Genomic DNA, 115,343 nt, shown 5'->3' with positions numbered 1-115,343 from the left:
GTTTGTCGGTCGATGCCGATTCGACGCTGGGGGCTGCCCGGCTTTCGTCCGATTCAACGGGTTTCCATTGCCGCGACAGTCTGACCCGCGTGGATGTGTCGGCCCTCCCAGCTGCCGTAACGGCGTATATCACCTCGAAGTACACCAGCGCTACCATCAACTACGCAGCCAAAGACGATACGGGAAACTTCCTGGTGGCCATCACCCAGGCCGACGGACGCAAAGCCCTGCTGTTCAACGCCGACGGCACATTTAATAAAGAGCTGGCCCTGCGGGGTGGCGGTCCGGGCAAAGGTGGTCCAGGTGGTCCCGGACGCGGTCACGGTGGCAAAGGCGGCAATCGCGACAGCCTGAACAGAATAGCAGTAGCTTCGCTGCCGGCCGCTATCACCAGCTATATCACCACCAACTTTGCCAGCGCAACCATCAACGCAGCCGTCAACGATCCGGATCGGGGCTACATCGTCATGATTACCCAGGCCGACGGTCGTAAGGCGCTGTTGTTCAATACCAGTGGAGCCTTTGTCCAGGAAATTGTTCGCGGGTTCAAAGACTATACCATTATCAAAACCAGCGAGTTACCCGCTTCCGTAACCAGCTATATTAGCACCAACTACGCAGGCTCAACGATTAAGGTAGCCGGTAAGAGCAGCACAGGCCAGTTTAAAGTACTGATCCAGACGGCCAGTAACGGCCCCGCCGAGCTGCTGTTTGCCGCCGACGGTACGTTTGTTCAGATAAATCGCCGGAAGCGGTAAGCAAGCCCGTTGTCGGTTGCCGTCAAAAAGACCTGGTCAGTTGGCCGGGTCTTTTTTTTACGGACTCCCAGCGGGGCATTAGCAGGGGGAAAACCGGGATTCGCTCAGGGATTTTCGGCATTCGGAAAAATTACGTGTAGCAGCACCTAATTTCTAGGCATATTTACCGTTGTAAGTTCGTATCACCCTACACAAATCTATAGCCAATGAAACGTCTTTTCCTTACCCCAGCTATTGCCCTGTTTGCCTTCGCAGCACAAGCCCAGACCTGGGCCGTCGACAAATCGCACTCGAAAGTCGGCTTCACCGTTACGCACCTGATGCTATCAGAAGTGGACGGTAACTTCAAAACGTTCGATGCCAAAGTAACGGCCGCCAAACCGGATCTCTCGGATGCCGTATTCGACCTGACGGCCGATGTGAACAGCATCAACACCGACAACGAACGGCGCGATGGCCACCTCAAGAGCCCCGACTTCTTCGATGCCGCCAAATACCCGACGCTTACTTTCAAAAGCAAGTCATTTACCAAAGTAGAAGGCAAAAAATACAAAGCGGCCGGCGACCTCACCATGCATGGCATTACGAAGCCCATTACCCTCGATGTGGTGATGACAGGCCCCGTCACCAACGAAAGCCCCCGCGGCAAGCAGGAAAAAGTGGGCTTCAAAGTAACCGGCCAGATCAAACGGTCAGACTTCAGCCTCGGCACCATTCCGGTAACCGTTGTCAGCGACGAAGTTGAGCTGAAAGCGGCCGGTGAGTTCACCAAACAGGATGGGTCGGTAGCCGAAAAGAAATAATTCACAGCGCCTTACAGGCAGCCGCAGTCTCTGTATGCCTTCAGTGGGCTACAAAGGCCGCGGCTGTTTTTTTTGCGGATGGTTTCTGTACGTCGCACCAACTCCGGCCTGGTCGGCACATTAGCCGCCTTGCTCTACACAAGCCGGGAGTCAGGCAACGAAGCCGGGCCTGTAGACGTACTAGGTACAGAAGACGACACAAATCCGTCTATAACCAGCTCTCTATGATCCCCAGCGAACCTATCTCCCGGTTGAGTTTTCTCCGCAAAGCCATTGTCAGCACGGTACTGACGCCAGCCATGCTGCAGTCCTGCTCCAGCCAGACGGAAATTACCCCCAACGGTACAACGAACGGCTCCTCAACGGGCGGTTCTACCACCGGCAGCTGCGTTGTGACCGATACCGAAACCGACGGCCCCTACCCGCTCTACAACAGCCGGGGTTCGGCCCTGCAGCGCGTCGACATCCGCGAGGGTAAAACCGGCCTTCAGCTCGACATGACCATCACCGTTAAGAACGTAAATAACAGTTGCGCCGTGCTGGCCAATGCCCGTGTCGACATCTGGTATTGCGACAAAGACGGGTATTATTCGGGCTACAGCAACTCGGGCTACCTCGGTACCCAGAACAATACCGGCAAGACCTTTCTGCGGGGCCTTCAGTACACCGATACCAGCGGACAGGTGAAGTTTACAGGTATCTATCCCGGCTGGTACCAGGGTCGCGCTACGCATATCCACGTGCAGGTTTACGTAGATAATACCTTAAAGCTAACCTCACAGATTGCCTTTCCGGAGGACATCAACACGGCTGTCTACAATACCGATCTCTACAAAGCCCACGGACAAAACTCGCTCAAAAATTCGGCCGATAACATCCTCAGCGACTCCCTGGACAATGAACTCGCCATCGTTACCGCCAACAGCGCCACCGGTGGGTACAACCTGACTCATACCATTTACGTAAAAGCCTGATGATCGACTGGCCCGCGTTCAGCCCGTTTCCCAGCCAGTTTATTGGCGTGTCGACCTTCGATGCCGCTGACACCGACCGGGTGCGCACCTACCTGAACTGGAGTGAGTTGTTGCGGCAGTGGGAGATTCCAGTTTCATTTCCGGAAGCCCTCGATAGCCCGGACTGGAACACAACGGCCCGCAGCTTACTGGCCGACGCCAACGCCCTGCTCGATGGCTGGATTGCCGGTGGGTTGTTGCGGGCTGAGGTTACCTTCGGCGTTTGGCAGGCTCGGGCCGAAGGCGATCAGGTGGTGGTTCAACCCGCTACCGGAGCTGCCGTTCGGCTGACGTTCCCCCGCCTGCCCCTGGCCGATGGCTCGTCATACTGCCTGGCCGACCTGATCAAGCCAGCGGCTCTCCTGACCACTGCCGAGTCGGACTACATCGGTGGCTACGCGGTCCGACTCGATCAGCGTATCGGTATAGCCATTCAGCCCTGGGTCGCTGCCGAAGACGACTACCGGGTGTTTCTGGCCAACGACCTCTGCGCGCTCTACCGATCGGCGGTGGCTGATTACCTGCATTATCGGCTCCGACGGTTCATCTGGGCCTATTGCGACGACGATGACCTGAGCAATACCGAAATTATGGAAGGTTTACACCAGGGAATTCGGGTTCCTGTCGGTAACTACGCATGCCCTGGCCCGGTTGAGCGTTCCGGTCTGCCGGAGTTGCTTGGCCTGGCAAACCCGCTTTCGGCCGGCTGTGGTTTTTTCTTTGCCCACCCCAGGGCCCGGCCTTTTCAGCCCCAACCCGTTTATAATTCGCCCGTAGTCAACGCATGAGCAAAGCCCGTATCCAGCTGGCCTTCCGTCACCTCATCGACGCCGGGAGCGCCCGCTCTGAATTCGAAAAGGTTGTTTTTGCCGACTCGTACCAGGAGTTTCGCCTGCAGGTACAGGCCTACAATTCCAACAACCACTACACCACCTATCAGCAGGTTCGGGCTGCCGTTCCGCAGGCTGACCCGGGTCTGTCGGTTCGGGTCAGCTTCGCCATAGGCCTGTACGTAAACGAACTGAACGGACACATTCCCGGTCTGGTCGACACGCTCGGCCAGCCGGTTTCGTTCGTCGACCATCGGTTTGCCCTGCTCGATTCGCACATCACCGACCGGAGCCAGCACCGGATCGCACTCACCTACCTGACCGATTCACTGACCTGGCTCGACACGGTGGGTAATTACCTGCTGCTGAGCACCATCGACCCAGCCTACAGTGCCGAGCCGGTCGATACGTTCCTGCTTCTGATGCAGCCCAATCTGAGCATTTGTTCGTACCAGCCGGGCCTGCATCCGCGTCCGGCTTAACAATCAGACAACACGGGTTTCGGGAAGGTTGCCCTGCTTTTTGTGTTTATTGCAGGAAACAACCTCTTCCACCATGAACACGATTCTGTTGCCTACCGACCTGAGCGAAGCCACCAATCAAGCCCTGAACTGGGCGCGCCTGCTGGCCAGCCACTACAAAGCCCGGCTTATACTCCTTCACGTGCAGCCCATGCCCATGCCCGATACATCAATGCCGGTAATTGGCGATCTGGGCGTGGGCACGACCGTAATGATGGATACCGAACCTGTTTATCAGGAGCAGCTTACGAAGCTGGCCGACCAGCTGGAAGCCGACGGGCTCACCTGCCAGACCGACCTGCGCCGGGGCGCCGTTAAAGAAGCCATTCTGGAAGCCGCCCGCGAACACCAGGCCGACCTGATCGTGACCGGGCGCAGCAACCTGTCTTCGTTCTTCGACCGGCTCATCGGCAGCGAAGCCACCGGCATTGCCCGCGATGCCCACTGTCCGGTACTGGTCGTTCCTGCCGATCAGGCAGACGACGCCCCCCGGCCCGTGTCGCTGCAACAACTGGTCTTTACGACACCCCTCGAGTTTGATCAGGACGATACGTTTGCGCAGGCTGTGGCGCTGGCCCGGAGCTTCGGGGCATCGCTGCGGGTGCTGCACGTACGCGCCAGCAACCAACCCAATCTCAACGACGATGCCGAGATGACGGCCCAGTTGCAGGCGGTCTACGGTACCGAACCGCTCCCCGTCGATACCGTTGAGGCCAACACCGTAACGGGTGGTCTGGAAACCTACCTGAGCGAACATACCGTCGATCTGCTGGTGATGACGACCCGCGAGCGCGATTTCCTGTCGGGCCTGCTCAACCCCAGCCTGACCAGCCGGATGGTAAAGCTATCAGACGTACCGCTGCTGATCTATCAGGACAAAGGCGACTTATAAGCGGTCGGGCGGCTGACGCCGGGCGGCCATTTCGTCGGCAATACGCCGGGCGTCGGGGTCGCTCAGCTGCCGGAGCTGGGCTACAATAGCCGCGTAGTTCCGGTCGTCGCGATTCTGGCTCAGTTTGGCGGCCCCCTCCAGGGTGTCGATGGTCATCTCGAACGCTACCACACCGCGCATCTCCCGGCGTACGTACGCTTCGGTCAGGCTGTCGACAGATACCGGATGCTCGGAAGTGGCCTCGTAGCGGTCTAACTGTATCCGCAGCAGGGCCAGCGTTTCGTCGTCGGACAGGATGCGGGTTCGGCCGCTGGCCTGCACGGACAGGTAGTTCCAGGTCGGCACGTTGGGGTGATCGTACCAGGACGACGAGATATAGGCGTGGGGGCCCGAAAACACCACCAGCGCGGGCGTTTCCTGCGCCAGCGTTTTCCACTGCGGGTTCGCTTTGGCCAGATGACCAACCAATTTATGCGGCCCATCGGCGCTGATCACCAGTTCAATGGGCAGATGTGTAGCCATCGGTACTCCGTTCTCCCCGGTTGTGATGAACAGGGCAAAGCTATGCGCCTGCATAAACGCAAGCAGCCTCTCAGGATCGGTCTCCCGGTTGTGTTTATTGATGTACATAGGCGGTCGTGGGGTACGTTATAGGCCCCGAAGCGCGTCCGGCTTCACGGTCATGTAGTAGAGATCGAGTCCCGGCACCCAGTAGTCGGGTTGGGTGTACTGGAGCTGAAAACCGAAGCGCTCGAAAAAGGCATACGCAACCTGCGAGGTACGACAAACCAGTTCCGTTACATTTGAATGCCGCTTGATCGCCAGCAGGTTATACTGCATCAGCGCGGTACCTATACCGAGTCCTTTCTGATCCGGATCGGCAAAAATCCAGATAATGTGCGCCTTCTGTTCGTGGGGCCGGATCGAATGCCCGCAGGCGCCGACCACCCGGCCTTCGTGTTCGGCCACGACATAGGGCTCCTGGCAGGTAGTCAGAAAGTCGGCATACTCGGCCACTTCGCTCTCGCCGAAAGCGGCCGGTACGTTTTTTCGAAACACAGCCAGCAACGGCTCCGTATCGGCAACCTGCCAGGGTCTGATCTGTATCATTGCAGATAGTCAGGTAAGGGACTGCCGGAATCCTGGGGCACTGGCGCCAGCCGAACGGTTTGCATCGGCACGACCCCCGACCAGGTTGGCAGGTCCATGTCTTCCGGATCATCGGAGGGGCCACCCGTGCGTACTTTGGCCGATGCTTCGTGCAGCGAAAAAGCCAGCACTGTGGTTTTACGCATCTCACTATCGGTAGTCGGACGCAGGTCGGCCCAGCGCCCCGGCACCAGGTGGTCCGTTATCAATGCCAGCGCTTCCATCCGCTCGGCTTCGTCGGTTACTTTCTCGGCCGTAGCGAAGATTACCACCGACCGGTAGTTTACCGAGTGATGAAAAGCCGACTTGGCCAGCACCAGCCCATCGGTCAGCATAACCGAGATACAGACCGGCGCACCAGCCTCAATGGTCCGGATAAAGTGGCTCCCCACCGATCCGTGGATGTAGAGTTTGTCTCCGTTACGGGCGTAGGCCGTTGGGATGGCCATGGGCTGCCCGTCAACGGCGTAGCTGACGGTACAGAATAGGGCTTCGTCCAGAATGGGGTGGATCGTTTCGGCGTCGTAGTAAGCGCGTTTGGCCAGTCGGCTGGGGATAAGGCGGGATGTTATCATGGCGGTATCAATCGTTTCTCTGGCAAAAGTCGTACTTTACCGGCCCGTACAAATCGTCCGGTTTATACAAAACAGCTAGTCCGGTTATGCTTCCTTTCAAGTCGCTGCTCACCGTCGATAAGACAGCCGCCACGCCTGTCTTCGTCCAGCTGGCCGACCAGCTTCAGCAACTGATCCGGTCCGGCACCCTGACGGCCGGGCAGCGCCTGCCCGGCACCCGCCAGCTTGCCCAGCTGCTGGGTCTGCACCGGCAAACCCTGGTGGCCGCCTATGACGAGCTGCTGGCGCAGGGCTGGCTCGAAAGCCGGTCTGGCAGCGGCACTTTTATTACGAGTCACGCCCTGGACACCCGCCCTCAGCCCCTGGCCGACAGTCTCGCCCTGCCGTCGGTCCGGCACCAGCCCGGCTATTCGTTCGAACCCCGCTCGTTTCTGGCCCGGCCGGTACTCACCAACCCGGGTGGCCTGCGGCTGGACGACGGCTTCCCCGACATCCGGCTGGCCCCCATGGACGAGCTGAGCCGTGCCTATCGATCTTATTTTCGGTGGGGCAATCCACAACAGCACTTCGGTTACGGCGATACCAAGGGCCACCCGCTCCTGCGCGAACAACTGGCGCGGCACCTCAACGAAACCCGGGGTCTGCATACTACCCCAGACAATGTACTCATTACCCGGGGCAGCATCATGGGCCTGCACCTGGCGAGTCAGCTGCTGCTCCGCCCCGCCGATGTGGTAGCCACGGGGCTGACCAGCTGGGCGGGTGCCACCATGAATTTTCTCAACACCGGCGCCACGGTCCTGCCCGTTTCGCTCGATCAGCACGGGCTCAACACAGACCAGCTGGCTGACCTCTGCGACCGGCAGCAACGCCTGGGCCGCCCCATCCGGATGGTGTACGTGACGCCCCACCACCACTATCCGACAACGGTTACCCTCCGGGCCGACCGACGGGTGCGGCTGCTGCAACTGGCCGGACAGTACGGGTTCGTAATTCTGGAAGACGACTACGACTATGATTTTCACTACCTGAGCCGCCCCATTCTGCCACTGGCCAGCGCCGATCAGCGCGGGATGGTCGTATACGTGGGTTCGCTCACTAAGTCGGTAGCGCCTGCTTTTCGGGTTGGGTACGTCGTAGCGCCCACCGCCGTCATTACCGAACTGGCCCAGCTTCGGCGCATCATCGACCGACAGGGTGACCAGATGCTCGAGTTCGCCATTGGCCAGCTCATCAAAACGGGGGTGCTGAAGCGCCATTTCAGGAAGGCGCTGCGTACGTACGAAGGCCGACGCGATTATTTCTGCCAGCTGCTCAGTACCGCCCTGCCCGAGGCCATACAGTTCACCCGGCCCGATGGCGGTCTGGCCGTCTGGGCTACGTTCGACCCGGCCATCGATATGGCCAGTCTCGCCGAGCGGGCCCGACAAACCGGGCTGTCTATAGCCAACGGGCTGTTTCATAATCCGCCGGGGCAACGGCTCAACGGCACCCGGCTGGGATTTGCTTCGAGTACAGAGGCCGAGCTGGAGCAGGCGGTGGCGCTACTGAAACAAGCCGTGGACAACCGGTAACCAGTTTCCTACCCATGAGTATAATCATTGATCCGGGTACTGGCCGGCAGCAATCAGCGCCGTGACCGCGTCGGCTTCTTCGTGCTGAACCCAGTGGGTAGCGTTCTCGAAGAAAATCAGTTGGCCGCTGTCGCACAGGTCAATACTCGGCTGCGCCATCTCCCGCTTCAGAAACCGATCCCGGGCGCCCCAGATCAGGAGGGTCGGTACCCGTATTCGGAGCTGGGTGTTTTGCTTTGGCGGTCGTTGCAGCACGGCCCGGTACCAGTTGATCATGGTCCGCAGAGCGCCCCCGCCCTGCCCCCAGGCAGCCCGGTACTGATCCAGATCGGCATCACTGAACGTACCCGGCCGGCTACTGCTGCGCATGGTCCGGGCCAGCATAGCCCAGTTGTTTAGCCGGGAAACGGCTTCGGGTAGCCACGGTATCTGAAAAAAGCCGATATACCAACTCCGCAGCATCTGCCCCGGATTGCGACTCGCCATTTGTTTCATTACCCCCGGATGCGGCACGTTCAGCACGACCAGCCGCTCAACCCGCTCCGGGTAGGTAGCCGCTACCCACCAGGCAACGGCCGCGCCCCAGTCGTGTCCGACAACGGTAGCTTTCTGCCGACCGGCCGCGTCGATGAGCGCGACCACGTCAGCCGCCAGGGTATCGATGGTATAGGCATCAATACCGGCCGGTTTGTCGCTGAGGTTATAGCCCCGCTGATCGGGCACCCAAACGCGGTAGCCGGCCTGCGCCAGCGGCTCGATCTGCCGTTTCCAGCCGAACCAGCATTCGGGGAAGCCATGTAGCAGCACGAGCAGGGGACCATCGGCCGGGCCCGCCTGCACCACGTGAAGCCGAACCGGTGGGCGTGCCCCCGGCTTCGTAACGGGTATCGTATGATGTTCCAGATTGTAAGCAGCCATATCCGTCTAACCAGCAAGGATCGGACCGTGTTTGATTGAAGTAAGGCTGGGCCCGGTCAGCAACCGGTGGGAAGCCCTAGCCAGAAACAGGTTATGATCCGGGCGGCCCTGGTTTTAGTCGGCGTCGGAAGCGGTCCGGGCGGCTTCCCGGCCGACCATGGCCTGCTTGCGGTCGGTGCCCCAGCGGTATCCGCCAAACAGACCGGTTTTTTTGATGACCCGATGGCACGGAATCAGGTACCCGACCGGATTACTCCCGATAGCTGTCCCGACCGCCCGCGAGGCCGTGGGCTGCCCGATGGATGCGGCAATCTGGTCGTAGCTGACCAGGCGCCCTTCCGGAATCCGCAGCAGCGCTTCCCATACTTTCAGCTGAAAGGCCGACCCCCGCAGTAGGACAGACAGCGGTTTTCGCAGCTCACCAGTTGCCGGCGTGGCTCTGAAAATCTGATCGGCCAGGGGCTGGAGGGCGGTCGGGTCGTGGTACAGGCTCGCGTCGGGCCAGGCAACCCTAAGCAGCGACTCCACCGACGCCCCCGGTCCATCCAGGAAGTGCAGCAGTGCTATTTTCCCGTTAATCGCCCCGAGCACATAATCACCAAACGGACTAACAAACCGGCCGTACTGCAGCCGAAGCCCAGCCCCGGCCTGCCTGAACTGCCCCGGGGTGACTCCTTCCAGGGTAACAAATAGATCATGCAGCCGACCAGTACCTGACAAGCCAGCCTCGTAAGCTGTTTCGGCGAGTGGACTACCTAACCGCAGTTGCTGTTTGGCGTGTTCGAGTGTGAGGTACTGGCTGAACTTTTTAGGACTCACCCCAGCCCATTCGGTGAAGAGTCGCTGAAAATGGAACTCGCTCACGTTGGCGCGGCTGGCCAGTTCTGCCAGCGTAGGCCGGTCGCGGTAGGTAGCCGCCAGCAGCTCAATTGCCTGTGCCATCTGCTGATAGGTGTAGGTACTGTTCGTGTTCATGGGTTTGTTGTTCAGTTGACCCTAACAAAGGTCGGTATAACCCCGCCCCAGGCCAACCCGATTCTTGCGGACTTGCTTCCCGAAACCGGTACCCATTTATCACAAACGGGTCGATTTTTACGTTCTTAATTTAGTATCTTTGGATACGTTAACGCTAACTTCTACATGAAAAAACAACTGATTGCCTTCGTTGCCTTCGTGGCAGTGCCGGCCCTCGCGTTGGCACAAACGGCCGACGAAGTGATTGATAAACACCTGGCTGCGCTGGGTGGGGCCGACAAGGTGGCTGCGATCAAGACCCTCGACGTAGAGCAGTCTATGTCGGTCATGGGTAACGAACTGACGGCTAAAAGTACGTACGTCGTTGGTCAGTCGATGCGGAGTGACGTGTCGGTTATGGGTTCGCAGATAACGACCGTATTCGATGGCGACAAAGGCTGGATGATCAACCCCATGCAGGGCGGCACAACCCCGCAGGATATGCCCGCCGAGGCCATGAAAGCCGCCAAAAGCGGTACCGAACCGCAGATGATGCCGCTGGCTTACGTCAAGAGTGGCAAATATCCTTATGAACTGGTGGGCAAAGAAAAATACAAGGATAAAGACGTGTTCAACCTGAAGGTGAACCGGCCCGAAGGTGTTTTCAACTACTTTGTCGATGCTACCAATTACCAGCTTGTCGGCATGAAAGGCACAACACCCCAGGGCGACATTACCGCTTCGTTCTCCGACTACAAAACGACCGACGGGCTCACCATCCCGTACGGGAGTGAAATAACTTCACCGATGGTGCCCGCCCCGATCACCGGCAAAATCACCAAGATCACCTTCAACGCCCCGGTCGACGCGACGATCTTCGCCAAACCCAAATAAGATCAGCTAGTTATAGATTTCAGCCGCCGAAGCCACCTCCTGATGGGGTGGCTTCGGCGTTTTCACGGGTTGCGTATTTTCCGGCTTTTGTTTTCTGCCTATCTTATGCCTGAATCTTAACCAAACGACCTGACTGTATGAAACAAATCGCTTTACTTGTCCTTACGCTCACCACCGGCCTGTCGGCCAGCGCCCAAACCCTGAGTGGGTTCGTACCGGCCCGGCAGGAAGCCCAGCAGAAGCTCGAAACCGAATTCAAGACCAAGCAGTCGCCGGCTGCCTTCAAGGCGCATCTCGAAAAGCTGAGCAGCGTACCCCACATTACAGGCTCGCCCGAAAACGAACGCGTCCGCGACTACATTGCCGAAACCATGCGCAAAGCGGGCTGGCAGGTCGACATCTACCCGCACGATGTGATGCTTCCCAAAGGCCCCGGCGAGATTGCGGTCGAGCTGGTAGAACCCGTTCGGCAACCGCTCAACATTCGCGAGTTCATTTATCGGGAAGACAAGTACGCCAGCGACCCGCGGCTCACCCCCGGCTATAACGCCTGGTCGGGCTCGGGCGACGTGACGGCCGAAGTCGTTTACGCCAACTACGGCCGGAAAGAAGATTTCGAGCAGCTCAAAGCCATGGGCGTTTCGGTGGCTGGCAAGATCGTGCTGGCGCGGTATGGCGGCAACTTCCGCGGGTACAAAGCCCAGTTTGCGCAGGCTGCCGGGGCTGCGGGCGTGCTGATTTTCACCGACCCGGCCGATAGCGGCTACATGCGGGGCCTGACCTTTCCCGAAGGGCCGTTCTATTCGGAAAGCACCATTCAGCGCGGCTCGCTCCTGACGGTTCCCTATACCGGCGATCCGCTCACCCCCGGTGAAGCGGCCCTACCCATGGATGCCAAAAACACCCCCAAACGGCTGGCCGAGAAAGATGTCGCCTTCCATAAAATTCCGGTAACGCCCCTCCCCTACGGATCGGCCGTTGAGATTCTGAAGCGCATGACCGGCACCCGCCCCGTACCCGGCGGCTGGCAGGGTGGCCTCCCGTTCACCTACCGACTGGAAGGCGGCAACGCCCTGCGGGTGCGGCTCATGGTGAAGCAGGAACGGTCCATCCAGCGCATCTACCAGGTTGTCGGCACGCTGACGGGCAGCGAATTTCCCGACGAGTGGATCATTGCGGGTTGCCACTACGACGCCTGGAGCTTCGGTGCTACCGACCCCAACTCAGGTACGGCGATGCTGCTGAGCATGTGTGAATCGTTCGGAAAACTGGTCAAGGCAGGACAGCGCCCCCGGCGTACGATCAAGGTCTGTCACTGGGATGCCGAAGAGCCGGGCGTCATTGGTTCGGCCGAATGGAGCGAACAGTTCCGCGACGAGCTGACCCAGAAAGCGGTGGCCTACATGAACTATGACGCAGCCGTATCGGGCCGCACCTTCGGAGCCTCGGCCTCGCCCAGCCTGAAAAAGCTAATCATCGAAGCCACTCAGTCAGTGCAGTACCCCGACTCGAACAAGACCGTTTACCAGCACTGGATGGGTCACAAAGCGGCCGGTAATCCAACCCGCGTTACGGGGTCGAGCGCTCCTGCTGTGCAGGACGGCGAACCAACCATTGGTAACCTGGGCGGTGGGTCTGACCACATTGGTCCGTATATGCACGTAGGCATACCCGCCCTGAGCGCCGGAATGGAAGGCCCAACGCTGTACCACTCGCAATATGACGATCTGTATTTCTACGACAAGTTTGCCGACCCGACCTACAAAATGGGTCCAATGATGGAGCAGGTAGTGGGTACGATGACCTTACGACTGGCCAACGCCGATCTTGTTCCCTACGATGTAGCTCGCTACCCGAACGATCTAAACGTTCACCTCAAAGCCGCCGAACGGGCCATCAAAGCCTACGCGCCGACCTACACCATTCAACCCCTGCTCGACGCAGTTACCGACCTGAAGAAGAGCGCCGATGCCTGTGAAGTAGCCCGCCAGAACTACCTTAAAACCGGCCGTACCGACAAACTGGTTGAGCTGAACCGCGAGCTTCGGCTGCTGGAGCGGGCCTTCATCGACCCCAAAGGCAATGCGTTCGGTTCGTGGTACCGGTCGCTCTATGCATCGTCGGACCCTAACAGCGGCTACGCGTCCTGGATGCTGCCGGGTTTACTCTACGAAGCTTCGCTGAAATCGACGGCCAACCTGCCCGAGCTCGAAACGCGCTACAAGAAAGCGATCAATACGCTCAGTGAGAAATTACTGGCCCTGTCGCAGGGTATGGGTAGCCCGGCCAGCGTAGGCGGAGGAAAATGATCTCATTTTTCTAGCCGGGGCTCCTGCTTCGCAACCCTGCAGTCAAAACCGGCTTTTCAGGTAAACGTGCGCCAACAGTAGGTACATGTTTACCTGAAAAGCCGGTTAAGCAACTCAGAATCGGGAAATTGGCGTAAACAGAGTTTACGCTTTGGCAGGCTTAGCGTGTTCAGGTTTGAGCACGACTACATCGCGAACGACCCCGCCCGCGTTGATTTTATCGACCATCTTGTCCAGCAGGGGCGTGGCCCAGCTGGGTATGTATTTATCGGTTGTTTCGATGAATACCTTCGGGAAGTCGTAGAGCGCACGGCCCAGCCCGAACTGTACGGCGCACCGCTTCATGGCATCGCTGATACCGCCCTTGATGGGTTCGATGCCTGTGCGACTGGCGCCATCGGTCTTGCGAACAATCTCGCCACCGGGCAATACGGCCGTGATGGTACACAAAAAGCCCCCTTCTATTTCTCGGATTTCGTTCTGCCAGCCCGCCCAGCCGAACTGATCGTCGAAGCGTTGCATCACGCAGCGGTTGGTAATGTAGGGCACGACAATAATCTTCTGTCCATCCTTGGTCTGGCTCTGCACCCGCCATTCGATTTCGTGCGTCGTGAGCGGAGCCGTGAGTACGTTCAAGTCCATTGGTTGTTGTTTACTTAGTCATAAATATTGCGACGATGCCCAACGCCAATTACGTTAACCGTTAACACATCGTCGTGAATGTCGTAAATGATGCGATAGTCACCTTTTCGTAGTCGATATCCGGCGCGCCCTTTCAGCTTTTTACAACCGTCCGGACGAGGGTCAGCGGCTAACAGTTCGATCGCATCAAGCAGTGTTTCAGCCACTGAATCGGGCAACTTGTCCAGTTGCTTCTGGGCAGTCCGTGTTAATACAATTGCATACTCAGCCATTCGACTGCTGTCGTTTTTTACGATAATCGGCCAGCGAACGAGTCGGCTCCTGTCGCGCCTTCACTTCGTCATAAAGCCGAATGTCATCGAGTTCTTCCAGGTCATCCAGCACCTGTTGCCATTGCTGAATCGGCAAAACAACCGAGACTCGCTTACCCTGCTCGTCGGTAATATACTGGGGGTGCAGTGTCTTGTTCATCTGGTTAGGTTTGATTTGATGTAAGCTTATGCTTTTCAAGGAAATTAGTTATCAAAGCGCTGGGTCCCTTCCAATTGTACACTCTCTTACCAGTCCAGAATTGTGACGTACTGACATTTATACCGGTCAGTAACCACTCCAATATTTGGTCATGCGAAAATAAATAACAGCCTGTCCAGTTAGCCGTAGGAAGACACACCCACATCTCTTTGCTACCTCATTCGGCCAGTTTCAGCAGTTCGTTGAGTTTCAGCAGCGCTTCAATGGGGGTCAGGCGGTTGACGTCGATGGCGCGGAGTTTTTCGCGGATGGCTTCGGAACGCGGGTCGCCGGCTTCGATGATGCGGAGGGCCAGCTCGCGTTCCTGTGGTACGGCCTCGCGGATTTTCTCCTTGTTGGTTTCCCGAACGTGCGAAGCCTCCAGCTGCTTCAGGATCTCGCCCGCCCGGTTTACCACCTGCGCGGGCATACCGGCCATCTGCGCCACGTGAATACCGAAGCTGTGCTCAGACCCGCCTTCTTTCAGCTTGCGCAAAAAAATCACCTTATTGCCCATCTCCTTCACCGACACGTTGTAGTTGCGGATGCGCGGGTTATCGACAGCCAGGTCATTCAGTTCGTGATAGTGAGTCGCGAAGAGGGTTTTGGGCCGACAGTCGGTCTTGTTGTGGAGGTATTCGGTAATGGCCCACGCAATAGACACCCCGTCGTAGGTGCTGGTGCCGCGCCCGATCTCGTCCATAAGGACCAGGCTCCGCTCGCTGAGGTTATTCAGGATGCTGGCCGTTTCGGTCATCTCGACCATGAACGTGCTCTCGCCCCTCGACAAATTATCCGACGCACCCACGCGGGTGAAAATCTTGTCGACCAGCCCAATCTCGGCCAGGGAAGCTGGCACAAAACTGCCCGACTGGGCCATGAGCACGATTAGCGCCGTTTGTCGCAGCAGGGCCGATTTCCCCGCCATGTTAGGGCCGGTAATGATGATGATCTGCTGGGTTTCGTCGTCAAGATAAATATCGTTCGGAATGTAGGGCTCGCCGGGAGGCAGCTGCTGCTCGATAACGGGGTGCCGCCCGTCTTTGATGTTCAGCACCTTACTTTCGTTCATCTGCGGCCGGACGTACTTGTTCCGAACGGCTACCCGCGCAAACGAGGAGAGCACATCGAGCACCGACAAAACACGGGCATTCTGCTGAATAGCTCCTACGTACTCACCAGCGGCCATGATCAGATCGGCAAACATGCGCGATTCGATCTGGAAAATCTGCTCCTCGGCGTTCAGAATCTTTTCTTCGTATTCTTTCAGCTCGGGCGTAATGTAGCGTTCGGCGTTAACCAGCGTCTGTTTCCGAATCCAGTCGTCGGGCACCCGGTTTTTGTGGGCGTGGGTCACCTCCAGGTAGTAGCCAAACACCTTGTTATACGCCACTTTGAGCGAACTGATGCCGGTGCGCTCTACTTCCCGCTCCTGAAGCTGAAGCAGATAATCTTTTCCCGAGTAGGCAATGGCGGTTAACTCATCCAGCTCGGCGTTGATACCTGGCTTGATCATACCGCCCTGGTTAGATAGGGTGGGCGGGTCTTCGCGCAGTTCGGCTTCAATCCGATCGATCAGGAAGGCGACCGGGTTGAGCTGATCGGCGTATTTCTTCAGCGACGCCGGATGAAGCCCCGGCGTATCGGACTGGCTCAGCGCCGTGATCAGCATCTCCTTAATCGGCAATACGTGTTGCAGCGACCGTTTCAGCTGCAGCAGCTCGCGCGGGTTTATCCGCCGAACGGCTACTTTGGAGACGAGCCGTTCCAGATCACCGATTTGCCGGAGGTGGCTGACCATGGTATCGGCCAGTTCGATATCCTCGACAAGAAGTTCGACCATGTTGAGCCGCTCATCGATCAGCGCTTTTTCCTTGAGGGGCAGGCTCAGCCACTTCCGAAGCAGCCGCGCCCCCATGGGGGTTACGGTCTGGTCGAGGATCTGGATCAGCGGAACGCCCCCCTCCTGCTGCGCGGCTGTCAGCTCAAGGTTGCGGATCGTGAACCGGTCGAGCCAGACGTAGCGGTCTTCTTCGAGTCGGGTAACGCGGGTAATGTGCTGCAGGTCCTTGTGCTCGGTCTCGTTGAGGTAGTGCAGAATCACCCCGGCGGCAATAATCCCGTCGGGCATGCCTTCGATACCGAATCCTTTCAGCGAGCTGGTCTGGAAGTGCTGCTTCAGGAAGTTGTAGCCGAAATCGTAGGTAAAGGCCCAGTCTTCCAGCGTATAGGTATGAAATTTATCACCGAAGAGCGCGCCGAACTCCTGCCGGTTGCGCTTACAATACAGCACCTCCGACGGGTTGAAGCTTTGCAGCAGTTTATCGATATAGGGTCCGTTGCCCTGCGAGGCCAGAAACTCGCCGGTCGAAATATCCAGAAAAGCCACGCCAAACACGTCGTCGGCCTGCCCATTGCCGGCCTTGCCGAAGTGAACGGCTGCCAGGTAGTTGTTCCGGCGGGTATCGAGTACGTTATCGTTGAAAGAAACGCCCGGCGTAACGAGTTCAGTAACGCCCCGCCTGACAATGCCTTTGGCCAGGGCCGGGTCTTCGAGCTGGTCACAAATCGCTACCCGTTCGCCCGCCCTAACCAGTTTGGGCAGGTGGGTATCGAGGGAGTGGTGCGGAAAACCAGCCAGCTCTTCGTTCGCTCCGCCGTTGTTGCGCTTGGTCAGGGTAATGCCCAGAATCTTACTGGCTTTCACGGCATCTTCGCCGAAGGTCTCGTAGAAATCTCCGACGCGGAAGAGCAGCAACGCACCGGGATATTTGGCCTTAATCTGGTTGTATTGGCGGTTGAGAGGGGTTTCTGTTTTCCTGGATTGTGGCTTTGCGGCAGTGGCTGTCTTCACTAGTTTCGGGCTGATGTCGTAAACAAAAATAGTGATTTTTCGGGGGAAAACCGAATTGTTTACGCGATCCGCTCGCGGCTCAGCTCGGGCATAGGCACGCCCAGATTCAGCTCGTTCATGCAGCGAAAATGTCCCTGTGGACAACGCGCCGAACCGATTTTCGAGCAGGGGCGGCAAGGCAGATTCGGTACCTGCAGGGATAGGTGCGGGGTCTGATAGGGATACATGCCCAGCTCGGGAGTGGTGTTGCCCCAGAGGGTGTAGACCTTCTTTCTGAACGCTGCCGCCACGTGCATCAGCCCCGTATCGTGACTGAACACCACCCGGGCCTGCTGCACCAGCGACGCCGACTGGCTGAACGGGTACAGGCCGCAGGCATTATAGACCCGATCGGGACCAAGCGCCTGCAGAACAGCGGCTCCAGCCTCCCGGTCTTCGGCCCCGCCCAGCAGCACCACCGGGTAGTCGATGTGCTGCACCAGCTCAATCATACGCGACACCGGCAGTCGCTTGGTGGCGTGTTGCCCGCCCATGGCGTAGGCTACGTAGCCGTACCGGTGGGTTACCGGCAACTGATCCATGGTTACCTGGTCGGCTTCAGGAATGAAATAATCGAGTCCCCCGCCGTCATTGCTGACGCCCAGCGGGATTACGGTGTCCAGATAGCGGTCAACGATGTGCCGGTCGGGCATATAGTTGACTTTCCAGCGGACGTATAGCCACTTCCGCCAGTTGAGTTTGTCGACCGTGTAGCCCGGTTTCCCCAACGCCAGCTTCACGGCCCGGGTGCGCAGGTTGTTGTGCAGATCGATGACCAGATCATACTGCTCGGCCCGAAGCTGACGAATTAATGCGGCCAGGCTATCGTCCAGATAATAGCCTTTGTCGATATAGGGATTGGGCTCGATCAGTGCCGAATAGGCCCGTTTGGTCGCGTAATGAACCAGCAGGCCGGGCAGTTGCTGCTTCAGGCAGCGCACAACCGGACTCGTCAGCACGATATCGCCGATGGATGAAAACCGCAGAATCAGGATTTTTGTGGGGCGTGCCATAGTCAGATGGGCCGTTTACTTGCAGTACATGGGCGCGTTGATATCCAGTTTCCACTCGGGCTTATCGACCAGGTAATTGTTCTGCCGCAGGGGCCAGGTAGCTCCACCGTCGGTGCTGGCCCGAAAATCGTACCGTTGCCCGATCTTCAGTTTGTACGAAGCTACCTTGCGTTGCGTGCGGGTGGCCGTAATCAGCTCCCGCCAGTTTTCCTTACCGGTTTCGCTGTACTGGGTCCGGATCTGGGCCGGCAGGGCCGACTCGTCGAGGGTGGTTCCTTTAGGGCATTCGAAATCGAACGACAGATTCATGACCGGCGGTACCGGCAGCGACGCCAGACTGACCGCAATGGGTGACGGATCGCAGGTTTCGCCTACCGCCGACTCGGCCATCAGCCCCCCTTTGGCACCTTTGCCCCAGGCGTCGGTTTCGTCGTAGATCCGCAGTTTTAACTGCCGCCCGCCTGGCTGCCCCGACACCCGGATAGAGGCCCCGTTGTTCACGTTCGCGTAGAAGTTGCTGATACGCTGGCCGGTAGTAGCGTCAATCAGTTCGCAGCGGTAGTTGACATCCACATTGGCCAGCTTACTGCTTATGGTAAAAACGGGTCCCAGGTCGCAAACCGACTCCGTCCAGGTGGCCACGTAGGCGGCTGTGCGGCTGGCCGTGGCGCGGTACTCCAGCCGGTTGTTCTGGCTGTTTCGTACGATAACTCCCGGGGTTTCCTGCTGCCAGCGGTTGGCGAAGGCATCGTAGCTGTAGAGCGGAATCGAGTCGCCGGGTTGCACGCGCCGGCCGTTGCTGCCGTTGATGGTGGCCGGATTGATATCCATGGTCAGACGGGCCGGTTGCGACAGGCCGTGGGCCAGCAGATACGCTTCGTTGTAGATCTCCAGGGTCAGCGAACCCGCCAGCGAGGTTACCCGCAGGCTACCCGGTGCCGGTCCGCCGTTTTGTCCGTGTACGTTGGAGAGTATACCGCCCCCCGGCACCTGGCTGGTCACATCACCGGCCCGGGTGTGGGTTTGTAACACCTGCATGGTCAGCTTCCCCCCCACGGCCTGCCCATCCCGATCGGTCAGGCGGGTACCGGCCGACAGGGTGACCGACGCCCGGTCGACGTCTGCAGTCAGGCCGGTGGTGGTGAGGCTGAAGGGGGCCATCAGGGTACCGTCAGCCCCCGCCTGACCGGTCAGGCGGGCAGGCGTCAGGGTGCGGGGTGGCTTACTGAGGCTGATTTGCCGAACCACCCGCGTTACCCGCCCCGGCCCGGTTTGTACGATGGGCTGCACGATCGTCATATACCCTTCCGCTTCAACGACGGTAGTAAACCGGAACGGCGCCTGCGCCGACAGGGTCACCAAAGGCGACGGAGCCAGCAGCAATATCCCGTCAGGATTGATCCGGTAGCGGGTTGTGTTGAGGGTAGTAACGACCTGAGTCGCGTTTGGGCCAGCCAGGGTAATACGATTATCGGTTGGCCGCGGGTTACCCGCCGGATCGTAGAGTCGAACCTCGACGACACCGATCTGGATAGGATCTTTGACCCGCAGCTGAACCCCGTCTAACGGGTTCTGGCAGGTAAGCAGGCCAGTAGCCAGACCAGCACATAAGAGAGAGGATAGCCGACGTATAGTCATGAGTTGAGTTGGATTGCAGTCGTGTCAGCAGCTAGTAGTGTATCAACGGCTCAGCCGGTAGCCGACGCGCAGATTCAGCGTGGGCAGGTAGCGATAGTTGCGCAGGTTACGCTCAACCACCGGGATCTGCTCCGACAGGTTGGTCGTTTCCAGAAACCCTTCATACTTCAGATCGATGCGGGGCTTACCCAGGTAGAAGACGCCCATTTCGAATCCGACACCAACGCGTTTACGGGGAATAACCCGCCCGAACCCCCAGCCTACATAGCCTACGACCGGACTCCAGCGGATAGCCAGGTCGATCGTGCCCACATCTTCGGGGGTTAGCTCCAGCCCACCCAGGTTCAGTTTTGTATCGGCCGTTGCGATAACGCCCAGATGCGGATGCCAGGAGTACCCAACTCCGCCCGCCAGGAAAAACGCCCCCCGCCGAAACGGATGCCAGTTAAGCCCGGCCTGGGCTATACCGATCATGAAATCAGGATCTACGGTCAGGAATGAGTTGGGAGCCGTTTCGATCTGGATGGGCTTCCGATAGGCGATATACTGACCGCGGACCACCAGCGCCAGGCGATGCGGCTGGCTTAGCGTGCGGGCGTAGAAAACGCCGGGCCCGGTGGTGGTGAGTTGTATACCCAGCGACTGGTTGTTGAGGCCTCTCGCCAGTGAATCTGAAGACGACTGACAGTAGCCTGCCCCTACAGATAGGCTAAGACCAATGCTCAGGAGATACTTGTGCAGGGTATACATAAGATCTAATAGGCTTAGATCAAATTTATGTAAGCATAATTACAGTAACAAGTACTATAGTATTTAATCGGGTTTATTCTACTTAAAATACAATTTCTGTATTCTCATTATCTCAAATGAATATATGTATATTTGAAATATAGACTTTACAGTCAAATTTCAATAACTGGACAAAACTAATATATTTAAATTTTAAATACCTATAAATCAACTAGTTATAAAACTGACCTTTTTGTCACTAAAGCGACTTATTTGACAGCTAACCGTACTGACCCTCAGCACAATCGGGAGTAAATCGCTGACATACAAGCTATATTACTTTTCCAGACAGTTGTATAATTTATTAACTGAACTCTTGTTTCGTAAATATAGTATTTACTATTTTTGCTAAGCCTGTTCAAACTAATAGTCAATAATACGCACAATCCTACTAAAGATACTAGTTTATGAAAATAGCTCTCCCGCACAGACTCAATCATTACGGACACTATGTTATACTAGGTTTACTGATTTGTAGTCAGTACATAGCCGGCTGTGCTTCTACAAAAGAACTCGCTTACTTTCAGGACGACCTAGCCCAGGCTACTGCTACGACTGCCGCTGCTGAACGGTATGTTCCAAAAATTCAGACCGGCGATGTCCTCTCGGTTCAGGTGAGCAGCTTAAATCCAGAAGCCTCATCCTTTTTCAACCCGTATTCTCCTATTGCCGCTGGCGGATCAGTTCAGACCGCCCCAGCCTCACCAACCACCCCTCTGCAAGCAATTAACGGCTATCTGGTCGATGCAACCGGTGCCATTGAGTTACCGATGGTGGGAAAAGTGAACGTGGCGGGCCAGACAGTAGCGCAGATCAAGGAGAAAATACGCGGTATGCTGACTGAGTACCTGAAAGAACCTACTGTCAACGTACGTAACCAGACGTTCCGGGTATCGGTCATGGGCGAAGTGAGCCGCCCCTCTCTGTTTGCCATTCCAAACGAGCAGATCACCCTGCTCGAAGCCCTGAGCCTGTCGGGCGATGTTACCATCTATGGCCGGCGCGATAACGTTCTCATCATTCGGGAAGAAAACGGCCAGCGTACGTTCGGCCGGGTCGACCTGACCAAACGCGATGTTTTCAACTCGCCCTACTACTACCTGCATCCGAACGATGTGGTTTATGTAGAACCGGGCCGCGCACGGGCTGCCACGGCCGACCGTACCAATCAGATTTTGCCCATTGTTCTCAGCGCGCTCTCGTTCGTAGCGATTATCGTATCCCGTTTCTAAGTCACTCCACCGCACGCGATGCTATTCAACTGTTAATGACTTCTCAATTGTAAACTGACACGATTATGTCAAATCAGAGTACGTATGCTTACGCGCCTTACCAGGTGTACGACGGCGAAAAAGAGCCAAACCTACGGGTCGTATTGATGCGCTACCTAAAGCATTGGCCCTGGTTTCTGCTATCAATACTCGTAGCACTGGGGGCAGCTTATGCCTACTCCCTGTACCAAATACCTATCTATCAGGTAAAGACAAGTCTTTTGATCAAAGACGATAAGAAGGGGCTGAGCGAAGAAAACATCCTGAAGGAGATGGACATCTTCGCTCCTAAAAAAGTAATCGAAAACGAGATGGAAATCCTCAAATCGTTTTCGCTCATGAGCAAAGTGGTTGGTGAACTGGGCCTGGAAGTGCAGTATTTCCGCCCAACCGCTACCATTAAGCAGGAGATCTACGACCAGTCGCCGATCAAGCTGATTGTTGAAAAAGCCAAGCCGCATCTGTACGATGAAGAGCTAACCCTTACGGTGGTTAGCCCTCGGGTCGTTCGCATTAATAACCTGGCTTATCCGGTTAACCAGAGCGTTCACACGCCATACGGTCGGTTACGATTCTTTACCCGCCAGCCCCTCAACGTAGCTGATGAGCCCCTAATTGTACGGGTTAGCCCACGGGCCGCTACCGTTGAGCGCTACCTAAAAAATCTGACGGCCGAGCCCAGCAGCAAAGCCTCTACCGTATTGCAGCTGACGCTCGAAGACGCCGTTCCGCGCAAAGGAGAAGCCGTACTCACCAAGCTCATCGAAGCCTACAATCAGGACGCTATCACCGATAAGAACATCGTTGCCTCCAACACCCTCAACTTTATCGAAGACCGGCTTCGGCTGATTGCGGGCGAGCTGACCACCGTTGAGAAGGGCGTAGAGTCGTACAAGTCGTCGCAGGGCATCACGGACCTGAGTTCGCAGGCGCAGGTATTTCTCGAAACAGTCAAAGAAAACGATGCCCAGCTGAACCAGGCCAGCATCCAGCTGAACGCCATTCAGGATATTGAGCGCTACGTCAACAGCCAGAACAACGAGCGCGGGGTGGCCCCGTCTACCCTGACCGTTGGCGATCCGGTGCTGATCAGTCTGGTTGGTAAAATGAACGAGCTGGAACTGCAGCGCGATCAGCTGAGCCGCACTACCGCGCCCAACAACCCCATGCTGCAGTCGCTCGACAGCCAGATCAAGATCGTTCGGAGCAGCCTCTCGGAAAACGTTCAGAACATGAAACGGACCCTGCAGAGCACGGAGCGCAACCTCAGAAACACCAATCGCCAGCTGGAAAGCCAGATCCGCAGCATTCCCAGCAAGGAGCGGACCCTGGTCAACATTACCCGCCAGCAGGCTATCAAAAACAACCTGTATACCTACCTGCTCGAGAAACGCGAAGAAACGGCCCTCTCCTACGCATCGACCGTAGCCGACAGCCGCACCATCGACGCGCCCCGCAGCGGCAGCAACCCGGTGAAGCCCGTGAAGAGTACCATCTTCCTGCTGTTCGGCATGCTCGGCCTATTACTGCCGGTAGGCGTACTGGCTGGCCGCGATGCGCTGAACGACCGGATCAGTCACCGTTCCGACGTAGAAGATGCCTCGCAGGTACCGATCCTGGGCGAAGTGGTAGCCAGCCGGAACAACGATCCGCTGGTGATGCTCTCCGGCAAACGCTCGGTCATTGCCGAACAGATCCGGACGCTGCGCACCAACCTCCAGTTCCTGCGCAGCAACCCCACCGACAGTCAGGTTGTCCTGTTCACCTCGAGCATCAGTGGCGAAGGTAAATCCTTCCTGTCGCTGAACCTGGGCGCCAGCCTGGCCCTGGTCGATCGGCCAACGGTTATTCTGGAAATGGACCTGCGCAAACCCAAGCTCCACTCGGTACTGAACATTCCGAACCGGGCGGGTCTGAGCAACTACCTGATTCAGGAGGCCACGCTGGACGATATTCTGCAGCCGGTACCGGGTTTCCCCAATTACCAGATCATAACGAGCGGACCACTGCCTCCGAACCCGTCGGAGCTGCTGAGCAGCCCACAACTTGAGCAGCTCTTCCGCGAACTGCGCCAGCGCTTCGACTACGTGATTGTTGACTCGCCCCCGATCGGCCTCGTTACGGACGCCCAGCTCATTGCTCCGTTTGCCGACACGACCATGTTCATGATCCGCAATGATCACACGCCGAAAACGTGTCTGAAGATGATCGATACGCTCTACAAAGAGCACCGCTTCCAGCGACTGAATGTCGTCCTGAACGCCGTTGGCGAAGGCCAGTCGTACTACTACAGCTACGGCTATTACGAGAAAGAAACCGGTAACTCCCGCAAAGCGCTCTCCTAACCAGTATTTGAGGTAAATGATGTCAATATGAGTAAGCCGTAGTCCCCGACTACGGCTTACTAAAGACTCTTTTTGCCCTTTGGTAAGCCCTGTTTATGCGTACTACTACAATCTGAACAATAGAATCGTTAACCTACCATCCACATGCTCAGCCTTTCTACCTCTTTTGTTGAGCCGGTCCAGACGGAAGCGGACACCGTATCCGTACCGATCTGGATTGCTCTGAGCAAGCGTCTGCTCGACCTGGTTGTATCGGGACTAGTTGTATTGCTCGTGCTTTCGTGGCTTATTCCCATACTTGGACTGGCTATTCGTCTTACATCACCCGGTCCGATGCTCTTCATACAGGTTCGTACCGGGCGCAACGGGCGTTTATTCCGGTGTCTCAAGTTCAGAACCATGACTTACGATCCGAACGCACAGTTCAGGCAGGCTACTAAAAACGATCATCGGGTTACCCGCATTGGTGCTTTTTTACGAAAGACAAACATCGACGAGCTTCCGCAGGTGCTGAACGTTCTCTGGGGCGACATGAGTCTGGTAGGCCCACGCCCTCACGCCATCCAGCACGACGCTCAGTTCTGGAACGCCATACCCGGCTACGGATACCGCTACGCGATTAAGCCCGGCATTACCGGACTCGCCCAGGTGAGAGGATGCCGTGGCGAAACATCGCACATATCCCAAATGGCGCACCGGGTCCGACTGGATAAATTTTATATTCAGAAACAGTCTGTGCTCCTCGACATCAAGATTTGCTGGTGGACGGTTAAAAGTATGCTTCGGGGTAACACCGGCGCCTGGTAGTATATGTCCCTATCTGAAAACCAACTCAGACTGGGACCCGAAACAGGCGGTTAGCCTTACGAGATACTCAATCACTAATACATAACTCTCAAATATTTAAATAGAATGCAGGCTGCTAATCGCGTAATAAAAAATACGGGTATTCTTTACGCGAGAATGGCAATAACCGTTTTCATTTCTTTATATGCGACTCGTTTACTATTAGCCGCATTAGGAACTGAAAATTTCGGAATATTCAATGTAGTGGGCGGCATGATTGCCATGCTTACATTCCTGAATACGGCTATGACTTCGGCTACTCAACGATTCATGTCGTATACTGAAGGAAGTGGTGATTTACAACGTTTAAAAAAGATATTTAACGTTAGTCTGATTTTACATCTATCGATAGCCATCCTACTGTTTATTGCGATAGAAGCTGTTGGCCATTTCCTGTTTGACGGTATACTGACGATTCCGGAGACACGGCTAGCTGCGGCCAAATGGGTCTTTCATTTTTCGGTTGTGAGCACTTTGTTCACCATACTGGCAGTCCCATATGACGCAACAGTCAATGCGCATGAAAATATGATTTTCTACGCCATTGTTGGCGTAATCGAAACCGTAGCTAAACTGGGCATTGCGATATTCATAACTTACACGTCTGACGATAAATTAATAATTTATGGATTACTGACATGCCTGTTATCCGTAGCTTTATTAGCTTTCAGAGTTATCTACTGTCATAAGAAGTTTTCAGAATGTGAAATAAACCCCCGTAAGTATTTTGATAAGGAAGTTTACCGAGAAATGACCGGCTTTGCTGGCTGGTCATTTCTCGGCTCGTCAAGCAGTATAGTTGCCAATTATGGGCAAAGCGTACTAATTAATATTTTCTTCGGCCCTACCGTCAACGCAGCGCAGACCATATCAGGGCAGGTCAGTGGACAACTAGGTGTGTTTGCAACGGTTATGTTAAAAGCCATCAATCCATTAATTACTAAAAGTGAGGGTAGTGGCGATAGGAGCATGATGCTTAAAGCCTCCTTCATGGGTAGCAAGATGTCTTTTTTTCTGTTGATGCTATTATACGTCCCTGTCCTGATTGAAATGCCTTATATTTTCAGTTTATGGCTTAAAGAAGTACCAGATTATACTGTCATATTTTGCCGTATTCTATTAATTAGAAACCTGATTGAGCAGCTATTTCTGACCCTAACGTCTTCTATTGCTGCAGTAGGAAAGATCAGAAAGTACCAGATATACAGCTCTATATCAAATATACTACCTTTAGTAGCTACATATGCTTTGTTTTCTCTTGGATTCCCCCCTTATATCCTGTATATCAGTTTCACATCGTTCACTATTATATCGTCTGGAATTATATTACTCTTTTCAAGAAAATATTTCAACTTATCAATTACTGATTATCTAAATTCTGTAGTGTTTAAATGTTTCATTTGTTTGGCAATTGTTTTTATTCCATGTTATGTTATTTCGCTCCTAACAGTGGAGGGGGTGATGCGGTTAATAGCAATTACCCTAACTAGCAGCCTTTTGTTTACTGTAGTAATTTGGAGCATTGGTCTATCAGCATCAGAACGAAGTTATGCGAAAGACACAATAGAAAAGGGCATAACGTCAATTAAACTAATAATGAACAAATCTTTACTGAATGCAAAGTAATGGCAGCCAAATTACCAACATACGGTCAAATTAAGGATGTAGCCTGGCAAAAGGTCGTAAGAAATACGTACGGAAAATCTATATATAAAAGTTTATACAAATCGTACTGGAGAACCAAGTTTATCAAGCCAAGTTCTGGAATAGCTCAACGAAATTATTTTACGGCTAGGCCTCACCCCGGTGCTGGTATTGGCCATCAAATGGCAAACTGGATTGCTGGTTACTGGTTTGCAAAGCAGTTTGGTTTGCAGTACGCTCACTATCCATTCAGTAGTCCTGCATGGGAAAATCTATTAGGATTCAGTCATAATGAAACTGACGTAGATACATTAGTCAGGCTTGAAGGTCGAAAAAAAATATATTTGCCCAAATTTGATGAGTACAACCAAGCTGATATAGAATTTATACATCGCATCATAGAATCCTATAGTAACGAGAAAGTAGTTTTCGTTGCGGAACAAGATCAATTTTATCATGACCAATATGGGGTCATCGACGAATTGAAAGAGAAGTTCTACATAAATGAATTATACCATAGAAGTAAATTGACCTATACAAATGACACTTTCAATATTGCTATCCATATTCGCCGGGGAGATATAACATCCGGTAGAGATCAAAATAGTAATCTGTCAATGCGCTGGCAGGATGATGACTACTTTGAAAACGTTTTGTCGAATGTATTAGACAATTTATCATTGAATAAACCTATTTCAGTTTACTTATTCTCTCAGGGCGAAAAAAGCAACTTTGCGTCTTTCGACAGGTTCAAAAACGTGAATTACTGTCTGCACATGGGTGCACAGGAATCTTTTCTGCACATGGTATATGCCGACCTGCTTATCACAAGCAAAAGTTCTTTTTCATATAAACCCGCTCTGTTAAATAAAGGTGTTAAGGTTTGCCCACGCAATTTCTGGCATGGATACCCGCAGACCAGTGACTGGATACTTGCCGAAGAAAACGGAGCATTTGACGTAAACTTATTAGCAACCAAGTCATGAATGAATTCTCAGCAAACATTCTGAAAGGCTTACGTAAGCTGTATACCTCCATTAAGCCAGGCAAGATGGTTACTGGCCGAAACTGGAAAATGTTTTCCAACAAAGAATATGCGAATGAACTGATCTATGATGCCTTGAGTGATAGCAAACCCTGCATGATTGCCCGGTTCGGCTCAACTGAAATGCTCTGCTTGACAAACTATGTAGGAGTTAAACAGCACAATACTAACTGGCTGGATTTCATAAAAGGCAAATCACTGCCCTGGTGGTGGCAACCAGCAACACTCAACCAGATGCAACAGTGGAGTGGCTTCTACCCTCCCCGGCCCGACATGGTTGAACGATTCTGCCGACTGATGCTAACTGATATTAAGCAGATCGATATCCTTGGCTCCTGGCTACAGGAAGAAACTCTGTTCAGGAACGAATTGAATTCCGCAAAGCAGGTGGTGCTGGAAGATCTGGAGCCTTTTTTCAGCACCAATCCCTGGACCAGGGCTTTAGCGGGTAAAAAAGTACTGGTTGTACACCCCTTTGCCGAAACTATTGAGCAGCAGTACCAGAAGCGTCAGTTACTCTTCGATAACAACCTATTACCAGCTTTTGAACTGAAAACAATAAAGGCGGTACAAAGCGTAGCTGGCGAACAAACAGCATTTGACGATTGGTTCGAGGCTTTGGACTGGATGAAAGGTGAAATCGATACTACAGATTACGACATCTGTATCATAGGCTGTGGAGCCTACGGCTTACCACTGGCTGCTCATGTAAAGCGGATGGGCAAAAAGGCAGTCCATTTGGCTGGTGCAACCCAGTTACTGTTTGGTATTAAAGGGAAGCGCTGGGAACAGTTCATCGTCTGGCCATACAATAACTTGTTTAATGAGAATTGGGTAAGGCCAGGGCAAAAAGAAAAACCAAAAAATGCTTCTGTTGTTGAGGAAGCCTGTTATTGGTGATACTATGAAAAATCTACTGAAACGCATACTATGGATGCCCATTGGTTTGGTAAAGGGTTTACTAGATCTAGCCAATACTAAATCACGCGATATTCAAAATAAACGAAAATTTGATCGTGTGGTTATTGATAGAGACTGTTGTCTTTCAAATGATACAACCATCAGCCCAAATTGTCATATTTTAACCGGGTGCACGATAAATCACACGCATATTGGTTCCTACACATATGTAAATAAAAATACTTTCATTCAGCATGCTGAGATAGGTAGTTACTGCTCTATTTCACATGATGTCACAATAGGGCTCGGTGCTCATCCTTTACACATGTTTTCGACATCAACAGTGTTTTACAAACAAAAAAATACTCTTGGTATTAAGCTAGTCAATAAAGAACCAGAATTCAGCGAATACTCACCTATTTTAATTGGGAGCGATGTATGGATTGGAAGTAAAGCTATGATTATGGACGGGGTAACCATTGGGCATGGAGCAGTTGTAGCTGCGGGAGCAATTGTTACAAAAGATATTCCCCCATACGCTATAGTTGCTGGAGTACCAGCTAAAATAATTAAGTATAGATTCTCTGAAGAAACTCGCCTTTCATTATTAAATACTAAATGGTGGGAATATAGTCCCGAAGATGTCTATTCTATGCAAAATACGCTGCAACAATTGTGTAATGAAGAAGTAACATTCAGTAAATAGTCTTGGTCATGATTCAATATATCTTTTCAAGAGTATATAAAGCCACTCGAAACATGTTAGCCGTTTTGAATAAATTTCTAAGCAAAGCGACATGCAATATAATATTCTACGGACAGAACGTAGAACACAAGGATTATTCTACTATAGGCATACCATTTGTATCTGTTACTATAGGAGGAGAGTTTAAAATTGGCAGAAATCTAAAGATGAATAATACTTTAGCTGGAAATCCAATTGGTCGTTCTCAACGTTGTATATTTTTCGTCAATAAAAATGCTCAGTTAATTATAGGAAATAATGTAGGTATAAGCCAAACAGCTATAGTTTGTCATAAACAAATCATTATTGGAGATTATGTAAAAATTGGGGGCGGGACATGCATTTATGACACTGACTTTCATTCCATTGATCCAAACATTCGAAAAAATCCTAAAATGGATCGGGCCCAGAAAGCTAACTCGGCAGTAGTTATAAAAGATAATGCTTTCATTGGGGCTAACTCTACAATACTAAAAGGCGTTACTATTGGAGAAAATTCTGTCATAGGTGCCTGTTCTTTGGTCACAAAAAGCGTACCCGACAACGAAATATGGGCTGGAAATCCAGCTAAGTTCGTTAAGGCTGTTCATGTGAACAATAATATACAACTCTCAATTTATTAAGATATGAGCAACAAACTGAGAAAATATTTACCCGTACTTGTTTTATTCATCACGGTTTCATCAATAAATCAGTGGTCTGACTTGCCTATTGGAAATACTTATATATGGTGGGCAATATATTCATGTATCTTGTTCGGATTGTACAGATCGAAAAAAATTTATTTTGATCCAGATAATAAACCTATCATAAAAGTGATTTATTGGTTTTTATTCTGGAATATTATTTGCATAATACGGGGTATTTTTGTGGCGGATAATTATTGGGAATGGAAAAATTTAGTAGCAACAGGAATGGTCTTATTGCTGCCACTTACTATTAATATATCAACACACCCTTACATGATACAGCGAATAACATCAACATGGCTAAAATACGCCTTACCAGCATTCTTTGTATTTTTGCCATTTCTACAAGGGGATGGTATTGGCAGGTATTTAGTTCCTGTAAGTTTTCTACTATTATTTTTCCCATTCATCAACTTTAAGTGGAAGACAATTCTTCTACTATTCTCTTTGTTTGTTTTACTAGGAGATTTGAGCGCACGAAGTAATATTATTAAGTTTACAATTCCTTTAATGCTAAGTCTTCTATTATACTCCAAATTTCTGACAAAAGCAAAAACACTTGAAATTATCAGAATAGCATTGATTACCAGCCCCTTGTTTTTTTTCTCTTTAGCAGTAACTGGAAAATTCAATATTTTCCGAATGGATGAATACATTTCTGGAGATTTTACAACAATTGTAAACACAAAAGAGGAGTCTAAAGAAGAAAATTTAATCGCAGATACACGCAGTGCAATTTATATTGAAGTCATAAATTCTGCTTTAAAGCACGGATATGCTGTAATGGGAAGGACTCCAGCACGTGGTAATGAATCCGAGTTGTTTGGCTATTATGCTTTTGAGGAACTTAAGACAGGAAAAAAAGAGCGCTTCAGTAATGAAGTCTCAATTCTAAACATATTCACTTGGACAGGGGCTATCGGTGTAGTATTATATTTTCTTATTTTTTATCGAGCTTCATATTTAGCTATAAATAAGTCAAATAACAATCTCATACGAATTATTGGGTTATATGTTGCTTTTCGATGGGTGTATGCGTGGGTAGAAGATTTTAGTCAATTTGACTTATCTTATTTTTTTCTTTGGATAATGATTGGTATGTGCTTTTCCAAATCATTCAGGGAGATGAATGACGCCGAGTTTCGCTACTGGTTAGGCGGATTATTCGACAGTCGCAAGAGAAAGATAGTGTTCAAACCCCAACTACAAGCATCAAATTAATAAACTGATGAAGAAAATAGCCGTTCTAATAACATCTCATAATCGAAGAGAAAAAACAATAGCGTGCTTGCACGCTTTGTTCAATTGTAGCATACCAACGGAACATCAAATTAATATCTTTTTGGTAGATGACGGTAGTACAGACGGAACAGCAGAAAAAGTTATGTCTACCTTTCCCTCTGTTAGAATCATTAAAGGTAATGGTGATCTCTATTGGAATAGAGGCATGCATCTTGCCTGGAGCACAGCCTTGAAAGCCGATACATACGAATATTTCTTATGGTTGAATGACGATGTAACACTTTTCAATACAGCATTAGAGCAATTAATAATTACTTCAAATGCGTTACCTGATTCAATTATATGTGGATCTATGTGTTCATCAAACAACAAAGTGACCTATGGAGGATTACAAAAAAACTCTAGGTTACTTACGCCAAACGGTTATCCACAACAATGTAATGAATTCAATGGCAACTGTGTCTTAATCCCTATATACGTTTATAAATTAGTTGGAACTATAGATCCTATTTTTCCGCATGCGATAGGAGATTTTGACTATGCATTACGAGCAAAAAAGAAGGGTGTAGAAAGCTACATTGCCCCAGAATTTATAGGCTTTTGCGAGAAAAATCAGTCTTTACCTAAATGGTGCTTACCACAAACACCATTCATTACACGGTTTAAACATCTTTACAGCCCACTTGGATATGCACATCCATATTATCAGTTTATATTCGAGAATCGTCACTATGGAGTTCTTAATGCTCTAAAACATTTTTTATCAATTCACCTAAGAGCGTTTAGACCACAATTATGGAAACAATAGATCAGGCCGCCTTTGTTTTTCAGACAGACTCTGAAATTGTGAAAACAGTTTTTGAGCAGCAAGACAATATATTGATTGAATATAATAACCAAAATAACTTAGATATAAAACAATGCGTTATATACTTCTCTAGCAATAATATATATTACCCTAACACAGAAGAGGTCTTTAAAAAACGAATTGTTGATAAAAATAGATACGAGTGGTACGAGACCAGAATTAACAATTCTGCAAAACATATCTTTATTAGAGACATCAAAAAACAGTGGTACTTGGGAGGCATTAATTCTACTTTAAATTCCATAGATAAACTTGCAAATTTTCTAAAGAAGGAAACTCAAGGGTATTCAGTCATAACAGTTGGTAGCTCCGCAGGTGGCTATGCAGCCGTACTGTTTGGATCGTTGCTAAAAGCAGAAAAAATTTATTCATTTAATGGCCAATTTGAGTTGCATAGTCTACTTTCATCGTCTTCCGAAGCAATAGATCCAATAATATTTAGAGAAAGAAAAAACCCTGATATAACTAAATATTATTCTATTAAACCTTACATAAGGAAACCAGAAAATATTTTTTATTTCTGCTCTACAAAAAGTAGTTGGGACTCGAATCAATTGCTTCACATAAAATCTATTCCCCTGAATAAAATAAAATTCAGAACAGGTCATCATGGTATTCCATTCCTTAAAACCAGCCTACCACTAGTCTTAAATATGACTGTAGACAAATTAACAAAGTTATCCATAAGCACTCACATCCCATTCATTTTTTCACTTAATATTGAAGGATTATCTGCGTTTAATAATTTATTAAAAATTATTTGGGCTAAGAAATTTAGTAAGCGATAATTTAATAATATCTTTACGACCCTTTCTTTTCGTAGATATAATTGAAAAGCCTGAATGACTCAAATGTGTCATTCAGGCTTTTCAATTATATCTACGAAAATGTTAATTTTTAAGCCCACTTAGCATTCCAAAATAACTTTGTTTTTTCTCAAGTTTGCTGGTAAACAAAAGCGGCATTTCGATAGGACCATTATCTTTAACTTGATCACTTTCTGTATCAGTTAGGCCCCACACAGTTATTCCATGCTGCTGGCTAGTTGGTACATACTGTTTATATGCATTGGCAACAGTTTGAAATTTGAGGGCTTGACTTTTCAAGAGCTTATCTGAAATAACAAGCTGATTACTGCGATTAGGATTAATAGCAATATCGAGTTCCGATACGTGAACGAGCAAGCCAGTAGAAGCTAATACCTGTAATGATTTACGAATGCTTTCGTCAGTAGTATTCACGTTGATATGCATTTGACTACCTAAACCGTGGATTGGAACACCGCTTTTTCTGAATTCATTCACCATTTTTAGAACGGCTGGTAACATCGGCTCAAACTGTCCATAAGCATTGTCATTATAAAATAGCTTTGCGCTTGGATCTGCTTCATGCGCCCAGATAAAACATTTTTTTACAAATTCCATGTAAGCTTCATCACTGTTGTAAAGCTTACGAAACGATGTTTGCTTCATCTTTCCATTTTGACGTTCAAATATCTCATTGATTACGTCCCAGCTGTGGACACGCCCCTTGTAGCGGCCTACTATAGTTTGTACGTGAATTTTAACCTCTTTCTCAAACTCTTCAGTACTTCCTTTGAACTGCGTCAGCCATTCTGGAGCAGCCTCGTGATAAACTAGGCAGTGGCCATGCAGCCGTGCACCGTACTTTTCAGCTCCTAATACTCGGCTATCCATCACGTTGTATAAGAATTTACCTTTTTGCCATTGAACATTCATAAACATTCCTACCGTCAGGGAATTGAATTCATTCGCAATAATCTTTTGCACTTTCTCATCACCTTTTAACATAGCAGAGCTATGAAGACTTCCAATTGGGAACGAAGCGGCTGATTTAAGAGTAGCCAAGCTATCTGATACAGCAGCGTTCAAACGAGCAGACGCAATCATTTCCTCATTCACACTTGCAGGAGCTACCGTATCAACCTGCTGGCTGCATGCGGTCATCAAACCGGTGATAATCAGAGAGATCAAGAATGTGTAGAGCTTGGTGGCGGAGGTAGAAACTTGTGTCATTTGGTACGTCTTTTTTGTCCGTTTTCGTTGAGACAAAATTGATGTACCGACATAAAATCAACCTTAAAGCCTGATTAACATACACTTAAGGTCAAGTTATAAACTTGTTAATACCGGATTAAGCTGGAATTAAGACATATCAGCGAATTAAAGTGAACTTAAAATTTGATGATTAAAATCATAAGCTTACAGAGTACCATGACTTCCATATTATAACTCACTATTTACCAAAAACAGTATTTTATTAACTCTATTACGCAATAGGCATAACTAAGGACTAATTTCTACACTAGTGTAGATTAAAATCCACACCGCTCGCCATTAATCAAGGCCGTTATCCTGCTTAAATGATGATTAAAATGGTTAATGCTGACTTTTATAACCGTTAAAAATTTTGTGACCTGTGCGCTTTTACTTTTTGTTACTCAGTCATGAATTCAGTCGCAAATCCTGTCGTGCCTAAGTACCTTATTCATTTATGCTCCTATCTCTACAGATGATCATCAGGCCTTTTCAAGTCTCTACTCGGCATAAACGCAAACGAGCCCCGACGCAGTGGGCGTCGGGGCTCAGCAGACGGTGTTATCTCCGTAGGTATTGCTATATTACGTACTCGTTCGCCATTTTGGCAGGGCTTACATTTTTGTAGATAAAAAGCTGCTTATGCGCTATTTCTGCTGATGTATACTGCGTTTCATATTGCCCGCGTATGGCCTGAGCTGTATTATCAGACAACTTGCCTGATGAAACCTCATGAATGACCTGCCTCAAACTAGCAGCATCGCCAGGCAAGAAGCGGGTTCCGTAGTCTCCCACAATTGAACGGAGATTTGCCTGATCAGCATAAATAATAGGAGTGCCTGTCGCAAACGCTTCCAGAATTACCGTAGGTAGCCCTTCATACCATATAGAGGGCACAACCAATGCCCTGCACTTCTTTAGTTGCTCGACAACGGCGGCCCGTGGCTGATGGCCAAGGAACTGGATAGTTTGATGCTGTTGAACGGCTTTCTCCACGTCGGCTTTTAAAGGACCGTCGCCCAGTATTTTCAACCGTTGTGAAGTCGCTCCGAAAGCTGCCAACAAGGTGTGAATACCTTTTTCGGGTGAGAGCCGGCCGATGTACAGAAAGTAATCTTCGCGCTGGGCGGGATCGGCGTACCCCAGATCAGGTACCGCATTTGGCTTTACAACGACCTGATCCGGTCTGAGCCCCAGCGAAGACTGCAACATTTTGGCACGGGCAAACTCGGTCAGCACAATGAACCGATCTACCATACGCCAGACTCCCGTTAGTTTATGCAGGCTGGTAATAGCCGTTAGTTGCGTAGACTGAAGGCGCGAGTCGCGGAAACAGCCAAACCGAATACCGTCAAGAGGAATTGTCTTGGTCAGGCAACGCTCACAGGGTACTTCACCTTCGCGCATCAACATACCGCTGGCGCATACCAGCCGGTAGTTATGAAGTGTCATCACGACAGGAATATTCCGACGTTTAACGGCCTGAATGACAGAAGGCGTTGCCGTGTAGAATAAATTATGAATATGAACGACATCAGGTTTGAACCGGTCTATGGCCTGCTCGACCCGCCTGGCCGACTGACTGCTATATAACGACAGAGCCGCCCCTGTAACCGTCCCCAGTAGCGAACCATCGAAACCATCGTTCGTAAATTCAACCGTTTCGACGATCGAACCGGCTTCCCGTAGCATGGCCACCTCCTGCTCGAATATGATATCCTCTCCCCCTCGCTGCTGATAGTAATTATGAATAAACAGAATACGCATAAGCTATACGACTATGAATCATGTACGGGTATACCTACGGAACGATTAATTGCGTAAACCGGCATAGGTTTTCAGTCGGTTAAACAGCCGGACTCGTAAACTGAACTGATGCTGAATCTGGCGGGTATAGTAGGGCGTGGGCTCGATGTTATCCGGCAGCATGAACGTTCGCTGAGCGCCCGTATCGAGCCGGGTCCGGTAACGGTTAAATACGTTGGTGTTGGTCGACTCAGTAGAGAAGCCGATGTTCTGAATCTTCGACTCGGTCGGGTAAATGGTAAATCCGCCCGCTTTGAACTGGCTGTAACACCACCGGATTGCCCAGGAGTTGATCTCGCCTTCCTGCTGCCGCCGAAGCATGCGCACCCGGTCGCTTCCTCCTTGGTTGAACTGTTGTTGCCGAACCGGATCGGCCCGGAAGGCTGCGTAATCAGACACCGCCCAATCGGCCTGTTGCCAGCGGTCAGACCAGGTTGCCCAGCCCCACGAACCCGTACGCGGAAAAGCGTAAGCGTCGGCCAGGTAGCTGATTGGCCGGTCGATGGGGAATGAGTAACCCGTAATTGAAAATACCCGTTGGTTACCCTTGTACCGTTGCAGGCACTGATTCATATAGTCGAGGAAATTAGGACTGGTCAGCAGGTCGTCTTCCAGCACGATAACACTCCGGTACTTTCCCAGCAGAGCCGTTACGTTGGTGATGATCGACTTAGCCAATCCGTTGTTAGTCTCGGCATACTGACGATGAACGGCCCGAAATCCCGTTGCGGTATCCAGCACAGCCCGTACGGCTTCTACCTTGTCGGCATCGGCCGGGCTACGGGGCCCATCGGAGAATATATACAGTTCACTGTCCGCAGCCAGATGGTTGGCCTGCAAAGCTTCCAGTACCTGACGTACTTCATCGGGGCGCTTGTAGGCGAACAGCGCAATGGGAGCCAGTCCGGCTCCGTTAGTTCCGAACTTTGTCATACGATAGCTGCTGGTTAAGAAACTGACGGACGAAATAGTAGATGTACAGGGAGTTGGTAACCGTATAGCGTTTGAACAACCGGCGGGGCTCCTGCATCAGGCGGAATAACCACTCGGTACCGATTTTCTGCATCCAGCGGGGGGCGCGTGTCTGCTGGCCGGCCAGCACCGGCAATGCTCCGCCAATACCGAGTAATACGGCCGGGATACGCCCCCGCATCCGGGCCATCCAGAGTTCCTGCTTGGGGCATCCGAGCGCAACGAAAACCAGCCCGGCACCCGACGCGGTGATCTGATCGACAACGCCGGTTTCTTCGGCGGGGGTCATGGGCCGGAACGGCGGTGATACCATACCGGCTATCTGCAGCTTCGGGAACTCCCGGGCACAGATCCGGCGAATTTCGTCCAGCACGTCGGGCGTAGAGCCGTAGAAAAAAACCGAAATACCGGCCTCGGCTGCTTTCTGCAATAAGCTGCTGATGGCATCCATGCCCGCAATACGCTCCTGTCGAAGGCCGTACAAACCACGCATGGCCCACAGTAAAGGCACTCCGTCGGGCGCTACCCAGTCGGCGCTGTTTACGGCCTGGGCAATAGCAGCGTTACGACGGGCCTCTACAACCATGTGTACATTGGCAAAACAGACGGACTTCGATGCCCGCTGGCGGGCGGCTTCTATAACCCAGTCCTGCAAGTGGGCATAATCGCCCAAAGAAACATTCAGGCTGATCACCCGCGTACGCCTAACGGGCAGAGAGGGTGTTGACGGTTCAGATGTTTGTAATGGCATAGGTTGTATCTATATAAGCGGTATCGTCAGGACTGAGTATGTATGTAAAGTGCTTCGATCGGATTAGTAGCAATAAAGCGGGTCAGGATAGTGGTAACTACGGATGAGGGTCAGGGTCGGTTGGTTGTCCAGGTCTTGCGTAGGCTGATCCAGCCGCCCAGCGAATTGGTGTATAGCTCGCCCTGGTCGAGAGCAACGGCCGTCCGGAGTTCAGACCCGCCCAGCCAGTTGAGTGGCCAGTTAACCGAAGCCAAACCGGAAAACTGCGGTACGGCCCGACTGAATACCCGCCGGGGGGCGCCGTAATGCTGGCTGGCCGATAGTTTCAGCTGCCAGCGGGTTCGTTCGCCGGCCGATCCGGCCAGTCCCAGATGGATCAGCTCGACCCGATTGCTGGCAATAGCCAGTACATTGTTTTTAACGGCAAACGGCACATCGGTCCGGACGTCACGGAGCTGCGCGAAAAACGGGGTCCCGATTACGTTCCGATCCTGTACCCAGCCGTCGCGGTACTGGTAGTTGTTGAAGTAATCGTCTTTCCCGTCGTAGCGTACGGTGCCGGTAATCGATCCGCTCTGGCTGAGGGTGGTCAGGTACTCGATCAGCAGGTTGTCGACCCCGAAGCCGGTGCCCGGTTGCCGTTTCAGCCGCAGGCCGTACAGACCGTCGGGCATGTTGACGAACACCACCCCCGATTTATCCTCGAAGGGATGTTGATAATAGCCCATGAGCTGCCAGCGCGCTACGGTTGTCTCCAGCGCAAAATCAATGGAGCCCAAATGGTTACCCACCCGGTTCAGGCGATCGAAATCGGTCAGATTGGGCGAATCGGACTCCCCTCCTTCCCGGGCGGTCAGGACATAGAGGTAATCCTGAAACGAGCTGGGGAGCTGCCCGTTGATAGCGAGTGTTTTGGGCAGGGTTGCCGAGCGGCCTCCCCACTGGGCATTATGCAGCACACCACCGGTGAAACGAAACCGGTTGTTGGGGCGGCCGATCCGGACATATACCGCCTTCTGGTGCAGAAACGAGCCCTGGATGGAGTCGGTATTGGCAAACCACCCGTGTGCAAAAAAGGCGTTGACGGATACCAGCCCCCGGGTAAAGCCCAGCGGAGCGAATCCGCGGGTGCCAATCTGTACTTTAGTGATGGGCAGTGCGTTTCCTGACCAGGCGTAAAAACCAGATGTCAGGGTTGAGTCGCCCAGGCCGATGATTTCTTTTTTGCGACCGCCCCACAAACTGAAACGGCCCATATCGAGCGATACATACGCCTGAGGAATCAGCACCCGCGACTGAGGAGCCGCGTTTCCTACGACTTCAACCCCGTACGAAAGCTGCCGATTCGGATGGGCAGTGCTCAGGCCGTAGCGGCCCGTTGTCTGGAGAATGGCCAGGCCGGCCGGGCTACTGACGGGAACAATGCCAAACTGATTAGCGCGCAGCCAGAACGGTGTTCGAGTGGCCGATGCTGCCAGCCCCGCTACCTCGACCCCGTACGTAGCCGAGTGTCTTGATGCTACCGCCAGCGAGTCGGTCGTTTGCGCCCATACTTGACTTACTGCAGCTACACTAATTAACAGTTTGAGAACTCGTAGCCCTGTTATCATACGAGGAATATATATATTTCCCCTAATAGTAATAGAAAATAGATTTTTATAAGTTTCTATTACCCAAAGGTTTCTCAAATATAATTATCAGTAACTATATATATCTGTATCAACTAAAATTTTGTCAAATTTCACCCCTGTTAAGCCTGATTGGCAGTGTTTTGTCAACTCTTAAAAAAGCCGCCCGGTGTAGCTACCAGCAGCGAAAGGCCGTAGACGATGAATCCTATAAGCATGGCCTGCTCGGCGGGTATGCCTACATAGCTGGCCCCCGCCGAAAAAACGATTTCCCGAATGCCGATACCACCAACCGTAATGGGGAGAGCCGTACCCAGTGACGAAGCCAGAAACAGAAACAGGTAAGAGCCCAGATCGTCGGTGTACCCCAGCGACCAGACGATATAGACCGTCATCAGGCACTGCGTCAGCTGAACCCCGACCGAATAGAGATGTAGCAGCAGCTGCTGGCGGACTGTCCAGCCCATGAACCAGCGCAACCCACCGATAAAAACGGCGTACATGGCCAGTACCAGCAATAGGCAGAGCCCCCCCGAGATACCGAGCTGAGGGAGTCGGGCCCAGGCCGCGATCAGCAGCAGCGCCACCAGCGGAACCAGGCCAATGATCCGGTCAAGCAGCGTCAGTGTGGTCAGTTTTCGGAGGCTACCGCCACCATGCCGGTGCAGTTGCCAGACCTTAAAGCCGTCGCCCCCCACGCTACCCGGCAGAAACTGGTTGTAGAACATGCCCTGCCAGTAGAGCCGGATCAGATCCGCCGATGCCATACGAACCCCGGCCTCTCTGACCAGCAGCCGGTAGCGCTCCGCCGAGAACCATTTAGATACCGCCATCAGCCCTCCCGCAGCCAGCAGCCGCACCAGTTCGACGTCGAGCGCACTGTAGAACCGGCGGTTGTGTGCCAGCTGATATACCACAACGGTCAGCGCGCACATCGACACCAGCCCTTTCAGACTGACCAGCGGCCGGATTCTGGGCCGCGTTGATAACGTATTGGGCCTGCTCAGCATACGGATCGGGGCTTGCCGGTGATCAGCATCAGTTGAATTGTACGATGAAGGCCGGATGCCGGTCAAACAGGGTTAGTTCTCCCAAGGTCCGGTAACGCTCGTTGACCAGACTGGCCGAGTCGGCGATATAGAGTGCCTTGCTGTATTTCTTACTGGTTCTGCGCAGGATACTGCCCCGGGCCGCGGTTATGTGGAATGTGCTGACATCCGTGGCATTATCGGCACCGACCGTTGCTTTGTACCCGTATAGCGGGCGCCCCAGCGTCAGCTGAGCGGCCTGGGTGGCGGAGTCTCTGTAAAACTGCCGCTTCTCAACCCGCCCCGGCAATACCAGCCAGTTGAAACCCAGCCGGACCACCACCACTACCGCCACCATGAGCCCCAGTCGGTTTATGGAAGGCTGATAAAGCTGCCAGGCCAGCACCAGGAGCAAGCCCGAAACAAGGGCGGTTTTCCAGACAACCCCCGGAATGGTTTTCGTGGTTGGGTAGAACAGGGTGACCCAGCAGCCCACGGCTACAAGCAGTGCCGTAGCCAGCCAGATCCGCTCTACCCACCACCGCCGGGGCTCTGTCGGTACCGAGTGCTCATAATAGAGGTAGGCCAGTACCGTAAACAGCAGCGGCACCAGCCCGATCAGGTACCGACCGTATACCTGCGGAGATAACCAGTAGATGAGTACAGTGAGCGAGAAGGTCAGCCCATTAAAGGCAATGAATGAATTGGCCTTGAGTAACGTCAGTATATGCCGCCGAAACAACAGCACCACCAGTAAGGTATACGGAACGAAATGGTAAATCAGCTCGAACGGAAAGGAAACAAGGTGCAGCAGAGTAGCGCCCAGGCCAAACGTCAGACCGGTTCGTTTGGCACTTTCGCTCAGGATGACGCTGGCAACATCGCTGAACGGAATGGCATTTCGGCTGAAATAGGCCAGGTAATAGCTACCCGTGATCAGCACAAAGATGAACAAACCGGCTGCATGAGCCGGATGGAACAGCAGGCGCCAGCGCCGGGTATACAGAAACCAGCCAGCCAGGGTGAGCCCCTGGAAAGCAATGGGAGGCAGTCCTTTCAGCAGGAACCCAACGGCCGTAAGCGCATAGGTAGTAGCATAGAGCCACCAGTAGTTTCTTTTCCGGTCAAAGTGGTACACCAGCATCATGGCTGCGTAGGTCACCCAGGCAAATGTAATCTCGATCAGCCCCAGCATGGAGTCGTAGAGCAGTACCCGACCGTTGGTCAGCGTCATCAGGGCCGCAGCCAGCGCTATGGTGCTGCTGGTATACCGGCGCACGATAACGAATAACGTTACCCCCAGCAGCAACAGCGATACCAGCATCGGAAAACGAAGCGCGTAGGTTGAGTACGAACCAAACAATTGATAGGAGCCAATGATAATCCAGTTGTACAGCGGTGGTTTGTTGAAATACCGCTCGCCGTGCAGGGTTGGGGTTATGTAGTCGCCAGACAGTATCATCTCGAGCGATACCAATGCCCGTCGGGCTTCGTCGCCCGTGTCGAGTGGCATGTACCCCAGATGGCTGCTTAACACGAGACACAGGCCAGACAGGAGCAGCAGGGTCCAGCCCGGCCGAAAACGGGAAGCTACCGATGCCGCTACGACAGATGTATTTTCAACTACAGACATACGTTTCCTACATCAACTTTTGCCCCGAGCCCCAAAAGATGCATACTGCAACCCGTATATTCCCTTACACGACTGCTAAAGAATAGCTCAGAATGGTGCAGACCAGGCTGCAGAGCAGAAATCAGATCGTGACAGCGAATACCAGGTGACGATAGCAGGGCATAAAACAATGCCTGTCAGCCCGTCGTATCAATGAATAGAGGGTTGGAAATTTAGCAGTATTGTTAACAAAAAAGCAAAGTCCCTGATAATTTATTTGCAATATCCTATTTATGTAAACTTACAATACCATTGTTAATCCAGCAATGACAGATTTAGTAAAGATTGTTTCCGGAGTTGTTCATATTCATTCATGGGAAAGAACATGGCAAGACTTTTCAGATCGGCAGGCCGGTGCAAATCGCTACTGATAAAATCAACCCATTCATTTTTCAGCAAGAGCCGGGCCTGGGCCTGCGCGCGTTCCCGGTAGCGCCCGGTAAAAGAACCCCAGTTTAGCTGAAACAAACACCCGATTTGTCGAAGTCTGGCCAGGCTGGGCAGATCGTCATTGTAGTACGTATATCGTTCAGGGTGAGCCAGTACAGGCGTATACCCACGCGTCTGCATTCGAAAAATAAGGTCTTCCAACTGACGGGGGGGCGCTGCCCAGCCCAGTTCCACCAGCAGATAGCGGGCGGTCCCAAACGCAAGCAGGTCGTCGGCCTCCAGCATATCGCCAAAGAATTCATCGAGCATGTATTCAGCCGCCACGGCTACTTGTATAGGTAGGCTATGCTCGTCGATCAGGGACTGTAAGACCGCCTGACCGGCTCTGATATCGGCAGAACTGTTTGGGTACCAGTCTCTACTGACGTGCGGAGTTGTAATGACGGTTTGTATGCCCCAGTCGGCCAGTTGTTTCAGGCAGGTCAGGGCCTCTTCGGGTGATTTCACCCCATCGTCAATGCCGGGGATTAGGTGTGAGTGCATGTCAACCCGCCAGAAACAAGGCTCTTCCGTCGATGCTCCCTGAGAAGATCGGGTTGTCATTGCCTGGCGAATTATTTGCCAAAGACTCATAAGTTACTTCCAATAATCGCTAAAGCCCACGCTAAGGGTACTCAAATCTACTCTACAATATCTAGTAATGCTATCAATAAAATAGGAAACTTATTTAAAGTATCATACACTGATAATGTTCAATTTTTAATTATTAGTAACAAATATACTTGTTTATATGGGTTACCACTTTTAAACAATTTACCTCAATACTAACTTATAGTTACACAAATAGCAAAAAAATTATAACTTATTATAAGGAAATGAGTTTTGTGAAAAAAGTTTTCGGAGTAATAGTTTAATGTTTTTAAATCGATAGAATTACTTAATTTCACCGCGGTATCACCACTGCAACTTATATCATATGAAGTTAACTATACTCACTAAATTACTACTTGAAGAGGGCTGGCAAACAAGCAATTCGCAGCATGCACACACCTTGTTTATGTACGGCCACAAATCGGGTTCTTCTTCTTTAATGGTTCCATTCGGGAACTCAGAACAGGTACCAGTCGGTACTTTCAACGCCATACTGCGCAGTGCACGCCAAAAAAAGCGCCATGAAAGCTGGCTATCGTTTCTGCTAACCACCCATACGGCCCGCGTTGTTCTGGAGAAACAGGACAATATGTTATGGGGTCGGATCGAGCTGCCGGGTTTATTAATTGCTACGCAGGGGTGCTCCGTAGACTGCGTCAGTGATACGCTCCGCTCGTTGTTACTGTCACAGGTCGACCAGTACGACATCAGTTATCGTAAAGCGATTGAAGCGATGCATTTCAACCCGGTTTACGATACCACCGCCGTATGGGAGCTGATCAAACAGCTGAAAGCAAATCATATTGCCGACGAAACTGGTCTGGACATAGACCTGCTCGGCAGTTTTATGACAGGTGCTTCGTTTCCCTGCCCTGACCAGGCCACCCGGCTTGAGCGGTCGATCCGTGAGTTAGGCCGCCAGCTTATGCAGGTTTCAATCCGTTAGTTTATATATACTATCTCCTCTCCTGGCCTGTTTGCGAGTCGGCCAGACCTGTATTTCTTACCGATGACAGCCCTTACTTTTGCGCTGAACCATCGTGCAGATTACATGCCCCCTCGCAAACTCGCTCTCCAGGAACTGAACCGCCTGTCGGTCGACGCTTTCCGTCAAACGCCTAAATTCCCTTACTGCCTGCTTCTCGACGACGTACGCAGCCTCAATAACGTAGGTTCCGTGTTCCGGACGGCCGATGCATTTCGGGCCGAAAAGCTGTATCTGTGCGGCATTACGGGACAGCCTCCTCACCGCGACATCACGAAAACGGCCCTCGGCGCCACGGAATCCGTCGTCTGGGAGCACGTTGCCGATGCGGTTGCACTGGTCAGGCAACTCCGGTCAACGGGCTGGCTAATAGCCGCCGTCGAACAGGCCGAAGGCAGCACTATGCTCTCTGACTTTCAGCCGATTCAGGGACAGGGTTACGTTTTTGTGCTAGGCAACGAAGTCAGTGGCGTAAATGAGCTGATTATTCAGCAGGCCGACCTGACGCTGGAAATACCACAGTTTGGCACCAAACATTCGCTCAATGTAGCTGTTACAGCTGGGGTGGTTTGCTGGGATTTCATCAACAAAATGTAACAAAAACTTAACATTGGACTTTTGATTGTCAGGGAAATTTCGTATTTATTTGTAGATTTTTTTCTTTCATACAATGGCAAACAAAATCACAAAAACAAAACAGAAATCACTGACAGCTGACATCGTCAGTTCGATTGAGACCAAACTGGGCGAGGCTGGTGAGGCTACCAAGAAGATGAAAAAGTCCATCGAGAAGTCGGCCGAGAAACTAGCCAAGAAGCTGGCCAAACTGATGGACAAGGCTGAAAAGAAAAAAGCAAAGCCAGCCAAAGCTACTGATAAAAAAGCCAAGAAAGAGGCCGCTAAAGCCACCAAAAACGCGGCTAAAGCTGAAAAGAACGCCAAACGCACGGCCAGCCAGAAGGCCAGCGAAGCGCCCCGATCAGAGCCGATCAGCATCAGCACGCCACCCACCATCACCCCGCCACCCCGCCCCCGGACGTCTCCCGCCAAAGCAGCCACATCGCGCAGCACAGCCGCCAAGACGACTACACCCAAAGCAGATACTACTACGGAGTCACCCGCCGAGACGGCTTGATTTCACCATTTTTTGTAATTCATAAACAAAAAGCCTGCATTAATGCAGGCTTTTTGTTTATGAATTACAAAAAATGGTAATTTTACTGTGACTTTTGAAACATCCGCTCGTCCATTGTTCTCTCAAGGCGATATCCACGCGCCAAACTCTTATATATCTGAACTGAACGGCGATATGCCTAACCGCTACTCTACTATCATTCTTATTGGTATTGCATTATTGCTGGCCGTTGTTACAGCCTCGCTGCTTTACACCAATTTATTGTCACTGCCGGTAGCGGTTCCTCAGATATCCCCTTCCTTTCGCTGGCTGACTTTTCTGGCGCTCGCCCTTATTTCCCAGGCGTTCATGGGCTATATTCTGTGGCGCATGTTGCGGCTGCGGCAACGATCGGTTATTCAGACGGAAGTATTGCATTCACTGGTGCACGAGTTTCAGACGCCCATAACAGCAATCCGCATGGCGGCCGATGTGCTGGATTCGCCCATTGCCCGCAACCAGCCCGAACGGTCAGAAAAATACATCCGTATCATTCGCGAAGAAACCGAACGACTCCAGCAGCAGGTGGAGACCATGCTGACGCTGGCGCGCGCCGATCGGAATACGCTCCTGCTGAACCTGGAGCCAGTCCCGATCCAGCAGCTGCTGCGCACTATTGCCGAACGCCATGGTGACTATCTCCAGCTTTCGCTACCCAGTTCAGACCCTTACCTGCTGGCCGATCGGCTTCATCTGACCAACGTATTGCATAACTTGCTCGATAACGCAGTCAAGTACAGCGACGGTCATCCGGACATTACCCTCTACGCTAAGATGAACGCGGGTAGCCTTCAGATTGCTGTCTGCGACCGGGGCGTTGGTATTTCCTCCCAGCACATTCAGCAGATATTCCAGCCCTTCTACCGGGTACATGACCGTCGGCAGCCCAATGTTAAAGGCTTCGGGCTGGGACTGAGCTACGTACAACGGATCGTAAAAGCGCACAACTGGCATATCGACGTCAAGAGTGAGCTTAACCAGGGTAGCGAGTTTATCATCCGCATTCCAACCGCGTCTGTTTTATCGGCCAACGCCGTCAGCACTACCCGTAAGCAGGTCGTCTAGCTTTTTACAGCCATCTTGAACGCTACCCGGCTGGTAATAACCGCTGGTGATGTTCCGTATGGATACTGATAAAGTCGATCATCTCCCGAACGGTCAGCTTGCCCAGGGCGGGGTGGGGCAGCTGGTAGCGGTCTAGATCGGCCGACGACCAGTCGGATACGCCAGCCGCCACCGACTGATACATAGTCAGTATTCGTTCCATCAGCTCAGCCCGGCTTATCAGGGTATCAGCCAACCGGGGTACCATACCATCGGGTGCTTTCACCCCCGATTCAAGCGCCTTTTCGTAATCGGCCGCCAGCTGCGCGTAACCCCGCGATGGCTTCTCTGCAAGCCCCCACGCCAGCAACACCTCACGAGGGCCCGCCACCAGCCGCGCTACGGGCCGGGCCGACAGATAGAGGTGCTGAACCACCTCCGCAACAGACCATTTCCCGGACGGTTTCTCCCGAAACATTGCTTCTGAATAATGGCTGATCTGATCGGCAAATGCCTGGTATCGGCTCCTGAGCCGGTCCAGGTCAGCTGGGATGTCTGGCGTCATAATTTATTGGTGCTTCAGGCGAACCCACTATGCGCTGCTAGCGCAACGCGGTGTAGCTCACGATTAAAAATAATCACAACCGCCTAATAATCAATATTTTAATTCGAAAAATAACTAACTAAAAATGATCTATACTGTCAATCTATTTGTTAGCACTATAGGCAGATGAAGCAGTGTCTGAAGCCGAATCTGACCGCTTTACTCAACGAACGCATGCAGCCTGATTTGATCCAGTTACCCCAGCCAGAACCGACGGCCGATCTGTTTTCCACCCAGCCCCGCCACCCGCGCCTGTGGATGCCCAAGCGGGTCGTTTTTACCGCCGACGCGCTCAAAGAACCATTCGGTAAGGCTATGCACGATCGGATTTCAGCCCTTGGCCTGCCCATCGACATTGCCCAGAACAACCGGATTACGGGTCTGCGGGGAGCCGACGAACGGGAAACCTACAGACTCGCCAAAAACACCCTGGCCGTAGTAAACGCCCCGGCTGGCGCGTTTAAGTTTCAACCCATTCCGCCCTCGGCCGACTGGCAGATGAACCTGGCCGAAGGCTGCCCCGCCCACTGTCAGTATTGCTATCTGGCCGGCAGCCTGAGTGGGCCACCGGTGGTCAAAGCCTTTGCCAATCTACCCAAACTACTGGCGCATACCGCCACTTACGAAGGCACTTATCCGCCCAACCGAACCTGGCAAAACTCCGCCGATGGGCTGGCTGACAACCGCCCAACGACCTTTGAAGTGAGCTGCTACACCGATGTACTCGGCATTGAACACCTGACCGGTAGCCTGGCCGAGTGTATTCGTTACTTCGGGACCCGCGAGCAAAGTCAGCTGCGGTTTGTTACGAAATACGGCCAGGTCGACCGCCTGATCGATCTGCCCCACCATGGCCAGACCCGGGCCCGCGTGAGCCTCAACGCCGATAGCATTGCCCGCCGGATCGAAGGCGGCACCGCTTCGGTCGAGGCCCGTCTGCAGGCCATCCGCCAGTTGGCGTTACCACGCGCACAGGGCGGTGGTGGCTATCCAATCGGCCTCGTCATTGCCCCTATTATGCCCATTCCGGACTGGCAGCAGCACTATACGGCGCTGCTCGACCGCATGCGGGAGCTGCTTACCTGGCCCGCCAGCTACGGCCCGATCGACATGAACGTAGAGTTCATTAGCCACCGGTTCACCCCCGGTTCCAAGGATGTGCTACTTCAATGGTATCCCAATACCTCGCTCGATATGGACGAAGCCACCCGTGCCCAGAAACGAAATAAATTTGGGGGCACAAAGTACGTTTACCGGCCAGACGACATGCGCGCCATGAAAGCATTTTTCTACACCGAATGGCAGAAGCGCTTCCCCAACGCACCCATTCTGTACTGGACGTAGTCGGTATCGTCGGGCGGCTCTGGCCGAAGAACAAAGCAGCCCGACACCCGTTCGACTACCACACCCGGGCCTGTTGTACCTCGGGTTTGTATAGCTTCTGGCCGGGTTTAACCCCAAAGGCCGTGTAGAAAGGAGCAAAGTTGGTCAGCGGACCGTTGACCCGGAATTTGGCGGGTGAGTGCGGGTCGGTAGCAATCCCGACCCGCTCGGCTTCGTCACGGATTTTGACCCGCCAGACCTGAGCAAACCCCAGGAAGAAGCGCTGATCAGGGGTGAACCCATCGATCTTGTCGTTACTTTGTCCCTGTTTGGTCAGCTTGAACGCCTGATACGCCAGCGTAATGCCCCCCAGGTCGGCCAGGTTTTCGCCCAGCGTCAGCCGACCGTTCAGGTGCAGGTTGTCGAGAACGGTATAGGCGTTGTACTGATTGACAACGGCCTGGGTTTTGGTTTCGAAGCGTTCGGCATCCTGCTTCGTCCACCAGTCGCGGAGGTTTCCGCTGGCATCGTACTGGCGCCCCTGATCGTCGAAGAGGTGGGTCATCTCATGCCCGATTACCATACCGATACCGCCGTAATTGATGGCGTCGTCGGCGTCTTTGTCGAAGAATGGAAACTGGAGTATGCCGGCCGGGAACACAATTTCGTTGTTGGTCGGGTTCGCGTAGGCGTTCACCGTTGGCGGAGTCATGCCCCACTCGGCCCGGTCGACAGGCTGGTTGATTTTCGCAAACTCTTCTCTATAGTAATGTTCCCGTGCCCGCTGTACGTTACCAAAGTAATCGTCGCGTTTCACGGCTACATCGGAGTAGTCTTTCCATTTGTCGGGGTAACCAATTTTCTTCACGAATTTATCCAGCTTATCCAAGGCTACCTCTTTGGTTTCGGGGGCCATCCAGTCGAGTTTCTGAATCCGCTCCCGGTATACGACCTGCAGGTTATTGACCAGCGACAGCATACGCTCCTTGGCTTCGGCGGTAAAGTATTTTTTCACCCATAGCTGACCGAGAGCCTCGCCCAGGGCGTCGTCGACCCGGTTGGCGATGCGTTTCCAGCGGTCGGGCATTTGTGGCTGGCCATACAGGGTCTTGTTGTTGAAGTCGAACCGGGCCTGCTCAAACTCACGGCTCAGCAAACTGGCATTGTTATCGATCAGGTCGAACACCAGCCGGTCTTTGAGCAGGCTGACAGGGGTTTTGGGCAACATGCTATCCAGCGCCTGGTAATAGCCCGGCTGGGCAACCAGTACTGTATCGATCCGGCTTAGCTCCATCGTATTCAGAAACGCGCGCCAGTTGAGGTTGGGCATCTGCCGGGTCAGGTCGGCAACGGCCAGCTTGTTGTAATTGGCTACTGGATCGCGCAGGTCGGCCGGGGCTTTGTGCGAGCGGGCCAGGGCTGTTTCGAACGCCAGAATAGCCTCCGCTTTGGTCCGGGCCGAAGCCGTATCCACGCCTGTCAGCGCAAAGAGTTTGGCGACATACGCCACAAAAGCCGTCCGGATTTTGCGGGTGGGCTCGTCGGTCTTGGTATAGTACTCTTTCTCCGGCAGCGACAAACCCGACTGGCCGAAATTGATCCGGTTGATGCTGCTCTGTCGGTCGTCGGCACCGATGTAAAAACCGAAAAAGGCCCCGCCCCGGTTGCTTTTGCTGGCGGCCATGTAGTTCAGCACATCCTTGTAGGTTGTCAGGGCGGCTATCCGGGCCAACTCGGCCTTTATAGGTTCGTAGCCAAGCTTGTTGATGGTAGCCGTATCCATGCCGCTGGCGTAGAAATCGCCAACCTGCTGCTCCACGGTGCCCGCTTTAGCGTCTGCTTTGGCTACTTCCTCCAGAATAGACTTCGTTTTCAGCTGGTTTTCGTCATAGAGCTGATAGAACGAGCCCCAACCAGTCTGATCGCCGGGGATCTTTGTTTTTCGGACCCACCCGCCATTGGCGTAGGAAAAAAAGTCGTTACCAGGGCTAATGGTTGTGTCCATACCTGCCTTGTCGAAGAAAACAGTTCGGCGGGCGGGTTCGCTGGTATCGCTCCGCTGCTGACAGGCGGCCAGGGTTAACAGACTCAGGCTTAGGCAGGAAAATTGCTGTATATGGCGCATGAATACCGGTATTAGGTGTTTGCTTTGTACTTTTGGGTAAAGATAACAGTCTGAATTATGAAGAAATTACTCATCATCGGCTTAGTGCTGGGTCTGTCTTCGGGGGCCTTTGCCCAGCAGGAGATCAGTTACCACGGCAAGAAAATCAACGAAAAAGGGGCTATTCAGGCTACTGAACTGGCCACCCAGATGGGCAGCAAGGAAAAGATGCCCGCCAAAGTAGAAGGTACCGTCGAGTCGGTCTGCAAGGTAAAAGGCTGCTGGATGAAGGTGAAAACCGGCGATGGGCAGACCATGCGGGTAACCTTCAAAGATTACGGCTTCTTTGTCCCGAAAGACATTGTCGGTAAAACAGTCGTGGTTCAGGGAACCGCCGAAACCAGCGTCACGCCCGTTGACGAACTCCGTCATTACGCCCAGGACGCCGGTAAGTCGAAAGAAGATATCGAGAAAATTACGGAGCCCGAAAAGGCCCTGACGTTTGTTGCCGACGGGGTCATCGTGAAAAAATAACGGACGCTTGCAACCATACGGGAACGGCGTGGGTCTGACTGACAACTACTCACGCATCATTCCTATGAAATCGCTCATCCGTTTTTTTGCGGCACCGCTCCTCGGGCTGAGTATGCTCTGTGCCTGCCAGTCGCAAACATCAGACGCCACCCCCTCCGATAAAGTGGTCCTGGGTTTTCAAAAATCAGCCCGGCTGGCGTCTGGCCTGACCGTGCGCGTCGACTCCCTGACCGATAGCCGCTGCCCAACCGGTGTTACCTGTGTTTGGGCCGGCCAGGCCGTTGCCGCCGTGACGATCAACGCAGGAACAGACGCCCAAACGCGCAGACTGGTGCTGGAGCCGGGGCAGACGGACCGAAGAGACTCGACAACGGTGCTGTTCGACAACGTCACGTATAAGGTCATCCTGCGCGAGGTCATCCCCTACCCGGTTGGCAACGAACGACCCGAACAGCAGGCCATCATTCAGATAGCCCGGCTGTAGTAAAGCATAGCTGCAAAATTCGTATTTTTCAGGCCGCAACGACCCGTTGCGGCCTTTTTCGTACTTAACCGTCTACTTCATGCGTACCTTGTACCTGCTGGCAGGCCTCTGTCTGCTGTCTACTCCCCTGCTGGCCCAGCGGACCCTGCTCCATTGCGGCAATCTTTTCACCGGAACCAGTAATGACCTGCAACCCCAGATGACGGTGGTTGTTGAAGGCAACAAGATTACGGCCGTTCAGAAAGGCTACCTGGCTCCCGCCGGTGCCGACCGGGTCCTGGATCTGAAAAGCAAAACGGTTTTACCCGGCCTGATCGACATGCACGTTCACCTCGAGTCCGAGACCCGGCGCGGAGGGCAGATCGATCAGTTTACGCAGAATGTGCCCGACATTGCCTACAAAGCCGCCAAACATGCCAGAACGACCCTGCTCGCCGGCTTCACCACCGTGCGCGACCTGGGCGGATCGGGGGTCAACATTTCCCTGCGCAATGCCATCAATCAGGGATTGATTGAAGGGCCGCGCGTGCTGACCGTTGGGAAAAGTATTGCAACGACCGGCGGCCATGCCGACCCCACCAACGGCTACCGTCGGGATCTGATGGGCGATCCGGGTCCGGCCGAAGGCGTAATCAACAGTGCCGAAGATGCCCATAAAGCCGTCCGGCAACGCTACAAGGAAGGGTCTGATCTGATTAAAATCACCGCGACGGGGGGCGTTCTGAGCAACGCTAAAGATGGGTCAGGCCCGCAGTTTACCGACGAAGAGGTAAAAGCCATTGTTGTGGCAGCCAAAGATTACGGATTTGCGGTAGCTGCCCATGCCCACGGTGCCGAAGGCATGAAACGAGCCATCCGGGCAGGCGTTCAAACCATCGAACACGGCACCTACATGGACGACGAAGCCATTGCGCTTTTCAAAAAACACGGCACCTACTACGTTCCGACGATCATTGCCGGCAAAACCGTAGCTGATTCGGCCCGTATGTTCGGCTACTACCCGGCGCTGGTTCGGCCGAAGGCGCTGGCCATCGGTCCCAAGATTCAGAATACGTTTGCCAAAGCCTACAAGGCGGGGGTCAACATCGCCTTCGGTACCGATGCGGGCGTGTTTATCCACGGCTATAACGCCAAAGAGTTCGAATACATGGTCGAAGCCGGTATGCCTGCCGTCGAAGCTATTCGAACGGCCCTGCTCAATAACGCCCGGCTACTGGGGATGGAAACCCAGATCGGCTCGATCGAAGTGGGAAAACTGGCCGACATCATAGCCGTGGACGAAAACCCCGTGCAGCAAATCAAAACATTGCAAGCCGTCCGATTTGTGATGAAGGATGGCACCGTGTATAAGCAGTAGCCGACCGGGTTCTGGTTAAGGGGGCAGTACTCCCGAACGTACCGACGGCAGCTTCGGGCCGATGGGCAAAATCTAGCAGCAGGTGCTCCACACAGTAGCTCAGGTTCCGGGCGTCGCGCATACTCAGATAAGCCGGATTGCCGATCAGCTGCAGGCTTGCCGACCGTTGGGTTTCATTATCCCGCCAGAGCAGCTGCAGGGGTACATCGCCTTCGGCGCTGGCATACCGCTCAACCCGGCATTCGAGACCCTCGATGGGAAAAACCGGAACCGGGGGTATGTGCTTCACCAGCACGTCGAAGAGCCGGGCCTGTGGCCCGTTAGTATCGCTAAGCCGCTGAATCAGGTGGCTCATCGGATAAAACCGATGGCTGCCGTCGGCCCGGCTCTGGCGCTTGATGGTGCGCAGCAGCATAGGCAGAGTCTGATCCGGGTCGTATTTGATCTGGATAGGTAACAGGCAGTCGAAACGCCCCAGCGTTGAGCGTTGCCGCTTCGACTGCCTACCGGCTACAACCCGCCCAAATACACAGACCGACTGCTGGCCAGCGCGCGAGAAATAAATAGTCAGTGCGGCCAGTAACAGATCGGCAGGGGCGGCTCCTGTGCTGGCCACGGCCAGGTTCAGCGTACGGCCGAAGCTTTCGTCAGCCGGTAGACGGTACAGCTGCCGGGTCAGAAACTGCCCCGTAGCCTGCTCGTTTAACAACGGAGACGGAAGATCGGCGAATTGTTTCTGCCAGTAGACATGATCTTCGGAATAGGCCAGGCTGTTCAGGTAAACGCGGGCCGATTCTACCTCGTCAGCGTACGATGGCGCCTGCGACGGCATAGGCTCGTCGGCCTGCATAGCGGAGTAAGCTTCGGTGATGTAGCGTATGAGTCGATCGAAGCCGGCGTCGTCGAGTAGCAGGCGGTGGCCCCGCACCAGCAGCCGATGCTCGTAATCGGACACCCGCAGCAGGGCTAAGTCGAAGAATCGGCGGTCGGCCAGATCGAAAGGCTTGACGAACCAGTTTATGGCCCAGGCATCGGCAGCCTGGCGGGGATTGGGGTTTTCGCTGCAGTCGAGTAGTGGCAGGATGGGTCGGCGAAACTGGTCGGTGATCGTTACCCGCGGTGCTGCTTCGGCCAGGTCGAACTGCCAGCGGAATACGTCGAACATGACAGGCAGGTGATCAACGACCCGACGAACCAGCGCGTAATTGAGTGAGCCCGTTAAGACCAGGCAGCCGCCGACAGCCTGATCAGGGCTGCCAGTCTGGCCCGGTTGTCGATTAAGAAGTTCTTCCTGAGCCAGGTGTAATGGCAGGGAAGTGGTTAAAAGAGGAAATGAGTTTTTCATATAGGCCCGTTGGTTTAGGCGTAATGAGCATAGTAAATACCACCCGAAAGGTACGCCCTGTCACTACGCACAGGCAGCACTTGTCGGTAAACGGCCCGCCAACGTAGGCGAACGAGTAAAACGTGCGGGTAAGCGATTTTCATCGAATGGTATCCCGACAAACATACAGCGATACCATTCGCTAGAAAGTAGTATACTGAACGTTGCAGTTTTAGTAACTTGACACATGAATGACTGTTCACTTGTAGTTCCCTACCTTCCTCTATGAATGTTTTAACCTCCTGGCTATTAGTCTGTACCTCTCTCCTGGGCAGCTACGTGGCTTCTGCCCAGAAACAATTTCTTCCCGATTCACTAAACCACGCGCCCGACAGTACCAAGGCCTGGACCCTACGCCAAATCGGCGACTCCCTCGTTCGGATCAGCCAGCTCGCCCCAGCCAAACAGGCTTACCTCGAAGCGCTGGATGTATCGCTGACGGCCAAAGAACCCGACCCTGGTACCATCGGCTTATCCTACCGGGGGGTCGGCTACTGGTATGAACAGGCCAACGAGCTGCGCGAAGCCATTCAGTATTATCAGAAAGCACTTGGCTACCTGCGCCAGTACGGCAACACCTTCCACGTGGCCCGGACCCTCAAGTTCATCAGCGGAGCCTATACCCGGCTGAACGATCTCAAAATGGCCCGGCACTACCTGAACCAGGCCGTTACCGTAGCGCAGCAGTCCAGAAATATTGATTTGCTGATGGAGCTGGATGGTGAACTGGCGATCGTAGAAGCCAAAAGCAACCGGCACGACCGGGCGCTGGTTCTCAACCAGAAAATTGCAGATTACTACCGGCAGAAAAAGGATTGGAGCACGTACTACGGGGTATTGATCAACGTGGCGCTTACCTACAAGAACCTGGGACAATACGCACAGTCAGAAGCTATCTTCCGATCTATTCTGACATACAGCAAACAGGCGAAAGACACGTTTCTGGAAGGGTATGTCCATACCAATATACCGAACGCTCTGATTCCGCAGGGTAAACTCGACGAAGCGGAAGCTCATTGTAAACAGGCCTTGATCTGGGCCGTACAGACCGGCGCCGGCAAGTATAGCATTCTGGAAGATATTTATGGCAATCTGAGCAAAACCTACCAGAAGCGGGGCAATTACAGGCAGGCTCTCGCCTATTACGAGCAGCGGACAGCCGCTCACGACAGCGTGTTCAACGAGATTCGGAACCGCCAGCTGGCCGAGGTGGAAGCACGCTTTCAGACGCAGGAAAAGCAGGCTCAGATTCAGGTACTGGACGCCATAAATGCTGCAAAAACCCGCCAGGTCTGGGCCGGGGCCACCGGTATCTTACTACTTTCCATCCTATCGGGCACCCTGTTTGTCTTCTACCGCCGGATTCGGCGCAACCGCGCTCAGATTCAGCAGCAGTCAGAACAGCTGACACTGATGATGAAAGAACTGCATCACCGGGTCAAGAATAACCTGGCCATTGTTTCCAGCCTGCTCCGGCTTCAGTCGAACCGGCTCGACGACGAGAAAGCCATTGCTGCAGTGCGGGTTGGCCAGCAGCGGGTAGAAGCAATGTCGATGATTCACCAGCGACTATACCAGACCGACCGGGTATCTACGGTCAATATGAGCGAGTTCCTGACCGATCTCAGCGAGAGCCTCATGCGGGCGTACGGGTTTGCTCCCGATGATTTCGACCTGCAACTCGACATCGAACTCAACGAACTGGATGTCGACGTAGCCATGCCGCTCGGACTCATTGTGAACGAACTGGTTACCAATGCCTTCAAGTACGCCTATGCCGATGTGCAGCGGCCGAAACTGCGGATCAGCCTGCACCGGCAGAATGGGCTGGCGCAGCCCGGCCTGACGCTGGAAGTGCAGGACAATGGCCCCGGACTCGATACCGCCGACTGGCAGCGGGCCGGCCATCGGACCTCGTTTGGCAAGCGGCTTATCTATTCCCTGAGTGAGCAACTGGATGGCCAGCTTGAACTGATTCGGCAGAACGGCACCCTCTGTCGGCTCTATATTCCTCAAACCAAACTACGGGCCGCAGCCTGATCATCATGACGGATCGCATCAATATACTGATCGTTGAAGACGAAGCTATCCTGGCGATGGATCTGAGCGATATGCTCGAAGACGAAGGGTACTACGTTGTCGGTACGGCCAATAACGGCCGAAAAGCTCTCGATCTGTTTCAGCATAATCCGGTGGATCTGGTGCTGTGCGATATTACCATCAAGGGCGACTGGGATGGCATCGAAACCATTGGGCAGCTGGTCAGCATTCGGCAGGTGCCGGTAATTTATCTGACGGCCCTCACTGACCGCTCGACCATTGCCCGGGCCAAAGAAACGTTTCCGGCGGCCTACATTACCAAACCCTTTGACAGCTCGCAACTGCGCTTGGCCATCGAAATGGCTCTCAACAGCTTCTCATTGCGGATTTTGGCTCCCCAACCACCCGCTACGCCGGTTACAGAAGCCAAAGTACGCCCGCTTACCGGCGAGAAGCCGACCCCGGAGAAAGACCCCAGCCGAACCGCGCCGATTCTGCGAATCAACGATGCGTTGTTCGTGAAACAGAATTATCAGTTCGTAAAAGTATTGTTGAGTGAGGTGCTGTACCTCGAAGCCGACGACATCTATACGACCATCAACACCACGGGTCGAAAGTACGTAGTGCGGCTCTCGCTGAGCCAGATGATCGAACGGCTACAGGCCAACCGGCTGGCCCGCACCCACCGATCGTTCGTTGTCAACCTGGATCGGATTGACTCCTTCAGCGACCACGAGGTTATGGTTGGCGGACACTCGCTACCACTCGGCCGTAACTACAAAGACGAGTTCCTGCGGCACTTCCCGGTTTGTTAGAACCCGAAATACCGCTCAGCGTTCCGGTAACAGATGTCCTGCACGATCTGGCCAATCCAGTCGATATCGGCCGGCAACTCGCCGTTCTCGACGTCGTTTCCGAAGATGTTGCACAGAATCCGGCGGAAGTACTCGTGTCGGCTGTAAGACAGGAAGCTTCTGGAATCGGTTAGCATACCCACAAAGGCGCTCAGCAGACCCATATTCGACAGGGCGTTGATCTGCTTCTCCATCCCGTCTTTCTGATCGAGGAACCACCAGCCCGACCCGAACTGTACTTTGCCACGCACCGACCCATCGTTGAAGTTACCGATCATGGTAGCAATCACTTCGTTATCGGCAGGATTGAGGTTGTAAAGAATGGTTTTAGCCAGCTTATTCCGGTCGTCGAGGCCACCCAGAAAACGCGACAGCGAGGCCGCCTGCTGAAAATCGCCGATCGAGTCCCAACCCGTATCGGGGCCAAGCTCACGAAGCCGCCGACGGTTGTTGTTCCGCAACGCACCCAGATGAAACTGCTGCGTCCAGCCTTTTTCGTGATCCCACTCGGCAAACTGCACCAGCATGAACGACCGAAACCGGGCCATCTGGTCGGGACTGAGTGGTTGCTCAGTCTGGGTCAGGGTATTGAAAATGGTCTGTACCTCGCTCTCCGTATAAGCCACAGCATCAATGTACTCGAGCCCGTGGTCAGACAAACGGCAGCCCATGTCGGCAAAGTAATCGTGCCGGGCTTTCAGCGCGTCGAGATAATCGGCCAGGGTACGTATATCGCGGTTGCTCAGGGCGCTCAGCTTCTGAACATAAGCCCGGAATGCCCTTGGGTCGTCAACAGCCATCGCTTTGTCGGGGCGGAACGTAGGCAGAATTTTAACATCGAACCGACTCTGGGCAATAGCGCGGTGGTACTCGAGCGAATCGAGCGGATCGTCGGTGGTGCAGACCACCCGTACGTCGAAATGAGTCAGCAGCTGCCGGGTCGACAACTGGGGTAGCTGCTCGTTGCAGCGGTCGTAGGTGTCGCGGGCTGTAGCCGGGCTGAGCACATCGGTAATGCCGAACGGATTGCGGAGCTCCAGGTGCGTCCAGTGGTAGAGCGGGTTCCGCAGCGTATACGGCACCGTTTCGGCCCATTTTTCAAACTTTTCCCAGTCGCTGGCATCGCCGGTGCAGTAGCGCTCATCGATTCCGTGCGTCCGCATAGCCCGCCACTTGTAGTGATCTCCGTAGAGCCAGAGCTGGGTTATGGTGTCGAACTGCCGGTCCTGCGCAATCTGATCGGGCGGCAGGTGGCAATGGTAATCGATAATCGGCATTGATCGGGCGTAATCGTGATAAAGCCGTCGTGCCGTATCGGTCTGCAGCAGAAAATCGTCGGAGAGAAAAGTGGGGGTCGGCGTCAGCGTGTTCATGACAGGAAAAGGAGCGAAATCCGGATTTCTCCCCGTTGATCGTGGTTTTATGGTTTACCCGCTTCGAGGGGACGGGCGCTGACAGCCGACGCGTCGGCTACCGGAGCACTGGCCATCCACTTGCGGATAATCCCAGCCAGCGGCCTGAATTCAATCAGAAACCCATCGTGTCCGTATAACGAGTCGATTTCCTCATAGGTCGCGTCGGGGATATGACGCGCCAGGAACTGCTGCTCCGATACCGGAAAGAGCAGATCGGACCGAATACCAACAACCAGCGTCCGCGCCCGAATCTGGCCCAGTGCATTCAGGATACTGCCGCGGTTTCGCCCGACATTGTGCGAGTCCATCACCTTGGAGAGCGTCCAGTAGGTGAACGCGTTGAAGCGTTCGGCCAGTTTATCCCCCTGATACCGCTGGTACCCGGCGGCTTTGTAGCCATCCATCTGTTCGTTATTATCCAGCGCCTGGGTAAAACTATAGGTATCGTAATTGCGGTACGAAATCATGGCCATGGCGCGGGCGGCTTTCATACCGGCAACCCCGGCGTCGGCGCGTCTTTCGCGCCAGGTCGGGTCTGCGTCGATGGCCATCCGCTGCGCTTCATTGAACGCAATGCACCAGGGCGATGCCACGGCGCTGGTTGCCACCACGATCAGGTTATCGATCAGACCGGGCTGCGCAATGGCCCATTCGAGGGCCTGCTCACCACCCAGTGAACCACCCACGCAGGTATGTATTTTATCAATGCCCAGCTCCTGTCGTAACAGGTCGAGCGCCCCCACCATGTCCCGGACCGTTATGGGCGGGAAGTCATGGTAGTACGGCTGACCCGTTTCCGGATTCGCCGACAGCGGCCCGGTCGACCCGTAGCAGGACCCCAGCACGTTGGCACAAACAATAAAATCCCGATCGGGGTCGAAGTATTTACCGGCACCGATCATACCGCCCCACCAGTCTCCGGCATCGGCGTTACCGGTTAAGGCATGGCAAATCCAGACCACGTTCGAGCGGTCGCGCTGCAGCGTTCCGCGGGTGGTATAGGCCAGCCGAAACCCGGGCAGGCTCGCGCCAGATTCGAGTGGAAATGAATACTTGTAGTCGAAATACTGAAGGTCCAAACGTAAAAAAGGTTTTCAGTTCGCTGGTTTCGCGGCCGGTTTCTAAGGTCGATCCGGACGGCCAAACCAGCGAACTGCGCTGTTCATACTAAACCGCTACTGGCTCAGCAATGGCCGCAAAGGCCTGCTCCAGATCTGCTTTTATGTCATCGATGTATTCAATACCCGCCGAGATCCGCAACAGACCGGGTTCGACCCCCGCGCTGGCCTGATCCTGCTCACTTAATTGCTGGTGCGTAGTCGAAGCCGGATGGATAATCAGCGTTTTCGAGTCACCCACGTTGGCCAGGTGACTTACCAGCTTCAGGCTGTTGACAAAGCGGTCGGCCGCTTCTTTACCACCTTTCACCTTAAACGTAAAGACGCCCCCGAAGCCCCGCTTGAGGTACTTTTTGGCCAGTTCATGATACGGGCTGCTGGCCAGGCCGGGGTAGTTGACTACCTCTACCTGCTCATGCTGTTCGAGCCACTGCGCCAGCGCCAGTGCGTTCTGTACGGTACGATCTACGCGCAACGACAGGGTTTCCAGCCCCTGCAGCAACAGGAAGGAGTTGAACGGGCTGATGGCCGGACCCCAGTCGCGCAGGCCCTCTACCCGGGCCCGGATAATGAACTGAATATTGCCGAACGGACCACCCACTCCAAACACCTCGCTGAAGACCATGCCGTGGTACCCCTCCGACGGCTCGGAGAACTGCGGAAACTTACCATTCCCCCAGTTGTAATTGCCACTGTCGACAATGACGCCCCCAATGCTCGTGCCGTGACCACCGATCCATTTGGTAGCCGACTCGACCACAACGGCCGCTCCGTGTTCGATAGGCCGGAACAGGTAGCCCCCGGCGCCAAACGTATTATCGACAATAATGGGCAGGTCGTGTCGCTTCGCCAGGGCCGCGATGGCCTCAAAGTCGGGAATGTTGAAGCCCGGGTTACCGATCGTTTCGAGGTAGATCGCCTTTGTTTTGTCGTCGATCAGTTGCTCGAACGATTCGGGTTTGTCGCCATCGGCAAAGCGGGCTTCGATGCCCAGGCGTTTGAACGATACCTTAAACTGGTTGTAGGTGCCCCCGTACAAAAACGAGGTAGTTACGAAGTTATCGCCGGCGCTCAGGATGTTGGTCAGCGCAATAAACTGAGCCGCCTGCCCCGATGCCACTGCCAGAGCGGCTACCCCGCCTTCGAGGGCTGCAATCCGCTTCTCGAACACATCGGACGTCGGGTTCATGATGCGGGTATAAATGTTGCCGAACGCTTTCAGCGCAAACAGATCCGCACCGTGGGCCGAATCGTTAAAAACATACGAAGTTGTCTGATAGATAGGTACCGCCCGTGAATTAGTAGTTGGGTCGGCTTCCTGACCTGCGTGTAGCTGAAGGGTATCGAAATGCAATGAAGAAGACATGATATTTAGTGGTTTTGGCTTGGAATATTCCAGTGGATTCAGACGGCTGAGCCATCCGGTTACAGGCTGACTTCGTCGGGTCTTGACAGATACCGGCGGCCAGGCGCGCGATCAACCCTCCCGGTTGTCGTGGCGGAGTGTGTGTGATACTTAGTAGGCCCGAACGGGCATACACTGTTGGCTGTAGAGCATGTGCATAAACGATTTATAGTCCCTAATGTCCGCCGGAGCGGCTGCTTTAGGCAGGAGTTAGCACCTTGCCGTGTGGTAGGTTGCCAGCGGTTCACAGAGCCTGATCTCTCCCCCGCTTCTGTATAAATCAACCCGCGCCCCTGAAGAAAAAGACGCGTAACAATTGACTTGATGACGCAAGTATACAGGGCAAAACGTCGTTAACCAAACCTATTCTGGTTTTTCTGTCCGTTCCCTCTTTTTTTATTTTTCGGGGTCAGACCGCCTGCCGGATGTCGGGTTTGTTCGTTACTTTTGTCTGGTAACACACCCAATCAATGAGCCAAACCTACCGATATAATCGTGAAAATGCCACCCGGGTGGCTGGTACAACCACGCTTAAAGACGCTATCGGGCAGTTGTTGAAACAGTATCAGTTACAGACACGCTTCAACGAAACCTATCTCGAAGCGTTCTGGAGCCGCATGATGGGCCAGGCCATTGCCTCACGTACCAAACGGTTGTACGTCCGTGAACGTAAGCTCTACATCGAGATTACCTCTGCCCCACTCCGCAACGAACTCGTCAATGCCAAGCAGAAGCTAATTCAGGTTATCAACCGCGATATGAACGCCGAGGTCATTGATGATGTGGTCTTTATCTAGGTAAACCTTCGGCAAACTCCTGCATTGTCATAAACTCGCCCCGGCCTTTGAGGTCCTGCACCAGGGCATCGACCCGGTCGAGCAGCAGACCGCTCGAATGACGGCGAACGTAAGCCGGAATCTGGTCATAGGCCGCCAGATCGGTAAACTCCCACGGATGTACGTATAGATTCAGGAAGCCGTCGGACCGTAAGGTTTGGCGGCATAATTGTTTATAGAGAGCAAACGGGAAGTTTTTCAGACTAAGCCAGAACAGGGGCAGCCGTAGCGAAGGCGTTACCGACGCCGGAATCTGCCAGACGCCCGATTCCCGAAACGGATGCCGGGGCTCTCCCCAGTGGTTATACCGGCCCGGCAGCCAGGTCGGGTGCAACGATGAATTGTATTGATACCCGGCCTGCTGCACATCAACCGGATTGACATAGCCCATGCGGGCGCGCCGGAAGCCGGTAACCGGTCGACCCAGCAACTCCTCAAGCGCCAGTCGGGACGTCAGCAGATCGGCGGGCTCGAAGGTAGTATGGTAATAGCCGTGGGACGCAATCTCATGACGGGCAGCCAGCTGCCCCATCAGAACAGGTTCGTGTAGTGCGTAATTGGCTGTAGTAAAGAGTGTAGCCCGTACGTTGTTCGATTCGAGCTGCTGGTTCAGACTGATCAGGCCCCGCGTCGATACGGCTACCTGTTCGCTCAGCGGGATAGCATGGCCGAACTCCAGCGCTGTGTCAAATTCCTCTACGTCAACGGTGAATAAAATAGATCGTTCTGGGTGGTGGGTTGCCATGAAGTTACGGTCTCGTCAATATCACTTGTGTCGCTGATGATATAGGCTGGTCTTCCTTTTACTTCAACGAACGTTTTTCCTAAATACACGCCGATAATGCCAATCATGATGAACTGTACGCCACCAATCAGAGCCATCAGCACAACCAGCGTTGTCCAGCCCGACACGGTCGCGTCGGTGAAGAAATATTCATACAGCACCTCCACGCCAAACAGAATAGCAAACAGCGACATGCCGAAACCGAGCATAACGGACAAATACAGCGGCCGGGTAGAGAAAGAGGTAATGCCCATGGCGGCCAGTTTCAGCATTTTCCGGATGGAGTATTTTGACCGGCCGGCATACCGGGCAGCGGGCTCGTACAGAATACGGCATTGCCGGAAGCCAACCCAGGAAATGGCCCCGCGTAAAAACAGATCATTCTCCTTGAATTGCCGGATTACGTCGATAACTTTCCGGTCAAGCAGCCGAAAATCCGCGGCCCCATCTTCAAGCTCCAGGTCCGAAACCCGGCGCAGCAGCTGGTAGAAATACTTCGACGAGTTTCGTTTGAACCAGGAGAGTTTCGGATCAGGGCGACGCACGGTATAAACGACCTCATAGCCCTGCCGCCATTTCTCGATTAGCGTCGGGATCAGTTCAGGCGGGTGCTGCAGGTCGGCATCGAGGCAGATGACGGCATCGCCACGCGCGTTTTCGTAGCCGGCCCGCAAGGCCATCTGGTGACCGAAATTGCGCGAAAACGATATAAATCGAACCGCCGGATACCTCTGACTCAGTTGCCGGAGTACATAGCGGGTCTGATCGCTGCTGCCATCATCAACGATCAGTATTTCGTAAAGACCCTCAGAAGCCATGACCGATGTTAGTCGTTGAACCAACACGGTCAGGTTCTCTTCTTCATTAAAGGCTGGCACGACTAGGCTAATCATACCTGGTTGCAGCTTCATACGTTTACTGGCTTACTAATTAGATAGGTACGGCAGGTCCGCTCTGAGTGGAGCCAAAGTTAAGTACATATACCTAACGGCAGATAACTCAAAAATTAAAGTTAGCTTAAACTTACCTTAAAAGCGGCCTGGTATTAAGGCTACACCAAGTATGAATTATCTATGAAAAAATCTATGTTATCCAACAGAAAATCAGACAAACAGCGGTTATATGGCGCAGACAGCCAGCTGGTTGATCAGGAAGAACGGCGGCTCGATCTGGGCTTCGGCTCCACCTTTACTGATCCCAACTCCCGACTGATCAATAAAGATGGCAGCATCAACGTTACCCGAACCAACACTTCGTTCCGGGACCGGGTAAACCTCTACAACCGGCTGATTACGATGAACTGGCCCTCCTTTTTTGGGGTGGTGCTCCTGCTGTATTTCTCGGAGAATATGGTATTCGCCTGCATTTATATGCTGGTCGGTCCTGAATACCTGCTCGGTCTGGATAAGGTGACGGATGGGAGCCCTTTGGGACAATTCTGGGGAGCTTTCTTCTTCAGCGCCCAGACCCTTACGACCGTTGGCTACGGCCACATCAGTCCCTCGGGGTATTTGATCAGCGCTATTGCTGCGCTCGAGTCAATGATCGGTCTGCTGGCCTTCGCGCTGGTGACGGGGCTTCTATACGGCCGTTTCTCGCGCCCTGTGGCACATATACGCTTTTCGACCCACGCCTTGTTTGCGCCTTATCTGGATGTGAATGGCTGGATGTTTCGTATCGTTCACCAGCGCGCTAACCAGCTCATTGACGTACAGGTAGACGTATCACTGTCACGGCTGGAAACCCGACCCGACGGGGTGCGTCACCGGCGATACTATAACCTGGAGCTGGAGCGCAACCGGGTAAACTTCTTCCCCACCAACTGGACACTGGTTCATCCCATCACACCGGGCAGTCCGCTACAGCAGTGTACACCCGACGATCTGGCCGAATCAGATGCCGAATTTCTGATCCTGTTGCGGGCTACTGACGATACCTTTTCGCAGGTTGTACACACCCGCTATTCCTATCGGTACGATGAGGTTTTGTGGGGCCGAAAATTTTTGCCGATGCTGGATGGCAACCAACCAGGCGGGGCCTTACTCGATCTCGCCAAACTGGATGATACGATAGAGGCTCCGCTCAACTGACCTTATCGGCTTCCTTCGATCACAGGTCCGCTTATGCTAACGAGAATATACTCAGTCATGACCTGACCTCATATCTAGATTTCTATAAGCATAATCTTTAAGTAATGAGAATTATATGTTTACTAAAATATCAATTTAACTACTTTATTTCACTTTTTTATTCGGGATTGGCGTCATCGGTCAACTGTCGGCTCCGGCTCAAAATACATAACGCCGACGTGTACAATTTTCCACTGCTCTCCTTCTCGTTCGAGGTAGCGTACCTGCTGGCTGTGGGTAGTTGGTCGGCCATGGCAGCTCATTACCTGACAGAAGGTGACGAAAGCCGCATCGCCCCGAATCCGGATTCGATAGTCCCGATTGACAAATACGGAAGAGTCTGGTTCGGCCATCTGACGAAACGAGCTGGTCAGTCCCCTGCGCAGCGCCGTCTGTTCGCCCTGCGCCACGACCACCCGACCGTCTCCCAGGCTAACCCGCTGCGATAGTTCCGTATGATTAGCCCAGCAGCTGGCCTGCTCTGTCGCATTGCGGTTCAGGTAAGCCTGTGCCTCTCGTTCAATAACGATACAGATTGCCCGTTCATCGGCTGGTAGTGACTGGGCAATAAGGATCCGGCTAAACAGCACGAAACCAAGGATAATACCAAATTGACACACGCGGTTCATAGTCGTGAAGGAAGGATTCAGGGCAGTACACCAAATCGCTGACAAACAATGATTTATCCGGACAGAGTCGGATCTGATCAAACCTAAATCACATACCCCAAACCACAAAACGGGTTGATTAAACGGTGCCTCCTATTGAGTAAGGGGCAACCGAAAGCCCAGTTCCTCCGGGCAATTCTTCCTTTAACTTCCTGACCCGGCACTACCCAAAAGCAGAACAATCCGTTTACTTTGCCAGCATGTTAATTGACGAATCTGTTCTAGTAACTCCTCCCGTTCTGCGCCCCGGCGATACAGTAGGGGTTGTATCGCCCGCCAGCTGGTTTCCGTATGATGAACTGGCCGAAGGGTTACGCATCTTACGCGACGACTGGCAGCTTACGGTTATTGAAGGCAACAGCCTGCGGGCGCAGGAGGGTCCGTTTGCGGGCTCTGACGAGCTGCGCCGGGCGGATCTGCAACGGTTCTTCGACGATCCGTCGGTGAAGGCCATATTTGCTACGCGGGGTGGCTACGGCTGCTACCGGCTGGCCGACGAACTTGACCTGACCGGTTTGCGGACTTCCCCGAAATGGCTCATTGGATTCAGCGACGTGACGGTGCTGCTCAGCCTATTTTATACTGCCGGTATTGTCAGCCTGCACGGCCTGATGCCCCGGCAGTATGGCCAGCCCGAACGCGCCGAAGCCCTGGAGTCGGTACGGCAGTGGTTGTTCGGCGAGCAGCCCGGCGCCTATACCGTAGCCGCTCATCCCCTCAACCGGGTGGGTCAGGCATCGGGACCACTGGTGGGCGGCAACCTGACCATGCTGATCAACTCGATCGGTACCCCAACCGATGTGGATCTGACTGGCACGATTCTGTTCATCGAAGATATTGACGAGACCCTGTTCTCACTCGACCGCATGATGACTCAGCTACGCCGGGGTGGTCGTTTGGCGAAGCTGGCGGGGCTCGTGGTCGGGCAGTTCACCGACATGCGCACCAATCCATCATTACCGTTTGGAAAAGACGCTTACCAGCTGATTGCCGAGGCCGTGTCGGCCTACTCGTACCCGGTTCTGTTCAACTTTCCGGCGGGTCATGTCAATGTTAATCTGGCCTTGCCTATCGGGAAACGGGTTATCGTAACGACCGGCCCAACGGGAGGTACTCTTACCTTCCCATAAAAGTGTATGGACGTATTTGCCGGACAAGTTATCTGGATTACCGGAGCCTCCTCGGGCATTGGTGAGGCTCTGGCCCTGGCGCTGGCGCAGCCCGACTCTCCCTTTCCCAATCCCAGGCTGGTTTTGTCGGCCCGACGTGCGGAGGAGCTGCAGCGGGTTGCCGACCTGACCGGTCTCCCCAGCCGGCACCTGCTGGTGCTTCCCCTCGACATGACCGATGTGGCCAGTCTGCCCGCGCATGTCGATACCGTCCGCCAGCACTTCGGTCGTATCGACTACGTTTTTCAGAACGCCGGCATCACCCAGCGGAGTACCGTGGCCGATACCGACCTGGTCGTTTACCACCGGCTGATGGATGTCAATTTTTTCGGCGTAGTGGCCCTTACCAAAGCTGTACTGCCTGCCATGCTGGAACAGGGTAAGGGGCATTTTGTGGTGACGAGCAGCGTAGCGGGCAAGCTGGGGACCAAACAACGGTCGGGTTATTGCGCCAGTAAACACGCGCTGCACGGCTTCTTCGACGCACTTCGGGCCGAAACCCACGCGGCCGGGTTGCGGGTCACGCTGGTTTGCCCCGGCTACATCCAAACGCCGATCTCTCTCCACGCCCTGGGTCCCGCTGGACAGGTACATGGCAAAATGGATAAGCATCAGGAAGTGGGGATGCCTGCGGCTGTTTTTGCTCAGCGGCTGCTCAGAGCCGTAAAACAGCAAAAAGAAGAAGTATATATAGGCGGACCGGAAACGTACGGTATTTACCTAAAGCGGTTTCTCCCTGGTCTTCTGTCCCGGATCCTGCGGAATCGCGAAGGCACCTGATCGACCCGCAAAAAGCGACTCCCGGATCGATACGTTGTCAGCAACGTATCGATCCGGGAGTCGCTTTATTGATACGACAACTCAGCCGTTACTTGCCGCTTACCGCAGCTACTTTACCGGTCTGGCTCATATAGTCGACGGTCAGGTGGCAGAGCGTTTTCATGCCAAGTACGAAGCAGCTTTCATCGATCTGGAAATCGGGGGTGTGGTGCGGGGCCGCTTCCTCCACCTTCTTTCCTTTGGTCATACCGCCCAGGAAGTAAAAGAAACCGGGTACCTTCTGCTGATAGAAGGAGAAGTCTTCGGCTCCGGTTTGCGCCGGTGTAATCCTGACATTGTTCTTACCCGCTACCGCTTCGAGCGTGGGCACCATCTGATCGGTCAGTTTCGGATCGTTATAGGTAACCGGGTACATGATATCGATTTTCACATCGGCCTGCGCACCGGCGCTCTCGGCAATGTTCGTAGCCACCTCGTTGATCCGGCGGTGAATGGTTTTCTGCATGCTGTTGTCCAGCGACCGAATCGTGCCGATCATGTTTACTTCTTCCGGAATGATGTTCTGCCGGATGCCACCGTGGATAGCCCCTACCGTAACCACCGCAGCATTCTCCGTCAGGGGCAGGTTTCGGCTCACGATCGTCTGGAGACCCATTACCACCTGCGAAGCCGTTACGATCGGGTCGACGCCTGACCAGGGCGACGCGCCATGTGTCTGCTTCCCTTTCAGTTTGATAGCAAACTGATCGACTGCAGCCATGGTAGCACCGGGCCGGTATTTGATGGTACCGACTTCAGTTTGTGAATTAATGTGCAGTCCAAAAATGGCGTCGACTTTCGGATTGTCGAGTACCCCTTCTTTAACCATTAGGTAGGCACCTCCCTCTTCACCCTGGGGCGCTCCTTCTTCGGCAGGCTGGAAAATGAATTTTACCGTTCCGTGAAGTTCATTTTTCACCGAGGCCAGCACTTCGGCAGCACCCATCAGCATAGCCACGTGGGAGTCGTGCCCGCAGGCATGCATGATGCCCGTCTGCTGGTTATTATATTCAGTACGGACCTCAGACTTGAAAGGCAAGTCAACGCGTTCGGTTACCGGCAGGCCATCCATGTCGGCCCGCAGCGCAACCACCGGGCCGGGTTTGCCGCCCCTGAGTATACCGACCACTCCGGTTTTACCGATGCCGGTTTTTACCTCCATACCCAGTGCCTGCAGATGAGCAGCCACCTTGCCCGCCGTCCGGAACTCCCGGTTGCCTAGCTCAGGGTACTGGTGAAAATCACGACGCCAGGCGACCACTTTTTTCTCCAAACCTTCGGCTGTTTTATCCATTCGGGCAGAAAGACTCGTTTGCTGAGCATTTACTGTTTGAGCCATCAAGGCCAGACCGGCAAAAATTCGGAAGCACTGTTTGTAGGAAATCATCAAAATATCCAAGTTTATCTGTACGTACATTAATCTGTTTTTTGCCAAAAATACCAAATAAATCGTAAATAATTTCCATAAAAACAGCAATTAAAATAATCAATATAGCTAATAATCAGTTTATATCTCTATATCTATAGATGATTGGCCAATATGTAACGGCCAGACTACTTATTCTCATGAAAAGAATAAAAAAGTACCATCTATATATGCTATAGAATACAGGTCTCTTATCTTTGCGTCTTATTTAACGGTACATCTCAATGTAATTCTAATCTCTACTCACAAATGCGCAAAATTTTATTTGGAAGCTGGTTGCTTTCGTTATTGTTCTGCCTGCCGGTTCTGGCGCAGGAAATAGCAGTAAGTGGCCGCGTCACTTCATCAGACGACGGCTCCGCCCTTCCCGGCGTGAGCGTACAGGTAAAAGGTACTACCCGCGGCACAACAACCGACGCCGAGGGGAATTACCGGATTAGTGCTCCAGCCAACGCCCGGTTGGTATTCAGCTTTATCGGTTTTCTCTCGCAGGAAGTAGCCGTTGGTAATCGCAGTACCGTAAACGTTCGTCTGGAGAACAACGCTCAGGAGCTGAACGAAGTCGTAGTAACGGGTTACGGCGGTACCGTTAACCGGCGCGAGTTTACCGGTGCCAGCTCGAAAGTAGCCGGCGCTACGGTATCGAACCTGCCAGTTGGTAGCTTCGATAAAGCGCTGGCAGGCCGGGCAGCCGGTGTGCAGGTAACGTCGGCCAACGGCGTACCGGGTGGTGCTATTCAGATCCGGGTTCGGGGGGTCGGCTCAATCTCGGCCGGTAGCGATCCGCTCTACGTTGTGGACGGCGTTCAGCTGAACACCACCAACAACTCAACCTTTACCAGCAGTAACCCACTGGCGTTTCTGAACCCCAGCGACATCGAATCGATCGAGATTCTGAAAGATGCCGCAGCAGCTTCTATTTACGGGTCTCAGGCCGCCAACGGGGTTGTATTGGTAACGACCAAACGCGGTAAAGCCGGTAAAACCCAGATTTCCGTTAACTATTTCACGGGGGTTGCCGATCCGATCAAAAAGCTCGACGTACTCAACACCCAGGAGTGGATTGCTCTGCGTACGCAGGCCCGCATCAACGGGGGGCAGACCAGCGAAGCCGCCCGGACGGCCGTGCTGAGCACCATTCGTCAGCCAACGACCCTGAGCGACGCTGAAATTGCTGCGCTGCCTACCTACGATTGGCAGGATGCCGTATACAAGCGGGGCATCACCAACAACTACGAGCTGGGCCTGAACGGCGGTACCGACAAAACCCGCTTCTATGTATCAGGTTCGTACTACACCCAGAGCGCCAACATCGTCAATGTTGACTTCAAGCGCGGTACGCTGAACACAACGCTGACGCACCAGATTAACCCCAAACTGTCTATTGACCAGACGCTTAAGCTAAGCACCATTTCGGCGCGGGGGCAGTTCGGTGGCCCGAACGGCGGTTCGTTCCTGGGTGCCGGTGCGTTCGCATCGCCCCTTATCCTTCCGAGTATTCCTATCTACAACGCGGACGGATCGTATTTCGGACCGCCCTCGCAGGGTGGTATTCCGGGCATCCTGAACCAGAACATTCTGCAGGTTAGTGAACTGAACACCATCCGGGCCGATATCAACCAGTTTGTGGGTAGCCTGGCGCTGAACTACAAAGTAATCGATGGGCTTACCATTCGTCCGTTTGTGAGCCTCGACTATCGGATTATTCGGGGCCGGAACTTCTCGGACCCACGGACGGCCGATGGTTTCAACGTACGTGGCCGGATTCAGGATCAGCTGAACGAGAATAAAAACTTCCTGACCAACATCACGGCCAACTATAACAAGCTGTTTGCCGGCAAGCACGATGTAGGTCTGTTGCTGGGCGCCGAGTACCGCTCCGATGTGAACGAGAACCTGGCTACCAACATCACCAACGTACCGACGCCTGACTTCAAGTACGCCAGTGCGGCTGCGTTGCCCCAGAACATCTTCGGCACGTTCAACAACTTCCGCAAGGCGTCTATCTTTGGAAACATCAAGTACGACTTCAACAAGAAGTATAACCTGAGCCTGATTGGTCGTCTGGACGGTTCGAGCCGGTTCGGGGCCAACTATCGGTACGGTTTCTTCCCGTCCATATCGGGGGCGTGGCTGGTTACCGAAGAGGATTTCCTGAAAGGCAATAACCTGGTCAGCGACCTGAAACTGCGGGCCTCGTTCGGTACAACGGGTAACGACCAGTTGGGTTCGCTGTTTAACCAGTCGAACTTCCCTGGCCTGGGTCTGGTCAGCGCCGGTTTTGACTACAACGGTGCCGCCGGTTTTGCCCCCACGCAGCTGGCTAACCCTGACCTGCGGTGGGAAACCAACGAGACGACCAACATCGGTCTTGATTTCGGCTTCTTCCAGAACCGTCTGACGGGTTCGGTAGACGTGTTCCGACGGGTTAGTAGAGACCTGCTGCTGCCGTTCAACCTGCCGTTCACCAGTGGTTACTCGACCATTTCACGCAACGTGGGTTCGGTGGAGAATAAAGGGCTTGAAATCGAACTGAACTCGGTGAACCTGAAAGCAGGGCCGTTCCAGTGGCGCTCTACGTTCAATATCACCTTCATCGAGAACAAGGTAACGTCGCTGTACCCGGGTATCGTACCCCTGGCCAACCCCGACAGTGCCATCACGCTGGCGTATACCGACTTCTACGGAGTAGGCCGGACGGCTATCCTGGGTCGGCCGCTGCAGGCTCAGTACACCACCGATTATGCTGGTGTTAACCCGGCTACGGGTCGGCCGATGTTCCGCGATTTTGCCGGCAACATTACCTACACCCCGATTACGCCCCGCGATCAGAAGTATTTCGGTACGGAGCTGCCCAAATTCTACGGCGGTTTCAACAATACTTTCACCTACGGTGGGCTGACACTCGACGTGCTGTTCCAGTACGATTACGGCCGGCGGTCGTTCAACTCGCAGACGTCGTTCCTGTCTGAGCTAGCTGGTCGTGACTTCAACGCCCTGCGCTCGGTATACGACCGTCGCTGGCAGCAGCCGGGCGACATCACCGATGTGCCGCGCACTATCAACGGCAACATCGAAACCCGCGGGGTTAGTGGTCTGGGCGGTACCCGTACCCTCGAAGACGCTTCGTACCTGCGCCTGAAGCAGATCACGCTGGCGTATGACGTACCAGCTGCCGTTTCGAAGCGGATCGGTGCGTCGAAAGCCCGGGTATATATCCAGAGCGCTAACCTGCTTACGTTCACCAACTGGACGAGCTACGACCCTGAGTTCCTCAACTTCGGTAGCGGAAACACCGGGGTTGTACCGAACTCGAAAACTTACCAGGCAGGTATCAACTTAACGTTCTAATTCAGCCAACGATTTTTGACTCCATGCGTACAATCAAACATATATGGTCCCTGGGCCTGCTCACTACCGGTATCCTGACGGTAACGGCCTGCTCGAACCTGCTCGATGTCGACCCACGATCGAACGTTGACTCGCAGACGGCGTTAACCACCGCCGAAGGCCTCGATGCCGGCCTGAATGGTATCTATGACCGACTGCAAAACACGGCGCTCTATGGTCGTGATATGCTGGCCGTAGCCGAAGCACTGGCCGACAATGCGCAGGCAACCAACAAATCGGGTCGTCTGAACAACGAGAACCGGAACATTGCCGGTTCATCATTCGGTACGACCTTCGCACCGGGTACCTGGCAATCGGCCTATTTTGCCATCAACCAGGCTAACCTGATTCTGGACGCATTGCCTGGCGTAACCGCGCTGACCGATACCAACCGCCGGAATTCGATTCGGGGGCAGGCCCAGTTTCTGCGGGCGCTGCTGTACCACGATCTGATGCGAATTTATGCGTATGATCCAGGGGTAGAAATCGCTCAGAACAGCCGGGGTGGCGTTCCTCTGCTCACAACGGGTGTGCTGAACCAGGGACAGATTACGTTCCCGGCCCGGGCACCCATTGCCGACGTTTACAGACAGATTTACACTGACCTGCAGGGATCGATCAATTCATTTAGCCGTGGTTCTTCGGGCTCTTCATTTCCGGCTAACGGTACATTGCCAACGAACGGGAACTTACAGGCCGCTCAGGTTCTGTTCTCGCGGGTAGCCCTGTACAATAAGGACTACGCCACAGCTGTGAAAAACGCGACCGATGCGATCGCCGGTGCCGTTAAACTTTCGCCTAACGCATCGTATGTAGGTGGCTGGCGGGCTCCGCGTAACCCCGAGTCAGTGTTCGAGCTGGCGTATACCACGCCGGAAAACATTGGGGTGAACAACGCGCTGCAAACAACCTACACGACACTGGTTCGCATTGGTGACCGCTCAACAACGGGTGGTTTTGGTGACCTGGTTCCCAACAACGCGTTCATCGCCGAGTTGGAAGCCGAGAAGAACGCAGCCGGACAAGTCCTCGACATCCGTCGGCAGTTGTACGAACTGGGCACGACGGGCCGGGGTAACGCGTTCATCGAGTGCACCAAGTTTCTGGGCAAAAACGGCGTCATCAACCTAGACAACGTTCCGGTTATCCGGATCTCGGAGGCTTACCTGAACCGGGCTGAAGCCAACGCCATGCTGGGTAACACCGTCGATGCCCTGGCTGATCTGAACGTTATCCGCACCCGCTCGGGTCTTCCAGAGCGCACTGGCCTGACTGGCGATGCGCTGCTGAACGAGATTCTGCGGCAGCGTCGGCTGGAGTATGGGTTTGAAGGTCACCGCTGGTTCGATCTGAAACGGCGCGGGCAGGATGTCATCAAGACCATTCCGCTCACGACAACGCCTAATAACGTTCCGTACAACGATTTCCGCATCCTGGCCCCTATTCCGGTCAACGAGTTATCGACCAACAAAAGCGTTCGGCAGAATTTCGGTTACTAACCTGCTCTCCAGGCCCTTCTCCAGCATGAAGGGCCTGGAGACATCAACCATTCGTTTTCAATGAAAAAAATACCTGGATTTATAGCGGGTGCTTTAGCGCTGTTGATGCTTTACGCCTGCGACAATAGTATCGATAAAGTCTTCGACGAAGAGACCCTGGTCGAATTTAACGAAGCGATTCTACGGACTAATGCTACGGGCCGTCCTTATTCGATAACGGCTCTGCCCAATAGCGTAACGGCTGGCAGCTCCAGCGTGGCAACCATCAATCTGGTTGGCCGCCAGCGGACCAGTGACCTGACGGTGCGGGTCTTCGTTGACCCGACAGCTACTACAGCCTCGCCCAACAGCTACACATTGTCTAACGGCGGAAATGTAACTATTCCGGGAGGACCAAATGGACGCAATGTGGGCTCACTCACGGTAACAGTTGGCCGGGCCACCAGTTCTACCGCGCCTATTGCCAATTTGGTGTTGGTTATAGACAGCACCAGCACGGAGTTCAAACCAAGCCAGAACTACAAAAGGCTCGGTTACTCATTCCGTCAGTAGTCGACCTACATACTCTAGCAAAAAGGCCCGATTCATTATGAATCGGGCCTTTTTGCTAAAAAAAATTCTACTTGGAATAAAAAAATGTCAATATTGATCTAACTAGGTAAAACCAGCCTCATGTAAGAACAGCTATCGATACCTAATTACTCAATTACTCATCAAAAATTAAGTATATATACTCTAACACTATAAGTAAAACTAAAGATAGTATAAGTAGTAATGCGCAGATCATTCATTGTCAGTAAATCTACTAAACCTAAAGAGAAAGTAATTTTAATACAACTATCCATATAGGAATATAATTTATTTAATAACCCATTTGCGATGCCGAATAAATTGTTTGTACTTTTGCAGCCAAGTTTTACCATTTTTTCTAACCTAATCATAAGTATGATCAGAATTTTATTTGGAAGCTGGCTACTTACACTTCTTTTGTTCATTCCTGCTCTGGCGCAGGATGTAGCAGTGAGTGGCCGCGTCACTTCATCAGACGACGGCTCCGCCCTTCCCGGCGTGAGCGTACAGGTAAAAGGTACTACCCGCGGCACAACAACCGATGCGGATGGCAAGTACCGGATCAATGTGTCGGGCAACGCCCGGCTTGTGTTTAGCTTCATTGGCTTCTCCAGCCAGGAAGTAGCCGTTGGCAATCGGGCCAGCGTAAACGTCGCACTCACCAGCGATGCCTCGAACCTGAACGAAGTCGTCGTAGTCGGCTATGGTTCACAAAGCAAAAAAACCATTACGGGTGCGGTATCGTCGGTAGAAGGGTCGGTAATTGCCAACAAGCCCGTACAAAGCTTTGATCAGGCACTACAGGGCCGGGCAGCTGGCGTAAACATCGTCACCCCGAACGGCGTCCTCAACAACGCTCCGGTAATTCGCGTACGGGGCGTGTCGTCGATTAGTGGTTCATCGTCTCCGCTGATCGTTATCGACGGCTTGCCCATCAACTCGGGCAACGTATCGTCGGGTGGCTTCACGGTCAACAACCCCCTGGGCGACATCAACCCGAACGACATCGAATCGCTCGAAATCCTGAAAGATGCAGGGGCAACGGCCATTTACGGGTCGCGCGCTGCGGCCGGGGTTATCCTGATCACCACCAAGAAAGGTAAAGAAGGCCGCGCTCAGGTGAGCTACGACGGCTGGGCGGGTGCTACGCAGCCGTTCCGTCTGTTCAACATGCTCAACGCGCAGGAGTTCATGACCATCAAGAACGAAGCCGCCCGCAACGCCGGTCTGCCCGATCAGTTCTTCCCGACCCTGAACCCCGATGGCAGCATTGTCGATACCGACTGGTACGATTACGTATACCGGACGGGTTTCCAGCAAAACCACAACATCAACGTAAACGGCGGCACCAAAGACACGCGTTATGCCTTCTCGGTTGGCTATACCAATCAGCAGGGTATGATTCAGAAAAACGATTTCAGCCGGGTTACGGGCCGGATGAACATTTCGCACCAGCTGAACAAAGCCATCCGCATTGGGTCAAACATCACCCTGGCCAACAGCTTCAACCGGTCGCCGAACACGGGAACCACGGGGGCCTTCAGCACGGGTGGTCTGGGTCGTCTGCCGCTGGTACTGGCGCCAAACGTGGCTCCCTACAACGCTGATGGCAGCTACAACATCAACCGGTCCAGCAACAACCTCGGTCTGGGTAATAACCTGGTTGGCCCCGGCGGTTACTACAACCCGCTGCCCGACCTCGATCTGAGTAAATTCACTTCGGAGAACAACCACATCATTGGTAATATTTTTGCCGATGTGAACCTGTTCAAAGGACTGACCTTCCGCACTTCGTACGGCACGGACCGGACAACGGTAGAAGACATCGACTTCCGCAACAGCATCCATGGCGAAGGCGGCACCAATGGCGGTCAGGCGTTCAACATCTATTCGAACGTCAAACTGTGGAACCTGCAGAACTACCTGACTTACGATTTCGGCTTCGGCAAGCACTCGTTCCAAACTGTAGTCGGGACCGAGCAGCAGAAGTTCACGTACGACAGCTGGGGCGGTTCGCGTCAGGGCTTGTCCGATCCGTTCTTCACAACCTATCAGGGTAACTTCACCACCAACAACCCGCCCGCTGGTAACTTCCAGACCCAGACCGGCCTGTCGTCGTACTACGCCCGGGTGAACTACGATTTCGATAAGAAGTATCTCTTTAACATCAACTTCCGGCGCGATGGCTACTCAGCCTACGCAGCGGGTAACAAGTGGGGTAACTTTGCCGGCGGATCGGTTGGCTATCGTATTTCGGAAGAAGACTTCTGGAAAAACTCACGGCTGGGCTCGGTCGTGAACGAGTTTAAACTGCGGGCCAGCTACGGTCAGGTGGGTAACACCGGTATTGGCAGCTTTGCCTCGCTGAGCCTGTTCAACTCCGGCCTGTATGGCACCGTACCGACTTTCGTATTTGCTCAGGCGGGTAACCCCGATCTGCGCTGGGAGGTTAGCAACAGCCTGGATCTGGGCGTGGCCTTTGGTCTGTTCAACGACCGCATCACGGGCGAATTCACCTACTACCAGAAGCGCGTAAACGACCTGGTACTGCCCGAACCGACAGCTCCGTCGCGTGGTATCCCGGGCAACAGCATCGCTACCAACATTGGGGCGATGGAGAACAGAGGTATTGAACTGTCCATTACGTCGAACAACATCACGAAGGGTAAGTTCAACTGGACAACCAGCTTCAACATTGCTACCCTCGAGAATAAGGTGCTAGCCCTGGCTAACAATAACGCCGACATCTTCGGCTTTACGGGTGGTCTGGAAAACGCCAATATTGTTCGCGTAGGTGAGTCGATCGGTAGCATCTTTGCCATCCGGACGGCTGGCGTTAACCCGGCTAATGGGCAGCGGATTTTTGTTCGTACCGTCACCAACGCCGATGGAACGACTCAGGATCGTCAGATACAGTACAACCACGCAGCCGCCCCTGCCCAGCGCTGGACCTACGTTGACAATGGTACGGTAGCACCGGCTATTTCGGGTAGCGACCGCGTTGTTGTGGGTAATGCCCTGCCCAAGTGGTTCGGCGGTTTTGACAACACCTTCCGCTACGGCAACCTGGAGCTGGGTATCTTCCTGCAATACTCGGGTGGTAACGTAATCTACAACGGTACCAAAGCCGGTCTGCGCGATCAACGCCCCTGGAACAACCATACCGACATGCTGAACCGCTGGCAGAAAGCCGGCGACATTACGAACATTCCGCGTCCGGTGCTGAACGATAACGTCTCGAACGGATCGGCCAACCCGATCACCGAAAACGTGGAAGACGGTGATTTCATCCGGGGTCGTAACCTGTCGCTGTCGTATACGCTCCGGAACGATCTGCTCCGCAAGGCTAACATCTCGTCGCTGCGGCTATACGCCCAGGTGCAGAATGCCTTCGTGATCACCAAATATACCGGTGCTGACCCCGAGGTATCGACCAACCGCGATACCAACATTGCTCCCGGTATTGACCGGAACTCGGCCCCACAGGCCCGGACCTACACGTTTGGCGTTGGTCTTAACTTCTAATCAGCCGGTTTGCTGACTGGGTCTGGCCGGAATCATTTTGTTCGGCCAGACTCAGGCAGCAGTCTGTAAACGACGCATATCGACCATGAAATTATATCCATTTCAACATACATTTTCCCGTACCCGGCGTGGACTGCTCAAGTCCGTATTCGCCACGGCGCTGATCAGCGTATCGCTGACAGCCTGTAACGAAACCGAATTACTGAACCCAACGCCCCTGACGTCGCTGGCTGATCTTGAAGCTTTCAAGAACCCGGACCGCATACTGGCGCAGGTGAACGGCTTGTACGCCAGCGTTAAGTCGGGCCAGTTTCTGGGTGGCCGCTACCTTGTTTACATCGACGTACGGGGTGAGGAATTCCTGAACGTGACCAACAACGGGGTTACGGCCCTCGGTGCCTGGAACCACACGCAAAACTCGCTCTCGAACGAGCCGACCAACCTCTGGAACGCAGCTTATCTGGCCATCAACCGGATGAACCTCTTCCTGGCCGGTCTTGATGCGAACCCGAGCGTCATTGACGCAGCGCTGGCCAACCAGTACCGCGCCGAAGCCCGGTTCCTCCGGGCGCTGACGTATCTGCAAATGGTGCAGCTGTATGCGCAGCCGTTCACGAAAGACAACGGTGCCAGCCCCGGTCTGCCACTTCGCCTGAAAGCTGAAGTAGGAACGGGCAACAATGACCTGGCTCGTTCTACGGTTGCTCAGGTGTATGCCCAGGTGCTGGAGGATCTGAACTTTGCCGAGCAGAACCTGCCCGCTACCTACGCCAGCGCCACGCTCAACACGACCCGTGCGCACAAGAACACCGCTATTGCGCTCAAGACCCGTGTGTATCTGAACATGGGCCGCTGGGCCGACGTGGTGACCGAAGCCAACAAGATCGTGTCGGCAGCCGCTCCATTTCGGGCCGCATCCGGGGTAGCTCATCAGTTGCAGGCTAACGTAGCTTCGGTATTTGCCAGTCCTTATACCACTGCCGAGTCGATCTTCTCGATGCCAATGAGCAGCAACGACCTGCCCGGTACGCAGAACGGTCTCGGCAGCTACTACCTGGCCGTAATCGGTATCGGTGATTTTAGCCTGAACCCCGCCGGGATCATTGGCAACGCAGCCTTCGCCAGCACCGACGCCCGCCGTGGTTTCGTTCGAAATGATTTCACGAGCGACCAGGGCCGCAACCGCCTGACCAAATTCCCGACTGGTCCGCAGCATACCGACTGGGTTCCCGTCATCCGGTACGCCGAGGTGCTACTCAACCTGGCCGAAGCCAAAGCCCGGCTGACCCCAGGTGCGGTTGATGAACAGGGTCTGGCCCTGCTGAACGCCGTTCGCGGCCGGTCGAACCCCGCCGGTGTGTATACCGCAGCCGGTTTGGGAACAGGTACTGCCCTGGCCAACGCTATCCTGCTGGAGCGCCGGATCGAACTGCTCGGCGAAGGATTCCGGTCAAATGACCTCCTCCGGACCAACCAGCCGCTGCCTGCCAAAGGCACGATCCAGGCTGTACCGGCAACGGCTTCGGTCTATATCTGGCCAATTCCGCAAACGGAGCTGAACGTGAACAAAGCCGCTGTTCAGAACCCGTAAGCGAGCAGCCGACGCCCCTTTTGGCTGATAGCTATCCAACAAAAAAGTCTCCTGCTGCGGTGGGAGACTTTTTTGTTGCCCGATTTACTGACAAACAGGCGTTTTTTCGGTTGTGTATACAATTAGGCCTGGGGTAGAGCTGGTCGGCCGCGGTAAAGCCCGGAGACCACGATCCCATACGAAAGTCGGTTAGTCGACGTAAAACGTCCCGACTACTACATCCGTGAACTTCTGCTGAATGATTAACGCCCGAATTGCCGGTATCGGCCATTATCTGCCCGAACGGGTGGTGCCTAACAACGAACTGGCGCCCCGAATGGACGTAGCCGACACCTGGATCGAAGAACGTACCGGTATCCGCGAACGCCGATACGCCCTGTCTGGAGAAGAAACCGCTACCACTATGGGCGCTGCGGCCTCCCGCATTGCCATCGAGCGAGCCGGTATAACCCCCGACGATATCGACTTTATCGTGTTCGCGACCATGAGTGCCGATTACCTGGTACCGGGCTGCGGAGTCCTGCTGCAACGCGAACTGGGCATAACCCATCGCGAGGTGGGCGCGCTCGACATCCGAAACCAGTGTTCCGGTTTTTTGTATGCGCTGTCGGTAGCCGATAAATTCGTCAAGACCGGCACGTACCGCAACGTGCTGGTGGTGGGTGCCGAGCGGCAGTCGTTCAACCTGGATTACAGCCCCCGCGGCCGTGATGTAGCGGTGTTGTTTGCCGATGGCGCCGGAGCAGTTGTGCTGCAGCCCTCCGACCAGCCCGACCGGGGTATCCTATCAACGCACCTGCATGCCGATGGTACCTATGCCGAAGAGTTGAGCATCATCAACCCCGGTAGCCATGGCAACTATCACTTTAACCGATATAAGCCCCAGTACCTGAACGCCGAGAACGAGTTTGTTCATCCCAACGATGGGCCGTTCGAACCGCCTTATCTGTTTACGGGGGTGTTTAATGGGTTTCAGGTCATAAAAAAGGCATTCGAGAAGTTTCCGGCCGTAATCGGGGAGGCTATCCGGGCCAATAACCTGACCCTCGACGCGGTAGATTTTTTCGTACTGCATCAGGCCAACGGACGTATATTGGAGTTCGTGCAGCGCAACATGAATTTGCCAGTCGGAAAGCTCTGGAACAACATACAACGCTATGGCAACACCACTTCGGCCTCGGTTCCTATTGCCCTCAGCGAACTCTGGGAGGCCGGTAAGATCCGCGATGGCCATGTGGTTTGCCTATCGGCGTTCGGCAGTGGATTCACGTGGGCGTCGGCGCTGATTCGCTGGTAATCTGATCTCTCACCTGGCTGTTTACTCCTATGCAAGTTGGCGATACCTTTACCTACCTCTATCACTTTTCGCAGGATGACGTCCGGCGGTTTGCCGACATTACTGGCGACGATAACCCGCTTCACCTCGACCCGGCCTACGCGGCTACTACACCGTTCAAGCGCCCGATTATGCACGGTATGCTGAGCGCGAGCGTTTTCGCCCGTGTGTTTGGCCGTAATTTTGGCGGTACGGGGGGCGTTCATCTCTCGCAGATGCTGGAATTTGTGCGCCCTATGTATCCCGATACCGATTACGAAGCCCGGTTCGAATGCCGGTTCATCGATACCCGTCGCCATACGGCCGAAATCACCTGTACTGTGGTGGACCCGGCCACCGGCAAGGCTACCCTGCGCGGTACTGGCATCGTGTTCCACAAAGACATGTTCGTGTAGGTACTACGTAAAGATCAGCTTTATACAGGCTACGCCGACGCTTAGTGCCAGCAGGTACCGTAGCGTAGGTACATTGAACCGGTGGCTTCCCAGGTAGCCGCCCAGCAACCCGCCCGCGAAAGCAGCACCGATCCAGCTGTACACCGCCGGATCGGGCGAGTAGCCTTTGCTGAGGAGGCCAAAAAAGCCCGAAAGCGAGTTCACAAAAATGAACAGGGCCGACGTAGCCGCCACTTCTTTCAGGCGGGCCCACCGGAATAGTAGCATGACGGGGCTAAGTATGATCCCTCCGCCAATCCCGATCATCCCTGATAACAGGCCAATCAGTCCGCCTGTCAATAAACCGGCTCCCAACGGAATCGGCCGCGGTTCGGCTTCGTCACCCCGAACCGACCACAGGAGCCGGACCACCACCAGCAGCAGACAGGCCGCCAGCAGCTGCCGATACAGGGTGTCACTCAGCGGAATTTTAGCGCCTACGAAGGCCAGCGGCACACTGGCCACGGCAAATGGCCAGAATGTATGCCATCGGAAATGCCCCGCCCGGTAAAACTGAATGAACGACACCGTCGATACGAATAGGTTCAGCAACAGGGCCGAAGGCTTCAGCAAAGCCGGTGCTATACCGAACAAGGCCATGGTAGCCAGATATCCGCTGGCTCCGCCATGCCCAACGGACGCATAGACAAAGCCGACCATGAACAGACAAACCAGAAAAACGAGAGAAGAATCCATACAACAAACCGTTTCTACCAAAGAGACACCAACTCCCGCCGGGAAGGTCGTATTTTGTCGAAAGATAGTCCCGATTGTCATGATTCTGCGCGCCCTATCGCTTATCGTTTCTCTTTTCTGCCTGTTGCCAACCAACCGGGCCAACGCCCAGCAGCCCATCAAGAATACGCGCTGGAAAGATGTACTGGCCAGTCCGGGTCAGCCGCCCCGCACCTGGGCGCACCTCGACCCGATGACCGACTCCGTGGCGGGCATCAGCCTGAACCGGGCGTATGAGCTGCTCAAAGGCAGGCCGTCGGTACCGGTCGTGGTGGGCGTACTCGACTCGGGCGTGGACATTGAGCACGAAGACCTGCGTGATGTGATCTGGACCAACGACAACGAAATAGCCGGCAATCAGGTTGACGACGACAAAAACGGCTACCCGGACGATCGAAACGGCTGGAACTTCATGGGGGCCCCAAACGGACAAACCTACGAGTACGATCAACCCGAAATCACCCAGACCTACCTACTCCTCCGCAGTCGCTACGACACCGCCGACCCAGCCACAATACCACCGGCTCAACAGCGCCAGTACGAAACCTACCGCGCAGCCAAGCGACTTTACCTGCCCCGCTATCAGGCCAGCCGGGCTAAACTGCTGGCGTTTACCGATACGGCCCGGTTCTGGCAGGTAGCCGAACGACTCGCTCCGCTACTGACGGGCACCTCAACGAGCCAGCAGGCCATCCGGGCCATTGACCTGGCTCCCGATTCGGTAGCGATTGCCGTGCGTAACGTACTGGCCGACGCCTATAATCCACAATACGGCGCCTTCGGCACCTACCTCCGGCTGGTTCGTCAGAACTGGCCGCGCTTCCAGCAGATTGTGGGGGGTGAAGCACTCATTGCCTATAATCCGGACTACAACGCCCGCCGACTACTCGTTGGCGACGATCCGACAAACCTGAACGAGCGGGTCTACGGCAGCCCAACCATGCAGCTTGCCGGCTCTGATCAGCTGGCGGTGCACGGCAGCCACGTAGCTGGCATCATTGGCGCCAGGCGCGGCAACGGACGGGGTATAGATGGCGTCGCTGACAACGTCCGGATTATGCCTGTATCGATGGTACCTGCCAACGGCGACGAACGAGACAAAGACATTGCGAATGGCATTCTGTACGCGGTCGAAAACGGTGCCAAAGTCATCAATATGAGTTTTGGCAAGCGGCTGTCGCCCTTCAAGGAGCAGATCGACGCGGCCGTTCGTTTTGCCGAAGCCCGTGATGTGCTAATCATACACGCGGCCGGCAACAACGGTGAAAACTACGATTCTCTCCCCTCCTACCCATCGGCCCGGTATGCGGATGGGCAACTGGCTCAGAACGTACTTACGGTAGGCAACAGCACCTGGCAACTGGATGCTAATCTCCCCAGCCGATCGTCCAACTACGGTGCGCAAACCGTCGACTTGTTTGCGCCGGGCACCGATATTCTGTCTACGGTACCGAACGGCGGCTACGCCAGTTTTTCGGGCACCAGCATGTCGGCTCCCTGTGTGGCCGGCGTAGCCGCCCTGCTGCGCTCCTATTTCCCAACATTAACGGCCGTACAGGTCAAGGAGATACTGCTGGCAAGCAGTTACCGCCCCGACATTGAGGTCCGAAAACCCGGCCGTTCAGCCACCCTGGTTCCCTTCCGCAGCCTAAGCCGGTCGGGGGGGATTGTCAACGCGTACCAGGCCGTAAAGCTGGCTCTGGAAAAATAGGCTATCGTGTCCTCTACCACAGTCCGTGTCCCCACGGACTGTGGTAGAGAGAAACCTAACTCGTTTTACCAGGCGGCTTCCTGTTTATCGTGCCAGAACTTACCGGTTTCGGTAGAAGGCGCTGAGGTGGCAAGCCAGACGATGGTTTCGGCACCTTTCTCGACGGGGCGACTGGCGTGCGGCCCGCCCATGTCTGTCTGGACCCAACCCGGATCGACACAGTTAACAACGATGCGCTGATCCTGAAGCGCTGCCGCAAACTGCCGGGTAACCGCATTGAGAGCCGCTTTGGAAATGCTGTAGGCCGGGGCATAGGTACTCATTGCATGAAGTGCACCGGCTCCGCTCGACACGTTGATGATCCGCCCCCCATTGGGTGACTTCTGCAGATAGGGCAACGCATCCTGCGTGACCATAATCGGACCGGTAACGTTCGCTTTCAGGGTCCGGTCGAGCATTTCCGGGTTGAGCTTCACAATATCTTCGCCATGGTCTTCCAGGATACCCGCGTTATTGATCAGCACATCCAGGTGATCGGCTTTCTGCGAGAGCGTGCCGAAAGCTGTTTTAATACTGACCGGGTCTGTCACGTCGAGTTGAATAAAGGTTGCTTCATAGCCTTCCTGACAAAGCTCCTCGGCGGCCTCGCGGCCTTTCGCTATATCACGAGCCCCGATAAATACGGCAAACCCCTGCTGAGCAAGCTGCCGAGCTGTTTCTTTACCAATTCCTTTATTGGCTCCCGTAATCAGAGCCGTACGCTGATGTTCAGTTTTCATACTATGGGTACTTCGCTACCCACCAAATTGTTCACGGGCAGCGGACCGTAGACTCAAAGGATGACCGTTCCCTCGGTGCTGTTACAGAATATACTACCTTAGCGACTAATCTTACAACAAGCAAGTTCACTCCTACCGAGCCAATGAAATCGTTTTGCCTCTATTTGGCGCTGAGCGCGCTGACCGTCAGTCTGTCAATAGCCCAAACCCGTCCAACTACGAAATCGACAACCAAACCGCTGTCCACTACCACGTCGGCGACCCGGTCAACGTCCACTACAACGTCGGCTTCCCGATCGGCTACGACCGTTACAACCACGACCAAAGCTACGTCGGCCAGCACCACCCCAACCCGGTCAACAACTACGGCGCCCGCTGCGGCTGTCAGCACCAATCCGAACCGCCGGCAGGAGCTGTACGACGAATACCACGGCATCAGCAAAAAACCATCGACCACCTCAGCCCCAATCGCCCAGCCGGGTCCCTCCAGACCGGGGCCATCCAGGCCGAACCAATCCCGGACGGCCGAACGCAAACCAGCCGATACGCGTCCATCCCAGCCCATTGGCTCCCCGTCGACCGGCCCCGTTACGCGTCAGGAGTCGGCCAGTCCGGCTTTATCCAGCGAGAGTAACTCGGGCGTACGGATCGGCCTGCGGGGTGGAGTTACCTACCCGTATAACTTCGATCCGGACATTGCCGGCGACCCAACGGTGAGTTTCGTGGGGGGCATTGTTTTCAACGTTGGACGCGGCACGCTGTCGTTCCAGCCCGAGATTAACTACGCCCGTTATGCCGGAAAAGCCACCATTGGCCAGGGCACGGTACTGGAAACAACCCTAAACGGCGCTGCGGATCAGGTGGAGGTACCGCTCTTTCTGAAAATTGCGACCGGTACGCCGAACAGCAACCGGTTCTTTCTGAACATAGGCCCCTATGCATCTTACGCGCTCAACATCAGTGTCAACGGCAAAACCCAGTCATTGAATGGTGTAGAGGGGCGGTTTGGCTTCGGTGCGGCAGCCGGTATCGGCACGGCGCTGAAAGCCGGGCCTGGTCATCTGACCATAGAGGTACGGGGGTTGTACTCGCTGGGCGACACTGACGCCGGATTCAACACCGACTCCCAAACTATATATACACAGGCAGCTATTGGCTACATGGTACCGCTGGGGAGCCGCTAACCGATTTTGTTTCTCATAGAGTGGGTTTTCGGAATGGCGATGGCTGGCTGGTCATCGCCATTTTTGTTATCAGACAAAGGGCATGGTCTTTTCCCAGAGCCAGGCGGCTTTCTCATCGGTCGCATCCCGATTATATACCTTTTTGGGCTGGCTATCGGCAAAATAGCCGCCGTTGTTGCTCGCCCCAATCGCCTTGAGCGGAGCAGCAGCCAGGAAAACCGACGTTTGCGCACCTTTCTCGGCCGTTCGCATCAGCGGCCCGGCCAGCGAAAATACCTTACCCAGAAAACCAGGCGTATCGGCCCCGAAATTGGTCCGAACAGCACCCGGGTGAACCGAGTATGACGTTATGCCCTGACCAGCCGTGCGCTTAGCCAGCTCTTTTGCATGGAGGAGGTTGGCCAGTTTGTCGTCACAGTAGGCAAAAGTCGGCGACAGATCATCGATTCTGCGGAAGAAACGAGCCGTTCGACCACCCAGGTAAGCCGCCGACGACAGGTTCAGTATCCGGACATCGCCGGTCTGGGCAGCGGTAGTCTTCAGCAGATCCATCAGATGGTGCGTCAGCACAAAGTGCCCAATGTGACTTGAATAAAACGACTTTTCTATATTGTCGACAAACTCCAGTTTGGCCGGAGTGTAGCCAGCGTTATTGATCAGTACGTCGAGCCGATCGTAGGTCGTTTTCACGTAGGCAGCCGCCTGTCGTACCGCGTTCAGATCAGCCAGATCAGCCGTAATCAGGTCGACCCGCACGGCCGGATTCGCTTTTTGTACCTCCGCCTGAGCCGCCCGGCCTTTCTGCTCACTACGGCATAGCAAAATAAGGTTGAAAGACCGTTGGGCCAGCGCCCGGGCCGTGGCCAGGCCTAGTCCGGAGTTGGCTCCGGTAATGAGTGCTTGTTTCACGATATGCTTTGGTAAAGTGATGGCAGGGCTAGTGCCCAGTGTATTTAATTGACTCTCCGTAAGCCGCCTTTGTTCAGACCGGCACCCGAATTCTGCCGGTCTGCTCGGGATTTATCCGGTCTCTCTTTGACAGGATTCAGTGCTCGCAAACGAAAAAAGCGCCCGGATCATCCAGACGCTTCGGGGTTTCAGGGGGGGCTACTAAGCGTTGAAAGCGGGAGCAAACTCATTTTTAGCGAAGTCCTCCAGCTTCACCGTGCCGTATTCGGCAGGTTTTTTAGCGTAGAAATCTTCCTGAAGTTTGCCGTTTCGCATGGCTTCGCCCAGATACGTGTATTGGGTGGCCACCTCTTCGCTCATACCTGCCTGCAGCATGCCCTGCTTGCTTTGCTCGTCGGAGAACACAATCCAGGGCGTTTCGGGCTTACCGATAGCTTCGCCCAGTACGCGGGCAATTTCGGGACCGGTTCGTTCGTCGCCGGCAATGTAGCGAACCTGCTGACCCGTGAAGTCCAGGTTCAGTAACTCCTGCAGAGCAACAGCGGCAATATCGTCGGTATGGGTCAGCACCACCTTTTCATCGCCGAAATTGCTGCCCATGATACCAGCTCCCTTTACCATACCGATCATGCCAAAAAGATTGTACATGAAGTAAGACGGACGCAGGAACTTGCTGTTCAGACCCGTTACGGCGACCAGTTTCTGTTCCATATCATACAGCCCGTCTATAGGACCGGCTCCCTCACCCAGATGGGCCCCGATGCTGCTCAGCAATACCGCAAACCGGATGTCGTTGGCTTTGATAGCCTCGATATAATTATCGCCAATCTGGTTCTGAAACGCGCGCCAGTTCGTAACGCCCCAATTGCTGGGAATGAGCAGATAGGCCGCGTCAGCCCCGGCAAACGCCTGTTTTAGAAAATCAGCGTCGGTAACGCTCCCTACGGCGGCCTGAGCACCCAGCGCTTCGATAGCGGCTGCGTTTTCGGGCTTGCTGGTTACGACCGTGACGGTATGACCCGCCTTGATCAATCCTTCCGTAATTGGTTTGCCCGTATGACCCAACGAGCCGGTAATGACGTAGTGCATATTGGTTTAGTAAAATTTATTTGGTAAAACTGGATTAAGCAAGTAAACAGCTGGCCGATCCTGGCCGTCTGGTATGTCAGAACATCAGCTTCCACCCGTTGAAAAACAGGTCCTTACCCGGCTGGCCAGACCAGTGTTTGATCGGATCGACGGCTTCAGCCGGTGCGCTTTCTTTCTGCTTCACCACAGCCGAAATCCCTTCTTTGGCCAGCGACCGGCATATGTCTTTGGCGGTAGCGTCACCTTTGCCAGCCAGCAGGCAGACGGCGTTATCTTCGTTTTTCATAGCGGTTCAGTTTATATTGTTTGCACATACAATAGATTTAACAAAAAAATATTAGTCCAGATCGTCGAGTGACCGGGCAGCTTTGAAAACCTGCTGGGTCAACTGGCACACGTCGTCAGGACCAATGGCGCTGGAGTAGCGGGCACCAACCCGCCCCCAGGCTTCGGCAATCGCGGGGCGTAATGCTTCGCCGGCTTCGGTCGGGTATATCAGTGTCTTCTTCCCTTCCGACTCTCGCCGGACCAGTTGCTTCAGCTCCAGTTTTTCTACCAGACGGGTAATGGTCGATGGCGTCAGGAAAAGCGTTTCGCTCAATTTTGATGGGGTGACACCAGGCTGGTCGACCACTTCGCAGAGCAGGTAAGCGTACGAATACGACAACCCGATCCGGCCGAACTCTTCATCACCGATGGCGGTAATGGCCCGGGCCAAGGCGTTTGCCGAGAACAACAGACAAGCGCTGTAGCGATTGTCTTTCTGTCCGGCAACGGCAGGGGTCTCTGTTTCGTTAATCATCTCGCTTCTCATATTGACACAACAAAGGTAGGCAACAATATTTGTATGTGCAAGCAACAAATAATTTTTTTGCGAAGAGACCACTGAGTTGTGAGGAACTACAGGCAGCAAACGCAGGATCAACAGTCTGCCGGTGCGGTCTCTACCGAAGAGGTAAGTGAACTTCGGCCATCATGCAGCGGGCCGAACCGCCCCCGTTGCCTTCAATGATGGGCAGGTCGAAGTGAACCAACGTGGCGTAATCATCCAGCAAGTCAATCTGTTTGGCCGTAAGCGACGCATGAGCCCGGGTCGACATGACCAGTAATTTTTGTCCTTTTTGCGTCAGTACCATCAGCATATTGCCCGCGAAGCTGGCCATCTGCTCCAGCGAAATATCGATGATCCGCTTGTTCAGCCGCTCCAGCTCCTGACGTACCATCAGCCGCTCGTCGGGGTCGGTAATGGCCGACAAACAAACGACCGCGAACGTATCGGCAATGCACATCAGTACATTGGTATGATAAACCGCTTTTCCGTCAGCGTCGGCCGCGCGAAAAGGAACAATACGGTAGCCGGTCTGCCGCGAAAACTCAGCCAGCACCTCGGGATGCGTACGGGGCGACAGACACGCAAAGGCTACCTTGTTCATCCGGTCCAGCACCATACTACCCGTTCCTTCGAGAAACTTGCCTTCCTGTTCGAAGTGCGTCAGGTCAACCACTTTGGCTACGTGAAAGCGCTCGGCCAGGTCATTTATAATATCCGGACGGCGTTCGAGTCGCCGGTTTTCGGCCTGCATCGGATACAGGACCACCGTTCCGCTGGCGTGCAGCGATACCCAGTTGTTCGGAAAAATGGAGTCCGGCGTATACGGCTCAGTGGTGTCGTCGTAGACCATCACATCGACCCCGACAGCCTGGAGTTGGCGCGCCATTTCGTCGAACTCCCGACGGGCATCTTCCTGAGCTACGTCTTTTGTCTGCGCAGCCAGTTTAATATCCTGAAACGCATTGGACTCCGCCGTTTCGGCGTTGAAGCCAAAGCGAACCGGACGAATCATGAGAATACGGGAGGTAGCTTGCGATTGCATAAACGGAGTAGAGTAAAGGTCGTTTGTCGTGTGATTGGAGCGGGTCAGCCATCGCCAAACCTCCGGCAAATTAGCACCTCAATGTCATTTTGCCAATGATTTTTGGCGATCCGGGTGCATTCGTAAAGTCTGTCGGCCGCCTTCCGAATCGTATTCTACCGATTGAAAGCGGCCGACAGGCTGACTAACTGGCTGACGGCTGTTTAGTTGACAGCCAGCCAAGAGGGTGATTTACCCGCTCAGACCCGGCAACGGCCCGCCTGGGTTTAAACCTCTTCCCGAAGCAGCGGCAGGCTCATGCAGTGGGAACCCCCGCGCGCCCGGCTCAGCTCGGCCGAAGGCAGCATAATGAAAGTATTCTGAATGGTTGCCGGCGACGACTCGCCCCGTTCAAACCGATCGAGCAGTCGGGCCGCTTCAACAACGTCGAACCCGGCTTCCCGGAACGCTTCGGCGGTTTTCTGGTTGCGGTCGTAGCCCACCACTACCCCATCCTTCAGCGCCAGCAGGTTGCAGGAGTCGGTCCACTGCTCCCGGGCTCCGAACGGAAATTCGTTATTCCCCGAATAGATAAACTGTACCGGTTCTGCAGCGCCCAAATCATTCTTACTGATGTCGGCCAGCAGGTCTTCGAGGTTGTCGATTTCGATTGGCTTGTGTTCCAACCCTTTGATAAACTGCAGTATTTTCAGTTCTTCGGACAGATCTTTGGGCGAGAAGAAGTGCAGCACATCCCGTTTCTTGGCCTCATCGCCGGTGCGGGCCAGCGAGCCGAGCAATACCCACACATTGCGTTTCACCTGCGTAAATACAGTATCGATGTGCATGTAATCGCGTTTCTTCGGAATCTTGATGATCGTTACCGTATCGACCAGGTTCTTGCTGAACACCAGCCGCATCACCTGCTGAGCCGCGTACAGGGTGGTTCGTTCGCTGACGCCGATCATCAGGTGTCGTTTGGCAATCATCATCACGTCGCCCCCTTCGAGCGTAGATCGGGTAACGTCGCTGTTTACGTCGGCATCGGGCAGCAGGAAAGCATGCTCATTATCCGGAATCTCGATGATTTTATCCTGGTAACTGGCAAAGATGGGGTGATTGAAAAAGATATACTGCGCCAGTAAAGCCTCGCGGGTACGGGCCAGCTTGGCAGGCTTGTTCAGCAGAATATGGTCGTTGATAACAATGCCGATATCGCGCGTGAAAATGAAGTTGGGCAGGGGCGAGAACAGCATAGTCTGATCGGGCAGCGATCCCGAGATCATAATCTTGGCCAGCTCTACCGCATCGAACTGGTTGAGCAGCTGCTGGGTCCGGAACGCCGTTCGTTCGATACCGCATATAGCCGCGATCAGCCGGGTTCGGATGGCCTCGTCGGCCAGAATATCGGATAGCAGACACTGTATATCGATAACCTTGTCGGAGCGGAAGTAGGCCGGATGGTCGGGTTTGAAGAAATTACGATCCGAGTCGGGCCCCAGGCTGGCTATGCGACCGCTTACCTTATCGGGGTCCAGAAAATATAACAGAATCTTCACGTAGTAATCGTACTCATCCCGGCGCATCATGTCCAGATGAACGATGTCCTCGAAGAGCCAGTCCTGCGCCTTCGACGGTACTACTTTACCCAGTCCACGGTCAGGACTATGAATGAGCAACCGTTTGAGGGTTCCAATTTCTGACGAAACGTTGATGGTAGCAGCCGAGGTCTGGGCAGGCGAGGTGACGGCAGCAACAGGCTGTTCTGACAGCAGCGTATCGCTTTCGTGGTTTTGTTTCTCGTTTTTCATGCAAAACCGGCAAGCCTGCTTTAGGACAGACCTGCCGGTTTGCAAGGTACAGCTTTGACCGCTGAAAACGAACGGTGTCTTCGTCTCTGGGTTACCGGGTGGCCGTAGCGGGCTTACCCGCCACTACCTTCATCACCCCGTTCATCAGTCGCCAGTGGCCCGGGAACGTGCAGACGAACGGATAATCGCCGGGCTGGGCAGGGGCCGTAAACTTGAGCCGGTACGTCTGGTCCGGGTTAACCAGTGGCGTAGCGGCAATGACCTGCGGTATAGAGGGCACGTAGTTTTTCTCGGCGCCATCTTTGGCCGTAATCATCTTGTCGGCAGCGGCACCGATCGCGTCCATGCTCTTCTGCTTGCCGATGACCAGGTTGTGCTGCATGGCATCCGGATTTTCGAGCACGATCTCGACCGACTTACCCGCCGTTACCGTGAACGTCTTTTTGTCGTACCGCATCTCTTCCCGTACAGTTTTGAGCCGTACAATCTCTACGTTCGGGTCGACAGGTTCGGCCGAGGCCACACCCCAGGCTTCGTATAACCGACCGAGCCGCTCTTTGATGTCGGGCGAGACGGTATTGCTCAGGCTGGCCAGGAACGACTTGTCGGCGTCGGTAACCTGCGCTTTCTGCCGCGGATTCCAGCCTTCGGCTACGCCTTTGATGATGGCCTGACCGTGGGACGAACCAATCTTCTGAGCAGTTTTGAGCAGCGCCACAACCGAGTCGATGGGTTGAGCCGATGCGTAGCTACGGCTGGCCCGCTCCAGTACATAGGCACTCATATCCTGGGGCGCCCGGTAGGTCAGCTTATGGACCATGTTGTTATTTTGCTCGTTGTCCTCCGCGATTTTGTTCTCCCGATCGAGCATGACTGTTACGTTGTACTGGCCGGCCCGTTCAAAATTCACCCAGAACTCGGTGTTCCAGGGGCCGTTGTTGCCTTTGCTGATGGTTACCGTCTCACCGGGTTTGATGCCGGTTATGTGCGACACGCTGACGTAATCAAGTCGGGCGGGCTCGTCGGCCCCAACCGGTCCTTCGATCCGAACCGACATCGGAATTGGCGTTCCAGCCGGTATGGCCACATCACCTGCATTCATCACGTCGACTTCGATCTTGGCGCTCTGCCGCAACTCGGGCGACTGGGGCGTTGACCGAACGGCAGCAATAACCAGGTCAGGCTTGTTGTTTTTCGACTGCGCAATGGCCCGCCGGGGCATCTCTTCGGGCGCACTGGGTCCACCACCCTGCCTGGCACCGGTATGGTTATGGTGCTGATCGGCTGGCGCCGTACTGGGCTGGGTCGGTGCGTTTGCCGACACCTGTTTCAGGTACGTTTTCAGCAGCTGTCCTTTGTTGGTTGTCAGTGCCAGCGCGAACGCATCGGGCAACCAGCGGTCCGTTACTTCCCGGGCCGACCCCAGACGAGCCAGAATAGCCTGCTGCGTAGCCGCGCTACCCGGCATCTCTGACAGGGCGAGCAGGCTGTTCAGCACCACCAGCGGTTCTTTGTCGTTGAGCGCTCCGGCCTGCACCAGCATAGTGGCTGACTCGGCCGTGCGGGGCATGACCTGTACCACGGTTTTGCGTACGCCCGATGACTCGTGCTTCAGCGCCGACGTTAGCGCGGCCATGACGGGCTGATTAGCAGCGTTTATTTCGCCCAGACCGTGCAGGGTCCAGAGTGCATGAATAGCGGCCGGATTATTCCCGATTTCGTCGACCGACGACTCGTTGACCAGCGCGATCAGCTGGGGAACAACGTCTTTGTTGTTCCGCTCGATCAGCAGGCGCTGGGCGGTCTGGCGCCAGAACATATTATCGTTTTTCAGCGCGGCAATCAGTTCGGCGGGCCGGTCTTTGCTAAGCGACATGGCGGTATAGGGTTTGGCGCCCTTGTAGCCTACGCGGTAAATACGGCCGTGGGTGAAGTCGCGCAGGTTCGTTTCGTACGCATTTCCCTTTCCATTTTCGAAGCCTTTGGGCGTGGGGTTATGCTGAATAATGAAGCTGTACCAGTCTACTACCCATACGGCACCATCGGGCCCTACTTCGGCAAATACAGGCGAGAACCACTCGTCGGCCCCAGCCATCAGGTTGAACCCTACGCCGGCCGCTTCCGCATCTTCATAGTCGGTACCGGTTTTCTTCAGCACATTCTGGTGAACGATATGCCCGGTTGGTTCGCACACAAACGCGACCTTATTCCAGTATGAAGCCGGAAACGAACGCGCCGTGTAGACATTATGACCGGCTGCGGCCGTAAACCCGCCAAACACGTCGACCTGTCGAACCCGCTCGGTGATGGGTTTCATGTCTTTATGCGTGTCGGTACCACGACTACCATTCTCGCGCAGATGCGGCCCGCCCGAAAAATAGCGATTCGGAATGGGCGCGTACCAGCCGTGTGCGTTATTGGCTGTACTGCCAAACACATCGCCCGTTTCGTTGAAAGCCATGCCCCAGGTGTTGTTCGAGGTGGCGGTTACGTATTCGAGCGCTGAACCGTCGGGTTTGAACCGGAAAAAACCCTGCGAGAAGCGAAGCGAATCTTTGCTGTTGCCGACAACCCCTTTGAAGCCGGAGTAGCCAACACTGCCCCAGATCCAGTTATCGAATCCGTAATGCAGGTTGCTTGGCCCCGCGTGGGTATCGAACGTACCGAAGCCGGTAAAAACGATCTTCTTCACATCGGCTTTGTCGTCGCCGTTGGTATCCTGCAAAAACAGCATATGCGGAGCCTGCGCCACGTACAGGCCGCCGTTGGCAAAGGTCATACCGGTGGGGATGTTCAGCCCTTCGGCGAAGTTAGTGAACTTATCGGCCTTGCCATCGCCATTGGTATCTTCGCAGATGACGATGTAGTCGGAGCCGGTTCCTTCGGGTTTGCGTTCGTTGGGATAATCTTTCGTGATCAGGGCAAACAACCGGCCCCGCTCATCCCAGGCCAGAGCAATGGGGTGCATCACGTTCGGTTCGTGGGCAAAGAGGTCCAGCGAGAAGCCAACCGGCACCTGAATGTGTTTCATCGACTCCTCAGGCGAGAGGGGCTCCTGCCGAAGTTGCGGACCAGGCCGTTTTTCGTAGTTGGGCAGCTGAGCTTCGCCGTAGGCAAAGGGTTGCGGGCTGAGGGCGTCATGCTGCTGCTTAACCGCATCACCCACGGCCCAGAGGATGCCCCGTTCCAGCAGCGCCTGAAAACCGGGTTGCCCCCAGGTGCGCTCGTCGTGACCATAGGCCGTGTAGAACACGCGTCCCTTGCCGTACGTGCGGGTCCAGGTATACGGTTCTTCGGCTACACCGGGCTTATCTTTAGCCTGGTCGGCTTTGATATCGCGAACGGCCAGCACGTTGTTGTCGGCCTGCAAATGGGTATGCAGGTAGGTTTCGTCGTAGGCTTTGAACGAAGGCAAACCAGCCGTAATGGGACTGTTGGGCTGGGTAAATCGCGTCTGGATGGTATCCATCCGATGCCGCCAGAACTGCCCGCCAACCACTTTGTCGACATATTCGGACGAGTTGCGGAAGCAATACGACGCGCAGTGAACCGGAATGACCCCGTGGCCCGCCGACACATAATCCAGCAGGGCTTTTTCCTGCGGTTTGGGCAGACTGTCCCAGTTGGCAAAGATCAGCAGCCCGTCGTACTGGTTGAGGTTATCGGCATTCAGGTCGGCCAGCCGATCGGTATAGGTAATGTTGATGCCGCGATTGCCCAGGGCAGCCATGAGCTGCGCTACGCGCTCGCGGGGTTTGTGGTGACCGTTATCGCCCAGAAACAGAATTTCGGTGCGCCGGGGTTTGGCGGCTTCTGACCGAACGGTTGTCTGCGTGGTCGACTGGCGGGTACACTGGGTCAGGACGATCGCCGTCAGCAGCAGACCAATGAGGGAGTAGGTACGATACATCATTGATGTTCATGTAGTGCCGAAGTTCCGGCTTCGGCGATAGAGGACATACTATTCTTTTCCGAAGCCGGCGCATCGACACTACGGTACCCGCCCGGTCCGGAACCGCTAAAAATCCGGCAGCTTTATGATCTCTCCGCCCCGCAGAGCCGACTCATGCGCCAGAATACCAACGCTTGTCCAGTTTGCCGACTGAGCCGCATTGGGGAACGGGTCGCGATCCTCCACAATGGCCGACACAAACTCATGGACCATGTGCGGATGCGAACCACCGTGGCCCCCACCCTGCGTAAACGACAGGTGCTGGGTTTCGTCGGCATCATAGACGCCCTTCGTCGTAAACCGCTGAATGGGTTCCGGCAGCAGATGCGCGTAGTCGGGAACGGTTACCTTTTCAGGAATTTCCGGTTCCGGTTTCTTGGCCGTATGCAACACCGGCTGCTCATCTTCAATCAGTTGCCACTCAAACGACTTCTTATCGCCGTAGACCTCAAAACTTTCCCGGTATTGCCGGGCCACGTCAAAAAGCGACCGGTATACGTAAGCCGACAGATCACTGTCTTTAAACTTGATATGCGCCGACTCAACCGCAAAGGGTGAGTTGTGGATAGAGGCCAGCTCTTCCCGAATGGTCCCCGATCCGAAACACGACACATAATCGGCCTGGAGCCGCAGCAGACCGGCTACCGGCCCAACGCAGTGGGTAGCGTAATGCATGGGGGGCAGACCCGGCCAGTAGTCGGGCCAGCCGTCCATATCCTGCTGGTGACTGGCTTTCAGGAACTGTACTTTGCCCAGCTCCCCTTTTTCGTGTAGTTCTTTGACATACAGAAACTCGCGGCTATACACTACGGTCTCCATCATCATGTACTTCTTACCCGATTCCTGGCAGGCCTTCACAATCTCGGCACATTCTTCTACCGTAGTGGCCATCGGAACGGTACAGGCTACGTGTTTGCCCGCCCGCAGCGCTTTCAGACTCTGCTCGGCATGGTTCGGAATGGGCGAGTTGATGTGAACAGCGTCAACGGCCGGATCAGCCAGCAGTTCATCATAGCTGGTGTATCGCTTTTCGATCCCGAACGCATCGCCAATTTTGTTGAGGTTCTCAACATTACGCTGGCAGATGGCGTACATCGTGGTGTTGGGATGCCGCTGGTAGATCGGGATAAATTCAGCCCCGAACCCGAGGCCGACAATGGCAATGTTCAGTTTCATAAAGTAATGGGTGAAAAGGCAAATGAGTGTATCAGAACGCTGACGTATCGGCGAACGAGTGGCTATACAGTAAGGCTCTTCCGTTCTTTATGTCGTTCGCTTTTTAGAAAAGTAAGTCCGTCAACGGCCAGTTGCTCGGGCGAGGGGAACATAGGGCGGAAGATGTGCGTAGCCGCAGCCAGCTCCGGCGGATTCGGGCCAAACGCTTCGATAGCGACAGGTCCATCGTAGCCTACTTCGTCCAGCGCAGCAAACACATCGTCAAAATTGATATGCCCCTGGCCGGGCGTTGAGCGGTCGTTTTCGGAGATCTGGACGTGAACCAGATAGGGCGCTAACGTACGGATAGCCGCGCCGAGGCTCTTCTCCTCAATATTGGCATGGAACGTATCGAAAGCAGCCCGGCAGTTGGGGTGGTTAACCGCTTCGATGTACCGAAATACGTCGTCGGCGCAGGTAAGCAGGTAGATCTCGAACCGGTTCAATGATTCGATGGCCAGCGTAACATCCTGCGTTTGTGCATGTTCGGCAACCTCCCGCATGGCCGTTACTGACCAGTCCCACTCCTGGGCAGTAGCCGCCCGGCCGGCAAACGTTTTGAACCCGGCGAACGTGGGGCCCATCAGAATTTTCGAGCCAGCCGCGGCTGAACAGTCGACAACCCGCTTCAGAAAATCAATACCAGCCCGCCGAACAGCAGCATCCGGACTGATCAGACTGTATTCGGGACCGCAGATGGTGCAGGTCTGAACGCCCAGCCCCAGACTGGCACACTGCTGCCCGATGCGTTTCCAGCGGGCCGTGTCATCAGCGTTATTGATGGGAATCTCAACGAAATCAAAACCGCTTGCTTTCAGAAACGAGAAGGTGTCGGACAGATCTTCCTCCATCGTCATCGTCCAGACGAATAGATTCATTCCATACTTATTCATATTCGATCTATAAAAAGTTAACAAATGTATTGAGTATACTAGTGGGATACGCGGCTTATATTGCCGAAAACTGACTATTTTTTCACTAATTTTCGACCTTTTATCCCATATTCGAGTAAATAACAAGCCAGTCTTATGAAACAGCCCTTACGAAAAGACCTCGAACCCGTTTCGGCCTCATTCCTGGTCAAGGAACTGGTTGAACCGCACTTCGATCCTAACTGGCACTTTCATCCGCACTACCAGCTGTTCATGGTCGAAGAAGGCACCGGCACGCGCTTCATCGGCGACTCGATCCGGCCGTTTGGGCCGGGCGATCTGGTCTTTCTGGGTCCAAACCTGCCACATCTCTGGCGTAGTGATCAGGCCTTTTTTGACCGGTCCAGTGGCTTGCTGACAAAGGGAATCGTTGTGTATTTCTCAGAAGGCTTCCTGGGCGCTGATTTCATCAACAAGCCTGAAATGGCGGCTCTGCGGCAGCTGTTCGAACTTTCGCGACGGGGGCTCGAATGGATCGGCGACACCCGCGACCGCACCGAGGCCGCGCTCCGAAACCTGACCCAGCAGCCCGTCAGCTTCGATCGGGTGCTAAGCCTGCTCACCCTGCTAAACGAGCTGGCCCACGCCACCAACTACCGGCTTCTGACCAGCACGGGCTACACCAATACCGTGAAACCGTACGAAATAGATGGGTCTGGCTACCGACGCATGCAAATCGTTCACGACTACGTTATGGACCATTTCTCCGACGAAATACACCTCGCTGCCATTGCCGACCTGGCCGGCATGACAGCCCCCGCCTTTTGCCGCTATTTCAAGTCGCACGCCAACAAAACCTTCCTTGATTTTGTGGCCGAAGTTCGCATCGGCCACGCCTGCAAGTTACTGGTAAAAGGCGATTTAAGTGTAGCTCAGATCAGTTTTGAAAGTGGATTCAGAACCCTCTCCAACTTCAACCGCCAGTTTCGGCAGATAACCGGCCAGACCCCCTCGGGTTACGTCAGAACGTACCGGCAGCTGGGCTAAACGAAAACTGCCCACCTCTTTTCAGAAGCGGGCAGCCGGTCCGGGGTCGGACTGTATGTCAACTACGGATTAATACGTTGTCGTACTCAGGGGTTCGCGGGTGGTTACGCCTTCCTGCACAAAAGTCAGCAGATCCTGGTTGAGCCGATCCTTCTCGGTTACAAACAGACCGTGGGGTGCTCCGTCGTATACAATATAGGTCGCGTTCGGCAGGGCGTTCGAGGTCAGTTCGCCCGACGACTCGATGGGTACCGTTTTGTCGGAGTCGCCATGAATGATCAGCGTAGGCACCGTAATCTGGGTCAGGTCGTTCCGGAAATCGGTTTCGGAGAATGACCGTACGCAATCAACCGTTGCTTTGTGCGACGCTACATAGGCCCGGGCGAAATCGCCGTCGAGGTGCGCCTGACTAACCGGGTGGCTGATCAGATTAACCCCGTAAAACTGCTTGCCAAAAGTTTGCAGGAAATCGGCCCGGTCTTTGTCGATATTTTCGACCATCGTATCGAATACGTCCTGATCTACACCATCGGGATTATCGTCGGTTTTGAGCAGATAAGGTGTTACCGCACTGACGAAAGCGACCCGGGCCACCCGGGCACCGCCGTAATTGGCCATGTAGCGGGCCACTTCACCACCGCCCATCGAGAAGCCAACCAGCGTAACATGCTGAAGATCCAGTTCGTCCAGTACGGCTTTGAGGTCAGCCGCCAGGGTATCGTAATCGTAGCCGGTCCAGGTCTGGCTCGACTTACCGAAGCCACGCCGGTCGTAGGCGATAACCCGCAGGTTGTGCTTAGGCAGTTCGGCCAGCTGGTAATCCCACATTTCGTGGCTCAGGGGCCAGCCGTGAATCAGCACAACCGGGCTTCCTGTACCCTGATCGGTGTAGAATAATTTTACATCATTGCCCTGGGCGTCAGTACCCGCTTTAATGTAGCTCATAACTAAGGTTCAATTAACGTGTTGAGTAATATAATCCATGAATTAACCCTAGTTACGTATAATGGTTTGTGGCAGATTCTTTCTTTGCCCTCTTTTGCGCGTATTTTATTTTCAGGTAATGAAACCGTCCCTCCTGTCCCGACTGTCGGCCCAGCCCGACGCCCTTGATCATTTGCTGTCCGGTCTTACCGATGAGCAGCTTCACCAGCGGCCCCAGCCCACTACCTGGTCCATTGCCGAAAACCTGGCGCATCTGGGTCGGTATCAGGAAGTTTTTCTGGAACGAATGCAGCGGATCACTACCCAGGACGAACCCCGGTTCGAGCGCTATGCTGCCGATACCGATCCCGGCTTTTTACCCTGGACCGCGCTCCCATTCGACGCACTTCTTGAGCGATTTCGGGGCGAACGGGCAGCCCTCAACGCCTTTCTTAGTATTCTACACGAGGAACACCTGACGCGCACGGGTCTTCACCCGGCCTATGGCCCGATGACCCTGGAAGGCTGGACTGAATTTTTTCTGCTCCACGAAGCCCACCATTTTTTCACTATCCTCAAACTGGGGGGTGCCCTCCGCACCAGCGGACAGCCGATGGGCCTTTATACACTATAGCCAACCGGCACCTGCACCGAGGCCTGCCCGCTCAGATCGAGATACCGCATTTGTTGATCAGCCGCTCTGTGGTACACCTGTGTGATGCTCACCGTCTGAAGACCGTCGGCCGGGCGATGCATGACAAAATCATGGGCCGGGTCGCCGTCACCCGCCGTTTGGTGAAACGCAAACACATCGGCAGGCGTATACTGCGGCTGTTTGTAAAGAAACTGAGCCAGCCAGGTTTTACGAAGCTCGGCCATAGGCAGCGTGTACAGCGTCACCGACGACCAGATGTGGGCCACCTTGGGCGGCATGTTGCGGAGATAAACCTGCTTCCCGTTCCAGCGCAGTTCATGCAGCGCCGGCGTGCCTGACCCGTGGCTGACGATAACCAGCGTAAAAGGCTCGATACCGCTGAAGTCGTACCGGTCGGTAAACAACGCCGGGCTGGGGTAGCTAAAGTAATCGAGCACGACCAGGCCGCGGCTTTTTCGGTAGGGTGGCTGATGACGATGAGGCTCGAAGGCACCGTTGAGCAGGCAAACGGTTGCTATGCCGGAGGTAGCCAGCCAGGTTCCTCCTCCGGGCGGATCTTTGGGAAAACAAACTAGCCCGTCGGCCAGCGTATACGCCTGGGAAGCCAGTGCAACCGGTCGGCTGCTGAGTTCGTCGCGGTTAGATGTCAGCACAAAACCACCTTCTGGCAGGGGCAAATAAGTTACGACGCACATGCGTTATCGGAGGCAGGATAAGCTTCTATGATGGACCTGTCCTGCTGTTGATGTGATCAGATAAACAAAGAAACCTACAACAATACTCCCTGAAAGACCTCATCGAGCCGGGATACGGGCCGGATGCGGATTCCCATATTTTTGGTATCGAGTCCTTTGAGGTTATATTTGGATATATAGATCTCCTTGAACCCCAGCTTTTCGGCTTCGGCAATGCGCGATTCGATCCGGCTTACGGCCCGAACCTCGCCCCCTAGCCCAACCTCAGCTGCAAACGCAATAGAGGGCGCGATGGCAATGTCTTCGTAGCTCGACACGACAGCCGCACAAACGGCCAGGTCGATGGCCGGATCTTCGACCCGCAGCCCCCCGGCTATGTTCAGAAAGACGTCCTGCTGTCCCAGCCGGAAGCCGCCCCGCTTTTCCAGTACCGCCAGGAGCATATTTAGCCGCTTCGCATCGAAGCCGGTGCTGCTGCGCTGCGGAGTGCCATAGGTGGCCACGCTCACCAGCGCCTGCGACTCGATCATCAGCGGGCGGTTGCCTTCCAGCATCGACCCGATGGTCACGCCACTCAGCGCATCGTCGCGTTGTGAAATCAAAATCTCAGAGGGGTTAGTCACCTGCCGCAGCCCCGAACCGAGCATTTCATAAATACCCAGCTCATCGGTACTGCCGAACCGGTTTTTGGTCGTTCGCAGAATCCGGTAAGTCGTATGCCGGTCGCCCTCGAACGTCAGTACCGTATCGACCATATGTTCCAGCACTTTGGGGCCCGCCAGCGAACCTTCTTTGGTAATGTGACCGATCATAAATACGGGCACCCCTGACTCTTTGGCGTACTTCATAAACTCGGTCGTACACTCGCGAACCTGCGAGACACTCCCCGCCCCCGACTCGACCAGCGACGACTGCATGGTCTGGATCGAATCGATGATCAGCACTTCCGGCTCGAAATGCTCCACTACCCGAAATATATTCTGGGTAGACGTCTCGGTCATGACATGGCAGTCGCTGACGGGTGCATCCAGGCGTTCGGCCCGCATCTTGATCTGCTGCTCGCTTTCTTCGCCCGACACATACAGCACCCGCATACCCGACAGACTCAGCGCGATCTGGAGCAACAGCGTCGATTTACCGATACCGGGCTCGCCCCCTATCAGCACCAGCGAGCCAGGAACGATACCGCCCCCCAGTACCCGGTTCAGTTCCCCGTCGATAGTCGGGATGCGAGGCTGCTCCTCATAATTAATCGCGTGAAGGGCTTTGGGTTTGGCAGCCACGCGTACATTGCCGGGCCCGGCCGACGGACTGCGCCAGCCTCCTTTCTCGGGTTCGTCTTTAGCGACTACCTCTTCTACTATCGTATTCCATTCACCACAGGTAGGACAGCGACCCATCCATTTGGCCGACTGCTGGCCGCAATTCTGACAGAAATAAGTGGTTTTCAGTTTAGCCATTTCAGGAATCTGGAATAACGGCGGATGTTCAATGCTAGAGTTATTACCAGGTCGTTTAAACCAAACGGATGCTGGCCAGTCCAAGCCCCGAAACCGGCTCAGATTAGTTTTTACGCATTGCCCTTATTCAGTATATAAACGCCGTTTCCTCGAAATAAGTTGATCCGGCACACCGCCGGTTCCGACTAAACGTTTAACCATCTAGTACAATCAGACAACCATGAAAAAGAAACTGCTAATCGCTACATTGACACTCCTGCCAGCGCTCACGTTTGCGCAGGGAGGCTTCCAGATCGGAGTTAAAGGCGGGGTCAACCTCTCCAAACTTTCATTCGGCCCCTTTGTAAAAACCACCACGAATTCCAACGGGTCTCCTTCGGTCAATGTCGATGGCCAGACATTCCGGAACAGCATCAGTGACAGCTACAAAAGTCGCACAGGTACCTCGTTCGGTATTTACACCCGCTTCGGTAAGAACCTGTTTTTACAGCCCGAAGTCCTTTACTCAACCCGATCGGGCCAGTTTGATGTTATCCGCAACGGGCAGTCGGAAACGGTTACCATCAAAACAACGAGTTTCGATATTCCGGTGCTGATCGGTATCAAAGGTGGTCCGCTCCGGGTAGTGGCTGGCCCGGTGGTATCGTTGCGTATCGATGATAATCAGCGGCTGGGCGAGGCTATTCAGCAATATACGAGCGGTACACTGAACGATGCCTGGTCAAAAGCGTATTACGGCTACCAGGTTGGGGGCGGCCTCGACCTCGGGTCGCTCGGTATCGACGTCCGGTATGAAGGCAACCTGTCTGACGTGGCGGAGATCAACGACGCATCGGGCAAGTTCAACCAGCGGTTCAAATCGTGGCAGGTAACGCTGGCGTATAAACTGTTTTAAGCCGATTATCCATTATACAGAACAGGGGCGGATACGCAATGTATCCGCCCCTGTTCTATGTTGTTGTTTACCGTTCCTATTAATTATGCATCCGCTGGCGGTACTGAGCCAGTTGCAGCGTAATATCTTTCATCCGACGGCGCGATATGGCTACTTCCCGACCGTCGGCCAGTCTGACCTGCCGCTCTTTGGTGAACACACTGTGCTGTACGTAAGCCAGATTCACGATATATGATTTGTGAATCCGCAGGAACAGCGTGCTATCGAGCGTTTTTTCAAATTCTTTCAGGGTTTTCGACACCAGATACCGTTTCCGGTCGCGGGTATGGAGGAAGGTATAATTGCCTTCACCCTGCAGACAGAGGATATCATCGACCGCAATAAATATGGTGCGGTTCAGATAAGGTAAAGCAATCCGGTGAGTACCTCGCTGATACGAAGCAGGAAATTGAGGAGCAGTTAATGAGGGCTGTACAGTAGAAAAGAGGTTCGCTTCCATGCCTGGGGGTTATTAAGTCCGTATTTGAATCCGTGTCTGATGACTCAAAATTACCACCCGAAGGCAACCCCATGAAAAAACGGTCTGGCAGACAGTCGATTAGATTAGAACCTAATCAACTGTCTGCCAGACCGTTATAAATATTTCTTTAGCTACATTTAAGTGGTAGTACCCACCTGATTACGTAGAAATACGTATAGCCCTTTGTAGCGTCCTACGGAGCACATATGGTAATTTCTACGGAAGAGCGCGTCTAGCTCACTGCAACTGGCTGAAAATCACGGATACGATCCATAAACATCTGCGCCCGGCGACGGGAAATTTTCACCTGCTGGCCATCAATCAACTCCAGCTCGCCTTCTTTCTTGACAAAGAACTTACGAACAAAGCCCAGGTTAACGATACACGATTTGTGAACCCGGACAAACGCCTGGCCGTCGAGCAATGTTTCATATTCTTTCAGGGTCCGGGAGACCAGCATTTTGGTACCATCTTTCAGAAAGAAGTTTGTGTAATTTCCTGACCCTTCGAGCCGCACAATTTCATCGACAGAAATTGTTCGCTTACGATCGTAAAATGGGATCAACAGCTTCTGCATGCACGAAGAATCGGCAATTTTCTCCACACTTTTGTGGAAGGGAATGGACATTGGATCGAAAATCGAGTCGTTAGCGAATGCTTTCATAGTCGTTTTGAGTGAAGAATAATGATTGATAGTTTAAGGTTGATGTTCAGTTACTTAGAGGGCTAGTAATCGTGATCTACCTAGGGAGTTACTGTGCGTAATACACTTCATCTTGTGCAACAATCAGACCTACCTTCCTGCTGTTTTATTTAACGTAGACATCTTCTTTATAAACTGTTATGAATCAGTAGTATTTTACCGCTTACTCAATGACCATATATAAAGCAACGCATGGTCACATGTTGTCAGCATTTTCCACGGTTTTGGGTAATAAAGACCACGCCTACCTGGCATATACGGTTCTCGAATCGGCACTCATTCTGTTTTTCCGTACCTTTGCCCTATACAATGACAGGTAGTGTAGTATGCTGGACCGAGTTAAGGAGATTTACGGGGAAATAGATCAGTACAAAGTAGCATCGAAAGAACAACTGGAGCAGTTTCGGCTGCGATTTATCAGCCGGAAAGGGGTTGTTACAGAGCTGTTTGACGGACTCAAACAGGTATCTCCCGACGACCGGCGCGCCGTTGGTCAGGCCCTCAACGGGCTTAAGAACCGGGCGCAGGAGCGTTTCGACGAGTTTACCAGGCAGATTAACGATCAGCCAGCCAGTACCGATGGCGCCCCCATCGATCTGACTTTGCCGACTGTACCCAACCTGAACGGTACGCAACACCCGTTAAGCCTGGTTCGTCAGCGCATTATCCAGATCTTCGAACGGATTGGTTTTAACGTGGCCGACGGCCCCGAAATCGAGTCGGACTGGTATAACTTCGGCGCCCTCAACTTTCCGGATAACCATCCGGCCCGCGATATGCAGGATACGTTCTTCGTCGAAAAAGACGGTCAGCAATCCGATATGCTGTTGCGGACGCATACGTCGAACGTACAGATCCGGCTGATGGAGCGTCAGCGCGCCAACGGCAGCCCAGCCCCGTTCCGTCCAATTCGCTCCATTATGCCAGGCCGGGTGTATCGGAACGAGACCATTTCGGCCCGCGCCCACTGCATGTTCCACCAGGTAGAGGGCATTTACATTGACCGGAATGTAGGCTTCAAAGATCTAAAAGATACGCTGTATCACTTTGTGAAAGAGATGTTTGAGCCAGGTACGCAGATCCGGTTCCGGCCGTCTTACTTTCCATTTACCGAGCCTAGTGCCGAGATCGACATCTCCTGTCAGATCTGTGGCGGTAAAGGCTGTAACATCTGCAAACATTCGGGCTGGGTCGAAATTGCAGGATCGGGCATGGTTGACCCGCAGGTCATCGCCAACTGCGGCATCGATCCCGAAGAGTATACCGGATTTGCGTTCGGTATGGGCATCGAGCGGATCACCCAGCTCAAGTACGTTGTCAACGATCTGCGGCTTTACACCGAAAACGACGTCAGGTTTCTGCGCCAGTTTGAAGGACTTTGATCATTGGGTGAATGAGTAAGTGAGTAGCCGCTCCAGTCGGCCTTCACCCAGTCGTTCAGTCGCTCATTCACGCTATTATGTCACCTATTCGCTTATCCGATCTTGCGTTCACCCTTGAAACTGTTCTGGACAACGCCTTCGGACAGAAGCCGATATGGGTTGTGGCCGAAACGAGCGATATCAAGAATTATCCCGACCGGGGGTACTGCTTCCTGACGCTGGTCGAGCGGGAAGACGGCCCCTCCGGTCGGCACGAAACGCTGGCCAAGCTGGATGCCTGCATCTGGCGCCGGAACTACCATACTATTCGCGACTTTGAAATCGCAACCGGCGTCGCTTTTGCGCGAAATGTAAAACTATTGCTCCTGGTATCGGTCGGATTCAGCCCGGTTTACGGCCTGCGACTCGAAATCCTGAAGATCGATCCTTCCTACACGCTGGGCAATCTGGAACGCGAGCGGCAGGAAGTGCTGGACACACTGGTTCGGGATTACCCCGATCTGGTCTGGCTCGACGCGGGGCAATACATCACCGCTAACCAGCTGCTGCCCCGACCGGCCGTGTTGCAGCGACTGGCCCTGATTGCCGCACCGGGCTCCGATGGGTGGCGCGACTTTCGCCACGAACTGGCGGCTAACCCCTATGGCTATACGTTCTCGGTAGACGAGTACCTGACTCAGGTGCAGGGTAAAGGGGCCGAACAGGCTATTTGCCAGCAACTGGAAAAGATACGGCTGAGCGGTAGGCCCTACGATGCCGTTGTTCTGGTGCGGGGTGGTGGCTCGCAGCTCGACTTCGGCTCGTTCGACACCCTGCTGATGGGATTGACTGTTGCCGGGTTCAACATTCCGATTCTGGCCGGTATCGGGCACGAGCGCAACGTCAGTATTACGGACATGATGTGTCACCAGAGCGTGAAAACACCGACTAAGGCCGCAGGCTTCCTGATTGAACACAACCGACAGTTCGAAGAAAGTTGCCTTCGGCTCCTCGACCGAATGGGCGTTGTTGCCCGGGATGTACTCCAGAACGCCCGCGAAGAGCTTGATATGCAAACCGACCGGCTGCGGTTTGTTTCGTACAACTACCTCCGCGACCGCCATACTGAACTAACCGAGAAGGCAGTCACGATTCGGCACCTTGACCCTGCCAACGTGCTCCGGCGGGGATATGCCCTGCTGTTGCGCCAGGGCCGGATCGTTACAAAGGCGGCCGAGGTCCGTCAGAGCGAAACGCTTCAAGTCCAGTTGCACGACGGCACCATCACCGTAATGAGCTGATACATAGGCAACGTAAAAAAGTGCGTGGCCAGGATTGACGTATAGACAACAAAACACAACATGACCTATCAGGAAGCTTACGAAAAACTGACAGTGCTGGTCGAAGAGATCGAGAACGAAGAGATTGCGCTCGACGAACTGCCGGCCAAAATCCGGCAGGCTGGCGAGTTGATTACATTTTGCCAGGATCGCCTGCGTCTCGTTGAAACTGACTATCAGGAATCAATTGAACGCCTGCCGAAGCGATAAATCGGGAATTTATCAACCGGGCTTGCGTGTCCTTTAGTAAACCTTGCCTAATTTTATCCCGGAGGGGGGTCATAAAAGGGGTAATGTGCCGATTTTGACTGTGAAGAGAACGACACCCTTGTTTTGCCCGATCGAGTTTTCCTACTTATGAATTTGTTCAACACATTCGATACTGTATTCAACCCGGACGTCGTATCGCGTATTGCGCTGTACGTAGACGAACCGGCTGATAAAATCAATAAAGCCGTTGACGGTCTGGTATACACCATTATTGGTGGTCTGATGAAGCGGACAACTACCGAAATTGGAGTCAATCAGTTATTCAGCCATATACAAAAAGGGCGCTATGACGGAAGTCTGATCGAAAACCTCGATCAGTCACTACGCGATCCGGCGCACACCAATACGCTCATTACGCAGGGTAATGATGTAATCAGTCATTTGCTGCCTGCCATGAAAAGCTCGATCGGCAGCATGATCTCGAGCTACGCGGGCATCCGCAACTCATCGGCTATCTCGCTACTGGGTCTCACGACCACGATCGTATTACACGGGCTGGGGAAGCAGGTTAAAGACCGGAAGCTGGACGCCGATGGGCTGGCCTCGCTGCTTTTTGCCGAACGCGAGGCCCTCATCAACACCGTACCGGATGAATTTATGCCCCGGCTGGTTGAGAAGGTGGGGCTACAGCAGATCGTTTCAGGCCTGGCAGCGCCGGCCCGCCGTTCTGCGACCGAAGCACCGACCCGCTCAGTGGCTTCGCCATCCCGCCAGACCGCTACGGCTACGCGCCCGCCCATCAGTTACGAACCCGCCGAAGAAGACGCCGGTAACAACAGTTCCTTAGCAAAACTGGCTGTAGGTGGGCTACTGGTTCTGGCCGTGCTGGGCGGAGGATACTACATCTACCAAAATACCCAGAATTACGCCGGTGATCAGCAGACGGTTACCGACGCGGGCCCGGTCACGAGTGATACCATCCAGGCCGATACCGTAACCCGGTCGCTGGCCGTACCGGCCGAGCCGGCACCGCGCTCTACATCAGCAACCGCTGCAACTACCGCAACCGGTGTGGCGGTTGGGGGGGCGCCTACCACGCCAGCCAGTAATCTGACCCAGCAAATGACGCCTTACCTGGGCAACGCAGCCCTACCCAAAGGCCGGATCTTCCCGCTCACGGAGGTGTCGTTCTCGCCCGGTTCGTTGTCCATGACGTCGGGGCAGGCAACCGTCGGAGAGCTAGCCACGCTGCTGAAAACCTATCCTTCGCTGCAGATTCAGCTGATCGGTTACGCCAATGATGCCAGCGGAGCACTTACCAACAAGAGCCTGTCGTTCAAGCGGGTCAACCAGATCAAGCAGCAGCTAATGTCGTCGGGTATCGATTTTGTCAGGATCGACGCGATCGGACGCGGCACCGGCGTCAGCAAACGAGACACATCCGGTATACCCAAACCGACGCTGAAAAAAATCGACGTTAAAGTGGTCGTTAAGTAAACGAAAGCAGGGGATGGCCATGGGGAGGCTGATGCCGCTCTTCCTCATCCTGTCCAAACAACTTCCCGCCAGTCAGGTTGAATGGTAAGCGATCAACTTAACACACTCAACTCCTATGACAACTGAAGCAGGAAAGACAGCTCTTATTACCGGCGCATCGAGCGGTATTGGCCGCGAACTGGCAACGCTATTTGCCAAAGACGGGTACAATCTCGTTCTCGTAGCCCGGAGCGAAGATAAACTTCAGGATCTGGCCGACAAGTACAGGCACCAGTTTGGCACATCAACCATTACGGTTATTGAGAAAGACCTGTCGGACCCACAGGCCCCGCAGGAAATCTACGATGAGGTAACCCGGCAGCATATCACCGTAAACGCCCTGGTGAATAACGCCGGTTTTGGCGAGTATGGCAAGTTTGCGACCGAAACCGATCTCCAGAAAGAGCTGAATGTCATTCAGGTCAACCTGACATCGCTGGTCCATCTGACCAAGCTGTTTCTGAAAGATATGGTGAAGCGGAATGAAGGAAAGGTTCTTATGCTGGGGTCAGTAGCCTCTGTGATGCCTAACCCGATGATGGCCGTTTACGGAGCCACCAAGTCGTTTATCTATTCATTTTCCGAAGCGCTTCGTAACGAAGTAAAAGATACTGATGTCTCGATCACGGTGCTGATGCCGGGCGCGACGGATACCGATTTCTTCAACAAGGCGGGCGCGATGAACACAAAAGCGCAGGATCAGGCCCGCTCAACCGACCCGGCTGTAGTGGCCAAAGATGGGTACGCAGCAATGATGGCCGGCAAAGACAAGATTGTGTCGGGTACCATGAATAAAGTACAGGTAGCGGCCGCTCACTTTCTGCCCGATCAGGCTGTTGCCGCCAACATGCGGAAGCAGATGGAAGACCGCAATGCCCGGCAGGAAGAGCAGTCGTCGGCGCTGGCCCTCGGCATCGGTGTAGCGGCCCTTGTGGCAACGGGTATCGTACTCTATGCCACCTACCGAAATGCAGGTCCTGTTGACCGGGCACGGTATCGGTATAAAGCCAGCAAAGCGGGCCGGTCGGCTAAAAACGCACTGGCCTCCGTAATCGACTCGGTGGCCGGGTCCTACTACAAAACCAAAGCCAGCGCCGAGCAGGAAGCGGTATAAAATGAAGAGGAATGGTAGATGATGAATGAGAACTGGCGCGGTCACTCCTCATTCATCATCTACCATTCACTTTTTCCCCGGAAACCGTTCGAACACGTTGCCGACGGCGTTCCTGATCTGATCAGGGTCGAGTGTTCGTCGATTGAGTACGCTTGAGACGGCTACATCCCACAGCAAGGCGTTACGCTGGGCGTCGACGATGTGTAAATTTACGGTTCCCTCCTGATACGTTCCCGTTGGTACTTCCTGACTTCGCCAGCTATACCGGCGCTGACCAATATACAGCGGGGCCTCCCGAATCGTGGTCTGGCGGGTTTGCGTGCGCTCCTTCACCACGGCACCCAGATTGACCAGCAGGTCCGGATTGTCTTTGGTTGGTTCATAGCCCCGGTTCTTCAACTCGATGGCCACAGCCTGTTTGACCTGTTCCATGGCTGCCTGGTATGAATCGCGGGGGGTTGGATCGATACGAGCCGTATCAACAAAAGCATAGGTCCGGTAAGCCGCCCAGGTCGCCGATCGATCCGACTCGTTACGCACAACCCGAAACGGAGAGCAAGCCGATAGCAGCCCGATAAGCAGCAGGAAAAGATGGGGTAATTTCATGGCGTTGGTTAGTTTTCTGTATAACAAATCGCCATGGCTATTTGTGCGTAGATGGGCCTTGCCGGTACGTTGCCTCAGCCAGCGTGTTCAAACAACTTCGACCAGCGCCGGTTCTCTAGAGAGTATTATTTGTTACTTACTCACAACGTTATGAAAGAAGGAACAGGAAAAACAGCCCTTATCACCGGTGCCTCTAGTGGCATTGGTCAGGAACTTGCCAAACTTTTTGCCCAGGACGGATTCGACCTGGTGCTGGTTGGCCGGCGTGAAGAAACCCTCGACCGGCTGGCCGAGGTCTTCCGCAATAACTACGGAACCCAGCAGATTACCGTCATCAATAAAGATCTGGCGCGGGAAGATGTAGCGCAGGAGCTGTACGACGAGCTACAGAGCAAAGGCATTACGGTTAATATTCTGGTCAACGACGCGGGGGCGAGCACCTATGGGAAGTTTGCCACCGAAACGGAATGGGCGCGCGAGAAAGAACTTATCCATCTGAACGTGCTGACCACCACACTGCTGACCAAGCTGTTCCTGCGCGACATGGTAGCCCGCAACGAAGGCCGTATTCTGCAGCTGGCGTCGATGGTATCGGTAACGCCTTTCCCGCTGATGTCGGTTTATGCAGCTACCAAAGCGTATGTCTGGAGCCTGACCCAGTCGCTCAATAACGAACTCAAAGGCACCAACGTAACCATGACGGCGCTGATGCCCAACGCCACGGCCACCAATTTCTTCCGCGAAGCGGGTGCACCCAAACTCGTCGTTGAAGACATGATGGATGATCCGGCTATGGTAGCCAAAGACGGCTACAAGGCGCTGATGAAAGGCGAAGCTAAAGTAGTCCCCGGCGGGCTGGGTAACAAAGCGCAGGAGCTCATGTCCTACGTATCGCCCCAGGAAGCGCTGGCGTCTTTGATGCGCAAATTACTCTCGCCCAAGCATGAGTCGGGTCAGGACCAGAAAACGCCAGCCTGGACCGTCGGGATCGGCATTGCGTTGGCGGCTGTGGCGGGCTACGCGCTCGTACGTGCTTATACCAACGCCAACCCGATCGACAAGGCTCGCTACCGGCAACAGGCCCAGTCGCTGGGAGACTCGGCCTCGGGTACAATCTCGTCGATCATCGACTCGGTTGTCGGAACCTATCACAACGGCAAAGCTAAAGTCGAGTCGACGCTGGCCTGATAGCCAGTATAATTGGAACACATAACTGAACGGAGAGGTTAACGCCCGCTGTAAGCAACAGCGGTTGGCGTTGGCCTCTCCGTTGTTTATCCGAGTACATGATTCAGTACCCTATGCCTGACCTGGTACGTACATCTACGTAATTTCCCGGGGTTACTACCTGTGTTCACGCGTTGCTGTTTCCGACAGTGGGGGTAATGCGACTAAGAAGTTGTATCACCTTACTCATTAATCACTGTTTACTATGAAACGTTTACACACAGGCCTGCTCGTGGCTACCCTCTTCCTTGGATCGTTTGTTTTTCAAAACTGTCAGCCTAAAGACGGCGAAGTAGGCCCCACCGGTCCTGCTGGCCCGGCTGGTCCGGTGGGACCAGCAGGACCGGCTGGACCACAGGGTGCCAAAGGCGAGACAGGCACCGCCAACGTTCAGTATTCGCCCTGGATATCGACCACATTCTCGGGTAGTGGCAGCACCTACACCGGAAACATTACAGCCGCAGCCATCACGCAAGCCGTTCTGGACCGTGCCGATATCCGCGTATACTGGAACGAGAGCGGCCGGGTACTTTCCCTGCCGTATGCCCAGACAATCGGTAGCACAAGCTATTCAGTACACCAGCGCTTTTACGTGGGGCGAATTGAGCTGATTTCTTCTTATGCGTTGTCGAGCCAGCAGTTCCGCTACGTCATTATTCCGGGTGGCGCTGCGGTTGGCGGGCGTAAGGCGGCCATCGACCTCAATGATTACGAAGCCGTAAAAAAAGCCTACAATATTCCTGATTAACCGTAGAGACGCATCCCTATGCGTCTCCTACGCGTCAGCAACAAGACCCTATGCGTATCCTACGCGTCAGCAACAAGCTCCCATGCCTCTGCAACAGAGTATTACATGAGGCCCGGGAAGATGTAATGATCAAATTGCTGACGCGCAGGAGACGCAAAGGATGGCGTCTCTACGTTTTGCGTTTCTTTTTGCGGGCCGAAGGAAACAGGACGTTGTTGAGAATAAGCCGGTAGCCGGGCGAATGCGGGTGTAGATTGAGGTCAGTAGGGGTGCGCCAGCTACCGCCCCCACGGACACCCTCGGGGTCGTGACCGCCATAAAAGGTCCACTGGCCTCGCCCTACTTCGCCGTAAATGTAGCGATCGGAGGTTTTTCCCTCCCCCATCACCAGCGAACTGGGTTTGACGGCGGCCTTTCGGAACGCGGTGGTCTGCCCAAAAAACTCTTTGATGATGTGTTCGTGGTTCTGGGTAAGCATAGCCGGAATCACATCCCATTTGGCCGAGAAATTAAACAACTCGAAGAAACCGGCCGTCTGGTCGTAGCCCCGACCGGCGGCCGAGTTTATGTCAGAAAACGTAGAAAAACCCCGGTATCCATTGTCGCCTTCTAAGGAGAAATTTCCGAACGCCAGCGTTTTGGTAAAGTCCAGCTTAGCCTGCGCGTCGGGGTCGGTACCATCGCCGTCGTACGCGCTTCCTACAATATCGACGCCCTCCGCTGCCAGCGCAATATCGAGCGTTTCAGCGCCCGAACACATGGCAAACAGGTAGCCTCCGCCCGCACAGAACTCCTTTATGGCTTTGGCCACTGCCAGTTTCATGGTAGATACTTTCGAGAACCCGTATTTCTTCGCAATGTCTTCCTGCGCTTTGATGTCGGCCAGCGTCTGCCGGTGAATGGCCCGCCCGAACTGACCCGTAAAGTCCTCGTGGTGCAGGTGCAGCCAGTCATATTTGGGCAGGTCGCCCTTCAAAATCTCTTCATCATAAACGACCTCGAACGGAATTTCGGCGTAGGTCAGCACCAGCAGTACTGCGTCCGTATTTTCGAACTCGGACGGGCTCACTTTTATGGGCGAATAAACAATGATCTTAGCCGCCTTGTGCAGCGTCACCACGTTCATGTTCAGATCGGGATCGGCCAGCTGCTGGCGAATAGAAGCCGCCCGGCTATCGGTGATCGACTCGAACGATACGCCCCGCACCCGGCATTCGGTCTCCAGCGCGGCCGAGTGCTTAATCAGAAACGCCCCACCCCGGTAGTTCAGCAGCCAGTCGACGTCCTGGTCGTCTTTCAGCATTTTATACGCAATGCCATACGCTTTGAGATGGTTGGCCTGCTGATCGTCCATCGGGATCAGGATTGAGCTGGCGCGGGCGGCAATAATCGCCGACAGGAAAAGCAGGATGGTCAGATGCCGTTTCATAACTTGCATACGTTCGCAACTGGTTCTGTTCAATGGTGAAGCTACTTTCCTTATCCTGTTACGGTCTTTTACTGGCTACACTGGCTGTACTTATGATGTTCTGTACCCGTCAGGCTATGCCCCCATCTCCGCCCCCCGTCGAAACCGGCGTTTCGCAGGCCCTGGCCCGGTTTCGGGCCCAAACCCTTGGCGATCTGACATATGCTCTCAAGTTCGACATTCCTGCGCAAAAAAACCAGCCCATTCCAGCCAGTGAAACCATAACCTTTACGTGGCAGCCCGGCAACGCACCTTTGCAACTCGACTTCAAGGAAGAACGCGCTCATTTGCAGACTGTTTCGGTTAACGGAACAGCCATTCCAATTGTTTTTGAGCAGGAACATCTGCTCATCGATGCGGCCCGGCTCCGACCTGGCACCAACCAGATCACGATTGGCTTCACGGCCGGCAATCTGTCCCTGAACCGGAACGACGATTATTTGTATACCCTACTCGTTCCCGACCGCGCCCGCACCGTCTTTCCGTGTTTCGACCAGCCCGATCTGAAAGCCTCGTTTCAGCTCACCCTTACCCTTCCGCAACGCTGGCAGGCTATCACCAATGCCAGCCTGGTCGACTCCGCCGTAACCGCCGGCCGGAAAACCCTTCGGTTTGCTGCTTCGGAGCGGATACCAACCTATTTGTTTTCGTTCGTAGCGGGACAGTTCAGGCCCGTCAGCCGAATCGCCGGCAACCGGCCCATGCTGTTGCTCCACCGCGAAACCGACACCACCAAAATCCGGCTCAGCCTCGCCCCTCTCTTCGACCTGCACGCCGAAGCCCTGGGGTTTCTGGAAGACTATACCCAGATGCCGTATCCGTTCAGCAAGTTCGACTTCGCGGCCATCCCTGATTTTCAGTACGGCGGCATGGAACACGTTGGCGCCATCGACTACCGCTCCTCTACCCTCTTTCTCGACAACGGCGCCACCCGCGATCAGAAGCTGAACCGCGCTACCCTGATTGCGCACGAGACGGCTCACATGTGGTTCGGGGATCTGGTAACCATGCGCTGGTTCGATGATGTATGGCTCAAAGAAGTGTTTGCCAACTTCATGGCCGATAAAATCACGGAGGCTTCGTTTCCCGATGCCAACTACGATCTGCAGTTCGTGATCGACCATTTCCCGGCTGCCTACGCCGTCGACCGGACCGAAGGCGCCAACCCCATTGGCCAGCCGCTGGCCAACCTCCAGGAAGCCGGCTCTCTGTACGGAGGTATCATCTACCACAAAGCGCCGATCATGATGCGGCAGCTGGAGCTCCTGATCGGGAAAGAAACCCTCAAAGAAGGTCTGCGCGACTACCTGAAAACCTACGCTTTCGGCAACGCGACCTGGACCGACCTCATCCGTATTCTCGACGCCCGTACCCCAACCGACCTTCAGGCCTGGAGCCGCATCTGGGTCAGCGAGATAGGCCGACCAGTTTTCACGCACCAGATCGAGCAGCAGAACGGGCGCATTAACCGCTTTACCATCACTCAAACGGGCGAAGA

102 protein-coding genes and 1 riboswitch (2 of these 103 only partly in view) are annotated in these 115,343 nt (G+C 54.0%); of the genes, 54 read left to right on the top strand and 48 right to left on the bottom strand.

Going from position 1 to position 115,343, the window contains the following annotated elements:
- The 6 genes from FBR45_RS05115 to FBR45_RS05090 all read left to right on the top strand — a co-directional run.
- Positions 1-758, top strand: partial view of a PepSY-like domain-containing protein gene (locus FBR45_RS05115; RefSeq protein WP_138499929.1) — the 3' portion only. It extends 73 nt beyond the left edge of the window; 758 of the gene's 831 nt are visible here — the last part of the coding sequence; its start codon lies beyond the left edge, outside the window; the stop codon is at positions 756-758.
- A gap of 206 nt (positions 759-964) precedes the next feature.
- Positions 965-1,561, top strand: a complete 597-nt coding sequence (locus FBR45_RS05110; RefSeq protein ID WP_138499927.1) for a YceI family protein — start codon at positions 965-967, stop codon at positions 1,559-1,561.
- Positions 1,562-1,785: 224 nt separating this feature from the next.
- Complete coding sequence (locus FBR45_RS05105; RefSeq protein WP_246082111.1) at positions 1,786-2,535, top strand: dioxygenase family protein; 750 nt, start codon at positions 1,786-1,788, stop codon at positions 2,533-2,535.
- On the top strand, positions 2,535-3,362 hold the full coding sequence (locus FBR45_RS05100) for a vitamin B12 dependent-methionine synthase activation domain-containing protein (RefSeq protein ID WP_138499925.1): 828 nt from the start codon (positions 2,535-2,537) through the stop codon (positions 3,360-3,362). The genes FBR45_RS05105 and FBR45_RS05100 overlap by 1 nt, the downstream gene beginning before the upstream one ends.
- Positions 3,359-3,886, top strand: coding sequence for a hypothetical protein (locus tag FBR45_RS05095; RefSeq protein ID WP_138499923.1), 528 nt, complete (start codon positions 3,359-3,361; stop codon positions 3,884-3,886). The genes FBR45_RS05100 and FBR45_RS05095 overlap by 4 nt, the downstream gene beginning before the upstream one ends.
- A 73-nt stretch (positions 3,887-3,959) precedes the next feature.
- A complete protein-coding gene (locus FBR45_RS05090) occupies positions 3,960-4,817 on the top strand; it encodes a universal stress protein (RefSeq protein ID WP_138499921.1) in 858 nt (285 codons plus the stop codon).
- Here FBR45_RS05090 and FBR45_RS05085 read toward each other — a convergent pair.
- From FBR45_RS05085 to FBR45_RS05075, 3 genes are read right to left on the bottom strand one after another with little or no spacing between them, the layout of a single operon-like run.
- A complete protein-coding gene (locus tag FBR45_RS05085) occupies positions 4,812-5,447 on the bottom strand; it encodes an FMN-binding negative transcriptional regulator (RefSeq protein WP_138499919.1) in 636 nt (211 codons plus the stop codon). The genes FBR45_RS05090 and FBR45_RS05085 overlap by 6 nt on opposite strands.
- An 18-nt stretch (positions 5,448-5,465) precedes the next feature.
- On the bottom strand, positions 5,466-5,927 hold the full coding sequence (locus tag FBR45_RS05080; protein ID WP_138499917.1) for a GNAT family N-acetyltransferase: 462 nt from the start codon (positions 5,925-5,927) through the stop codon (positions 5,466-5,468).
- Positions 5,924-6,541, bottom strand: a complete 618-nt coding sequence (locus FBR45_RS05075; RefSeq protein ID WP_138499915.1) for a pyridoxamine 5'-phosphate oxidase family protein — start codon at positions 6,539-6,541, stop codon at positions 5,924-5,926. The genes FBR45_RS05080 and FBR45_RS05075 overlap by 4 nt, the downstream gene beginning before the upstream one ends.
- Before the next feature lie 86 nt (positions 6,542-6,627).
- Between FBR45_RS05075 and FBR45_RS05070 the strand changes: the two genes are divergently transcribed.
- Complete coding sequence (locus FBR45_RS05070; protein WP_138499913.1) at positions 6,628-8,115, top strand: aminotransferase-like domain-containing protein; 1,488 nt, start codon at positions 6,628-6,630, stop codon at positions 8,113-8,115.
- A 24-nt stretch (positions 8,116-8,139) separates the two neighbouring features.
- Here the strand turns inward: FBR45_RS05070 and FBR45_RS05065 are convergent, their stop codons facing one another.
- Together FBR45_RS05065 and FBR45_RS05060 are read right to left on the bottom strand one after the other, a co-directional pair.
- A complete protein-coding gene (locus FBR45_RS05065; protein ID WP_138499911.1) occupies positions 8,140-9,033 on the bottom strand; it encodes an alpha/beta fold hydrolase in 894 nt (297 codons plus the stop codon).
- 114 nt (positions 9,034-9,147) lie between these two features.
- Complete coding sequence (locus FBR45_RS05060; RefSeq protein WP_138499909.1) at positions 9,148-10,008, bottom strand: methylated-DNA--[protein]-cysteine S-methyltransferase; 861 nt, start codon at positions 10,006-10,008, stop codon at positions 9,148-9,150.
- Between the two features lie 165 nt (positions 10,009-10,173).
- Between FBR45_RS05060 and FBR45_RS05055 the strand changes: the two genes are divergently transcribed.
- On the top strand, positions 10,174-10,881 hold the full coding sequence (locus tag FBR45_RS05055) for a LolA family protein (protein ID WP_138499907.1): 708 nt from the start codon (positions 10,174-10,176) through the stop codon (positions 10,879-10,881).
- 137 nt (positions 10,882-11,018) lie between these two features.
- Positions 11,019-13,190 carry a M28 family peptidase gene (locus FBR45_RS05050; protein WP_138499905.1) on the top strand — a complete coding sequence of 724 codons (2,172 nt, stop codon included), beginning with the start codon at positions 11,019-11,021 and terminating at the stop codon, positions 13,188-13,190.
- 144 nt (positions 13,191-13,334) lie between these two features.
- On the opposite strand, the gene FBR45_RS05045 is transcribed toward FBR45_RS05050, so the two are convergent.
- From FBR45_RS05045 to FBR45_RS05015, 7 genes are all read right to left on the bottom strand, one after another.
- Entirely contained in the window at positions 13,335-13,832 is a 498-nt protein-coding gene (locus tag FBR45_RS05045) for a Rad52/Rad22 family DNA repair protein (protein WP_138499903.1), read from the bottom strand.
- A 14-nt stretch (positions 13,833-13,846) separates the two neighbouring features.
- Positions 13,847-14,104: a type II toxin-antitoxin system RelE family toxin gene (locus FBR45_RS05040; protein ID WP_138499901.1), complete on the bottom strand. Its 258-nt coding sequence runs from the start codon at positions 14,102-14,104 to the stop codon at positions 13,847-13,849.
- Positions 14,097-14,303, bottom strand: coding sequence for a hypothetical protein (locus FBR45_RS05035; protein WP_138499899.1), 207 nt, complete (start codon positions 14,301-14,303; stop codon positions 14,097-14,099). Before FBR45_RS05035 ends, FBR45_RS05040 begins: the two co-directional genes overlap by 8 nt.
- Before the next feature lie 217 nt (positions 14,304-14,520).
- A complete protein-coding gene (gene mutS, locus FBR45_RS05030; RefSeq protein WP_138499897.1) occupies positions 14,521-17,196 on the bottom strand; it encodes a DNA mismatch repair protein MutS in 2,676 nt (891 codons plus the stop codon).
- 59 nt (positions 17,197-17,255) lie between these two features.
- Positions 17,256-18,248, bottom strand: a complete 993-nt coding sequence (locus tag FBR45_RS05025) for a glycosyltransferase family 9 protein (RefSeq protein WP_138499895.1) — start codon at positions 18,246-18,248, stop codon at positions 17,256-17,258.
- Positions 18,249-18,263: 15 nt separating this feature from the next.
- Positions 18,264-19,886: a hypothetical protein gene (locus FBR45_RS05020; RefSeq protein WP_138499893.1), complete on the bottom strand. Its 1,623-nt coding sequence runs from the start codon at positions 19,884-19,886 to the stop codon at positions 18,264-18,266.
- 42 nt (positions 19,887-19,928) lie between these two features.
- The gene (locus FBR45_RS05015; RefSeq protein ID WP_138499891.1) at positions 19,929-20,636 is read right to left on the bottom strand and encodes a hypothetical protein; all 708 of its coding nucleotides are present in this window, start codon (positions 20,634-20,636) and stop codon (positions 19,929-19,931) included.
- A gap of 446 nt (positions 20,637-21,082) precedes the next feature.
- On the opposite strand from FBR45_RS05015, the gene FBR45_RS05010 reads away from it, so the two are divergent.
- From FBR45_RS05010 to FBR45_RS04960, 11 genes are all read left to right on the top strand, one after another.
- Positions 21,083-21,907, top strand: a complete 825-nt coding sequence (locus tag FBR45_RS05010; protein ID WP_138499889.1) for a polysaccharide biosynthesis/export family protein — start codon at positions 21,083-21,085, stop codon at positions 21,905-21,907.
- A gap of 65 nt (positions 21,908-21,972) precedes the next feature.
- On the top strand, positions 21,973-24,291 hold the full coding sequence (locus tag FBR45_RS05005; RefSeq protein ID WP_138499887.1) for a GumC family protein: 2,319 nt from the start codon (positions 21,973-21,975) through the stop codon (positions 24,289-24,291).
- Between the two features lie 144 nt (positions 24,292-24,435).
- Positions 24,436-25,098: a sugar transferase gene (locus FBR45_RS05000; RefSeq protein ID WP_138499885.1), complete on the top strand. Its 663-nt coding sequence runs from the start codon at positions 24,436-24,438 to the stop codon at positions 25,096-25,098.
- A 105-nt stretch (positions 25,099-25,203) separates the two neighbouring features.
- Entirely contained in the window at positions 25,204-26,763 is a 1,560-nt protein-coding gene (locus FBR45_RS04995) for an MATE family efflux transporter (protein ID WP_138499883.1), read from the top strand.
- The gene (locus FBR45_RS04990) at positions 26,763-27,767 is read left to right on the top strand and encodes an O-fucosyltransferase family protein (RefSeq protein ID WP_138499881.1); all 1,005 of its coding nucleotides are present in this window, start codon (positions 26,763-26,765) and stop codon (positions 27,765-27,767) included. The genes FBR45_RS04995 and FBR45_RS04990 overlap by 1 nt, the downstream gene beginning before the upstream one ends.
- Positions 27,764-28,726, top strand: a complete 963-nt coding sequence (locus FBR45_RS04985) for a GT-D fold domain-containing protein (RefSeq protein ID WP_138499879.1) — start codon at positions 27,764-27,766, stop codon at positions 28,724-28,726. The genes FBR45_RS04990 and FBR45_RS04985 overlap by 4 nt, the downstream gene beginning before the upstream one ends.
- Before the next feature lie 4 nt (positions 28,727-28,730).
- On the top strand, positions 28,731-29,432 hold the full coding sequence (locus FBR45_RS26845) for a CatB-related O-acetyltransferase (RefSeq protein WP_394344356.1): 702 nt from the start codon (positions 28,731-28,733) through the stop codon (positions 29,430-29,432).
- An 8-nt stretch (positions 29,433-29,440) separates the two neighbouring features.
- On the top strand, positions 29,441-30,094 hold the full coding sequence (locus FBR45_RS04975) for an acyltransferase (RefSeq protein ID WP_138499874.1): 654 nt from the start codon (positions 29,441-29,443) through the stop codon (positions 30,092-30,094).
- 3 nt (positions 30,095-30,097) lie between these two features.
- Positions 30,098-31,381, top strand: coding sequence for a hypothetical protein (locus tag FBR45_RS04970; RefSeq protein ID WP_138499872.1), 1,284 nt, complete (start codon positions 30,098-30,100; stop codon positions 31,379-31,381).
- A 7-nt stretch (positions 31,382-31,388) separates the two neighbouring features.
- Positions 31,389-32,210, top strand: a complete 822-nt coding sequence (locus tag FBR45_RS04965; protein WP_138499870.1) for a glycosyltransferase family 2 protein — start codon at positions 31,389-31,391, stop codon at positions 32,208-32,210.
- Positions 32,198-33,058 carry a hypothetical protein gene (locus FBR45_RS04960; protein WP_138499868.1) on the top strand — a complete coding sequence of 287 codons (861 nt, stop codon included), beginning with the start codon at positions 32,198-32,200 and terminating at the stop codon, positions 33,056-33,058. The genes FBR45_RS04965 and FBR45_RS04960 overlap by 13 nt, the downstream gene beginning before the upstream one ends.
- Positions 33,059-33,160: 102 nt before the next feature.
- Here the strand turns inward: FBR45_RS04960 and FBR45_RS04955 are convergent, their stop codons facing one another.
- The 8 genes from FBR45_RS04955 to FBR45_RS04920 all read right to left on the bottom strand — a co-directional run bounded on the left by FBR45_RS04955 (position 33,161) and on the right by FBR45_RS04920 (position 43,117).
- Entirely contained in the window at positions 33,161-34,306 is a 1,146-nt protein-coding gene (locus FBR45_RS04955) for an endo-1,4-beta-xylanase (RefSeq protein WP_138499866.1), read from the bottom strand.
- 600 nt (positions 34,307-34,906) lie between these two features.
- Positions 34,907-36,094 (bottom strand): glycosyltransferase, encoded by a 1,188-nt coding sequence (locus tag FBR45_RS04950; RefSeq protein WP_138499864.1) that lies wholly within the window; start codon positions 36,092-36,094, stop codon positions 34,907-34,909.
- Between the two features lie 45 nt (positions 36,095-36,139).
- Entirely contained in the window at positions 36,140-37,066 is a 927-nt protein-coding gene (locus tag FBR45_RS04945; RefSeq protein ID WP_138499862.1) for a glycosyltransferase family protein, read from the bottom strand.
- The gene (locus FBR45_RS04940) at positions 37,047-37,856 is read right to left on the bottom strand and encodes a WecB/TagA/CpsF family glycosyltransferase (RefSeq protein ID WP_138499860.1); all 810 of its coding nucleotides are present in this window, start codon (positions 37,854-37,856) and stop codon (positions 37,047-37,049) included. The genes FBR45_RS04945 and FBR45_RS04940 overlap by 20 nt, the downstream gene beginning before the upstream one ends.
- Before the next feature lie 110 nt (positions 37,857-37,966).
- Positions 37,967-39,466, bottom strand: a complete 1,500-nt coding sequence (locus FBR45_RS04935) for a capsule assembly Wzi family protein (RefSeq protein ID WP_138499858.1) — start codon at positions 39,464-39,466, stop codon at positions 37,967-37,969.
- 164 nt (positions 39,467-39,630) lie between these two features.
- A complete protein-coding gene (locus FBR45_RS04930; protein ID WP_138499856.1) occupies positions 39,631-40,494 on the bottom strand; it encodes a lysylphosphatidylglycerol synthase transmembrane domain-containing protein in 864 nt (287 codons plus the stop codon).
- Between the two features lie 28 nt (positions 40,495-40,522).
- Positions 40,523-42,145, bottom strand: a complete 1,623-nt coding sequence (locus tag FBR45_RS04925; RefSeq protein WP_246082110.1) for an ArnT family glycosyltransferase — start codon at positions 42,143-42,145, stop codon at positions 40,523-40,525.
- A gap of 294 nt (positions 42,146-42,439) precedes the next feature.
- Positions 42,440-43,117, bottom strand: a complete 678-nt coding sequence (locus FBR45_RS04920; RefSeq protein WP_246082109.1) for a tyrosine-protein phosphatase — start codon at positions 43,115-43,117, stop codon at positions 42,440-42,442.
- A 433-nt stretch (positions 43,118-43,550) separates the two neighbouring features.
- Between FBR45_RS04920 and FBR45_RS04915 the strand changes: the two genes are divergently transcribed.
- The 4 genes from FBR45_RS04915 to FBR45_RS04900 all read left to right on the top strand — a co-directional run bounded on the left by FBR45_RS04915 (position 43,551) and on the right by FBR45_RS04900 (position 46,449).
- Positions 43,551-44,171 (top strand): hypothetical protein, encoded by a 621-nt coding sequence (locus tag FBR45_RS04915; RefSeq protein WP_138499852.1) that lies wholly within the window; start codon positions 43,551-43,553, stop codon positions 44,169-44,171.
- A gap of 105 nt (positions 44,172-44,276) precedes the next feature.
- A complete protein-coding gene (locus FBR45_RS04910) occupies positions 44,277-44,807 on the top strand; it encodes an RNA methyltransferase (protein ID WP_138501934.1) in 531 nt (176 codons plus the stop codon).
- A 73-nt stretch (positions 44,808-44,880) separates the two neighbouring features.
- Positions 44,881-45,345, top strand: coding sequence for a hypothetical protein (locus FBR45_RS04905; RefSeq protein WP_138499850.1), 465 nt, complete (start codon positions 44,881-44,883; stop codon positions 45,343-45,345).
- Between the two features lie 174 nt (positions 45,346-45,519).
- Positions 45,520-46,449 (top strand): sensor histidine kinase, encoded by a 930-nt coding sequence (locus FBR45_RS04900; protein ID WP_138499848.1) that lies wholly within the window; start codon positions 45,520-45,522, stop codon positions 46,447-46,449.
- Positions 46,450-46,471: 22 nt separating this feature from the next.
- Here FBR45_RS04900 and FBR45_RS04895 read toward each other — a convergent pair whose 3' ends face one another.
- Complete coding sequence (locus FBR45_RS04895) at positions 46,472-46,993, bottom strand: DinB family protein (RefSeq protein WP_138499846.1); 522 nt, start codon at positions 46,991-46,993, stop codon at positions 46,472-46,474.
- Between the two features lie 165 nt (positions 46,994-47,158).
- Here FBR45_RS04895 and FBR45_RS04890 point away from each other — a divergent pair, with 165 nt between their 5' ends.
- A complete protein-coding gene (locus tag FBR45_RS04890; protein WP_246082108.1) occupies positions 47,159-48,376 on the top strand; it encodes a spore photoproduct lyase family protein in 1,218 nt (405 codons plus the stop codon).
- A gap of 55 nt (positions 48,377-48,431) precedes the next feature.
- On the opposite strand, the gene FBR45_RS04885 is transcribed toward FBR45_RS04890, so the two are convergent.
- Entirely contained in the window at positions 48,432-50,480 is a 2,049-nt protein-coding gene (locus FBR45_RS04885) for a M13 family metallopeptidase (RefSeq protein WP_138499844.1), read from the bottom strand.
- A gap of 57 nt (positions 50,481-50,537) precedes the next feature.
- Here FBR45_RS04885 and FBR45_RS04880 point away from each other — a divergent pair, with 57 nt between their 5' ends.
- From FBR45_RS04880 to FBR45_RS04870, 3 genes are all read left to right on the top strand, one after another.
- A complete protein-coding gene (locus tag FBR45_RS04880; RefSeq protein WP_138499842.1) occupies positions 50,538-50,993 on the top strand; it encodes a DUF4920 domain-containing protein in 456 nt (151 codons plus the stop codon).
- Between the two features lie 64 nt (positions 50,994-51,057).
- Positions 51,058-51,477 carry a hypothetical protein gene (locus FBR45_RS04875; protein WP_138499840.1) on the top strand — a complete coding sequence of 140 codons (420 nt, stop codon included), beginning with the start codon at positions 51,058-51,060 and terminating at the stop codon, positions 51,475-51,477.
- 79 nt (positions 51,478-51,556) lie between these two features.
- Positions 51,557-52,834: a metal-dependent hydrolase family protein gene (locus FBR45_RS04870; RefSeq protein WP_138499838.1), complete on the top strand. Its 1,278-nt coding sequence runs from the start codon at positions 51,557-51,559 to the stop codon at positions 52,832-52,834.
- Here FBR45_RS04870 and FBR45_RS04865 read toward each other — a convergent pair.
- On the bottom strand, positions 52,776-54,179 hold the full coding sequence (locus tag FBR45_RS04865) for a condensation domain-containing protein (RefSeq protein ID WP_138499836.1): 1,404 nt from the start codon (positions 54,177-54,179) through the stop codon (positions 52,776-52,778). The two genes, FBR45_RS04870 and FBR45_RS04865, sit on opposite strands and share 59 nt — an antisense overlap.
- A gap of 264 nt (positions 54,180-54,443) precedes the next feature.
- Here FBR45_RS04865 and FBR45_RS04860 point away from each other — a divergent pair, with 264 nt between their 5' ends.
- Both FBR45_RS04860 and FBR45_RS04855 read left to right on the top strand, forming a co-directional pair.
- On the top strand, positions 54,444-56,258 hold the full coding sequence (locus FBR45_RS04860) for a histidine kinase dimerization/phosphoacceptor domain -containing protein (RefSeq protein ID WP_138499834.1): 1,815 nt from the start codon (positions 54,444-54,446) through the stop codon (positions 56,256-56,258).
- A gap of 5 nt (positions 56,259-56,263) precedes the next feature.
- Entirely contained in the window at positions 56,264-57,073 is an 810-nt protein-coding gene (locus FBR45_RS04855; RefSeq protein ID WP_138499832.1) for a response regulator, read from the top strand.
- Here the strand turns inward: FBR45_RS04855 and uxaC are convergent.
- The 3 genes from uxaC to FBR45_RS04840 all read right to left on the bottom strand — a co-directional run bounded on the left by uxaC (position 57,070) and on the right by FBR45_RS04840 (position 61,011).
- A complete protein-coding gene (uxaC, locus tag FBR45_RS04850) occupies positions 57,070-58,485 on the bottom strand; it encodes a glucuronate isomerase (protein WP_138499830.1) in 1,416 nt (471 codons plus the stop codon). The genes FBR45_RS04855 and uxaC overlap by 4 nt on opposite strands.
- A gap of 47 nt (positions 58,486-58,532) precedes the next feature.
- Positions 58,533-59,606 (bottom strand): homoserine O-acetyltransferase family protein, encoded by a 1,074-nt coding sequence (locus FBR45_RS04845; protein ID WP_138499828.1) that lies wholly within the window; start codon positions 59,604-59,606, stop codon positions 58,533-58,535.
- 88 nt (positions 59,607-59,694) lie between these two features.
- Positions 59,695-61,011, bottom strand: coding sequence for an O-acetylhomoserine aminocarboxypropyltransferase/cysteine synthase family protein (locus FBR45_RS04840; RefSeq protein ID WP_138499826.1), 1,317 nt, complete (start codon positions 61,009-61,011; stop codon positions 59,695-59,697).
- 202 nt (positions 61,012-61,213) lie between these two features.
- A riboswitch (SAM riboswitch) is annotated at positions 61,214-61,332 on the bottom strand.
- 188 nt (positions 61,333-61,520) lie between these two features.
- Between FBR45_RS04840 and FBR45_RS04835 the strand changes: the two genes are divergently transcribed.
- Positions 61,521-61,847 carry a DUF721 domain-containing protein gene (locus FBR45_RS04835; RefSeq protein WP_077919155.1) on the top strand — a complete coding sequence of 109 codons (327 nt, stop codon included), beginning with the start codon at positions 61,521-61,523 and terminating at the stop codon, positions 61,845-61,847.
- Here the strand turns inward: FBR45_RS04835 and FBR45_RS04830 are convergent.
- Positions 61,840-62,631, bottom strand: coding sequence for a polysaccharide deacetylase family protein (locus FBR45_RS04830; RefSeq protein WP_138499824.1), 792 nt, complete (start codon positions 62,629-62,631; stop codon positions 61,840-61,842). The two genes, FBR45_RS04835 and FBR45_RS04830, sit on opposite strands and share 8 nt — an antisense overlap.
- Entirely contained in the window at positions 62,583-63,581 is a 999-nt protein-coding gene (locus FBR45_RS04825; RefSeq protein WP_171044835.1) for a glycosyltransferase family 2 protein, read from the bottom strand. The genes FBR45_RS04830 and FBR45_RS04825 overlap by 49 nt, the downstream gene beginning before the upstream one ends.
- 162 nt (positions 63,582-63,743) lie before the next feature.
- Here FBR45_RS04825 and FBR45_RS04820 point away from each other — a divergent pair, with 162 nt between their 5' ends.
- Positions 63,744-64,760, top strand: a complete 1,017-nt coding sequence (locus FBR45_RS04820) for an ion channel (RefSeq protein ID WP_246082107.1) — start codon at positions 63,744-63,746, stop codon at positions 64,758-64,760.
- Between the two features lie 173 nt (positions 64,761-64,933).
- Here the strand turns inward: FBR45_RS04820 and FBR45_RS04815 are convergent, their stop codons facing one another.
- Positions 64,934-65,428: a nuclear transport factor 2 family protein gene (locus FBR45_RS04815; RefSeq protein WP_138499818.1), complete on the bottom strand. Its 495-nt coding sequence runs from the start codon at positions 65,426-65,428 to the stop codon at positions 64,934-64,936.
- A 239-nt stretch (positions 65,429-65,667) separates the two neighbouring features.
- Here FBR45_RS04815 and FBR45_RS04810 point away from each other — a divergent pair, with 239 nt between their 5' ends.
- Together FBR45_RS04810 and FBR45_RS04805 are read left to right on the top strand one after the other, a co-directional pair.
- Entirely contained in the window at positions 65,668-66,597 is a 930-nt protein-coding gene (locus FBR45_RS04810) for a S66 peptidase family protein (RefSeq protein WP_138499816.1), read from the top strand.
- Between the two features lie 6 nt (positions 66,598-66,603).
- The gene (locus tag FBR45_RS04805) at positions 66,604-67,416 is read left to right on the top strand and encodes an SDR family oxidoreductase (protein ID WP_138499814.1); all 813 of its coding nucleotides are present in this window, start codon (positions 66,604-66,606) and stop codon (positions 67,414-67,416) included.
- 88 nt (positions 67,417-67,504) lie between these two features.
- On the opposite strand, the gene FBR45_RS04800 is transcribed toward FBR45_RS04805, so the two are convergent.
- The gene (locus tag FBR45_RS04800) at positions 67,505-68,794 is read right to left on the bottom strand and encodes an amidohydrolase (protein ID WP_246082106.1); all 1,290 of its coding nucleotides are present in this window, start codon (positions 68,792-68,794) and stop codon (positions 67,505-67,507) included.
- A gap of 336 nt (positions 68,795-69,130) precedes the next feature.
- On the opposite strand from FBR45_RS04800, the gene FBR45_RS04795 reads away from it, so the two are divergent.
- The 7 genes from FBR45_RS04795 to FBR45_RS04765 all read left to right on the top strand — a co-directional run bounded on the left by FBR45_RS04795 (position 69,131) and on the right by FBR45_RS04765 (position 81,187).
- Complete coding sequence (locus tag FBR45_RS04795; protein WP_138499810.1) at positions 69,131-72,232, top strand: SusC/RagA family TonB-linked outer membrane protein; 3,102 nt, start codon at positions 69,131-69,133, stop codon at positions 72,230-72,232.
- 23 nt (positions 72,233-72,255) lie between these two features.
- The gene (locus FBR45_RS04790) at positions 72,256-73,770 is read left to right on the top strand and encodes a RagB/SusD family nutrient uptake outer membrane protein (protein ID WP_138499808.1); all 1,515 of its coding nucleotides are present in this window, start codon (positions 72,256-72,258) and stop codon (positions 73,768-73,770) included.
- 60 nt (positions 73,771-73,830) lie between these two features.
- On the top strand, positions 73,831-74,322 hold the full coding sequence (locus FBR45_RS04785) for a hypothetical protein (RefSeq protein WP_138499806.1): 492 nt from the start codon (positions 73,831-73,833) through the stop codon (positions 74,320-74,322).
- A gap of 393 nt (positions 74,323-74,715) precedes the next feature.
- Positions 74,716-77,865 carry a SusC/RagA family TonB-linked outer membrane protein gene (locus FBR45_RS04780; protein WP_138499804.1) on the top strand — a complete coding sequence of 1,050 codons (3,150 nt, stop codon included), beginning with the start codon at positions 74,716-74,718 and terminating at the stop codon, positions 77,863-77,865.
- Between the two features lie 85 nt (positions 77,866-77,950).
- On the top strand, positions 77,951-79,456 hold the full coding sequence (locus FBR45_RS04775) for a RagB/SusD family nutrient uptake outer membrane protein (RefSeq protein WP_138499802.1): 1,506 nt from the start codon (positions 77,951-77,953) through the stop codon (positions 79,454-79,456).
- 238 nt (positions 79,457-79,694) lie between these two features.
- On the top strand, positions 79,695-80,753 hold the full coding sequence (locus FBR45_RS04770) for a 3-oxoacyl-ACP synthase III family protein (RefSeq protein WP_077919166.1): 1,059 nt from the start codon (positions 79,695-79,697) through the stop codon (positions 80,751-80,753).
- Positions 80,754-80,782: 29 nt separating this feature from the next.
- Entirely contained in the window at positions 80,783-81,187 is a 405-nt protein-coding gene (locus FBR45_RS04765) for a MaoC family dehydratase (protein ID WP_138499800.1), read from the top strand.
- 3 nt (positions 81,188-81,190) lie between these two features.
- Here the strand turns inward: FBR45_RS04765 and FBR45_RS04760 are convergent, their stop codons facing one another.
- Positions 81,191-81,922: a sulfite exporter TauE/SafE family protein gene (locus FBR45_RS04760; RefSeq protein WP_138499798.1), complete on the bottom strand. Its 732-nt coding sequence runs from the start codon at positions 81,920-81,922 to the stop codon at positions 81,191-81,193.
- 79 nt (positions 81,923-82,001) lie between these two features.
- On the opposite strand from FBR45_RS04760, the gene FBR45_RS04755 reads away from it, so the two are divergent.
- Positions 82,002-83,672, top strand: a complete 1,671-nt coding sequence (locus tag FBR45_RS04755; protein ID WP_246082105.1) for a S8 family peptidase — start codon at positions 82,002-82,004, stop codon at positions 83,670-83,672.
- Between the two features lie 65 nt (positions 83,673-83,737).
- Here the strand turns inward: FBR45_RS04755 and FBR45_RS04750 are convergent, their stop codons facing one another.
- On the bottom strand, positions 83,738-84,451 hold the full coding sequence (locus FBR45_RS04750; RefSeq protein WP_138499793.1) for an SDR family oxidoreductase: 714 nt from the start codon (positions 84,449-84,451) through the stop codon (positions 83,738-83,740).
- Between the two features lie 143 nt (positions 84,452-84,594).
- Here FBR45_RS04750 and FBR45_RS04745 point away from each other — a divergent pair, with 143 nt between their 5' ends.
- Entirely contained in the window at positions 84,595-85,635 is a 1,041-nt protein-coding gene (locus FBR45_RS04745) for a porin family protein (RefSeq protein ID WP_138499791.1), read from the top strand.
- Between the two features lie 69 nt (positions 85,636-85,704).
- Here the strand turns inward: FBR45_RS04745 and FBR45_RS04740 are convergent, their stop codons facing one another.
- The 9 genes from FBR45_RS04740 to FBR45_RS04700 all read right to left on the bottom strand — a co-directional run bounded on the left by FBR45_RS04740 (position 85,705) and on the right by FBR45_RS04700 (position 97,357).
- Positions 85,705-86,544, bottom strand: a complete 840-nt coding sequence (locus FBR45_RS04740) for an SDR family NAD(P)-dependent oxidoreductase (RefSeq protein WP_246082104.1) — start codon at positions 86,542-86,544, stop codon at positions 85,705-85,707.
- Between the two features lie 201 nt (positions 86,545-86,745).
- Positions 86,746-87,633, bottom strand: coding sequence for an NmrA family NAD(P)-binding protein (locus FBR45_RS04735; protein ID WP_138499787.1), 888 nt, complete (start codon positions 87,631-87,633; stop codon positions 86,746-86,748).
- Between the two features lie 76 nt (positions 87,634-87,709).
- On the bottom strand, positions 87,710-87,919 hold the full coding sequence (locus FBR45_RS04730) for a hypothetical protein (protein WP_138499785.1): 210 nt from the start codon (positions 87,917-87,919) through the stop codon (positions 87,710-87,712).
- 51 nt (positions 87,920-87,970) lie between these two features.
- The gene (locus FBR45_RS04725) at positions 87,971-88,435 is read right to left on the bottom strand and encodes a MarR family winged helix-turn-helix transcriptional regulator (RefSeq protein WP_138499783.1); all 465 of its coding nucleotides are present in this window, start codon (positions 88,433-88,435) and stop codon (positions 87,971-87,973) included.
- A 142-nt stretch (positions 88,436-88,577) separates the two neighbouring features.
- Positions 88,578-89,507: a citrulline utilization hydrolase CtlX gene (ctlX, locus tag FBR45_RS04720; RefSeq protein ID WP_138499781.1), complete on the bottom strand. Its 930-nt coding sequence runs from the start codon at positions 89,505-89,507 to the stop codon at positions 88,578-88,580.
- A gap of 266 nt (positions 89,508-89,773) precedes the next feature.
- Complete coding sequence (locus FBR45_RS04715; protein ID WP_246082103.1) at positions 89,774-91,297, bottom strand: arginine deiminase family protein; 1,524 nt, start codon at positions 91,295-91,297, stop codon at positions 89,774-89,776.
- Positions 91,298-91,388: 91 nt separating this feature from the next.
- Positions 91,389-95,207, bottom strand: coding sequence for a PVC-type heme-binding CxxCH protein (locus tag FBR45_RS04710; protein ID WP_138499778.1), 3,819 nt, complete (start codon positions 95,205-95,207; stop codon positions 91,389-91,391).
- Between the two features lie 108 nt (positions 95,208-95,315).
- A complete protein-coding gene (locus FBR45_RS04705) occupies positions 95,316-96,425 on the bottom strand; it encodes a Gfo/Idh/MocA family protein (RefSeq protein ID WP_077919178.1) in 1,110 nt (369 codons plus the stop codon).
- A gap of 62 nt (positions 96,426-96,487) precedes the next feature.
- Entirely contained in the window at positions 96,488-97,357 is an 870-nt protein-coding gene (locus FBR45_RS04700) for a sugar phosphate isomerase/epimerase family protein (RefSeq protein ID WP_138499776.1), read from the bottom strand.
- A gap of 135 nt (positions 97,358-97,492) precedes the next feature.
- Here FBR45_RS04700 and FBR45_RS04695 point away from each other — a divergent pair, with 135 nt between their 5' ends.
- The gene (locus FBR45_RS04695; RefSeq protein WP_138499774.1) at positions 97,493-98,383 is read left to right on the top strand and encodes an AraC family transcriptional regulator; all 891 of its coding nucleotides are present in this window, start codon (positions 97,493-97,495) and stop codon (positions 98,381-98,383) included.
- Positions 98,384-98,452: 69 nt separating this feature from the next.
- Here the strand turns inward: FBR45_RS04695 and FBR45_RS04690 are convergent, their stop codons facing one another.
- The gene (locus FBR45_RS04690; protein WP_138499772.1) at positions 98,453-99,328 is read right to left on the bottom strand and encodes an alpha/beta fold hydrolase; all 876 of its coding nucleotides are present in this window, start codon (positions 99,326-99,328) and stop codon (positions 98,453-98,455) included.
- Positions 99,329-99,446: 118 nt separating this feature from the next.
- Here FBR45_RS04690 and FBR45_RS04685 point away from each other — a divergent pair, with 118 nt between their 5' ends.
- A complete protein-coding gene (locus FBR45_RS04685; RefSeq protein WP_171044834.1) occupies positions 99,447-99,941 on the top strand; it encodes a DinB family protein in 495 nt (164 codons plus the stop codon).
- Here FBR45_RS04685 and FBR45_RS04680 read toward each other — a convergent pair.
- Both FBR45_RS04680 and radA read right to left on the bottom strand, forming a co-directional pair.
- Positions 99,929-100,657 (bottom strand): NRDE family protein, encoded by a 729-nt coding sequence (locus tag FBR45_RS04680; RefSeq protein WP_138499768.1) that lies wholly within the window; start codon positions 100,655-100,657, stop codon positions 99,929-99,931. The genes FBR45_RS04685 and FBR45_RS04680 overlap by 13 nt on opposite strands.
- A 74-nt stretch (positions 100,658-100,731) precedes the next feature.
- Positions 100,732-102,117, bottom strand: a complete 1,386-nt coding sequence (gene radA / locus FBR45_RS04675) for a DNA repair protein RadA (RefSeq protein ID WP_138499766.1) — start codon at positions 102,115-102,117, stop codon at positions 100,732-100,734.
- Between the two features lie 220 nt (positions 102,118-102,337).
- Here radA and FBR45_RS04670 point away from each other — a divergent pair, with 220 nt between their 5' ends.
- Positions 102,338-103,012: a porin family protein gene (locus FBR45_RS04670; protein WP_138499764.1), complete on the top strand. Its 675-nt coding sequence runs from the start codon at positions 102,338-102,340 to the stop codon at positions 103,010-103,012.
- A gap of 79 nt (positions 103,013-103,091) precedes the next feature.
- Here FBR45_RS04670 and FBR45_RS04665 read toward each other — a convergent pair whose 3' ends face one another.
- A complete protein-coding gene (locus FBR45_RS04665; RefSeq protein ID WP_138499762.1) occupies positions 103,092-103,511 on the bottom strand; it encodes a LytR/AlgR family response regulator transcription factor in 420 nt (139 codons plus the stop codon).
- A gap of 253 nt (positions 103,512-103,764) precedes the next feature.
- Positions 103,765-104,196, bottom strand: a complete 432-nt coding sequence (locus tag FBR45_RS04660; RefSeq protein ID WP_077919187.1) for a LytR/AlgR family response regulator transcription factor — start codon at positions 104,194-104,196, stop codon at positions 103,765-103,767.
- Positions 104,197-104,561: 365 nt separating this feature from the next.
- Between FBR45_RS04660 and pheS the strand changes: the two genes are divergently transcribed.
- The 5 genes from pheS (at position 104,562) to FBR45_RS04635 (ending at position 109,796) form a co-directional block, all read left to right on the top strand.
- Entirely contained in the window at positions 104,562-105,617 is a 1,056-nt protein-coding gene (gene pheS / locus FBR45_RS04655) for a phenylalanine--tRNA ligase subunit alpha (protein WP_138499760.1), read from the top strand.
- Between the two features lie 77 nt (positions 105,618-105,694).
- On the top strand, positions 105,695-106,897 hold the full coding sequence (locus tag FBR45_RS04650) for an exodeoxyribonuclease VII large subunit (protein WP_138499758.1): 1,203 nt from the start codon (positions 105,695-105,697) through the stop codon (positions 106,895-106,897).
- Positions 106,898-106,957: 60 nt separating this feature from the next.
- Complete coding sequence (xseB, locus tag FBR45_RS04645) at positions 106,958-107,146, top strand: exodeoxyribonuclease VII small subunit (RefSeq protein ID WP_138499756.1); 189 nt, start codon at positions 106,958-106,960, stop codon at positions 107,144-107,146.
- A 147-nt stretch (positions 107,147-107,293) separates the two neighbouring features.
- On the top strand, positions 107,294-108,643 hold the full coding sequence (locus tag FBR45_RS04640) for a DUF937 domain-containing protein (RefSeq protein ID WP_138499754.1): 1,350 nt from the start codon (positions 107,294-107,296) through the stop codon (positions 108,641-108,643).
- Between the two features lie 115 nt (positions 108,644-108,758).
- A complete protein-coding gene (locus tag FBR45_RS04635; RefSeq protein WP_138499751.1) occupies positions 108,759-109,796 on the top strand; it encodes an SDR family NAD(P)-dependent oxidoreductase in 1,038 nt (345 codons plus the stop codon).
- Between the two features lie 66 nt (positions 109,797-109,862).
- Here the strand turns inward: FBR45_RS04635 and FBR45_RS04630 are convergent, their stop codons facing one another.
- A complete protein-coding gene (locus FBR45_RS04630) occupies positions 109,863-110,402 on the bottom strand; it encodes a DUF4136 domain-containing protein (protein WP_138499749.1) in 540 nt (179 codons plus the stop codon).
- A 150-nt stretch (positions 110,403-110,552) separates the two neighbouring features.
- Between FBR45_RS04630 and FBR45_RS04625 the strand changes: the two genes are divergently transcribed.
- Together FBR45_RS04625 and FBR45_RS26730 are read left to right on the top strand one after the other, a co-directional pair.
- Entirely contained in the window at positions 110,553-111,590 is a 1,038-nt protein-coding gene (locus FBR45_RS04625) for an SDR family NAD(P)-dependent oxidoreductase (protein ID WP_138499747.1), read from the top strand.
- 244 nt (positions 111,591-111,834) lie between these two features.
- Positions 111,835-112,377 carry a collagen-like protein gene (locus tag FBR45_RS26730; protein WP_171044833.1) on the top strand — a complete coding sequence of 181 codons (543 nt, stop codon included), beginning with the start codon at positions 111,835-111,837 and terminating at the stop codon, positions 112,375-112,377.
- Positions 112,378-112,546: 169 nt separating this feature from the next.
- Here the strand turns inward: FBR45_RS26730 and FBR45_RS04620 are convergent, their stop codons facing one another.
- Positions 112,547-113,806: an asparagine synthetase B gene (locus FBR45_RS04620; protein WP_138501928.1), complete on the bottom strand. Its 1,260-nt coding sequence runs from the start codon at positions 113,804-113,806 to the stop codon at positions 112,547-112,549.
- 92 nt (positions 113,807-113,898) lie between these two features.
- On the opposite strand from FBR45_RS04620, the gene FBR45_RS04615 reads away from it, so the two are divergent.
- Positions 113,899-115,343: the 5' portion of a M1 family metallopeptidase gene (locus FBR45_RS04615; RefSeq protein ID WP_246082102.1), read on the top strand. 1,087 nt of this gene lie beyond the right edge of the window; only the first 1,445 of its 2,532 coding nucleotides appear in the window; its start codon is at positions 113,899-113,901; its stop codon lies beyond the right edge, outside the window.

Origin of the sequence: Spirosoma lacussanchae, assembly GCF_005870035.1 — a bacterium.
GTDB classification, from domain to species: Bacteria; Bacteroidota; Bacteroidia; order Cytophagales; family Spirosomataceae; genus Spirosoma; species Spirosoma lacussanchae.
This window is presented reverse-complemented; position numbering and strand designations above follow the sequence as displayed.

Bases quoted from the DNA above. Each gene is read 5' to 3' on its own strand.
- FBR45_RS05110 (WP_138499927.1), top strand. From the start codon at position 965: ATGAAACGTCTTTTCCTTACCCCAGCTATTGCCCTGTTTGCCTTCGCA.
- FBR45_RS05105 (WP_246082111.1), top strand. From the start codon at position 1,786: ATGATCCCCAGCGAACCTATCTCCCGGTTGAGTTTTCTCCGCAAAGCC.
- FBR45_RS05100 (WP_138499925.1), top strand. From the start codon at position 2,535: ATGATCGACTGGCCCGCGTTCAGCCCGTTTCCCAGCCAGTTTATTGGC.
- FBR45_RS05095 (WP_138499923.1), top strand. From the start codon at position 3,359: ATGAGCAAAGCCCGTATCCAGCTGGCCTTCCGTCACCTCATCGACGCC.
- FBR45_RS05090 (WP_138499921.1), top strand. From the start codon at position 3,960: ATGAACACGATTCTGTTGCCTACCGACCTGAGCGAAGCCACCAATCAA.
- FBR45_RS05085 (WP_138499919.1), bottom strand. From the start codon at position 5,447: ATGTACATCAATAAACACAACCGGGAGACCGATCCTGAGAGGCTGCTT.
- FBR45_RS05080 (WP_138499917.1), bottom strand. From the start codon at position 5,927: ATGATACAGATCAGACCCTGGCAGGTTGCCGATACGGAGCCGTTGCTG.
- FBR45_RS05075 (WP_138499915.1), bottom strand. From the start codon at position 6,541: ATGATAACATCCCGCCTTATCCCCAGCCGACTGGCCAAACGCGCTTAC.
- FBR45_RS05070 (WP_138499913.1), top strand. From the start codon at position 6,628: ATGCTTCCTTTCAAGTCGCTGCTCACCGTCGATAAGACAGCCGCCACG.
- FBR45_RS05065 (WP_138499911.1), bottom strand. From the start codon at position 9,033: ATGGCTGCTTACAATCTGGAACATCATACGATACCCGTTACGAAGCCG.
- FBR45_RS05060 (WP_138499909.1), bottom strand. From the start codon at position 10,008: ATGAACACGAACAGTACCTACACCTATCAGCAGATGGCACAGGCAATT.
- FBR45_RS05055 (WP_138499907.1), top strand. From the start codon at position 10,174: ATGAAAAAACAACTGATTGCCTTCGTTGCCTTCGTGGCAGTGCCGGCC.
- FBR45_RS05050 (WP_138499905.1), top strand. From the start codon at position 11,019: ATGAAACAAATCGCTTTACTTGTCCTTACGCTCACCACCGGCCTGTCG.
- FBR45_RS05045 (WP_138499903.1), bottom strand. From the start codon at position 13,832: ATGGACTTGAACGTACTCACGGCTCCGCTCACGACGCACGAAATCGAA.
- FBR45_RS05040 (WP_138499901.1), bottom strand. From the start codon at position 14,104: ATGGCTGAGTATGCAATTGTATTAACACGGACTGCCCAGAAGCAACTG.
- FBR45_RS05035 (WP_138499899.1), bottom strand. From the start codon at position 14,303: ATGAACAAGACACTGCACCCCCAGTATATTACCGACGAGCAGGGTAAG.
- FBR45_RS05025 (WP_138499895.1), bottom strand. From the start codon at position 18,248: ATGGCACGCCCCACAAAAATCCTGATTCTGCGGTTTTCATCCATCGGC.
- FBR45_RS05020 (WP_138499893.1), bottom strand. From the start codon at position 19,886: ATGACTATACGTCGGCTATCCTCTCTCTTATGTGCTGGTCTGGCTACT.
- FBR45_RS05015 (WP_138499891.1), bottom strand. From the start codon at position 20,636: ATGTATACCCTGCACAAGTATCTCCTGAGCATTGGTCTTAGCCTATCT.
- FBR45_RS05010 (WP_138499889.1), top strand. From the start codon at position 21,083: ATGAAAATAGCTCTCCCGCACAGACTCAATCATTACGGACACTATGTT.
- FBR45_RS05005 (WP_138499887.1), top strand. From the start codon at position 21,973: ATGTCAAATCAGAGTACGTATGCTTACGCGCCTTACCAGGTGTACGAC.
- FBR45_RS05000 (WP_138499885.1), top strand. From the start codon at position 24,436: ATGCTCAGCCTTTCTACCTCTTTTGTTGAGCCGGTCCAGACGGAAGCG.
- FBR45_RS04995 (WP_138499883.1), top strand. From the start codon at position 25,204: ATGCAGGCTGCTAATCGCGTAATAAAAAATACGGGTATTCTTTACGCG.
- FBR45_RS04990 (WP_138499881.1), top strand. From the start codon at position 26,763: ATGGCAGCCAAATTACCAACATACGGTCAAATTAAGGATGTAGCCTGG.
- FBR45_RS04985 (WP_138499879.1), top strand. From the start codon at position 27,764: ATGAATGAATTCTCAGCAAACATTCTGAAAGGCTTACGTAAGCTGTAT.
- FBR45_RS26845 (WP_394344356.1), top strand. From the start codon at position 28,731: ATGAAAAATCTACTGAAACGCATACTATGGATGCCCATTGGTTTGGTA.
- FBR45_RS04975 (WP_138499874.1), top strand. From the start codon at position 29,441: ATGATTCAATATATCTTTTCAAGAGTATATAAAGCCACTCGAAACATG.
- FBR45_RS04970 (WP_138499872.1), top strand. From the start codon at position 30,098: ATGAGCAACAAACTGAGAAAATATTTACCCGTACTTGTTTTATTCATC.
- FBR45_RS04965 (WP_138499870.1), top strand. From the start codon at position 31,389: ATGAAGAAAATAGCCGTTCTAATAACATCTCATAATCGAAGAGAAAAA.
- FBR45_RS04960 (WP_138499868.1), top strand. From the start codon at position 32,198: ATGGAAACAATAGATCAGGCCGCCTTTGTTTTTCAGACAGACTCTGAA.
- FBR45_RS04955 (WP_138499866.1), bottom strand. From the start codon at position 34,306: ATGACACAAGTTTCTACCTCCGCCACCAAGCTCTACACATTCTTGATC.
- FBR45_RS04950 (WP_138499864.1), bottom strand. From the start codon at position 36,094: ATGCGTATTCTGTTTATTCATAATTACTATCAGCAGCGAGGGGGAGAG.
- FBR45_RS04945 (WP_138499862.1), bottom strand. From the start codon at position 37,066: ATGACAAAGTTCGGAACTAACGGAGCCGGACTGGCTCCCATTGCGCTG.
- FBR45_RS04940 (WP_138499860.1), bottom strand. From the start codon at position 37,856: ATGCCATTACAAACATCTGAACCGTCAACACCCTCTCTGCCCGTTAGG.
- FBR45_RS04935 (WP_138499858.1), bottom strand. From the start codon at position 39,466: ATGATAACAGGGCTACGAGTTCTCAAACTGTTAATTAGTGTAGCTGCA.
- FBR45_RS04930 (WP_138499856.1), bottom strand. From the start codon at position 40,494: ATGCTGAGCAGGCCCAATACGTTATCAACGCGGCCCAGAATCCGGCCG.
- FBR45_RS04925 (WP_246082110.1), bottom strand. From the start codon at position 42,145: ATGTCTGTAGTTGAAAATACATCTGTCGTAGCGGCATCGGTAGCTTCC.
- FBR45_RS04920 (WP_246082109.1), bottom strand. From the start codon at position 43,117: ATGCACTCACACCTAATCCCCGGCATTGACGATGGGGTGAAATCACCC.
- FBR45_RS04915 (WP_138499852.1), top strand. From the start codon at position 43,551: ATGAAGTTAACTATACTCACTAAATTACTACTTGAAGAGGGCTGGCAA.
- FBR45_RS04910 (WP_138501934.1), top strand. From the start codon at position 44,277: ATGCCCCCTCGCAAACTCGCTCTCCAGGAACTGAACCGCCTGTCGGTC.
- FBR45_RS04905 (WP_138499850.1), top strand. From the start codon at position 44,881: ATGGCAAACAAAATCACAAAAACAAAACAGAAATCACTGACAGCTGAC.
- FBR45_RS04900 (WP_138499848.1), top strand. From the start codon at position 45,520: ATGCCTAACCGCTACTCTACTATCATTCTTATTGGTATTGCATTATTG.
- FBR45_RS04895 (WP_138499846.1), bottom strand. From the start codon at position 46,993: ATGACGCCAGACATCCCAGCTGACCTGGACCGGCTCAGGAGCCGATAC.
- FBR45_RS04890 (WP_246082108.1), top strand. From the start codon at position 47,159: ATGAAGCAGTGTCTGAAGCCGAATCTGACCGCTTTACTCAACGAACGC.
- FBR45_RS04885 (WP_138499844.1), bottom strand. From the start codon at position 50,480: ATGCGCCATATACAGCAATTTTCCTGCCTAAGCCTGAGTCTGTTAACC.
- FBR45_RS04880 (WP_138499842.1), top strand. From the start codon at position 50,538: ATGAAGAAATTACTCATCATCGGCTTAGTGCTGGGTCTGTCTTCGGGG.
- FBR45_RS04875 (WP_138499840.1), top strand. From the start codon at position 51,058: ATGAAATCGCTCATCCGTTTTTTTGCGGCACCGCTCCTCGGGCTGAGT.
- FBR45_RS04870 (WP_138499838.1), top strand. From the start codon at position 51,557: ATGCGTACCTTGTACCTGCTGGCAGGCCTCTGTCTGCTGTCTACTCCC.
- FBR45_RS04865 (WP_138499836.1), bottom strand. From the start codon at position 54,179: ATGAAAAACTCATTTCCTCTTTTAACCACTTCCCTGCCATTACACCTG.
- FBR45_RS04860 (WP_138499834.1), top strand. From the start codon at position 54,444: ATGAATGTTTTAACCTCCTGGCTATTAGTCTGTACCTCTCTCCTGGGC.
- FBR45_RS04855 (WP_138499832.1), top strand. From the start codon at position 56,264: ATGACGGATCGCATCAATATACTGATCGTTGAAGACGAAGCTATCCTG.
- uxaC (WP_138499830.1), bottom strand. From the start codon at position 58,485: ATGAACACGCTGACGCCGACCCCCACTTTTCTCTCCGACGATTTTCTG.
- FBR45_RS04840 (WP_138499826.1), bottom strand. From the start codon at position 61,011: ATGTCTTCTTCATTGCATTTCGATACCCTTCAGCTACACGCAGGTCAG.
- FBR45_RS04835 (WP_077919155.1), top strand. From the start codon at position 61,521: ATGAGCCAAACCTACCGATATAATCGTGAAAATGCCACCCGGGTGGCT.
- FBR45_RS04830 (WP_138499824.1), bottom strand. From the start codon at position 62,631: ATGGCAACCCACCACCCAGAACGATCTATTTTATTCACCGTTGACGTA.
- FBR45_RS04825 (WP_171044835.1), bottom strand. From the start codon at position 63,581: ATGAAGCTGCAACCAGGTATGATTAGCCTAGTCGTGCCAGCCTTTAAT.
- FBR45_RS04820 (WP_246082107.1), top strand. From the start codon at position 63,744: ATGAAAAAATCTATGTTATCCAACAGAAAATCAGACAAACAGCGGTTA.
- FBR45_RS04815 (WP_138499818.1), bottom strand. From the start codon at position 65,428: ATGAACCGCGTGTGTCAATTTGGTATTATCCTTGGTTTCGTGCTGTTT.
- FBR45_RS04810 (WP_138499816.1), top strand. From the start codon at position 65,668: ATGTTAATTGACGAATCTGTTCTAGTAACTCCTCCCGTTCTGCGCCCC.
- FBR45_RS04805 (WP_138499814.1), top strand. From the start codon at position 66,604: ATGGACGTATTTGCCGGACAAGTTATCTGGATTACCGGAGCCTCCTCG.
- FBR45_RS04800 (WP_246082106.1), bottom strand. From the start codon at position 68,794: ATGGCTCAAACAGTAAATGCTCAGCAAACGAGTCTTTCTGCCCGAATG.
- FBR45_RS04795 (WP_138499810.1), top strand. From the start codon at position 69,131: ATGCGCAAAATTTTATTTGGAAGCTGGTTGCTTTCGTTATTGTTCTGC.
- FBR45_RS04790 (WP_138499808.1), top strand. From the start codon at position 72,256: ATGCGTACAATCAAACATATATGGTCCCTGGGCCTGCTCACTACCGGT.
- FBR45_RS04785 (WP_138499806.1), top strand. From the start codon at position 73,831: ATGAAAAAAATACCTGGATTTATAGCGGGTGCTTTAGCGCTGTTGATG.
- FBR45_RS04780 (WP_138499804.1), top strand. From the start codon at position 74,716: ATGATCAGAATTTTATTTGGAAGCTGGCTACTTACACTTCTTTTGTTC.
- FBR45_RS04775 (WP_138499802.1), top strand. From the start codon at position 77,951: ATGAAATTATATCCATTTCAACATACATTTTCCCGTACCCGGCGTGGA.
- FBR45_RS04770 (WP_077919166.1), top strand. From the start codon at position 79,695: ATGATTAACGCCCGAATTGCCGGTATCGGCCATTATCTGCCCGAACGG.
- FBR45_RS04765 (WP_138499800.1), top strand. From the start codon at position 80,783: ATGCAAGTTGGCGATACCTTTACCTACCTCTATCACTTTTCGCAGGAT.
- FBR45_RS04760 (WP_138499798.1), bottom strand. From the start codon at position 81,922: ATGGATTCTTCTCTCGTTTTTCTGGTTTGTCTGTTCATGGTCGGCTTT.
- FBR45_RS04755 (WP_246082105.1), top strand. From the start codon at position 82,002: ATGATTCTGCGCGCCCTATCGCTTATCGTTTCTCTTTTCTGCCTGTTG.
- FBR45_RS04750 (WP_138499793.1), bottom strand. From the start codon at position 84,451: ATGAAAACTGAACATCAGCGTACGGCTCTGATTACGGGAGCCAATAAA.
- FBR45_RS04745 (WP_138499791.1), top strand. From the start codon at position 84,595: ATGAAATCGTTTTGCCTCTATTTGGCGCTGAGCGCGCTGACCGTCAGT.
- FBR45_RS04735 (WP_138499787.1), bottom strand. From the start codon at position 87,633: ATGCACTACGTCATTACCGGCTCGTTGGGTCATACGGGCAAACCAATT.
- FBR45_RS04730 (WP_138499785.1), bottom strand. From the start codon at position 87,919: ATGAAAAACGAAGATAACGCCGTCTGCCTGCTGGCTGGCAAAGGTGAC.
- FBR45_RS04725 (WP_138499783.1), bottom strand. From the start codon at position 88,435: ATGATTAACGAAACAGAGACCCCTGCCGTTGCCGGACAGAAAGACAAT.
- ctlX (WP_138499781.1), bottom strand. From the start codon at position 89,507: ATGCAATCGCAAGCTACCTCCCGTATTCTCATGATTCGTCCGGTTCGC.
- FBR45_RS04715 (WP_246082103.1), bottom strand. From the start codon at position 91,297: ATGAAAAACGAGAAACAAAACCACGAAAGCGATACGCTGCTGTCAGAA.
- FBR45_RS04710 (WP_138499778.1), bottom strand. From the start codon at position 95,207: ATGTATCGTACCTACTCCCTCATTGGTCTGCTGCTGACGGCGATCGTC.
- FBR45_RS04705 (WP_077919178.1), bottom strand. From the start codon at position 96,425: ATGAAACTGAACATTGCCATTGTCGGCCTCGGGTTCGGGGCTGAATTT.
- FBR45_RS04700 (WP_138499776.1), bottom strand. From the start codon at position 97,357: ATGAATAAGTATGGAATGAATCTATTCGTCTGGACGATGACGATGGAG.
- FBR45_RS04695 (WP_138499774.1), top strand. From the start codon at position 97,493: ATGAAACAGCCCTTACGAAAAGACCTCGAACCCGTTTCGGCCTCATTC.
- FBR45_RS04690 (WP_138499772.1), bottom strand. From the start codon at position 99,328: ATGAGCTACATTAAAGCGGGTACTGACGCCCAGGGCAATGATGTAAAA.
- FBR45_RS04685 (WP_171044834.1), top strand. From the start codon at position 99,447: ATGAAACCGTCCCTCCTGTCCCGACTGTCGGCCCAGCCCGACGCCCTT.
- FBR45_RS04680 (WP_138499768.1), bottom strand. From the start codon at position 100,657: ATGTGCGTCGTAACTTATTTGCCCCTGCCAGAAGGTGGTTTTGTGCTG.
- radA (WP_138499766.1), bottom strand. From the start codon at position 102,117: ATGGCTAAACTGAAAACCACTTATTTCTGTCAGAATTGCGGCCAGCAG.
- FBR45_RS04670 (WP_138499764.1), top strand. From the start codon at position 102,338: ATGAAAAAGAAACTGCTAATCGCTACATTGACACTCCTGCCAGCGCTC.
- FBR45_RS04665 (WP_138499762.1), bottom strand. From the start codon at position 103,511: ATGGAAGCGAACCTCTTTTCTACTGTACAGCCCTCATTAACTGCTCCT.
- FBR45_RS04660 (WP_077919187.1), bottom strand. From the start codon at position 104,196: ATGAAAGCATTCGCTAACGACTCGATTTTCGATCCAATGTCCATTCCC.
- pheS (WP_138499760.1), top strand. From the start codon at position 104,562: ATGCTGGACCGAGTTAAGGAGATTTACGGGGAAATAGATCAGTACAAA.
- FBR45_RS04650 (WP_138499758.1), top strand. From the start codon at position 105,695: ATGTCACCTATTCGCTTATCCGATCTTGCGTTCACCCTTGAAACTGTT.
- xseB (WP_138499756.1), top strand. From the start codon at position 106,958: ATGACCTATCAGGAAGCTTACGAAAAACTGACAGTGCTGGTCGAAGAG.
- FBR45_RS04640 (WP_138499754.1), top strand. From the start codon at position 107,294: ATGAATTTGTTCAACACATTCGATACTGTATTCAACCCGGACGTCGTA.
- FBR45_RS04635 (WP_138499751.1), top strand. From the start codon at position 108,759: ATGACAACTGAAGCAGGAAAGACAGCTCTTATTACCGGCGCATCGAGC.
- FBR45_RS04630 (WP_138499749.1), bottom strand. From the start codon at position 110,402: ATGAAATTACCCCATCTTTTCCTGCTGCTTATCGGGCTGCTATCGGCT.
- FBR45_RS04625 (WP_138499747.1), top strand. From the start codon at position 110,553: ATGAAAGAAGGAACAGGAAAAACAGCCCTTATCACCGGTGCCTCTAGT.
- FBR45_RS26730 (WP_171044833.1), top strand. From the start codon at position 111,835: ATGAAACGTTTACACACAGGCCTGCTCGTGGCTACCCTCTTCCTTGGA.
- FBR45_RS04620 (WP_138501928.1), bottom strand. From the start codon at position 113,806: ATGAAACGGCATCTGACCATCCTGCTTTTCCTGTCGGCGATTATTGCC.